The sequence below is a fragment of the Halomonas shengliensis genome (assembly GCF_900104135.1).
Classification (GTDB): domain Bacteria; phylum Pseudomonadota; class Gammaproteobacteria; order Pseudomonadales; family Halomonadaceae; genus Halomonas; species Halomonas shengliensis.
In genome coordinates this window covers 1-97,534 of record NZ_FNIV01000012.1, presented here as the reverse complement: position 1 = coordinate 97,534, position 97,534 = coordinate 1, and the positions used below count along the sequence as shown (strand labels likewise).

At 70.4% G+C, this 97,534-nt stretch carries 85 protein-coding genes, 3 tRNA genes and 2 rRNA genes; 65 read left to right on the top strand and 25 right to left on the bottom strand.

Annotation, left to right across the window (positions count from 1 at the left end; genetic code table 11):
* The 8 genes from BLP95_RS14910 to aroQ all read left to right on the top strand — a co-directional run.
* Window positions 1-124 (top strand): 23S ribosomal RNA (locus BLP95_RS14910); the annotation flags it as partial.
* Between the two features lie 78 nt (window positions 125-202).
* Window positions 203-318, top strand: a 5S ribosomal RNA gene (gene rrf, locus BLP95_RS14905).
* A gap of 218 nt (window positions 319-536) precedes the next feature.
* Window positions 537-1,241, top strand: coding sequence for a tRNA (guanine(46)-N(7))-methyltransferase TrmB (gene trmB, locus BLP95_RS14900; protein ID WP_089680753.1), 705 nt, complete (start codon window positions 537-539; stop codon window positions 1,239-1,241).
* Window positions 1,238-1,570, top strand: a complete 333-nt coding sequence (locus BLP95_RS14895) for a DMT family transporter (protein ID WP_176760307.1) — start codon at window positions 1,238-1,240, stop codon at window positions 1,568-1,570. Before trmB ends, BLP95_RS14895 begins: the two co-directional genes overlap by 4 nt.
* 25 nt (window positions 1,571-1,595) lie before the next feature.
* Window positions 1,596-3,035, top strand: a complete 1,440-nt coding sequence (dacB, locus tag BLP95_RS14890) for a D-alanyl-D-alanine carboxypeptidase/D-alanyl-D-alanine endopeptidase (RefSeq protein ID WP_089680751.1) — start codon at window positions 1,596-1,598, stop codon at window positions 3,033-3,035.
* Window positions 3,036-3,066: 31 nt separating this feature from the next.
* On the top strand, window positions 3,067-3,438 hold the full coding sequence (locus BLP95_RS14885; protein ID WP_089680749.1) for a diacylglycerol kinase: 372 nt from the start codon (window positions 3,067-3,069) through the stop codon (window positions 3,436-3,438).
* Window positions 3,439-3,514: 76 nt separating this feature from the next.
* Window positions 3,515-6,499: a bifunctional [glutamate--ammonia ligase]-adenylyl-L-tyrosine phosphorylase/[glutamate--ammonia-ligase] adenylyltransferase gene (gene glnE / locus BLP95_RS14880; RefSeq protein WP_089680747.1), complete on the top strand. Its 2,985-nt coding sequence runs from the start codon at window positions 3,515-3,517 to the stop codon at window positions 6,497-6,499.
* A gap of 8 nt (window positions 6,500-6,507) precedes the next feature.
* The gene (gene aroQ / locus BLP95_RS14875; protein ID WP_089680745.1) at window positions 6,508-6,945 is read left to right on the top strand and encodes a type II 3-dehydroquinate dehydratase; all 438 of its coding nucleotides are present in this window, start codon (window positions 6,508-6,510) and stop codon (window positions 6,943-6,945) included.
* Window positions 6,946-6,951: 6 nt separating this feature from the next.
* Here the strand turns inward: aroQ and BLP95_RS14870 are convergent, their stop codons facing one another.
* Both BLP95_RS14870 and BLP95_RS14865 read right to left on the bottom strand, forming a co-directional pair.
* Window positions 6,952-7,896 carry an AEC family transporter gene (locus tag BLP95_RS14870; protein WP_089680743.1) on the bottom strand — a complete coding sequence of 315 codons (945 nt, stop codon included), beginning with the start codon at window positions 7,894-7,896 and terminating at the stop codon, window positions 6,952-6,954.
* A 46-nt stretch (window positions 7,897-7,942) separates the two neighbouring features.
* The gene (locus tag BLP95_RS14865; protein WP_089680741.1) at window positions 7,943-8,728 is read right to left on the bottom strand and encodes an IclR family transcriptional regulator domain-containing protein; all 786 of its coding nucleotides are present in this window, start codon (window positions 8,726-8,728) and stop codon (window positions 7,943-7,945) included.
* Between the two features lie 139 nt (window positions 8,729-8,867).
* On the opposite strand from BLP95_RS14865, the gene BLP95_RS14860 reads away from it, so the two are divergent.
* The 10 genes from BLP95_RS14860 (at window position 8,868) to BLP95_RS14815 (ending at window position 18,305) form a co-directional block, all read left to right on the top strand.
* Window positions 8,868-10,196 (top strand): class-II fumarase/aspartase family protein, encoded by a 1,329-nt coding sequence (locus tag BLP95_RS14860; RefSeq protein ID WP_089680739.1) that lies wholly within the window; start codon window positions 8,868-8,870, stop codon window positions 10,194-10,196.
* 177 nt (window positions 10,197-10,373) lie between these two features.
* Window positions 10,374-11,204, top strand: coding sequence for a CoA transferase subunit A (locus BLP95_RS14855; RefSeq protein ID WP_089680737.1), 831 nt, complete (start codon window positions 10,374-10,376; stop codon window positions 11,202-11,204).
* Window positions 11,204-11,977, top strand: a complete 774-nt coding sequence (locus BLP95_RS14850; protein ID WP_089680736.1) for a CoA-transferase subunit beta — start codon at window positions 11,204-11,206, stop codon at window positions 11,975-11,977. The genes BLP95_RS14855 and BLP95_RS14850 overlap by 1 nt, the downstream gene beginning before the upstream one ends.
* Before the next feature lie 18 nt (window positions 11,978-11,995).
* Window positions 11,996-13,198 carry a 3-oxoadipyl-CoA thiolase gene (gene pcaF, locus BLP95_RS14845; RefSeq protein WP_089680734.1) on the top strand — a complete coding sequence of 401 codons (1,203 nt, stop codon included), beginning with the start codon at window positions 11,996-11,998 and terminating at the stop codon, window positions 13,196-13,198.
* A 13-nt stretch (window positions 13,199-13,211) separates the two neighbouring features.
* The gene (locus tag BLP95_RS14840; RefSeq protein ID WP_089680731.1) at window positions 13,212-14,390 is read left to right on the top strand and encodes an alpha/beta fold hydrolase; all 1,179 of its coding nucleotides are present in this window, start codon (window positions 13,212-13,214) and stop codon (window positions 14,388-14,390) included.
* 35 nt (window positions 14,391-14,425) lie between these two features.
* Complete coding sequence (gene pcaQ / locus BLP95_RS14835) at window positions 14,426-15,343, top strand: pca operon transcription factor PcaQ (RefSeq protein ID WP_089680729.1); 918 nt, start codon at window positions 14,426-14,428, stop codon at window positions 15,341-15,343.
* A 101-nt stretch (window positions 15,344-15,444) separates the two neighbouring features.
* A complete protein-coding gene (gene pcaH, locus BLP95_RS14830) occupies window positions 15,445-16,170 on the top strand; it encodes a protocatechuate 3,4-dioxygenase subunit beta (protein WP_089680727.1) in 726 nt (241 codons plus the stop codon).
* Window positions 16,171-16,200: 30 nt separating this feature from the next.
* Complete coding sequence (gene pcaG, locus BLP95_RS14825; protein ID WP_089680725.1) at window positions 16,201-16,833, top strand: protocatechuate 3,4-dioxygenase subunit alpha; 633 nt, start codon at window positions 16,201-16,203, stop codon at window positions 16,831-16,833.
* Between the two features lie 145 nt (window positions 16,834-16,978).
* Complete coding sequence (locus BLP95_RS14820) at window positions 16,979-17,812, top strand: 3-oxoadipate:acetyl-CoA acetyltransferase (RefSeq protein ID WP_089680723.1); 834 nt, start codon at window positions 16,979-16,981, stop codon at window positions 17,810-17,812.
* A gap of 91 nt (window positions 17,813-17,903) precedes the next feature.
* Window positions 17,904-18,305 (top strand): nuclear transport factor 2 family protein, encoded by a 402-nt coding sequence (locus tag BLP95_RS14815; RefSeq protein WP_089680721.1) that lies wholly within the window; start codon window positions 17,904-17,906, stop codon window positions 18,303-18,305.
* 47 nt (window positions 18,306-18,352) lie between these two features.
* Here BLP95_RS14815 and BLP95_RS14810 read toward each other — a convergent pair whose 3' ends face one another.
* Entirely contained in the window at window positions 18,353-20,059 is a 1,707-nt protein-coding gene (locus BLP95_RS14810) for a sigma-54-dependent Fis family transcriptional regulator (RefSeq protein WP_089680764.1), read from the bottom strand.
* Window positions 20,060-20,375: 316 nt separating this feature from the next.
* Here BLP95_RS14810 and BLP95_RS14805 point away from each other — a divergent pair, with 316 nt between their 5' ends.
* The 6 genes from BLP95_RS14805 (at window position 20,376) to BLP95_RS14780 (ending at window position 26,559) form a co-directional block, all read left to right on the top strand.
* Entirely contained in the window at window positions 20,376-20,753 is a 378-nt protein-coding gene (locus tag BLP95_RS14805; RefSeq protein WP_089680719.1) for a c-type cytochrome, read from the top strand.
* A 4-nt stretch (window positions 20,754-20,757) separates the two neighbouring features.
* Window positions 20,758-21,303: a hypothetical protein gene (locus tag BLP95_RS14800; protein WP_089680717.1), complete on the top strand. Its 546-nt coding sequence runs from the start codon at window positions 20,758-20,760 to the stop codon at window positions 21,301-21,303.
* 31 nt (window positions 21,304-21,334) lie between these two features.
* Window positions 21,335-22,885, top strand: a complete 1,551-nt coding sequence (locus tag BLP95_RS14795) for an FAD-binding oxidoreductase (protein WP_089680715.1) — start codon at window positions 21,335-21,337, stop codon at window positions 22,883-22,885.
* Between the two features lie 29 nt (window positions 22,886-22,914).
* Window positions 22,915-24,381, top strand: coding sequence for an aldehyde dehydrogenase family protein (locus BLP95_RS14790; RefSeq protein WP_089680713.1), 1,467 nt, complete (start codon window positions 22,915-22,917; stop codon window positions 24,379-24,381).
* Between the two features lie 74 nt (window positions 24,382-24,455).
* On the top strand, window positions 24,456-25,364 hold the full coding sequence (locus tag BLP95_RS14785) for a SphA family protein (protein WP_089680711.1): 909 nt from the start codon (window positions 24,456-24,458) through the stop codon (window positions 25,362-25,364).
* Window positions 25,365-25,467: 103 nt separating this feature from the next.
* Window positions 25,468-26,559: an NAD(P)-dependent alcohol dehydrogenase gene (locus tag BLP95_RS14780; protein ID WP_089680709.1), complete on the top strand. Its 1,092-nt coding sequence runs from the start codon at window positions 25,468-25,470 to the stop codon at window positions 26,557-26,559.
* A 70-nt stretch (window positions 26,560-26,629) separates the two neighbouring features.
* On the opposite strand, the gene BLP95_RS14775 is transcribed toward BLP95_RS14780, so the two are convergent.
* Window positions 26,630-27,535, bottom strand: coding sequence for a LysR family transcriptional regulator (locus BLP95_RS14775; protein WP_089680708.1), 906 nt, complete (start codon window positions 27,533-27,535; stop codon window positions 26,630-26,632).
* A 157-nt stretch (window positions 27,536-27,692) separates the two neighbouring features.
* On the opposite strand from BLP95_RS14775, the gene salA reads away from it, so the two are divergent.
* The 3 genes from salA to yghU all read left to right on the top strand — a co-directional run bounded on the left by salA (window position 27,693) and on the right by yghU (window position 31,290).
* Window positions 27,693-29,012: a salicylate 1-monooxygenase gene (salA, locus tag BLP95_RS14770; protein WP_089680706.1), complete on the top strand. Its 1,320-nt coding sequence runs from the start codon at window positions 27,693-27,695 to the stop codon at window positions 29,010-29,012.
* A gap of 60 nt (window positions 29,013-29,072) precedes the next feature.
* Window positions 29,073-30,248 carry an ABC transporter substrate-binding protein gene (locus tag BLP95_RS14765; RefSeq protein WP_342670390.1) on the top strand — a complete coding sequence of 392 codons (1,176 nt, stop codon included), beginning with the start codon at window positions 29,073-29,075 and terminating at the stop codon, window positions 30,246-30,248.
* Window positions 30,249-30,414: 166 nt separating this feature from the next.
* Window positions 30,415-31,290, top strand: coding sequence for a glutathione-dependent disulfide-bond oxidoreductase (gene yghU, locus BLP95_RS14760; RefSeq protein WP_089680703.1), 876 nt, complete (start codon window positions 30,415-30,417; stop codon window positions 31,288-31,290).
* A 23-nt stretch (window positions 31,291-31,313) separates the two neighbouring features.
* On the opposite strand, the gene BLP95_RS14755 is transcribed toward yghU, so the two are convergent.
* Window positions 31,314-32,183, bottom strand: coding sequence for a LysR family transcriptional regulator ArgP (locus BLP95_RS14755; protein ID WP_089680701.1), 870 nt, complete (start codon window positions 32,181-32,183; stop codon window positions 31,314-31,316).
* A gap of 135 nt (window positions 32,184-32,318) precedes the next feature.
* Here BLP95_RS14755 and BLP95_RS14750 point away from each other — a divergent pair, with 135 nt between their 5' ends.
* Window positions 32,319-32,951: a LysE/ArgO family amino acid transporter gene (locus BLP95_RS14750; RefSeq protein ID WP_089680699.1), complete on the top strand. Its 633-nt coding sequence runs from the start codon at window positions 32,319-32,321 to the stop codon at window positions 32,949-32,951.
* On the opposite strand, the gene BLP95_RS14745 is transcribed toward BLP95_RS14750, so the two are convergent.
* The 4 genes from BLP95_RS14745 to BLP95_RS14730 all read right to left on the bottom strand — a co-directional run bounded on the left by BLP95_RS14745 (window position 32,944) and on the right by BLP95_RS14730 (window position 35,210).
* A complete protein-coding gene (locus tag BLP95_RS14745; RefSeq protein WP_089680697.1) occupies window positions 32,944-33,315 on the bottom strand; it encodes a septal ring lytic transglycosylase RlpA family protein in 372 nt (123 codons plus the stop codon). The genes BLP95_RS14750 and BLP95_RS14745 overlap by 8 nt on opposite strands.
* A 203-nt stretch (window positions 33,316-33,518) precedes the next feature.
* A complete protein-coding gene (locus BLP95_RS14740) occupies window positions 33,519-34,406 on the bottom strand; it encodes an LD-carboxypeptidase (RefSeq protein ID WP_089680695.1) in 888 nt (295 codons plus the stop codon).
* Window positions 34,407-34,488: 82 nt separating this feature from the next.
* On the bottom strand, window positions 34,489-34,740 hold the full coding sequence (locus BLP95_RS14735) for a hypothetical protein (protein WP_089680693.1): 252 nt from the start codon (window positions 34,738-34,740) through the stop codon (window positions 34,489-34,491).
* A gap of 152 nt (window positions 34,741-34,892) precedes the next feature.
* The gene (locus tag BLP95_RS14730; protein ID WP_023004402.1) at window positions 34,893-35,210 is read right to left on the bottom strand and encodes a hypothetical protein; all 318 of its coding nucleotides are present in this window, start codon (window positions 35,208-35,210) and stop codon (window positions 34,893-34,895) included.
* A gap of 163 nt (window positions 35,211-35,373) precedes the next feature.
* On the opposite strand from BLP95_RS14730, the gene BLP95_RS14725 reads away from it, so the two are divergent.
* On the top strand, window positions 35,374-35,766 hold the full coding sequence (locus BLP95_RS14725) for an HIT family protein (RefSeq protein ID WP_089680690.1): 393 nt from the start codon (window positions 35,374-35,376) through the stop codon (window positions 35,764-35,766).
* 19 nt (window positions 35,767-35,785) lie between these two features.
* Here the strand turns inward: BLP95_RS14725 and BLP95_RS14720 are convergent, their stop codons facing one another.
* Both BLP95_RS14720 and BLP95_RS14715 read right to left on the bottom strand, forming a co-directional pair.
* Window positions 35,786-37,252 (bottom strand): dihydrolipoyl dehydrogenase, encoded by a 1,467-nt coding sequence (locus BLP95_RS14720; RefSeq protein WP_089680688.1) that lies wholly within the window; start codon window positions 37,250-37,252, stop codon window positions 35,786-35,788.
* A 120-nt stretch (window positions 37,253-37,372) separates the two neighbouring features.
* The gene (locus BLP95_RS14715; protein WP_176760306.1) at window positions 37,373-38,593 is read right to left on the bottom strand and encodes a GGDEF domain-containing protein; all 1,221 of its coding nucleotides are present in this window, start codon (window positions 38,591-38,593) and stop codon (window positions 37,373-37,375) included.
* A gap of 235 nt (window positions 38,594-38,828) precedes the next feature.
* Here BLP95_RS14715 and dbpA point away from each other — a divergent pair, with 235 nt between their 5' ends.
* From dbpA to BLP95_RS14700, 3 genes are all read left to right on the top strand, one after another.
* Window positions 38,829-40,232, top strand: coding sequence for an ATP-dependent RNA helicase DbpA (gene dbpA / locus BLP95_RS14710; protein ID WP_245678770.1), 1,404 nt, complete (start codon window positions 38,829-38,831; stop codon window positions 40,230-40,232).
* 28 nt (window positions 40,233-40,260) lie between these two features.
* The gene (locus BLP95_RS14705; RefSeq protein WP_089680684.1) at window positions 40,261-41,163 is read left to right on the top strand and encodes a PA4780 family RIO1-like protein kinase; all 903 of its coding nucleotides are present in this window, start codon (window positions 40,261-40,263) and stop codon (window positions 41,161-41,163) included.
* A gap of 157 nt (window positions 41,164-41,320) precedes the next feature.
* Window positions 41,321-41,761 carry a DUF4399 domain-containing protein gene (locus BLP95_RS14700; protein WP_023004397.1) on the top strand — a complete coding sequence of 147 codons (441 nt, stop codon included), beginning with the start codon at window positions 41,321-41,323 and terminating at the stop codon, window positions 41,759-41,761.
* 12 nt (window positions 41,762-41,773) lie between these two features.
* On the opposite strand, the gene BLP95_RS14695 is transcribed toward BLP95_RS14700, so the two are convergent.
* The 3 genes from BLP95_RS14695 to BLP95_RS14690 form a co-directional block, all read right to left on the bottom strand.
* Window positions 41,774-42,793 carry a hypothetical protein gene (locus BLP95_RS14695; protein WP_089680682.1) on the bottom strand — a complete coding sequence of 340 codons (1,020 nt, stop codon included), beginning with the start codon at window positions 42,791-42,793 and terminating at the stop codon, window positions 41,774-41,776.
* A gap of 70 nt (window positions 42,794-42,863) precedes the next feature.
* Complete coding sequence (locus BLP95_RS16925; RefSeq protein WP_176760305.1) at window positions 42,864-43,007, bottom strand: hypothetical protein; 144 nt, start codon at window positions 43,005-43,007, stop codon at window positions 42,864-42,866.
* Window positions 43,008-43,016: 9 nt separating this feature from the next.
* Window positions 43,017-43,742 (bottom strand): YebC/PmpR family DNA-binding transcriptional regulator, encoded by a 726-nt coding sequence (locus tag BLP95_RS14690; RefSeq protein WP_089680679.1) that lies wholly within the window; start codon window positions 43,740-43,742, stop codon window positions 43,017-43,019.
* A 136-nt stretch (window positions 43,743-43,878) separates the two neighbouring features.
* Here BLP95_RS14690 and BLP95_RS14685 point away from each other — a divergent pair, with 136 nt between their 5' ends.
* Both BLP95_RS14685 and BLP95_RS14680 read left to right on the top strand, forming a co-directional pair.
* Complete coding sequence (locus BLP95_RS14685; protein WP_089680676.1) at window positions 43,879-45,069, top strand: M24 family metallopeptidase; 1,191 nt, start codon at window positions 43,879-43,881, stop codon at window positions 45,067-45,069.
* Window positions 45,070-45,144: 75 nt separating this feature from the next.
* Window positions 45,145-46,152 carry a zinc-dependent alcohol dehydrogenase family protein gene (locus BLP95_RS14680; RefSeq protein WP_089680674.1) on the top strand — a complete coding sequence of 336 codons (1,008 nt, stop codon included), beginning with the start codon at window positions 45,145-45,147 and terminating at the stop codon, window positions 46,150-46,152.
* 85 nt (window positions 46,153-46,237) lie between these two features.
* Here the strand turns inward: BLP95_RS14680 and BLP95_RS14675 are convergent, their stop codons facing one another.
* Entirely contained in the window at window positions 46,238-47,518 is a 1,281-nt protein-coding gene (locus BLP95_RS14675; RefSeq protein WP_089680672.1) for an MgtC/SapB family protein, read from the bottom strand.
* Window positions 47,519-47,628: 110 nt separating this feature from the next.
* Between BLP95_RS14675 and BLP95_RS14670 the strand changes: the two genes are divergently transcribed.
* From BLP95_RS14670 to BLP95_RS14650, 5 genes are all read left to right on the top strand, one after another.
* Complete coding sequence (locus tag BLP95_RS14670; protein ID WP_245678769.1) at window positions 47,629-50,676, top strand: EAL domain-containing protein; 3,048 nt, start codon at window positions 47,629-47,631, stop codon at window positions 50,674-50,676.
* A gap of 112 nt (window positions 50,677-50,788) precedes the next feature.
* Window positions 50,789-51,259: a hypothetical protein gene (locus BLP95_RS14665; RefSeq protein ID WP_089680669.1), complete on the top strand. Its 471-nt coding sequence runs from the start codon at window positions 50,789-50,791 to the stop codon at window positions 51,257-51,259.
* A 160-nt stretch (window positions 51,260-51,419) separates the two neighbouring features.
* The gene (locus tag BLP95_RS14660) at window positions 51,420-51,878 is read left to right on the top strand and encodes a LexA family protein (RefSeq protein WP_089680667.1); all 459 of its coding nucleotides are present in this window, start codon (window positions 51,420-51,422) and stop codon (window positions 51,876-51,878) included.
* Complete coding sequence (locus BLP95_RS14655; protein WP_089680665.1) at window positions 51,875-53,152, top strand: Y-family DNA polymerase; 1,278 nt, start codon at window positions 51,875-51,877, stop codon at window positions 53,150-53,152. Before BLP95_RS14660 ends, BLP95_RS14655 begins: the two co-directional genes overlap by 4 nt.
* A gap of 110 nt (window positions 53,153-53,262) precedes the next feature.
* Complete coding sequence (locus BLP95_RS14650) at window positions 53,263-54,015, top strand: SDR family NAD(P)-dependent oxidoreductase (RefSeq protein WP_089680663.1); 753 nt, start codon at window positions 53,263-53,265, stop codon at window positions 54,013-54,015.
* A gap of 21 nt (window positions 54,016-54,036) precedes the next feature.
* Here the strand turns inward: BLP95_RS14650 and BLP95_RS14645 are convergent, their stop codons facing one another.
* The 3 genes from BLP95_RS14645 to BLP95_RS14635 all read right to left on the bottom strand — a co-directional run bounded on the left by BLP95_RS14645 (window position 54,037) and on the right by BLP95_RS14635 (window position 58,772).
* Complete coding sequence (locus tag BLP95_RS14645; protein ID WP_089680661.1) at window positions 54,037-57,528, bottom strand: EAL domain-containing protein; 3,492 nt, start codon at window positions 57,526-57,528, stop codon at window positions 54,037-54,039.
* Between the two features lie 311 nt (window positions 57,529-57,839).
* Window positions 57,840-57,915 (bottom strand) — tRNA-Thr (locus BLP95_RS14640).
* A 35-nt stretch (window positions 57,916-57,950) separates the two neighbouring features.
* Window positions 57,951-58,772, bottom strand: a complete 822-nt coding sequence (locus BLP95_RS14635; protein WP_089680659.1) for an acyl-CoA thioesterase — start codon at window positions 58,770-58,772, stop codon at window positions 57,951-57,953.
* Window positions 58,773-58,836: 64 nt separating this feature from the next.
* On the opposite strand from BLP95_RS14635, the gene tadA reads away from it, so the two are divergent.
* Complete coding sequence (gene tadA / locus BLP95_RS14630; protein ID WP_089680657.1) at window positions 58,837-59,292, top strand: tRNA adenosine(34) deaminase TadA; 456 nt, start codon at window positions 58,837-58,839, stop codon at window positions 59,290-59,292.
* A gap of 9 nt (window positions 59,293-59,301) precedes the next feature.
* Here tadA and mltF read toward each other — a convergent pair whose 3' ends face one another.
* On the bottom strand, window positions 59,302-60,729 hold the full coding sequence (mltF, locus tag BLP95_RS14625; protein ID WP_089680655.1) for a membrane-bound lytic murein transglycosylase MltF: 1,428 nt from the start codon (window positions 60,727-60,729) through the stop codon (window positions 59,302-59,304).
* A 166-nt stretch (window positions 60,730-60,895) separates the two neighbouring features.
* On the opposite strand from mltF, the gene purL reads away from it, so the two are divergent.
* From purL to nadA, 8 genes are all read left to right on the top strand, one after another.
* Window positions 60,896-64,846, top strand: a complete 3,951-nt coding sequence (purL, locus tag BLP95_RS14620; protein ID WP_089680653.1) for a phosphoribosylformylglycinamidine synthase — start codon at window positions 60,896-60,898, stop codon at window positions 64,844-64,846.
* A 7-nt stretch (window positions 64,847-64,853) separates the two neighbouring features.
* Entirely contained in the window at window positions 64,854-66,710 is a 1,857-nt protein-coding gene (gene radD / locus BLP95_RS14615; RefSeq protein ID WP_425402568.1) for a DNA repair helicase RadD, read from the top strand.
* A 324-nt stretch (window positions 66,711-67,034) separates the two neighbouring features.
* A complete protein-coding gene (locus tag BLP95_RS14610; protein ID WP_089680649.1) occupies window positions 67,035-67,970 on the top strand; it encodes a segregation and condensation protein A in 936 nt (311 codons plus the stop codon).
* Window positions 67,967-68,809, top strand: a complete 843-nt coding sequence (scpB, locus tag BLP95_RS14605) for an SMC-Scp complex subunit ScpB (RefSeq protein WP_089680647.1) — start codon at window positions 67,967-67,969, stop codon at window positions 68,807-68,809. The genes BLP95_RS14610 and scpB overlap by 4 nt, the downstream gene beginning before the upstream one ends.
* The gene (rluB, locus tag BLP95_RS14600) at window positions 68,806-69,657 is read left to right on the top strand and encodes a 23S rRNA pseudouridine(2605) synthase RluB (protein WP_089680645.1); all 852 of its coding nucleotides are present in this window, start codon (window positions 68,806-68,808) and stop codon (window positions 69,655-69,657) included. Before scpB ends, rluB begins: the two co-directional genes overlap by 4 nt.
* Before the next feature lie 76 nt (window positions 69,658-69,733).
* Window positions 69,734-69,809 (top strand) — tRNA-Lys (locus BLP95_RS14595).
* 27 nt (window positions 69,810-69,836) lie between these two features.
* A tRNA-Lys gene (locus BLP95_RS14590) sits at window positions 69,837-69,912 on the top strand.
* A gap of 262 nt (window positions 69,913-70,174) precedes the next feature.
* A complete protein-coding gene (nadA, locus tag BLP95_RS14585) occupies window positions 70,175-71,203 on the top strand; it encodes a quinolinate synthase NadA (protein ID WP_089680643.1) in 1,029 nt (342 codons plus the stop codon).
* Window positions 71,204-71,289: 86 nt separating this feature from the next.
* Here nadA and BLP95_RS14580 read toward each other — a convergent pair whose 3' ends face one another.
* Window positions 71,290-72,756: a M48 family metalloprotease gene (locus BLP95_RS14580; protein WP_089680641.1), complete on the bottom strand. Its 1,467-nt coding sequence runs from the start codon at window positions 72,754-72,756 to the stop codon at window positions 71,290-71,292.
* Between the two features lie 151 nt (window positions 72,757-72,907).
* Between BLP95_RS14580 and BLP95_RS14575 the strand changes: the two genes are divergently transcribed.
* Together BLP95_RS14575 and BLP95_RS14570 are read left to right on the top strand one after the other, a co-directional pair.
* Window positions 72,908-73,156, top strand: a complete 249-nt coding sequence (locus BLP95_RS14575) for a sulfurtransferase TusA family protein (RefSeq protein ID WP_089680639.1) — start codon at window positions 72,908-72,910, stop codon at window positions 73,154-73,156.
* Window positions 73,153-74,253 carry an AI-2E family transporter gene (locus BLP95_RS14570; RefSeq protein WP_089680636.1) on the top strand — a complete coding sequence of 367 codons (1,101 nt, stop codon included), beginning with the start codon at window positions 73,153-73,155 and terminating at the stop codon, window positions 74,251-74,253. The genes BLP95_RS14575 and BLP95_RS14570 overlap by 4 nt, the downstream gene beginning before the upstream one ends.
* A 27-nt stretch (window positions 74,254-74,280) precedes the next feature.
* Here the strand turns inward: BLP95_RS14570 and BLP95_RS14565 are convergent, their stop codons facing one another.
* Entirely contained in the window at window positions 74,281-74,769 is a 489-nt protein-coding gene (locus tag BLP95_RS14565) for a peroxiredoxin (protein ID WP_089680634.1), read from the bottom strand.
* Between the two features lie 219 nt (window positions 74,770-74,988).
* Here BLP95_RS14565 and dapA point away from each other — a divergent pair, with 219 nt between their 5' ends.
* Genes dapA through purC form a run of 4 tightly spaced genes read left to right on the top strand, consistent with a single transcriptional unit; the run spans window position 74,989 to window position 78,424 of the window.
* Window positions 74,989-75,873, top strand: a complete 885-nt coding sequence (gene dapA, locus BLP95_RS14560) for a 4-hydroxy-tetrahydrodipicolinate synthase (RefSeq protein ID WP_089680633.1) — start codon at window positions 74,989-74,991, stop codon at window positions 75,871-75,873.
* Between the two features lie 46 nt (window positions 75,874-75,919).
* Window positions 75,920-76,876: a lipoprotein, NlpB gene (locus BLP95_RS14555; RefSeq protein WP_245678768.1), complete on the top strand. Its 957-nt coding sequence runs from the start codon at window positions 75,920-75,922 to the stop codon at window positions 76,874-76,876.
* Window positions 76,876-77,670: an MBL fold metallo-hydrolase gene (locus tag BLP95_RS14550; RefSeq protein WP_089680631.1), complete on the top strand. Its 795-nt coding sequence runs from the start codon at window positions 76,876-76,878 to the stop codon at window positions 77,668-77,670. The genes BLP95_RS14555 and BLP95_RS14550 overlap by 1 nt, the downstream gene beginning before the upstream one ends.
* 40 nt (window positions 77,671-77,710) lie before the next feature.
* On the top strand, window positions 77,711-78,424 hold the full coding sequence (purC, locus tag BLP95_RS14545; RefSeq protein WP_089680629.1) for a phosphoribosylaminoimidazolesuccinocarboxamide synthase: 714 nt from the start codon (window positions 77,711-77,713) through the stop codon (window positions 78,422-78,424).
* A gap of 55 nt (window positions 78,425-78,479) precedes the next feature.
* Here purC and tsaA read toward each other — a convergent pair whose 3' ends face one another.
* A complete protein-coding gene (gene tsaA, locus BLP95_RS14540; protein ID WP_089680628.1) occupies window positions 78,480-79,214 on the bottom strand; it encodes a tRNA (N6-threonylcarbamoyladenosine(37)-N6)-methyltransferase TrmO in 735 nt (244 codons plus the stop codon).
* 91 nt (window positions 79,215-79,305) lie between these two features.
* Between tsaA and BLP95_RS14535 the strand changes: the two genes are divergently transcribed.
* Window positions 79,306-79,845, top strand: coding sequence for a GNAT family N-acetyltransferase (locus tag BLP95_RS14535; RefSeq protein ID WP_089680626.1), 540 nt, complete (start codon window positions 79,306-79,308; stop codon window positions 79,843-79,845).
* Window positions 79,846-79,878: 33 nt separating this feature from the next.
* Here the strand turns inward: BLP95_RS14535 and nadC are convergent, their stop codons facing one another.
* A complete protein-coding gene (gene nadC / locus BLP95_RS14530) occupies window positions 79,879-80,721 on the bottom strand; it encodes a carboxylating nicotinate-nucleotide diphosphorylase (protein ID WP_089680624.1) in 843 nt (280 codons plus the stop codon).
* 89 nt (window positions 80,722-80,810) lie between these two features.
* Here nadC and ampD point away from each other — a divergent pair, with 89 nt between their 5' ends.
* From ampD to BLP95_RS14500, 6 genes are all read left to right on the top strand, one after another.
* The gene (ampD, locus tag BLP95_RS14525) at window positions 80,811-81,380 is read left to right on the top strand and encodes a 1,6-anhydro-N-acetylmuramyl-L-alanine amidase AmpD (RefSeq protein ID WP_089680622.1); all 570 of its coding nucleotides are present in this window, start codon (window positions 80,811-80,813) and stop codon (window positions 81,378-81,380) included.
* 322 nt (window positions 81,381-81,702) lie between these two features.
* Window positions 81,703-84,381 carry a pyruvate dehydrogenase (acetyl-transferring), homodimeric type gene (gene aceE, locus BLP95_RS14520; RefSeq protein WP_089680620.1) on the top strand — a complete coding sequence of 893 codons (2,679 nt, stop codon included), beginning with the start codon at window positions 81,703-81,705 and terminating at the stop codon, window positions 84,379-84,381.
* A 58-nt stretch (window positions 84,382-84,439) separates the two neighbouring features.
* Entirely contained in the window at window positions 84,440-86,461 is a 2,022-nt protein-coding gene (gene aceF, locus BLP95_RS14515) for a pyruvate dehydrogenase complex dihydrolipoyllysine-residue acetyltransferase (protein WP_089680618.1), read from the top strand.
* 242 nt (window positions 86,462-86,703) lie between these two features.
* Window positions 86,704-87,360 carry an adenylate kinase gene (adk, locus tag BLP95_RS14510; protein ID WP_089680616.1) on the top strand — a complete coding sequence of 219 codons (657 nt, stop codon included), beginning with the start codon at window positions 86,704-86,706 and terminating at the stop codon, window positions 87,358-87,360.
* A gap of 236 nt (window positions 87,361-87,596) precedes the next feature.
* Window positions 87,597-88,301, top strand: a complete 705-nt coding sequence (gene tsaB, locus BLP95_RS14505; RefSeq protein ID WP_089680614.1) for a tRNA (adenosine(37)-N6)-threonylcarbamoyltransferase complex dimerization subunit type 1 TsaB — start codon at window positions 87,597-87,599, stop codon at window positions 88,299-88,301.
* Between the two features lie 56 nt (window positions 88,302-88,357).
* Window positions 88,358-89,056: a class I SAM-dependent methyltransferase gene (locus BLP95_RS14500; protein WP_425402569.1), complete on the top strand. Its 699-nt coding sequence runs from the start codon at window positions 88,358-88,360 to the stop codon at window positions 89,054-89,056.
* Here BLP95_RS14500 and plsB read toward each other — a convergent pair.
* The gene (gene plsB, locus BLP95_RS14495; RefSeq protein WP_176760303.1) at window positions 89,026-91,515 is read right to left on the bottom strand and encodes a glycerol-3-phosphate 1-O-acyltransferase PlsB; all 2,490 of its coding nucleotides are present in this window, start codon (window positions 91,513-91,515) and stop codon (window positions 89,026-89,028) included. The genes BLP95_RS14500 and plsB overlap by 31 nt on opposite strands.
* A gap of 116 nt (window positions 91,516-91,631) precedes the next feature.
* Here plsB and BLP95_RS14490 point away from each other — a divergent pair, with 116 nt between their 5' ends.
* The gene (locus BLP95_RS14490; RefSeq protein WP_089680610.1) at window positions 91,632-92,753 is read left to right on the top strand and encodes a phospholipase D-like domain-containing protein; all 1,122 of its coding nucleotides are present in this window, start codon (window positions 91,632-91,634) and stop codon (window positions 92,751-92,753) included.
* Between the two features lie 69 nt (window positions 92,754-92,822).
* On the opposite strand, the gene BLP95_RS14485 is transcribed toward BLP95_RS14490, so the two are convergent.
* Window positions 92,823-93,467: a YecA/YgfB family protein gene (locus BLP95_RS14485; RefSeq protein WP_089680608.1), complete on the bottom strand. Its 645-nt coding sequence runs from the start codon at window positions 93,465-93,467 to the stop codon at window positions 92,823-92,825.
* Window positions 93,468-93,548: 81 nt separating this feature from the next.
* Here BLP95_RS14485 and BLP95_RS14480 point away from each other — a divergent pair, with 81 nt between their 5' ends.
* The 3 genes from BLP95_RS14480 to BLP95_RS14470 all read left to right on the top strand — a co-directional run bounded on the left by BLP95_RS14480 (window position 93,549) and on the right by BLP95_RS14470 (window position 97,100).
* Window positions 93,549-94,109 carry a SprT family zinc-dependent metalloprotease gene (locus tag BLP95_RS14480; protein WP_089680606.1) on the top strand — a complete coding sequence of 187 codons (561 nt, stop codon included), beginning with the start codon at window positions 93,549-93,551 and terminating at the stop codon, window positions 94,107-94,109.
* A gap of 171 nt (window positions 94,110-94,280) precedes the next feature.
* Window positions 94,281-96,230 carry an acetate--CoA ligase gene (gene acs / locus BLP95_RS14475; protein ID WP_089680604.1) on the top strand — a complete coding sequence of 650 codons (1,950 nt, stop codon included), beginning with the start codon at window positions 94,281-94,283 and terminating at the stop codon, window positions 96,228-96,230.
* 207 nt (window positions 96,231-96,437) lie between these two features.
* Window positions 96,438-97,100, top strand: coding sequence for a LuxR C-terminal-related transcriptional regulator (locus BLP95_RS14470; protein WP_089680601.1), 663 nt, complete (start codon window positions 96,438-96,440; stop codon window positions 97,098-97,100).
* The last annotated feature ends 434 nt before the right edge of the window (window positions 97,101-97,534 follow it).

Below are 97,534 nucleotides of genomic sequence, written 5' to 3'. Positions count from 1 at the left end.
AGATCTCCCCGAGGCCTCGAGCCTCCTGAAGGGCCCAGCGAGACCAGCTGGTTGATAGGCCGGATGTGGAAGCGCTGCAAGGCGTTGAGCTAACCGGTACTAATGGCCCGTGAGGCTTGACCATATAACACCCAAGCGGTCTGTGATGACACACGGCCGGATACGCGAGACGATCTCGCCAGCATGATTCGCACCCTTTTCGCCTGACGATCATAGCGAGCGTGAACCACCTGATCCCATGCCGAACTCAGCAGTGAAACCGCTCAGCGCCGATGGTAGTGTGGGGTTTCCCCATGTGAGAGTAGGTCATCGTCAGGCACTTCTTCAGAAACCCCGGCCATTGGTCGGGGTTTCGTCGTTCTGGGGGTCTCCCCATGGAGAGTAGCGGAGCGCCGCCCGGATCCTCGTCAGGCACTTATTAAGAAAAGCCCCGATCATCGTGAGATGGTCGGGGCTTTTTGCGTCTGGGGGCGTCATGCGCCGGTGGGCGGGGGCTGGTAGAATCGTCGCTCGTTTTCCCACGCGCACGGGCCGCCATGCACGCCACCTCTCGCCGCATCGTCACCAACCAGCCGGGGCCCCATCGGGACCTGGCGGCGCGCGTCACGCGGGCACTCACGCACCCCTGGCGCAAGCCGGTGGCCGCACATACCCGTGAGGCCTTCGCGCAGGCAGAGGCGTGGCGGGCGGCGCGAGCGGAGTTGCCGCTGATCCTGGATGCCGGCTGCGGGGTGGGGCTCTCCACCCGGCGCCTGGCCCAGGCCTTCCCCGACCATGCGGTGCTCGGGGTGGATCGCAGCGAGAGTCGCCTGACCCGGGAGCATGGCCCGCTGCCGGACAACGCGCTGCTGGTGCGCGCCGACCTGGTGGACTTCTGGCGACTCGCCGTAGCGGCAGGCTGGCAGCCGGTTCGCCACTACCTGCTCTACCCCAATCCTTACCCCAAGGCGGCGCACCTCAAGCTGCGCTGGCATGGGCATCCGGTGTTCCCGTACCTGCTCGCCCTGGGGGGGCGGCTGGAGCTGCGTTCCAACTGGCGGCTCTACGTGGAGGAGTTCGCCCTGGCGCTGGCCCAGGCCACCGGCGTGGTCGGCGAGGTCGAGGCCCTGGATCCCGCGGGGGAGTACCTGACCCCCTTCGAACACAAGTACCACGCCAGCGGCCAGGCGCTGTGGCGGCTGGTGGTGACGCTGCCGCCCAATCCCGGGCTGGTCCCGGTCATCGAGCAAGGAGAAGTGTGATGGCATTCGTCTATCTCGCCCTGGCCATCGTCGCCGAGGTGGTGGGCACCACCGCCCTCAAGGCCTCGGAGGGCTTCACCCGCCTGGGTCCCAGCGTGACCGTGGTGGTGGGCTACGCCCTGGCCTTCTACCTGCTCGCCCTGGTGCTGCGCACCATTCCGGTGGGGATCGCCTACGCCATCTGGGCCGGGCTCGGCATCGTGCTGGTGACCCTGGCCGGCGTGCTGCTCTACGGCGAGCGGCCGGACCTGCCGGCGGTGCTGGGCATCGCCATGATCATCGGCGGGGTGTCGGTGATCCAGCTCTTCTCGTCCGTCTCGGCCCATTGATCCGTCGCGCCCCGGGAGGGTTTCCATGCGCCATTGCCGTCGCCTGCTGGCCGTCGTCTTGCTGCTGTTTCTCGCGTCGCCGAGCCTGGCCGCGGGTTTCGATGCCATCGCAGCCCTGGTCGACCGGGGCTTCCGGGTCGGCGCCGAGGCCAGGCTGCTGGATGACGGCAGCGTGCTCGGGGCGATCGCCCCTGAGCGGCAGCTCTCGCCCGCCTCGGTGAGCAAGAGCTACCTGGCAGCCGCGGCGCTGGATTGCTTCGGCCCCCAGCATCGCTTCACCACGCGGCTCCTGAGCGAGGCGGCCCCGGACGAAGAGGGCGTGCTGACGGGCGACCTGATCCTCGAGGGCGGCGGCGACCCGGCGCTGACCACCGAGGACCTGTGGCGCCTGGTACAGCGCCTCCACCAGGCCGGCGTGAGCGAGGTGCGTGGCCGGCTGCTGGTGAGCCAGTGGCGCTACGGGCCGGTGGAGTGCATCACCACGGACCGCTGCGAGACCCGCGAGCGCACCACCAACGCCTACAGCGCGCTGCTCTCCTCGGCGGGCGTCAACTACGGCAACTGGTGCGTGACGGTGGCTCCCGCCGAGCGAGCGGGCGAACCGGCAAGCGTCACCGGCTGCGACAGCCAGGCCGCGATCCTGGCGATCGACAACCGGGTGGTGACCCGACCCGACGACAGCGGTACCCAGCTTTCCGCCGAGCGGGTCACCCGCGACGGCGGCGACGTCATGGTGCTGCGCGGCCAGATCTCCACCAACGCCCATCCGCGCACCCTCTACCGGGCCAGCTCCGACCCGGCGGACCAGATGGCGCTGACGCTGCTGGCGATGCTCGACCAGGCGGGCATCGCGGTGAGCGGCGGGGCGGACACCACCCAGGCCGAGCCGCCGCCGACCGCCCGAGTCCTGGCCGCGGTGGATGGCAAGCCGCTGCAGGAGCTGCTGCTGCGGGCCATGCACTACTCCAACAACTACATGGCCGACATGCTGACCCTCAACCTGGTGGAGACGCCGCGTGCCGACCTGCGGTTGGGCGGGGCCCGGCTCGAGGCCTTCGTGGCGGGTATCCCGGACCACGGGCCGGTGACCCTGCTCAGCGGCAGCGGCCTGACGCCGGAGAACCGCACCTCCGCGCGTGGCGCTAACACCCTGCTGGAGAGCCTCTACCACCGCCCCTCGCTGTTCCCGAGCTTCGTGGCCACCCTGCAGTCGCCCGACAACGGCGTGATGCGCTTCATCCGCCGGGGCTCGGAAACCTTCCAGCGCCATGTCATGCTCAAGACCGGCACCCTCAACCAGCCGGTCACGGTACGCGCGGTGAGCGGTTACTTCCGGACCGCCAGCGGCCGCTGGGGGGTGTTCAGCGTGCTGGTCAACGGCACCGGCTCCACCCCCTACCTGAGCTGGCCCGAGGTGCTCGACCCCCTGGCGCAGGACCTTGAAGAGATGATCGCCCAGCATTGAACGGCCAGGCCGTCACGCAGAGGAACCCACCATGAAACCCGGACACACCGGCTGGCAGCACCTGGTGCACTCCACCCGCTACTCGCTGAAGGGCTTCCGCGCCGCCTGGCGCCATGAGGCGGCGTTTCGCCAGGAGCTCGCCCTCTGCGGGCTGCTGTTGCCCCTGGCATGGTGGGTGGGCGACGGCCCGGTGGAGTGGATCCTGCTGATCGGCAGCTGCCTGGTGGTGCTGGCGGTGGAGCTGCTCAACAGCGCCATCGAGAGCGTGGTGGACCGCATCGGCACCGAGCACCACGAGCTCTCGGGGCGCGCCAAGGACCTCGGCTCCGCCGCGGTGATGGTCACCCTGATCCTGGCCGGGCTCACCTGGGGGCTGCTGCTGGGGCAGAAGCTGCTCGCCTGATCCGGCCCCATGGGTGCCCCGTGGCGCCCGCCTTCGCTATGCTGGGAGTATTCGCCAATTCGGATGCGAGACGCCCATGCCCCTGCCCGATGACTTCCTGCCACTGATCGATATCCCCGAGCCACTCAAGGGGCCCCTCGGGCATACCCGCCAGCGCCTGGCGGAAGCGCTGTCCCAGGCCGACAACCTGGCCGAGATGAGCGGGCGCGACTCCCCCCTGGAGGACTGGCTCGGCCTCTCCGAGGCGCGCCGCGAGGAGCTGGCCCGGGTGCTGGCGATCTCCGATTTCGTCGCCGAGACCCTGGTGCGCTACCCCGAGTGGCTGCTGCACCTGGATGCCAGCGGCGAGCTTTCGGCCGCCCCCGACGCCGAGATCCTGCGCGCCTGGCTCGACGAGCGCCTGGAGGAGGCCGAGGACGAGGCGGCCATGCAGGCGGCGATCCGCCGCTTCCGGCGCGCGCGCATGGTGGGCATCGTGTGGCGCGACCTGTGCCGGCCCGAGGGCATCGACATGTGGGCCACCGCGGCAGCGGTGTCGCACCTGGCCGAGACCTGCCTGGAGGCGGCGCTGGCCTGGCTGGAGGCCTTCCTCGAGCCTCGCTGGGGGCGCCCCGCGCCGCGACGCGACGGCAGCAAGCAGCGCCTGGTGGTGCTGGGCATGGGCAAGCTGGGGGCCGGCGAGCTCAACCTCTCCTCCGACATCGACCTGATCTTCGCCTTCCCCGAGAAGGGCGAGACCGAGGGCGGGCGCAAGTCGCTGGAGCACCAGGAGTACTTCACCAAGCTCGGCCAGCGCCTGATCGGCGCCCTGGACGCGGTCACCGCCGATGGCTTCGCCTTCCGGGTCGACATGCGCCTGCGCCCCCTGGGCGACGGCGGCCCCCTGGTGGGCAGCTTCAACTCGCTGTGGGCCTACTACCAGGACCAGGGGCGCGAATGGGAGCGCTACGCCATGCTCAAGGCGCGGCCGGTGGCCGGCGACCTCGACGCCGGCGCCGAGCTGCTCGCCGGGCTGCGACCCTTCGTCTACCGCAAGTACCTCGACTTCGGCGCCATCGAGTCGCTGCGCGAGCTCAAGGCGATGATCAACCGCGAGGTGCGCCGCAAGGGCATGGAGGGCAACATCAAGCTCGGCCCCGGGGGCATCCGCGAGGTCGAGTTCGTGGTCCAGGCCTTCCAGCTGATCCGTGGCGGCCGCGACACCGAGCTGCAGGTCACTTCCCTCAGGCGCGCCCTGGAGCGGCTGCCCGAGCTGGGCCTGCTGCCCGCCGAGGTGGTGGAGGAGCTCTTGCCCGACTATGTCCTCCTGCGCGACCTGGAGCATGCCCTGCAGGCGCTGGAGGATCGCCAGACCCAGACCCTGCCGGCCGACGAGCAGGATCGCGAACGCCTTGCCCTGGCGCTGGGCATGGAGGACTGGCCGGCGCTGATGGCCTGCCTGGACGAGGCCCGTGAGCGGGTGCGCCGCCACTTCGACGCCGTGATCGCCGACCCCGAGGAGGAGGTGGACGAGGCCGCCGAGGAGGCCACGGATGGCATTCCCCTGGAACAGTGGCGAGCGCTATGGCGCGGCGAGCTCGACGAGGCCGAGGGCATGGCGCTGCTGGAGGAGGCCGGCTTCGCCGACTCCGAGGCGACGCGACGGCGGCTCGGGTCGCTCTATCACTCCCGCCAGGTGCAAGGTATGCAGCGCATCGGCTTCGAGCGCCTCGAGGCGCTGATGCCGCTGCTGCTGGACGCCGTGGCGGGCAGTGAGGCCCCCGACACCGCCCTGGAGCGGGTGCTGCCGCTGGTCGAGGCGGTGCTGCGACGCACCGCCTACCTGGCGCTGTTGCGCGAGAACCCCGACGCCCTGGGGCACCTGATGACGCTGTGCGCGGCGAGCCCCTGGATCGCCGAACAGATCGCCCGCTATCCGATCCTGCTCGACGAGCTGCTCACCCCCGAGACCCTCTACACCCCGGCCGACAAGGCGCGCCTCGCCGACGAGCTGCGCCAGGCCCTGGCGCGGCTGCCCGAGGAGGACGAGGAGGTCCAGCTCGAGGCGCTGCGGGTGTTCAAGCACGCCCAGACCCTCCACGTGGCGGCCTCGGACATCGCCGGCACCCGCCACCTGATGAAGGTCAGCGACTACCTCACCTATATCGCCGAGGTGATCCTCGAGGCGGTGCTGGCCATGGCCTGGCGCCACCTCACCCGCAAGCATGGTTTCCCGGCGCTGGCCGACGGCGGCCGGGCCGACGCCGAGCCGGCTTTCCTGATCGTCGGCTACGGCAAGCTGGGCGGCATCGAGCTCGGCTATGGCTCCGACCTCGACCTGGTGTTCATCCACGACGGCGCCCCCCAGGGCAGCACCGACGGCAAGCGAGCGCTGGACAACGCCGTCTTCTACACCCGGCTGGGGCAGCGCATCATCCACTTGCTCACCGCCGTGACCCCCGCCGGTACCCTCTACGAGGTGGACATGCGGCTGCGCCCCTCCGGCAACGCCGGGCTGTTGGTCACCTCGCTTTCCGCCTTCGCCGAGTACCAGCGCCGCGAGGCCTGGACCTGGGAGCACCAGGCGCTGGTGCGCGCCCGGGTGGTCGCCGGCCACCCACGCCTGGCCGAGGGCTTCGCCGCGGTGCGCCGCGAGATCCTCGGCCGCGAGCGCGATGTCGAGGCGCTGCGCGAGGAGGTGGTGAAGATGCGCCACAAGATGCGCGACCACCTCGGCGGCAAGAGTGGAGAGGGGGAGTTCGACCTCAAGCACGACCCCGGCGGCATGGTCGACCTCGAGTTCCTCTGCCAGTTCGCCGTGCTCTCCATGGGCCACGACACCCCGGCGCTGCTGGAGTGGAGCGACAACATGCGCCTGCTCGAGACCCTGGAGGCCAGCGAGCGGCTGCCGGCCCGGGAGTGCCAGCGCCTGCGCGACGCCTACCTGGCGCTGCGCAGCGCCGCCCACCGCGCCTCGCTGACCCGCGAGCCCGCCCGCGGCCGGGACGCGGCCTTCCAGGACCACCGCCGGGTGGTGATCGAGGCGTGGCAGCGGCTGCTGGAACCCGACCACAAGGAGTGAAGACACCCATGAACAAGGCACTGGTACTGCACGGCCCCAACCTCAACCTGCTGGGCACCCGGCAGCCGGAGATCTACGGCCACGAGACCCTGGAGGACATCAACAACGCGCTGTTCGAGCAGGCGGCGCTGGGAGGCTGGGAGGTTCGCTGCCGGCAGAGCAACCATGAGGGGGAGCTGATCGACCTGATCCAGGCGGCGCGCCTGGATGGCACCGCGGCGATCATCATCAACCCGGCGGCCTATACCCATACCTCGGTGGCGATCCTCGATGCCCTGAACGCCTTCGAGGGGCGGGTCATCGAGGTGCACCTCTCCAACGTGCACAGGCGCGAGAGCTTCCGCCACCACTCCTATGTCTCGCTGCGCGCCGACGGGGTGATCGCCGGGCTCGGCAGCCAGGGCTATCGCGCCGCCCTGGAGGCGGTGATGGCGGGCGGTCGCTGAGCGGCGCTACGCCGGCAGCAACCCGAAGCGGCTCAGCCCCCAGAGTACCAGGCTGATGGTGAGGAAGGAGGCCAGGGTGCCGACCATCAGCGCCGCGGCGCTGGTCTCGCCCTGGCCGTACTGGCGGCCGAACAGCGGATAGACGCTGATCATGGGGGCGCAGGCGAACAGCAGGCCGGCGGCGATCATCCGCGGGTCGGGGTCCGGCAGCAGCAGGAAGGCCCCCAGCACCGCCAGGGGGTGGAGCAGCAGCTTACCCACCACCACCTGGCCCATGTCCGCCGCCATGCCGCGCACCTTGAGCCCGTGCAGCATGCCGCCGATGGTGAACAGCGCCGCCGGGCCGGCGGCATCGGCCAGCATCTCGATCACCTGTTGCAGCGGCCCCGGCAGGCGCAGCCCGCTGAGCGCCAGCGTCAGGCCGATCAGCAGCCCCAGCAGCACCGGGTTGCGGGCCAGCCGGGCGGCGGTCTGGCGTACCACCTGGCCGAGGCCGCCTTGCTGGCGGCTGGCCTCGGCAAGGATCAGGGCGCTGGGGATGATGAACAGCGTCTCCACCACCATGTTGAGCGCCATGAAGATCGCCGCCGGCGGCCCGATCGCCATCAGCGCCACCGGGTAGCCGATGAAGCCGCTGTTGGCGGCCGACATGCCCAGGGCATGCAGGGCGCCGGCCTCAAGGCGATGGCCCCGGGCCCGTGACAGCGCCAGGCCGAGCAGGAAGACCAGCGCCGAGCCCAGGCCGTAGGCCAGCAGGTAACCCACGTTCAGGGCCTCGGCCAGGGGGTAGTCGGTGAGGGCGCGGATGACCAGCGAGGGCAGCGCGAACATCATCACGAAGGTGGCGATGCCCTGGAGGTTGTCGCGGCCGACCAGCCCGCTGCGGGTGGCCGTATAGCCGGCCCCGATCAGCAGGAAGATCGGCAGCGTGATGGCGAGGATCTCCAGCACGGTATGGCCTTCCTTGGTAAGTCAGTGGAGAGGGAGAGGGCGGTGCTCAGCTCACGGTGGCGCGGATCTCGCGGGCCTTCTCCTGCAGCAGCGGCAGGTAATCGCGCATCAGGGTGTCGTGGTCGACCCGGGCGGCGTTGGTGCTGATGTTGATGGCGCCCAGCAGCCTGCCGTTGGCATCGAAGGCGGGCACGGCGATGGAGCGCAGCCCCGAGTCGAGCTCCTGGTCGGCGATGGCGTAGCCCTGCCGGCGTACCTCGAGGATGAGGCGCCGGAGTTCGGCCTTGTCGGTCACCGTCTTGTCGGTATGGCGTACCAGGTTGACCCGCTCGAGCCAGGCATCGAGCTCATCGTCCGGCAGCTGGGCCAGCAGCACCCGGCCCATGGAGGTGTAGGCGGCGGGCAGGCGGGTGCCCACCGAGAGGGTGATCGCCATCAGCCGGTGGCGCGAGGAGGAGCGCGCCACGTAGGTGACCTCCTCGCCATCCAGCACCCCCAGCGAGGAGGACTCGCCGCACGCCGAGGTGATCGCCTCCAGCACCTGCTGGATCACGCTGCGGTAGTCGTTGGCGGAGAGGAACGCATAGCCCAGCTGCAGTACCTTTGGGGCCAGCTCGAAGTTGCGCCCCTGCTTGCGCACATAGCCCAGGGCGTGCAGGGTCAGCAGGAAGCGACGGGCGCGGGCGCGGTTCATGCCGGTGCGCGCCGCCACCTCGCTCAGCGTCATGCGGGAGTGGGCCTCGTCGAAGGCCAGGATCACCTCGAGCCCGCTGGCCAGGGCGGTCACGAAGTCGCGGTCGTCGGGGCGGAGGGCCTCTTCCTCTGCGCTCATGCGGGTTCCATCCTGCGGGAGTGGGTTGCCGGGATTCGGTCGCCAATCTAGCATAGCGTTCGAATTGCGAACACTTGTGCGGCATTGGGCTTTGGTCGGTTGACCCTGCCCGTCGCCCCCCTGATTCCGGGAGAACACCATGCCCGCCTCCTTGCTGCAGCATCCCTTCATGAGCGCCTCGGCGCTGGCCGAATGCAACGCCGAGGCCATGGTCCAGGCCATGCTGGCCTTCGAGCTAGGCCTGGCCGAGGTCCAGGAGGCGCGCGGCGCCGTGCCCGAGGGCGCCTCGCGCCGCATGCGCGAGACCCTCGAGGCGCACGCCTTCGACCCGCAGGCGATCGCCGCGGGCATCGCCAGCGGCGGCAACGCCGCCATCCCCTTCGTCAAGCAGGCCCGCGCGGCGCTGCCCGATGACCTCAAGCGCTTCTTCCACCAGGGCGCCACCAGCCAGGACGTGGTCGACAGCGCCCTGATGGTGGTGCTGGCGCCTCGTCTCACGGCGCTGGATGCGCTGCTGGTGCGCTGCCGAGCCGCCGCCATCGCGCTGATGGAGGCCCATGCCGGCACGGTGATGGTGGGGCGCACCCTGATGCAGCAGGCGCTGCCGATCACCTTCGGGGTCAAGGTGGCCCACTGGGCCATCGGCCTGGAGCAGGCGCGCCGCCGCCTGGCCGGCTGCGAGTTGCCGGTGCAGTTCGGCGGCGCGGTGGGCGTGCATTCGGGCTGGGACGGTCAGGGGCTCGATTTCATGGATGCTCTCGGCGAGCGCCTGGGCCTGAGCACGCCGGTGCTGCCCTGGCACACCGACCGCCAGCCGATCCACGCCCTGGGCACCGCCCTGGACGCGGTGGCCGGCGCCGCCGAGAAGCTGGCCCTGGATGTGGCCCTGCTCACCCAGACCGAGCTGGGCGAGGTGGCCGAACCCAGTGCCCCGGGCATGGGCGAGTCCTCCTCCATGCCCCACAAGCGCAACCCGGTGCGTTGTGCGTTGATCCGGGGGGCGACCCGCCAGGTGCATGGTCATGCCACGGTACTGCTCAACGCCGCGGCCCAGCCCCTGGAGCGGGGCCTGGGCGAGTGGCATGCCGAGTGGGCTCCGCTGCTCGATAGTGCCCTGCTGCTGGAGGGGGCCCTGGAGCAGGCCGCGGTGCTGCTCGAGGGGCTGGAAGTGCATCCCGAGACGATGCGCCGCAACCTGGCCGCCACCGGCGGCGGCATCATGGCCGAGCCGGTGGCCCGGCGGTTGGCCCCGCTACTGGGCCAGGAGGCCGCCAAGCGCGTCAGCGCCGAGGCCGCCGAGACGGCGCGTCGGCAGGGCATCGCCTACGCCGCGGCCCTGGAGGCCCATCCCGAGGTGCAGGGCAGGCTTACGGCCGAGACCCTGGCGGAGGTCACGGAACCGTCATTATACATTGGTAGTAGCCGTGCCCAGGTGCGGCGCGCCATCGCCTGGCTGGAAGGCGAGTAGTCGACTGAAAGTTCGATGTTTACCCAGTGGGATCGCGAGGGGAGGCCGGGCCTCCCCTTTTTCGTGGGCGCACGGCCGGCGTTTGACGGCCGGCCGCGACGGGAGTAATTTGTTCGCATCACAAAACAAAGTTCGCCATTCGAACTTTCATGAGAGCAACCGCCAGCAGGAGGTCCCATGGCCGAGTTCCTGAGCCTGCATGACGCGGTGGCGCGCTACGTCGAAGACGGCGCCACCGTGGCCATGGAGGGCTTTACCCACCTGATCCCCTTCGCCGCAGGGCACGAGGTGATCCGTCAGAAGAAGCGCGACCTGACCCTGATCCGCATGACCCCCGACCTGATCTATGACCAGCTGATCGGCGCGGGCTGCGCGAAGAAGGTCATCTTCTCCTGGGGCGGCAACCCCGGCGTGGGCTCCCTGCACCGCCTGCGCGATGCGGTGGAGAAGGGCTGGCCCCACAAGGTCGAGATCCTCGAACACAGCCACGCCGCCATGGCCTGCGCCTTCGAGGCCGGCGCGGCGGGGCTGCCGCTGGCGGTGCTGCGCGGCTATGTGGGCAGCGAGCTGCCCAGCGTCAACGACCAGATCAAGTTCATCGAGTGCCCCTTCACCGGCGAGCGCCTGGCGGCGGTACCCGCGGTGCGCCCGGACGTCTCCATCGTTCACGCCCAGAAGGCCGATCGCGCCGGCAACGTGCTGGTGGAAGGCATCGTCGGCGTGCAGAAGGAAGCGGTGCTGGCGGCCAGCAAGAGCATCGTCACCGTAGAGGAGATCGTCGACGACCTGCGCAGCGAACCGGGCTACCACCCCAACGCCTGCATCATCCCGGGCTGGGCCATCGACGCCGTCGCCGTGGCCGAGAAGGGCTCGCTGCCCTCCTATGCCCACGGCTACTACCCGCGCAACAACGCCTTCTACAAGGAGTGGGACGCCATCGCCCGGGATCGCGACACCTTCACGGCCTGGATCGAAAAGAACGTGATGAACGCAGGGGGGAACGCCTGATGAGCCTCGACTACACCTCCGCCGAGATGATGACGGTCACCGCGGCCCGCGCCCTCGAGAACGGCACCACCTGCTTCGTGGGCATCGGCCTGCCCTCCGAGGCGGCCAACCTGGCGCGCCTGACCCATGCCCCCGACGTGGTGCTGATCTACGAATCCGGCACCCTGCAGACCAAGCCCGACGTGCTGCCGCTCTCCATCGGTGACGGCGAGCTGGCCGAGACGGCGCTGACCACCGTGGCGGTGCCGGAGATGTTCCGCTACTGGCTGCAGGGCGGCAAGATCGACGTGGGCTTCCTGGGTACCGCCCAGATCGACCGCTACTGCAACCTCAACACCACCCTGATCGGCGACTACCGTGAACCCAAGGTACGCCTGCCGGGCGGCGGCGGCGCACCGGAGATCGCGACGAATGCGGGGGAGGTCTTTATCACCCTGAAGCACTCCAAGCGGGCCTTCGTCGACAAGGTCGACTTCGTCACCACCCTGGGCTTCGGTCGCGACGGCAAGGGCCGCGACGGCGTGCCCAATATCGGCAAGGGGCCGACCCGGGTGATCACCGACCTGTGCGTGATGAAGCCCGACCCCGAGACCAAGGAGCTCGTCGTGGTGTCGCTGCATCCGGGCGTCACCGCGGAGCAGGTCCAGGAGGCCACCGGCTGGGAGATCCGCTTCGCCGAGCGGCTCGAGAGCACCCCCGAGCCCAGCGCGAAGGAGCTCGAGATCCTGCGCGAGCTGAAGGACCGTACCGACCGCGCCCACTCGGGTCAGTAAGCCGAACAGGAGATCACCATGACCGACGTATTCCTCTGCCATCCACGGCGCAGCGCCGTGGGCCGCTTCGGTGGCACCCTGGCCAGCGTGCGCCCCGACGATCTCGCCGCCAGTATCTTCAAGGCGGTGCTGGCGGAAGCCCCGGGGCTCGACCCGGCGGCCATCGACGATGTCTTTATGGGTTGTGCCAACCAGGCCGGCGAGGACAACCGCAGCGTGGCGCGCATGTCGCTGCTGCTGGCGGGCCTGCCGACCTCCGTGCCCGGTACCACCCTTAACCGCCTGTGCGGCTCCGGCATGGACGCGGTGGGCACCGCCTTCCGCGCCATCAAGGCCGGCGAGATGGAGCTGGCGCTGGCCGGCGGCGTGGAGTCCATGTCCCGTGCCCCCTACGTGATGGGCAAGGCCGACGGCGCCTTCTCCCGCGGCCAGAAGATCGAGGACACCACCATCGGCTGGCGTTTCATCAACCCGAAGATGAAGCAGGCCTACGGCGTCGACTCCATGCCGGAGACCGCCGAGAACGTGGCCGAGCAGTTCGCTATTTCCCGCGAGGACCAGGACGCCTTCGCCCTGCGTTCCCAGCAGAAGGCTGCCGCCGCGCAGGCGGCCGGGCGCTTTGCCGAGGAGATCACGCCGATCGAGATTCCCCGGCGCAAGCAGGAACCGCTGATCTTCGACAAGGACGAGCACCTGCGCGAGACCAGCCTCGAGAAGCTCGCCGGCCTGCCGACGCCCTTCCGCGAGGGCGGCAGCGTCACCGCCGGCAATGCCTCCGGGGTCAACGACGGTGCCGCGGCCATGCTGGTGGCAAGCGCGGCGGCGGTGGAGCAGCACGGCCTGACACCCATGGCGAGGATCCTCGGCATGGCCACCGCCGGGGTCGAGCCGCGCATCATGGGCTATGGCCCGGTGCCGGCGGTCAATCGCCTGCTCGCGCGCACCGGCGTGTCGCTCGACGAGATCGACGTCATCGAGCTCAACGAGGCCTTCGCCGCCCAGGCGCTGGCCTGCCTGCGCGACCTGGGCATCAAAGACGATGACCCGCGGGTCAACCCCAACGGTGGCGCCATCGCGCTCGGCCATCCGCTGGGCATGTCAGGCGCCCGCCTGCTGCTGACCGCCGCCCACGAGCTGCAGAAGAGCGGCAAGCGCTACGCCCTGTGCACCATGTGCGTGGGCGTGGGACAGGGCATTGCTACGCTGATCGAGCGGGTATAACAGGAGACTTCCCATGGCATTTCTTACTATCGACGGACGCAGCGTCGCCTATCGCCTGCTGGGCGCGGCGGCCAACCCCCTGGTGGTGCTGGCGCACCCGCTGGGCATGAGCCAGGCGGTATGGGACGACGTGCTGCCGGCGCTGCTGCCGCGCTACCGCGTGCTGACCTGGGACCTGCCCGGCCATGGCGCCAGCCAGGCCTGGGGCGAGGGTTCCATCACCCCCGCCGCGCTGGCCGCCGAGGCCCTGGCGCTGGTCGAGCATGCCGGCGCCGAGCGCTTCCACTTCGCCGGCACCTCCATCGGCGGCGTGGTGGGTCAGGCGCTGATCGCGGAGCACGGCGAGCGCCTGCTCAGCGCGACCCTGACCAACACCGGGGCGGTGATCGGCAACGCCGAGCTGTGGAACACCCGCGCGGGGCGCGTGCGCCAGGAGGGCCTGGCGGCGATGTCCGAGGAGATCGTGCCGCGCTGGTTCGCCCCCGCCTGCTTCGAGGCTGAGCCGGCCCTCAAGGCCGGCTGGTGCACCCAGATGGGCCGCGGCGACGACGAGTCCTATGCGCTGCTCTGCGAGATGCTGGGCCGCGACACCTTCGACGGCAGGCTCGCCGGGAAGGGCGTCAAGGTGCGGCTGCTGGGCGGCAGCGAAGACATGGCGACCCCGCCGGCGACCCTGGAGGCCCTGGCCACCGAGCTCGATGGCGCGCCCCTGGAGATCCTCGAGGGGGTCGGCCATGTGCCCTCCGTGGAGGTGCCGGGCCTGTTCGCCGAGAGGCTGCTGGCGGTGATGGCGGTGGAGCTGGGCGATGTGGCCAACCAGGGCGTCGACTACGCCACCGGCCTCGAGACCCGCACGCAGGTGCTGGGCGAGGAACACGTGGCACGCTCCACCGCGAACGCCACCAGCCTGGACGCCCCCTTTCAGCAGATGATCACCCGCCTGGCCTGGGGCGAGCTGTGGAGCAACGACGACCTGAGCCGTCGCGAGCGCAGCATGATCACCACCGGCATCCTGGCCGCCCTGGGGCGCGAGGAGCTGACCCTGCACCTCAAGACCGCGAAGCGCATCGGCCTGACCGAGGCGGAGCTGCGCCAGGTGCTGATGCATGTGGCCATCTATGGCGGCGTGCCGGCGGCCAACCACGCCTTCGCGCTGGCCAAGGAGCTGGGCTGGGGCCAGGCCGAGGCATGACACGCGGCCAGGCCTGACGGCCGGGGGAGGGGCGAATGCTCAACGCTAGGATCAAGCTGCGCCATCTCCAGGCCTTCCTGGAGGTCGCTCGCCAGCGCAGCTTCGGCCGGGCCGCGGAGAGGCTGGCGATCACCCAGCCGGGGATCTCCAAGACCATCCGTGAGCTGGAGGAGGCGCTGGACGCCAGCCTTTTCGAGCGCACCCCCAAGGGGGTGGCGCTAACCCAGGCCGGCCTCACCCTGCTGCGCCATGCCGGGCCGGCAATCCGCGCCCTGGAGGAGGGAGTCGCGGCCATCGGTGAGGGGCGCACCACCGCCAGTTGGCTCAAGGTCGGGGCCCTCTCCACGGTGGAGAGCCGCCTGCTCCCCGAGGCGATCCTGCGCTGGCAGGCCGCCACCGTGGGGGAGTGTGGCGTCAACGTGGTCACCGGCCCCAGCGCCTTCCTGCTCTCGCGGCTGCGCCGCGGCGAGCTCGACCTGGTGGTGGGGCGCATGACCGAGGCTCGCGAGATCCTCGACCTCGCCTACGAGCACCTCTTCTACGAGCGCCTGGTGCTGATGGTGCGCCGAGGGCATCCGCTGGCCGACGTGACAGCGCTCGAGCCGGCGACCCTGGTGCGCTATCCCTGGGTGCTGCCGCCCCCCCAGACCACCCTGCGCCAGCAGGTGGACAGCTTCTTCGTCCGCCATGGCCTGGAGGTGCCGGCGCGGCGGCTCGAGACCCTCTCGCTGCCGCTCAGCCGCGGCTACGTGATGGGCAGCGACGCGGTCTGGGTGGCCCCCGAGGAGGCGGCCCGGGATGCGGCGGCGATGGGGACGCTGTGCGAGCTGTCGCTGGCGCTGGAGGAGCGTGGCGGCTCGGTGGGGCTGTGCACCAACGCCAGCCTGGCCCCATCGCTGGCGCTGGAGCGTTTCTGCGAGACGCTGCGCGGCATGGCTGCGGACGTTTCATAACTCATGGGTTATAGGCGTGGGGGCAGATCTCAATTGGCAGGCCGCCGATCCGCGGCCAGACTGATCCGGGTCAAGAAATCCTCCCCGCAGAGATGAGTGATATGCACGACAACAAGCGATTCGTAGAGCGCGACCGCAACTGGCATCCGCCGGCCTACGCTCCCGGCTACAAGACCTCCGTGGCCCGCTCCCCGCAGCAGGCGCTGGTCAGCATGCAGAAGCCCACCGCCTCGGAGCTCTCCGGCCCCGACTTCCGGCAGCTGCGCATGGGCCCCCATGACAACGACCTGCTGCTGAACTTCCGTGACAGCGGTGCTCCCGGCCTGCCGGTGGGCGAGCGCATCATCATGTTCGGCCGCGTGGTCGACCAGTTCGGCAAGCCGGTTCCCCATACCCTGGTGGAGATGTGGCAGGCCAACGCCGGTGGCCGCTACCGCCACAAGAACGACCGCTACCTGGCGCCGCTGGACCCCAACTTCGGTGGCGTGGGTCGCTGCCTCACCGACGAGCAGGGCTGGTACCGCTTCCGCACCATCAAGCCGGGCCCCTACCCCTGGCCCAACGACCCCAACAGCTGGCGTCCCTCCCATATCCACGTCTCGGTGATGGGACCGTCGATCTCCACCCGCCTGATCACCCAGATGTACTTCGAGGGCGATCCGCTGATCCCGCTCTGCCCCATCGTCAACACTCTCAAGGATGCCGACGCCGTCGAGACCATGATCGGTCGACTGGACATGGCCCGCAGCAATCCCATGGACTGCCTGGCCTACCGCTTCGACCTGGTGGTGCGTGGCGAGCTGCAGACCTATTTCGAAAACCAGTGATCGGTCCGAGAAACAGACAGGGGTAACGAGATGAACCAGCCGAATTCCCGACCCGCCAGCGAGCTGATGCTGCGCGAGACCGCCTCCCAGACCGCCGGCCCCTACGTGCATATCGGCCTGGCCCTGGCCGCCGCCGGCAACCCGACCCGGGACGAGGAGATCTGGAACGAGATGGCCCGTGACGGGGCCGAGGGCGAGCATATCGAGGTAGTCGGTACCGTGATCGACGGCAACGGCGACCTGGTGCGCGACGCCTTCCTCGAGGCCTGGCAGGCCGATGCCAACGGCGAGTACCAGCGCGAGTTCGACCTGAACAAGCCGTTCAACGGCTTCGGGCGCACCGCCACCACCTTCGACCACGGCAGCGAGTGGTCGCTGAAGACCATCAAGCCCGGACCGGTGGCCCACGCCAGCGGCCAGCCCCAGGCGCCGCACATCAACCTGGCGATCTTCGCCCGCGGCATCAATATCCACCTGCAGACCCGCCTCTACTTCGAGGACGAGGCCGAGGCCAACGCCGCCTGCCCGGTGCTGACCCGCATCGAGTCGCCGGCGCGTCGCCAGACCCTGATCGCCCGGCGCGAGGAGGTCGACGGCAAGGTGCGTTACCGCCTCGACATCCGCCTGCAGGGCGAGGGAGAGACCGTCTTCTTCGACTTCTGACGAGGCGCCCTGGCCTCCAGGGTTCCTCTCAGCTGCGCCGCCCCACGGGGCGGCGTTCGGCGTCTCCGGCGTCGAACCACAGCCTTGGGGGCAACGCCCCCGCTTCGAGAACCAAGGCACCGCCGTGGTGCCCAGAGAGGTCATGATGTCCAACCCCTGTATCATCTGCGTCGCCATCACCGGCAGCCTGCCCCGCAAGGAGAACAACCCCGCTGTTCCGATCACCATCGAGGAGCAGATCGAGAGCACCCAGGCGGCCTTCGAGGCCGGGGCCACCATCGCCCACTGCCATGTGCGCAACGATGACCAGACCCCCACCTCCGACCCGGAGAAGTTCGGGCGCCTGCTCGAGGGACTGCGCAAGCACTGCCCGGGGATGATCGTGCAGCTCTCCACCGGCGGCCGCTCCGGCGCCGGCGAGGAGCGCGGCGGCATGCTGCCGCTCAAGCCCGACATGGCGAGCCTCTCGGTGGGCTCCAACAACTTCCCCACCCGTGTCTACGAGAACTCCCCCCAGCTGGTGGACTGGCTGGCCGAGGAGATGCTCAAGTACGACATCAAGCCAGAGATCGAGGCCTTCGACCTGTCGCACATCCATCAGGCGGTCAACCTGTCGAAGCAGGGCAAGCTCAAGGCGCCGCTCTACGTGCAGTTCGTGATGGGCGTGAAGAACGCCATGCCCGCCGACAAGCCGACCTTCGACTTCTACATCGAGACCCTCAAGCGCCTGGCGCCGGATGCCCAGTGGTGCGGTGCCGGTGTCGGCCCCAACCAGCTGATGCTCAACGAGTGGTCCATCGCCGCCGGCGGCCACACCCGTACCGGCCTCGAGGATAACGTGCGTCTCGACCGCGACACCCTGGCGCCCTCCAACGCCGCGTTGGTGGAGCGTGCCGTGGCGCTGTGCGAGAAGTACGAGCGTCCCGTGGCCACCTGGCAGCAGGCCCGCGAGATCCTCGGCCTGCCCCAGCCCGCCTGATCCCTTCGCCGCTTCAGCGAAAGGCCACGCCGCCGCCGGCGTCTCGCGACAGGCGGCGGCGATGTGATGTCGATACCCGGAGAGGAAGACGATGAACACCACCGTCGACGAACGCACGCCCGACCACGACGAGATCGTGCGGGTGGTGCAGTGCTACGTGGAAGGGTTCCAGGGGCGTCGGGACAAGCTCGAGGAGGCCTTCCACGAGGACGCCTGGATCCTGGCGCTGGACGCCGCGGGCGGCTTCAGCAAAGACCTGATCAGCGACCGCTTCGAGCGCTGGGCGGCCAGCCACCAGCCGGTGCACGGGCGGGTGATCCAGGTGACCCAGGCCGGCGAGGTCGCCAGCGTGCTGCTGGGCTTCGACAACACCGAGACCCCGGCCGACTCCTGGGTCGACGTGCTGGCGCTGATCAAGCTCGATGGCCGCTGGCAGATCACCCACAAGAGCGCCGTGCACAGCACGCGCGCCGCCTGGGCCGCCCCGGCCTGAGCGCAGTCGCGTCGTGACGCCGGCGGGCGCCGCCCTGGCGCCCGCCCTCAGCGCAGGCCGTACTTCTTCAGCCGATAGGCGTAGGCGGGCCGCGTCATGCCCAGGCGCCGTGCGGCGGCGGCGATGTTGCCCTGGCACTCGGCCTGGGCCGTGATCAGCAACTCCTTCTCGATATCCTCCAGGGTCATGCCCGCGTCGAACAGTGCCTGGACCGGGGCCCGGGAGGGCTCGTCCCGGTGCCCCTCCTCGTTCTCGGCAAGGCGTCCCTCGGCATCCAGCCCCTGTCCTCGCTCGCGCTCCAGGGTCGGTACCCGGTAGTCGCCGAACAGGGCGCGCTCGGTGATGTGCTTCTGGTCGGGGGTGAGGATGACGCCGCGCTCGATGCTGTTCTTCAGCTCCCGGACGTTGCCCGGCCAGGCGTACTGGAGCATGGCCGAGCGTGCCTGATCGGAGAAGCCCAGGGTGCGGCGTCGGTAGTGGTGCTCGCAGCCGGCCAGGAAGTGGCTGGCCAGGGCCGGGATGTCCTCGTGTCGCTCGCGCAGGGGAGGGACCCGCAGCGTGAAGGCGTTGAGGCGGAAGAAGAGGTCGCGGCGGAAGCGTCCCTCCTCGACGCGCCGGGCCAGGTCGGCGTGGGTCGCCGCCACCAGCCGCACGTTCACCGTCTTGACCCCCTGGCCGCCGACGCGCTCGATCTGCTGCTCCTGCAGGGCGCGCAGCAGGGCCGCCTGGGCTCGCGGGGAGAGCTCGGCCAGCTCGTCCAGGAACAGGGTGCCCCCGTCGGCACGCTCGAAGCGCCCCAGGCGCGACTGGATCGCCCCGGTGTAGGCCCCCTTCTCGACACCGAACAGCTCCGATTCGATCAGCTCCGGCGGGATGGCGGCGCAGTTGACCGCCACGAAGGGCCCCGCGGCGCGCTCGCTGCGCTCATGCAGGCGGCGGGCGAGGACCTCCTTGCCGGTGCCGGTCTCGCCGAGCAGCAGCACCGGCACCTCGGAGGCGGCGGCGCTGTCCAGCATGGCCAGCATCTCGCGGAAGGCGGGGGCGCTGCCGATGGGACCCCAGTCATCGTCCTGGGCGCGGCGTGCCAGGTCACCCTCCAGGGTCGCCACCCTGGCCTGCAGCTCGTAGAGCTCATCGATCAGCGGGGCCTCGCGCAGGATGGCGGAGAAGGCCGCATGGTCGGGCCACTCCTCGGCCAGCCTGCCGATGATCCGGCAGTGGGCGTCGCCACAGCCCAGGCACTCCACCTCCCGATACTGCACCTCGCGCCCCAGCAGCTGGGTGGCGTAACCGGAGGCATAGCCCAGCAGGGTCCAGCACACCGGCGCGCTCTGCACGCCGCGGGTGCGCCAGACCTCCACCTCGAAGGAGCCCTGCCAGACGAACTCGCTGTAGAAGTGGTCATGCTCCAGGTCGATCTCGAGCGCTCCGGGGATCGCCTTGACGTGCCCCTGCAGGGCGTGCAGCTGGGGGCCGGCCAGGAAGCTGTCGCGCAGCCCCAGCCGTTCGCCGCGCAGGGACTCGCCAAGCTCGGCATCCTGCAGGCCCGAGTAGTAGCCCAGGCGAATGAAGACGCCGCGGGCCCGCTCCATCCCCAGGGTGGTGACCAGCTCGTTGCGGAAGAAGGCCGACGCCTGAATCGACATCAGCAGCATGCGCTGCTCACCCAGCCACACCTGGCCCTCCTCCGGGAGGAAGCGCAGGGCATCCATCAGGTCGCGGGCGCTGGGATATTGGGGAGTGCTGGAAGGCATGGAAGGCTCGTCAACAAGGCGCGGCATCAGGATATCACCCATGCTGAGGAGGGAGGCGATGCCCTGCATGATGATTTGCGCATGGGGTGAGTAAATGGTTAACCGATATTATCGAACGCGAGTTCGTCATGCGAACGAAAGAGGGTGGCGATTGCCCTAGTGCCTTGAATGGCTCGCCTTTTCCGATTCCGGCACGCTTCTTGAGAGCTGAACAGGGCAGGGAGTCGGCACTAACCCATTGATTATACTAAGGTCTAATAGGTGGTGGCCGGCCCTGTGACGACAAGCCCATGACGACCAGACGGGTGATACTGACATGCCACACACAACAACGGTGCTGTCCCGGCACCTCCCCTCTCTGACAGGTGGAGCCCTGCTCCTGCTCGGCAGCCTGCTCTCCACGACGGCGCTGGCCGAGACCCCCGAGGCGCGTGAGCCCGCGGAGGTCTACCGGCAGGTCTGCGCGCACTGCCACGCCCCGGACAAGGCGGTAGGGCCCGAGATCACCATCACCTTCCCCGAGGCGGCCTGGGAGGCGCGCGGCAACTACATCCGCAACACGGTGCGCCACGGCCGCGCCGCCATGCCCGCCTTCCGTGCGGCCAAGATCAGCGACGCCGAGCTCGAGGGCCTGATCCAGGCGCTGGTCAGCGGCGAGCTGGACGACGCGCCCGCCCAGGGCGGCGAGGAGTGAGACTATGAAACTGACACGTCGACAGCTGCTGCAGAACGGCCTGCTGCTGGGCGCCTCGGCACCGCTCTCGCTGGGCGCCGCCTGGGCCGCCGACAGCGGCCTAGCGCCATCGCCGGTGCACGGACCGATCCGCCTCTACGGGGTGGATCGTTCGGCCACCGAGCTGGGCCTGGGGCTGCGCCAGCAGGGCTGGGAGCCGCGCTACGAGGGGCGCCTCGACCCGCTGGCCCTGAACATGCTGCCCGCCGGCAGCCTGGCCACCGGCTTCACCGACGAAGCGGGCCTGGTGCTGCTCACCAGCCTGCTGGCCGGGCGCGGCCGCGTGCTGGCGCTGGGCCTTCATGAGGCGGGGCGCCACCGGCTGCTGAGCCACCGCGGCCCGATGGTCGAGCCCCTGGCGGTCTCCGCCGGCAGCTGGCAGGCGGCGCTGGGTCGCGAGTACGCCCGCCTGGCACAGGTCGAGGGCGTCGGCCGTCATGTCCGCGAGGTCGAGCGCACGCCGGACGCGGCCACGAGTGCCACCGAGCTGAGCTTCCTGGTTCGCCTCTGAGCCCCTGACACAACAAGCGAGAGATTCCCCCATGAGCACCACACCGCGCATTCTTCCCAAGGGCGTCAGCGAGGCGGACTTCGATGCCGCCCTGGCCCGCTTCCGCGAGATCCTCGGCGCCGACGGCGTCCTGACCGAGAGCGACCAGCTCGCGCCCTACACCAAGATCATGATGGCCGGTGACGACGCCGACTACATTCCCTCCGCGGCCCTGCTGCCCACCACCACCGAGCAGGTGCAGGGCATCGTGCGCACCTGCAACGAATACAAGGTGCCGATCTGGACCATCTCCACCGGCAAGAACCTGGGCTATGGCTCCGCCGCCCCGGGGGAGACCGGCCAGGTGATGCTCGACATGCACCGCATGAACCGCATCCTCGACGTCGACCCCGATGTCTGCACGGCGCTGCTCGAGCCCGGCGTGACCTACCAGCAGCTCTACGACCACATCCAGGAGAAGGGCTACAAGCTGTGGCTCGACCCGCCGGCGCCCTCGGCCATCGCCGGGCCGGTGGGCAACACCCTGGACCGTGGCGTCGGCTACACCCCCTATGGCGAGCACTTCATGTTCCAGTGCGGCATGGAGGTGGTGCTGGCCAACGGCGAGGTGGTGCGCACCGGCATGGGCGGTATTGAGAACTCCAGCTCCTGGCAGGTCTTCAAGTGGGGCTATGGCCCCTACATCGACGGCCTCTTCACCCAGTCCAACTACGGCATCGTCACCAAGATGGGGCTGTGGCTGATGCCGGAGCCGCCGGCCTATCGCCCCTTCATCATCCAGTACCAGGATCCCGAGGACATCGAGGAGATCGTCGATGTGCTGCGCCCGCTGCGCATCGCCCAGATCATCCCCAACGCCGTGGTGATCGTGCATACCCTGTGGGACGCCGGCACCCACGTGGTACGCAAGGACTACTACGACGGCAGCGACTCCATCCCGCGGGAGGCCATCGAGCGCATCAAGGCCGACGAGGGCATCGGCGAGTGGAACGTCTATGCGGCCCTCTACGGCACCCCGGAGCAGATCGAGGTCAACTGGAAGATCGTCGAGCAGGCCTTCGGCGCCAGCGGCAAGGCGAAGATCATGTACGGCGAGGAAGCCGAGCAGCGCGGCGGCGGTTTCGAGTATCGCTCGGCGCTGATGAAGGGCGACATGAACCTGCAGGAGTTCGGCCTCTACAACTGGCGCGGGGGCGGCGGCTCCATGTGGTTCGCCCCGGTCTCCCAGGCCAAGGGCAGCGAGACCAAGGACCAGACCGAGCTGGCCCAGCAGATCCTCGGCAAGTACGGCTTCGACTACGTGGCCGAGTACATCGTCGGCTGGCGCGACATGCACCACGTCATCGACCTGCTTTACAACCGCCAGGACCCGGAAGAGACCCAGCGTGCCCATGACTGCTTCGCTGAGCTGATCGACGAGTTCGCCAAGCGTGGCTACGGCCTCTATCGCACCAACACCGAGTTCATGGAGCAGGTCGCCGGCACCTTCGGCGAGCCGCTGCGCGAGGTGCACAAGACGCTGAAGAACGCCCTGGACCCCAATGGCATCCTGTCACCCGGCAAGTCCGGCATTCGCCAGTGACTCGCGAACGTCCCACAGGAGAGTGACCCATGACGACTGCATACCGCGATTTCCATCTGCAGCCCATCGCCGGCGAGTGGCGCGAGGGGGCAAGCGAGCGCCGTACCACGGTGACCAACCCCTATGACGGCGGTGAGCTGCTCGATATCCGCCTGGCGGATCGCGGCGACCTCGATGCCGCCTTCCTGGCGGCCGAGCAGGCCCAGGCCGAGTGGGCGGCGACCCCGCCCGCCGAGCGCAGCGCCCTGCTGCAGCGGGTGGTGGAGATCTTCGATGCCCGCAAGGAGGAGATCATCGGCTGGCTGATCCGCGAGTCGGGCAGCACCCGGCTCAAGGCCAACGTCGAGTGGGGCGCGGCGCGCGGCATCACCCAGGAGGCCGCCAGCATGCCGGGCCGGGTGCATGGCATGACCCTGGCCTCCAACGTGCCGGGCAAGGAGAACCGCGTCTACCGCAAGCCGCTGGGCGTGGTGGGGGTGATCAGCCCCTGGAACTTCCCGCTGCACCTCTCGCAGCGCTCCATCGCCCCGGCGCTGGCGCTGGGCAACGCCGTGGTGGTCAAGCCGGCCAGCGACACCCCGGTCACCGGCGGCCTGCTGCTGGCCAGGATCTTCGAGGAGGCCGGCCTGCCCAGCGGACTGCTCAGCGTGGTGGTGGGCGCCGGCAGCGAGATCGGCGATGCCTTCGTCGAGCATCGCGTGCCCCGCATGATCTCCTTCACCGGCTCGACCCCGGTGGGGCGCCGCATCGGCGGCATCTGCAGCGGTGGCGAGCATATCAAGAAGGTGGCGCTGGAGCTGGGCGGCAACAGCCCCTTCGTGGTGCTCGACGATGCCGATATCGACCAGGCGGTGAACGCCGCGGCCATGGGCAAGTTCCTGCACCAGGGGCAGATCTGCATGGCGATCAACCGCATCATCGTCGATGCCTCGCGCTACGACGCCTTCGTCGAGCGCTTCGTTGCCAAGGTCAAGGGCCTCCAGGTCGGCGACCCGGACGACATGGCCACCGTGGTCGGGCCGATCATCAACGCCAAGCAGCGCGAGGGGCTCGAGGCCAAGATCGCCACCGCCCGGCAGGAGGGTGCCACCGTGCTGCTCGATGGCGAGATCGATGGCCAGCTGGTGCCGCCCCATGTGTTCGGCGATGTCACCCCGGAGATGGAGATCAGCCGCGAGGAGATCTTCGGACCGCTGGTGGGCATCCAGAAGGCGCGTGACGAGGCGCATGCCCTGGAGCTCGCCAACTCGAGCGAGTATGGCCTCTCCAGCGCGGTGTTCACCGCCGACCTGGCCCGCGGGGCACGCTTCGCCCAGGGCATCAAGGCGGGCATGACCCATGTGAACGACATGCCGGTCAACGACGAGGCCCACGTGCCCTTCGGCGGCGAGAAGAACTCCGGCCTCGGCCGCTTCAACGGCGACTGGGCCATCGAGGAGTTCACCACCGACCAGTGGATCAGCGTGCAGCACACGCCGCGCGGCTACCCCTTCTGAGTCGAACCCCACGTCACGCCTGCCGCCCGCATCGCGCGGGCGGTGGGCCATGCCAACAACAGAGACAAGACGCCATGACACTGCAACACAGCTTCCGGCTGGCGGCCCTGCTGGGCACCACCCTCGCCGCCACGCCGGCACTCGCCGTCAACGGTCACTACGTGCCGGGCATCGAGGGGCTGAGCGCCGCCGCCGCGCCGCCCGCGGGCCTCTACTACCGCGCCTACCTGATGCGCTACGACATCGACAGCTTCCGTGATGCCAAGGGTGATGCCGCGCCAGGCAGCAACAGCGGCTCGGTCAATGCCCTGGCGCATCGCTTCATCTGGATGACCGGCAAGACGTTCCTCGGGGCCGACTATGGTGTCGAGACCATCATCCCGATGCTCGATGTCGAGCTCGACCTCGATGTCGCCGGCCGGAGCTTCGACGACTACGGGGTCGGCGATGTGTTCGTCGGCCCGGTGATCCTGGGCTGGCACGGCGAGCAGTGGGACGCCACCTTCGCCGCCGGTCACTGGTTCGACACCGCCGACTTCGACGCCGACAACCCGGCCTCGGCGGGCAAGGGGTACGGCACCACCATGCTCACCCTGGGCGGCATGTGGCACCTAGATGCCAAGAAGACCTGGAACGTCTCGGCGCTGTCGCGCTACGAGGTCAAGACCGAGCAGGACGACACCGGCATCACCCCCGGGGACAGTTGGCTGGTGGAGTGGGGCATCGGTCATCGCCTGGAGAACGGCCTCGAACTCGGCCTGGTGGGCTACGACGCCTGGCAGCTGGAGGCCGACGAGGGTGCTGCGACCACCGCCAAGGCCGAGCGCCATGCCATCGGCGTCGAGGCGGGCTACCTCTGGCCCTCGGCCGGGGTGATGCTCAAGGGGGCCGCCTACCACGAGTACGATGCCGAGGGCGGTGGCCTCAAGGGCCTGGAGAGCGAGGGCGACGCCATCCGCCTGCAGCTCACCAAGTTCCTGTGAGCCCTCCCGGCGGCCACCCAGGTGGCGGCCGGGGCATCGCCGGAGCGCTAACGACCCCGTTCGGCCGCCGGCCGGGCGGGGCCTTCGATTGAGGAGAGACACCATGCAGATTCAAGCGGCAGTCACTGCCGAGCAGGGCAGCGACTTCGAGTGGCAAGCGGTCGAGCTGGCCGAGCCCGCCCTAGGCGAGATCCGCGTGCGCATCGTGGCCACAGGGGTGTGCCATACCGACGCCGTGGCCAGGGACCTGGGCATCGCGCCCTTCCCCATCGTGCTGGGCCACGAGGGCGCCGGCGTGGTGGAGGCCCTCGGCGAGGGGGTGGGCGGGCTCGCGGTGGGGGACCACGTGGTGCTGTCGTTCGCCCATTGTGGCGGCTGTGGCCATTGCCTGACCGGGCACCCCACCGTCTGCGATACCTTCAACGAGCTCAACTTCGGCGGTGCCATGGACGACGGCGGCTACCGCCTGGCCCGTGACGGCGAGGACCTGGCGACCTTCTTCGGCCAGTCCTCGTTCGCCAGCCACGCCGTGGTCAGCGCCCGCAATGCGGTGAAGGTGGACCCCGAGGTGGACCTGGCGCTGCTCGGCCCGCTGGGCTGCGGCATCCAGACAGGTGCCGGCACCGTGCTCAACCGCCTCAGGCCCGAGTTCGGCACGAGCCTGGTGGTCTTCGGCTGTGGGGCGGTGGGGCTCTCCGCCATCATGGCGGCGCGCATCGCCGGCTGCCGCGAGATCATCGCGGTGGACGTCCACGACAGCCGCCTCGAGCTGGCCCTGGAACTGGGGGCGACCCGGACGATCAATGGCCAGCGGGAGGAGACCGTCGAGCGGGTCCGCGAGATCACCGGCGGCGGCAGCGAGTACGCCGTGGAGACCACCGGGGTGCCGGCCGTGGTGCGCCAGTCGCTGAACGCGCTCAAGCCGCTGGGTGTCTCGGCCATCGTCGGCGTCACCCCCGAGGTGACCCTGGACGTGCACCACGACCTGATGGCCGAGGGCAAGTCGATGATCGGGGTGATCGAGGGCGACTCCGTGCCACGGGTCTTCATCCCGCAGCTGGTGGCCTACTTCAAGGCGGGGCGCTTCCCCTTCGACAGGCTGGTGAAGTTCTATGCGCCGGAGCAGATCAACCAGGCCTTCGAGGACTCGAAGAGCGGTACCACCGTCAAGCCGGTGCTGAAGATCGGCGACTGAGTCGGCATTGGCTGTCGTCAAGAGGCGGCGCCTGCCCTGGCAGGTGCCGCCTATTTTTTCGGTGAACATCCTATTCGGCAAACATCGTGAAGAGCAGGCCGCGCAGCCAGCGGTTGCCGGCGTCGCGGTGGTAGCGGCGGTGCCAGAAGAGGTTGATGGGGATCTCGGGGAAGGGCAGGGGGTGCTCCTGCACCGCCAGGCCGAAGCGTTCCCGGGTCGCCTCGGCGAACTTGTCGGTCACCGTGACCACCAGGTCGCTCTCGCTGACGATGTAGGGCACCGCGGCGAAGTGGGGCAGTTGCAGACGGACCGGGCGCTCGATGCCCGCCCGGGCGAGCCGCTCCTCGACGATGCCGTGTCCGGTGCCCTTCGCCACCACCACCGCGTGGGTGGCGGTCCTGAAGGCTTCCATGTCGAAGCCGCCTCCTGCCAGGGGGTGATCCCTGCGCATCAGGCAGACATAGCGCTGCACGAAGAGCTGCTGCTGGTAGAAGCCGGCGCCCAGCTGGGGGATCAGACCGATGGCCAGGTCGATCCGTCCCTCCTCCATCTCCCGTTTCAGGTCCTCCCGATGGCTGCGCACCGTGCTGAGCCGGATGCCGGGGGCCACCCGAGCGAGGTGCTCGAGCAGCCGCGGCAGGAAGACGATCTCGCCGATATCGGTCATCGCCAGCTGGAAGGTGCGCTCGCTGGTCGCCGGGTCGAAGTCATCGCCCAGGTTGAGGGTGTCATGCAGCCGGGCCAGCGCCTCGGCGATGCCGGGGTGAAGCTGGTCCGCCCGGGGCGTCGGCGAAAGCCCCCTGGCGGTGCGTTCGAAGAGTTCATCACCGAGCAGCTTGCGCAAGCGCTTGAGCGCGTGGCTGACGGCGGGCTGGGTCACCCCGAGCCGCTCGGCAGCCCGCTGGGTGCTGCCCTCGCGGTAGATCAGGTCGAAGACCACCAGCAGGTTCACGTCGATATCCGCCAGCCGCAACATGTCTCGTCTCGCCCAATAACCTGTATTACCAGTGATATTACGCTTGCTTATTCTATGTATGAAAGTGGCTGCGTTGTGTGAATACCGAAGGGGCTCTAGCCTGCGTGCCATCGCCCGATGCCATGACAAGAACCGCATCCCTGACGGAGAGCCCAGCATGACTCAGCACACCACCGCGTCCCCCACTGATTCCCGCCTGTCCGTCGCCATCATCGGCGGCGGCATCGGCGGTGTGGCCTTCGCCGTGGCCCTGTCCCGCTTCCCCGACCTCGACGTGCAGCTCTTCGAGGCGGCACCGCAGTTCTCCGAGATCGGCGCCGGGGTCTCCTTCGGCCCCAACGCCGTGTGCGCCATCCAGCGGCTCGGCCTGGAGGAGGCCTATCGGCGCATCGCCGACGCCTCCCCGGCGCCCTTCGAGGACGTCTGGTTCGAGTGGCGCCGCGGCCGCGACGATGGCTACCTGACCGCCACCCTGGCGCCCGGCTGCGGGCAGTCCTCGGTGCATCGAGCGGACTTCCTGGATGCCATCGTGGCTCACCTGCCCGAGGGGATCGCGCACTTCGGCAAGCGCTGCATCGAGGTCACCCAAACGGAGGAGGGCGCCACCGCCCACTTCGCCGACGGCACCGCCTTCACCGCCGATATCCTGATCGGCTTCGACGGCATCAAGTCGGCGGTACGCGCCAATGTGCTGCCCGCCGAGGAGCACGGTGAGATCGCCCCCTTCTGGAGCGGCACCTACGCTTATCGCGGCATGATCCCCACCGCCCGGCTGGAAGAGGCCCTGGCGGGCAAGGGGGCCGACCGGCGCCTGGCCCTGGTGCCCCAGATGTACCTGGGCCACGACCGCCATATCCTCACCTTCCCGGTCAAGCAGTCGGCGCTGATCAACGTGGTGGCCTTCATCACCGACCGCTCCACCGCCGAGCCGCAGCTGCCCGAAGGGGAGGAGTGGGTCCAGGCCGTCACCCAGCAGGAGATGCTGGAGGTCTTCGCCGGCTGGGGCGCGGCGTCCCGGGCGATCCTCGAGTGCATCCCCGAACCGACCCGCTGGGCGCTGCATGAGCTGCCCGAGCTGCCCCGCTACCACCGAGGCCGCGTGCTGCTGGTGGGCGATGCCGCCCATGCGCTGGTGCCCCACCAGGGCGCCGGTGCCGGCCAGGCCCTAGAGGACGCTTATGTGCTGGCCAGCCTGCTGGGCGACGAGGCCTGCACCCGGGAGAGCGTCCAGCGCGTGCTGGCGGCCTTCGAGGCGGTCCGCCATCCGCGCACCTGCCGGGTGCAGCGCACCTCCCACGAGGCGGGGAACGTCTACGAGTTCGCCGGCGAAGGCATCGGCGACGACGAGGCGAGGCTGATCGACAACCTCGAGACCCGCTTCGACTGGCTGTGGCACCACGACCCCGAGGATGACGTCAGTCAGGCGCGTCGCCGACTCGGCTGGCGGCACTCGGTGGGGGTGGCACAGGAAGCCTGAGCGGTATGACAAGCGCGTGCTGCCACGACACCAACCACCTGTCCCTGAGATGAGAGTGTGATGATGAAATCGAACAACAAGATCCTGATGTCGCTGCTGGGCGCCGGCCTGCTGCTGAGCGGCCAGGCCGCACTGGCCGAGGAGAGCGCACCGGTCAAGCTGGGCCTGATGCTGCCCTATACCGGTACCTACGCCGCCCTGGGTGAGGCGATCACCAACGGCTTGAAGCTTGCCATCGAGCAGCAGGGAGGGGAGCTCGGCGGGCGGCGCGTCGAGTATGTCGAGCTCGACTCCGAGGCCAATCCCTCGAAGGCACCCCAGAACATGAGCCGTCTGGTCAAGAGTGACCGGGTCGATGCGGTGATCGGCCCGGTGCACTCCGGGGTAGCGATGGGCATGTTGCGTGTCGCCAAGCAGACCGGTGCCCTCACCATCATCCCCAACGCGGGCCTCGGGGCGGCCACCAACGAGCTGTGCATGCCCAATGTCTTCCGAACCTCCCATAACATGTGGCAGGACGCCTATCCCATGGGGAAGGTGGCGCATGATCGTGGCCATCGCCGCGTGGTCACCATCACCTGGGACTATGCGGGTGGCAAGGAGGATGTCGCGGCCTTCGAGGAGGCCTTCAGCGAGGCAGGTGGGGAGGTCATGGAGCAGATCCTGGTGCCGTTTCCCAGCACCGAGTTCCAGAGCTACCTGACGCAGATTGCCAGCCTGGCGCCGGATGCCGTCTATACCTTCTTCGCCGGCGGTGGCGGGGTCAGCTTCGTGCGTGACTATGCCGCGGCCGGGCTCAAGGAGAGCATTCCCCTGCTGGGCTCGGGGTTCATGACCGAGGGCAACCTCACGGCACTGGGAGAGGCGGGGGAGGGGGTGCTGACCACGCTGCACTACGCCGAGACCCTGGAGAGCGAGGAGAACCGGGCCTTCGTCTCCGCTTATGAGGCGGCCTATGGCGAGACCCCCGATGCCTATGCGGTCCACGGCTATGACACCGGTGCGATGCTGGCCGAGGCGTTCACCACCGTCGAGGGTGACACCCGGGATCGCGATGCGCTGTTCGCGGCGCTTGCCGAGGTGGAGCTCGACAGCCCGCGTGGCCCGCTGCGCTTCTCCGCATCCCACCACCCGATCCAGAATGTCTACCTGCGCGAGATCCGCGATGGACGCCATGAGGTACTCTCGGTGGCGCATCGGCAGCTGGAGGCGCCTGACGAGGCCTGCCGGATGTGATCTCGCCCCGGCAGGGTAAGGACAGAGCGGCGGGCCCAAGGGCCCGCCGTTCTGCTGCCGTGCCCGCTGCCCACCCCTCGAATCCGCCCTCCGGACCCGCTATGGTGAAGCCCGGCCTTACGCCGCCGCCCCGATGCCCGGGGCGGCTTCGCAACCAGGAGAGCGCATGAGCGATCACAACCAGTATGTGCCGCCGAAGGTGTGGAAGTGGGAGCAGCCGAGCGGGGGCGCCTTCGCCAGCATCAACCGGCCGGTGGCCGGGCCGACCCACGAGAAGGCGCTGCCGGTGGGCGAGCACCCCTTCCAGCTCTACTCCATGGGCACACCCAACGGGGTCAAGGTGACGGTGATGTTCGAGGAGCTGCTGGCGCTGGGGCACCGTCAGGCGGAGTACGACGCCTGGCTGATCCGCATCGGCGAGGGTGACCAGTTCGGCAGCGGCTTCGTCGAGGTGAACCCCAACTCCAAGATCCCGGCGCTGATGGATCACTCCACCCAGCCGCCGACCCGCGTGTTCGAATCCGGCGCCATCCTGCTCTACCTGGCGGAGCGCTTCGGCGAGTTCCTGCCGGGCGACCCTGCCACGCGCACCGAGACCCTAAACTGGCTGTTCTGGCAGATGGGCAGCGCCCCCTTCCTGGGGGGCGGCTTCGGCCATTTCTACGCCTATGCGCCGGAGAAGCTGGAGTACCCCATCGACCGCTACGCCATGGAGACCAAGCGCCAGCTCGACGTGCTGGACCGTCGCCTGGCCGAGCATCGCTACCTGGCCGGCGACGCCTACACCATCGCCGATATCGCCAACTGGCCCTGGTACGGCCAGCTGGTGCTGGGGCGGCTGTATGACGCCGGCGAGTTCCTGCAGGTGCAGGAGTACACCCACGTGCAGCGCTGGGCCAGGGAGATCGACGCGCGCCCGGCGGTGCAGCGCGGACGCATGGTCAACCGCACCTTCGGAGAGCCGTCGATGCAGCTCCACGAGCGCCACGCCGCCAGCGACTTCGAGACGCAGACCCAGGACAAGGTTGGCACCGACTCGTAGCGCAAGTCGTCGCCGCGTGTCCTTCAGGCCAGGCTGACCGCGCCCAGCGCGTCGGTCAGCCGCTCGATCAGCCTCCCGCTATGGCGCCAGCGGTGCCAGTAGAGCGGTACCGCCAGCGCCTGGCCCGGGGCGATGCTGACCAGCTCGCCGCGCGCCAGCGGCCCCGCCACCTGCATCCGCGGGATCATCCCGTAGCCCATGCCCGCCTGGGCCAGCCTGACGAAGCCCTCGGAGGCGGGGCACAGGTGGTAGGGGAAGGGGCCGTGGTAGCCGCAATCGGCCAGGAAGCGGTGCTGCAGCTGGTCGTGGGGGCCGAAGACGATGGCCGGGGCGTGGCGGAAGGCCTCCGCCGAGGGGCCTGCCGGGAAGTGGCGCCGGCGATAGCCGGGGGTAGCCAGCGGCAGGTAGCTCATCTGGCCCAGCGGCAGGGCGCGGGCCCCGGCGATGGGCCGGGGGCTGGCGCACAGGCAGGCGGCCACGTCGCCGTCGCGCAGCCGGCGCAGCCCGACGTCCTGGTCCTCCACCACCAGGTCGAGCACCACGCCTTCCTCCCGACACAGCGCGCCGACGGCCTCGGCCCACCAGGTGGCGAGGCTGTCGGCGTTGACCGCGATGCGTAGCCGCGGCGCCTCGCTCGCCAGGGTGGGCAGTGCCTGGCCCAGGTCGCGCTCCAGCAGCTGCACGCGCCGGGCGTGGTTGATCAGCCGCCGCCCGACCGGGGTCGGGGCCAGGGCCGGGGCGCGCACCAGCACCGGCTGGCCCAGGCGCACCTCCAGCGAGCGGATGCGCTGGGAGACCGCCGACTGCGACAGTCCCAGCGCCGCGCCGGCGCGCTCGAAGCCGCCGCACTCCACCACCGCCGTCAGCGCCTCCAGCAGCTTGTAGTCCAGCATCGCAGGGTCTGCCTTTCGGTCCTGATCTTGTGACATCAGCATAAGCGCAGCTGATGGGGTATTAACAGGATGATTTTTCTGCATGACCGGGGTCGGCTAGGCTGCGCCCATCGATGACAGGTGGGAGCAGGACCGATGCTGGAGAGCTATCTGACCGGGCTGGTGGTGTGCGGCGGCATCATCATGGCGATCGGCGCCCAGAACGCCTATGTGCTGGGGGTGGCGATCCGGCGCCAGCACCACTGGTGGTCGGCGGGCCTGTGCATGGCCAGCGACCTGCTGCTGTTCAGCGCGGGCATGCTCGGCGTCAGTGCGCTGCTGCTGAAGGTGCCCCAGGCCATGGAGGCGATGCGCTGGGCCGGGGTGGTGTTTCTCGCCTGGCTGGCCGCCCAGGCGCTGTGGCGCGCGGCCACCGGGCGGCAGGGGCTGGATGGCGACGCGGTCGCGTCGCCGGGGCGTCGCCGGGTTATCCTGGCGACCCTGGCGGTGACCCTGCTCAATCCCCAGGTCTACCTGGATACCCTGCTGCTGATTCCGGCGATAGGGGCACAGCAGAGCAGCACCGGCGGCTTCCTGGCCGGGGCGGGGTCGGCATCGATCCTGTGGTTCAGCCTGCTGGCGTGGGGTGGGGCGACCCTGGCGCCGTGGCTGCAGAAGCCGGCGGCGTGGCGGGTGATCGATGGGGCCATCGGGGGGATGATGGCCGTCATCGCGCTGCAGCTGGCGAGCGGCGCGGGCCTGCCGCCCGCCGTGGCGGGGGTCAGTTGATCTGGGTGACCATCACCGGGGCGACGCCCCGGTTGAGCAGGCCCAGCTTCTGGGCGGCCCGCTTGGAGAGGTCGATGATGCGGCCCTTGACGAAGGGGCCGCGGTCGTTGATCACCACCTTCACCTGCTGGCCGGTGTCCGGGCGCTTCACCACCACCTCGGTGCCGAAGGGCAAGTCGCGATGGGCCGCGGTCAGCTGGTTCTGGTCGAAGGGGGCACCGCTGGCGGTGGTACGACCCTGGAACTTGTCATGGTAGTAGGAGGCGTATCCCTGCTGAGTCTCGGCGCTGGCGGTGGTCACAGTGCCGAGGGTCAGGAGGCCTGCCAGGCAGCAGGTCAGGATCAGGCGTGATCGGGTTCCCATCGGTGGTACCTCGCGGTTCTCGCTGGGGCGATGTGTGCTTGCGGGCGGCAATGCGATGAGGGACGCTCCCCCGCTGCGTTGCACAAATAATAACCACCGTCGCGCGTACACGCAAGCGATCCCGAAGATGGGCGACGATGGGCGCTAGATCGCGTCAATCTTATGCAAGGAACACCGGCAGGGCATCCCGTCGGCCTCAGGCGTCAGCCGGCGACGGCCAGCCGGCCGGGGGTGATATGGCCGATGGCACCGTAGCGCCAGGGGCGGTTGTGCAGGCCGTGGCCCACCGGCAGGCCGTGGTAGAGCGGAATCCCCAGCGGCGCCAGGGTCTCGAGGAGGATCGCCTCGAGCCGCGCATCGCCCCAGGGCGGGCAGCCCTCGAAGGTGCCGAGACAGACCGCGGCAGCCCGGTCCAGGGCACCGCCCTGCACCAGCTGCCACAGGGCGCGCTCCAGGCGATACCAGGGCTCGCCGACATCCTCGAGGATCACCAGGGCCCCCTGCGGGGCGACGAAGGCGGCGGGGGTGCCTGCCAGGCTGGCGAGGGTGGTGAGGTTGCCGCCCGCCAGGGGGCCGGAGAGGGTCGCGGGGGCCTCGCCCCAGGGCGAGAGGGGATAGGTCAGCGCGACCTCTCCCTCGATCAGCGCCAGGGTCTCCTCGAACTGCCGCGTCAGCACCTCCCGCTCGGCCGGGGAGGCGTCGAGCAGGCCGGCGGCCGCCTTGACCACCGGACCGTGGAGGGCCGGCAGGCCGTGGCGATGCCAGTGGTCGAGCAGCACGGTGACGTCGGAGTAGCCCACCAGGGGCTTGGGGTGGGCGGAAAGGCACGCCCAGTCGACACCGTCGAGCAGCTGGGCGGCCCCGTAGCCGCCGCGGATCGCCCACACCGCCTGGGTCTTGGGGTCGTCATAGGCGGCATGCAGCTGGGCCAGGCGCCACTCCCGGGAGCCGGCCAGGTAGCGGGTCGGGCGCTGCAGCGGCCGGGGAAGGCTCACCGTGATGCCGAGCGACTCCAGTCCCTGGATGCCGCGCGCCACGGCGTCGTCGTCGGTGACCGAGGAGGGCGCGATCAGGCTGATGGCGAGCGGCATGATGGTATCCGGTGACGGAGGGGGCCTCGAGGATGCCATGCCGGCCGGCGCCGTGCATCCCCGTCATGCCAGGGCGGGTCGCTTATCCCAGCCCACGGTCCAGCAGGGCATCGGCGACCGCGCGGGAGGCCTGGGCGAACTCGATGCGAGCCGCCCCCAGGGCGGCCTGGTCGCGGGAGTCGGCGTCGCGCTCCAGGCGATCGAGGCGGGCCTTGGCGCAGGCCAGGCGCGTGGCGAGTTCGGTGTCGAAGGCGACGCAGCTCGCGGCCGGCGGTGCCGGCATCTCGGGCTGGTCGACCAGGTCGGTGGGCGAGTGATGGCGCAGCGCGTCCATGACCGGCTTCCTTGGCAGGGGAGGCCCGGCGGAGCCGGGTAAAGGCGGGTGCCTTTGTCATATGCATAGATCGCAATGCCGCTGGCTGTCAACGCCGGCGCCAGAAACGAAAACACCCCGAGCAGGCCCGGGGTGTGGAAGCAGGGGAGCCCTCAGTGCCGCGGGGCGTCCTCCTCCTCGAAGAGTTCCGCCTTGGCATCGCGCATCACGTCCTCGCAGGCCGCCTGGTGGGCGAGCTGGGTGAGCAGGCTCTGTGTCACGGCGAAGCCCTTGCCCAGGCAGGTATCCACCTCGTCGCGACTCACCGCCGGCGTGACGTCGCAATCGATCTTGAGGGTCCGGCCGCCGCCATCGAGCCGGTCGGCGAACTCGCGCAGCTGCCAGGCGATCCGCTCCTTCCAGCTGGCCGATTCATCCGCGCCTTCGTTTACGCTAAACGTGCACCGCCATTCAGGTTTGTAGACCTTCATGTGAACCTCCGTGCTGGCTTGGATTGACTGATCGATCGTGTATTCTGCTCCTTGGTCGTGCGGTACTGCCGCCTCAAGCATACCCGATTGCCGCCGCCGCTGCAGGCGACGTTAGTCGTCACTTACCCCTCTTCCCCATACCCCAGATCGCCAGGAGGGCGCCATGGCCAGCATCTTCACCCGCATCATGCAGGGCGAGATCCCGGGACACTTCGTGCACGACGATGACCAGTGCGTGGTCATCATGACCATCCAGCCGATGAAGCCCGGCCATGTGCTGGTGATCCCCCGCGAGGAGGTCGACCACTGGGACGACCTGCCCGAGCCGCTCTACCAGCACCTGATGGCGGTCTCGCGGCGCATGGCGAAGGCGATCAAGCGGGCCTTTCCCTGCCAGCGGGTGGGCATGCTGATCGTCGGCCTGGAAGTGCCCCACGTGCATGTCCACCTGACGCCGCTCGACGCGATGAGCGACATCCAGGTGGAGAACCTGCCCATGGCCGACTCGGCCGACCTGTCGGCGGCCGCCGAGACGCTGCGCGCCGCCCTGGATTGAGCGCCGGGCCCAGGCGCCGTCAGTCGCCGGGGCCGCACTCCATGCAGCGTTCGGTGATCGCCGGGCCCTGCTGAAGGTTGGCGTTGAGGTCGCGCAGGGCACCGCGCAGCCCCTCCTCCAGCACCGGGTGGTACCACGGCATGGCGAGCATCTCGCCGACGCCGAGCCTCTGCTCCAGGGCCCAGGCCAGCAGGTGGGCCATGTGCTCCACCCGCGGGCCGAACAGCTCGGCGCCGAGGAACTGGCCGGAGCCGTGCTCGGCGTAGAGGCGCATCAGGCCGCGGTTCTGGCGCATCACCACCGCCCGACCCTGGTCGGCGAAGGAGGCCTCGCCGGTGGCCAGGCAGTCGCAGCCGCCCAGGCGTCTCTCGAGTTCGGCATGGCCCTCGCCCACGGTGGCCATCTGCGGTTCTGTGAAGACGATGGACAGCGCCACGTTGCGCCGCCCGGCGCGCGGCTCCGGGAAGCGCCCGGCGTTGTCGCCGGCGATGCGCCCCTCGCTGTTGGCCTCGTGGAGCAGCGGCAGCTCCTGGTTGGCGTCGCCGGCGATGAACACATGGCTTGGGCCGTCGTCGGCGCCGCGGCACTGCAGGGTGAAGCGGTTGAAGCGGGGCACCCCCTTGTCGTCGAGCGCGAGACCGGCGTTCTCCAGGCCCAGGCGGTCGACGTTGGGGCGCCGCCCGGTGGCGGCCAGCAGATAGTCGAAGCGCTCGGTGAGGGTCTCGCCGCTGTCGCGCTCGATGAAGGTGATCGCCACGCCCTCGCCGTCGCGTTCGATCCTCTCCACCTTGGCGTCGGGGTCGACGTAGAACGCCTCGTTGAAGGTGGCGTCGGCTGCCTCGCGCACCTTGGCGTCGCGGAAGGGGCCCAGGGCGCCGCCCACGCCGAACACCCGCAGGCGCACCCCCAGGCGGTGCAGTGCCTGGCCCAGCTCCAGGCCGATCACCCCGGGGCCGAACACCGCCACGGATTCCGGCAGGTCGTCCCACTCGAAGACGTCGTCGTTGGTGACCAAGCGGTCGCCGGCGGCGTCGAACATCCCGGGCCAGCTGGGCCGCGAGCCGGTGGCGATGATGATGGTGCGGACCCTGACCCGGGTATGGCCGCCCACCTCGAGGGTGTGGGGGTCCGCGAAGCGGGCATGGCCGGAGAGGCGGTCGGCCTCGGGGATGCGCTTCATCGACGTGAGCACCCGGCCCACGAAGCCGTCGCGCTCCTCCTTGACCCGCGCCATCACCGCGCGGCCGTCGACCTCGACACCGCTCACCCTGATGCCGAAGCCACCGGCCTCGCGGGCCTGGTGGGCGGCCTCGGCCGCGGCGATCAGCAGCTTGGAGGGCATGCAGCCCACCCGCGCACAGGTGGTGCCGTACTCTCCGCCCTCGATCAGGACCACGCTGTCACTGTGCTGGCGGGCGGCGTGCCAGGCGCTCAGGCCGGCGCTGCCGGCGCCGATGATGGCGATATCGACCTCGCGTTGCTGCATGGGGAGCTCCTCCTGTGGCGGGTGTCGGTGGGAGATGGTTCTCCCGACTATCGCACACCTGGGGGCGCCTGGCCGGCGGACAACGGCGGCGTCTTGACGCAGGACAAGCGAGCGACAGGGTCAGTCGGCGTGGGTCACGCGGTTGCGGCCTTGCGCCTTGGCTCGGTAGAGGGCGGCATCGGCGCGCTCCAGCGCCTGCTGGGGCGTCTCCCGTTCGCCGAGGCGAGCCACGCCGATGCTGGTGGTGACCGGCACCCGCTGGTGGTCATGGTCGGGGAAGTGGTGGGCTTCCACGGTGCTGCGGATGCGCTCGGCCACGCGGCTGCCGCGTGCCACGTCGGCATCTACCAGCAGCACCACGAACTCCTCGCCGCCGTAGCGCGCCACACAGTCCTCGGCGCGGGTCTGATCGCTGACGACCCGGGCGAACTCCGCCAGCACCAGGTCGCCCACGGAGTGGCCGTGAGTGTCGTTGATGCGCTTGAAGTGATCGATATCCATCATCAGCACGCTGCAGGCGGGGGCGGTCTCTCCCTGCTGCCGGCGCCAGGCCTGCAGCTTCTCCAGGTGCAGGGTCAGCGCGCCGCGGTTGAATAGCCCGGTGAGCGGGTCATGGGTGGCCTGGCGGTAGACCCGCATCAGCAGGCTGAGCTGGAAGTGGTTGGCCGCCAGCGAGACCGCCAACAGGCTGGCCAGCAGCCATAGGCCCTCGAGTCCCGCCGGGGTCAGCCAGCTGCCATCGACCCGCTGGGCGAAGGCCAGCAGCCACAGCAGCGCCACCCCCGCCGCCAGCGATTCGACCAGGGTGAAGGGGAAGACGCTCAAGGCGGCCACCAGCAGGAAGGGGATGAAGGCGTAGCCTGCCAGCCGCGCCACGTCGCCATCGGGCACGATCCCCAGCACCAGGGCGTAGAAGGTTGCCGGCAGCGCCAGCAGCAGGCCGGCACTCACGCGGATGCGCCCGATTCGCTCGCGGCTCTGCCTGGCCAGCAGCAGCACGCCGGCCAGCCCCGCCAGCAGCAGGCCGCGCCCGCTCAGGGTGATCCCCCACAGGTCGCGCGGCAGCATCACGATATCCACCAGCGCCCACAGCGGGGTGAGCAGCAGGAACAGGAGGCCCACCGCCAGCACGCGATTGCGCAGGTAGTGGGCGTGGGAGTAGGCGAAGTCCAGGGAGTGGTGGCGATTGCTGAAGGTGTCGCGCAGCGAGGTGAGGCTGGTGCGCAGCTCCCCGCAGGTGCGGAGAGTGGCGAAGGGCTGCGACGGGGCGGGGTGGCGTCGCTGTGCCGTGTCGGAAGCGGCGTTGTCGTCCGTGGAGCGCTGGCGGCGGGGTGTCGGCATGGGCACGGCAACTTTTCTGGCCCCGGCGTGGGGCGATGAATGGGGCGTGGCGGCCATCATAGCAGAGGCGCCATCGCTAGCCCGGCCGGGGGCACTGTCCGGCGCTTTCTGCTATCCTGCCGACCTGCCATCCGCCCGCCTTGCCGGGCCATGCCGTCCGGCTCTCGTCGCTCCCCGTCATCACCCCGACGCGCTCGTCGTCACCGGCGCCCTTTCTTGCCTGCAGGATCTCCCCTTGTCCGATACTCCATCCGACGCCGCCTTCGCCACGCTGCCGCTGGCGACGTCGCTGCTCGATAACCTCGACTCCCTCGGCTTCACCGCCATGACGCCGATCCAGGCCGAGAGCCTGCCGCCGATCCTGGCCGGCCGCGACGTGATCGCCCGGGCCAGGACCGGTTCCGGCAAGACCGCGGCCTTCGGCCTGGGGCTGCTCTCGCGGCTCGACCTGGCCAGCTTCCGGGTGCAGGGGCTGGTGCTCTGCCCGACCCGGGAGCTGGCCGGCCAGGTGGCCGGCGAGCTGCGCCGGCTGGCACGGACCCTGCCCAACGTCAAGGTGCTGACCCTGTGCGGCGGTGCCCCCTTCGGCCCCCAGCTCGCCTCCCTGGCCCACGGCGCGCACCTGGTGGTGGGCACCCCGGGTCGCATCGAGGAGCACTTGCGCAAGGGCTCGCTCGTCCTGGATGGGCTTGCGACCCTGGTGCTGGACGAGGCGGACAGGATGCTCGACATGGGCTTCCAGGCGAGCCTGGAGGCGATCGTCGCCGAGACCCCGGCGTCGCGTCAGACGCTGCTGTTCAGCGCCACCTTCTCCGATGCCGTGCGCCCTGTGGCCGCGGCGCTGATACGCGACCCGGTCGGCGTGGAGGCGGCCGAGAGCCACGACCCCGGCAGCATCCATGAGCGGGTCTATCGGGTGAATGATGGCGACGAGGCGCGCCTGGAGGCGCTCTGCCGGCTGCTGCTGCACCTCCGTCCGGCGTCGAGCGTGGTGTTCTGCAACACCAAGCGCGAGACCGACGAGGTGGCCCAGGCGCTCGACGCGGCGGGCTTCAGCGCCCTGGCGCTGCATGGCGACCTGGAGCAGGCCGACCGCGATCGGCTGCTGGTGCTGTTCGCCAACCGCAGCGCCTCGATCCTGGTGGCCACCGACGTGGCCGCCCGTGGGCTCGATATCGCCGAGCTCGATGCGGTGTTCAACTATCACATCGCCCGGGAGCTCGAGGTGCATGTGCACCGCGTCGGGCGTACCGGCCGGGCCGGCAGCGCCGGCATCGCCTGCACCCTGGTCGGCGAGGGTGAGGAATACCGGCTGGCGCGTCTCAACGCCTTCCGCGGCGAGCCCCTGGAGGAAGCCGCGTTGCCGCCGCGCGCGGTGCTCGCCGGCGACCCTCTGGTGCCGCCCATGGCGACCCTGCAGCTGGGCGCCGGCAAGAAGCAGAAGGTACGCCCCGGCGATATCCTCGGCGCCCTGACCGGCGAGGCGGGGCTGGCCGGCGACCAGGTGGGCAGGATCAAGGTGCTGGCCAACAGCGCCTATGTGGCCGTGCGACGCGAGGTGGCCGACCGGGCCCTGGCGCGACTGCTCGACGGCCGGATCAAGGGACGCCGCGTGCGCGTCCGGCGGGTCAGCCGATGACAGGCATCGGCCAACTTCGGGAGCAACGATGAAGATACCCAAGCGCCTGCAGCCGCTGGTGGACGACGGCCTGATCGAGGCGGTGGAGGGCCAGCTGATGAGCGGCAAGGAGGCCCAGGTCTACGTGGTGCGCTCCCACGGGGAGCGGCGCTGCGCCAAGGTGTTCAAGGAGGCCAGGCAGCGCAGCTTCAAGCAGGCCGTGCAGTACCAGGAGGGCCGGCGCGGGCGCAACAGCCGCCGCTCCCGGGCGATGGCCAAGAAGACCCGATACGGCCAGAGGGAGCAGGAGCAGGCCTGGCTCAACGCCGAGGTAGACGCCCTCTACCGGCTGGCCGCGGCCGACGTGAGGGTGCCCGAGCCCTACGGCTTCATCGACGGCGTGCTGCTGATGGAGATGATCATCGACGCCGACGGGCTCACCGCCCCGCGCCTGGACGACGTGACCCTCGGCGCCGACGAGGCCCGCGAGCACTATGCCAAGATCATCGGCGACGTGGTGAGGATGCTGTGTGCCGGCCTGGTACACGGCGACCTCTCCGAGTTCAACGTGCTGCTGGCCGCCGACGGGCCGGTGATCATCGACCTGCCCCAGGCGGTGGATGCCGCCGGCAACAACGGCGCCGAGTGGATGTTCGAGCGCGACGTGGACAACATGCGCCGCTACTTCGGGCGCTTCGCCCCGGAGCTTTTGGCCACCGACTACGGCAAGGAGATCTGGGCGCTCTATGAGGCCGGTGAGCTGCACCCGGAGAGCCGCCTCACCGGGCGCTTCGTGCACGACACCGCGCCCGTCGACGTGGAGGAGCTGATGACAGTGATCGACGATGTGCGCGACGAGGAGGCCCGGCGCCGGGCGGCCCTCGAGCGCAGCGACGAACCCGGTGTGGAGGAGGCCGCCGAGGCGTGGCAGGAGTCCCAGAAGGGACGCTGAGCGAGGCGTGCGCTGCCGTTGCCAACCGATGCTCCCTGCCAAGCCTGCCGCTCTCGACTAGCCTGACAGGATGGGAGCGGGCTCTGGATAGCCCGCATGGCGTATCCGGCGGCACCTGCCGCCCTGCATGCCATCGGGGATGGCAGAGGAGAGCATCATGAACCCACGGATCCTTGCCCTGGCGCTGGGCCTGGCCGGCAGTGCTTTGCTGGCGGCCCCGGCCATGGCCGAGATGGAACGTGTCGCGGCCCCGGAGGGGGCCGAGGTCTATTTCCTTTCACCCGAGCAGGGCGCGACCCTCTCTGGCCCGGTGACCGTGCGCATGGGCCTCAGGGGGATGGGCGTGGCCCCCGCCGGCACCCAGGCCGAGGGCACCGGTCACCACCATCTGCTGGTGGACACGCCGCTGGACGCGGTGGATCTCGACCAGCCGCTGCCGGCCAACGACGGCATGCGCCATTTCGGCGGCGGCCAGACCGAGACCACGCTGGAGCTGGCGCCGGGCGAGCATGACCTGCAGCTGTTGTTCATGGACCACCGGCACCTGAGCTTCGACCCGCCGGTGACCTCGGAGGTCATCACCATCACCGTGGAGTAGTCCGGATGGCCGTCAGCCACTACCGCGGCGGCTGACGGCGATCACCGCCAGGGTGCCGGCGAGGGCGATGCCGACCACCGCCAGGAAGCCGGCCAGGCTCTCCATCAGGCTGGGCTCGATCAGCAGCACGCCACCCAGCGCCAGCATCACCATGCCGCCGACCAGCTTCAGCGTGCGGCCGTGGGTCTCCTGCAGGCGGCCGATGCGCAGGGTGACGATGGCGGTGCCGAGTATCAGGATCTCGTCGAGCAGGTAGACCACCAGGTAGCTGGCCAGCAGGCCGGCGAAGGCCGGGCCCTGGATGCCCGCCTCGGCGACCAGCGAGCTCCACACCACCGGGAAGCCCGCGGTGCAGGGCAGCTCGATCAGCGCCACCCCGGCGGCCAGTACCACGGTGGTGAGCAGGATGGCGGGCAGCGGACGATCACGGCGCACCGCGCGGCTGCCGCGGTAGATGCGTGGCTTGAAGCGCTCGGGGATGGTGAAGGAGAGGCCTTGCTTGAAGGCGAAGTAGTCCTTGACGTTGACCGCGCCGAACCCCAGCGCGAACAGCGCCACCACCAGCTGGATCCCGGCGAGGTGGTGGGCCACCGAGAGGGCGGCGAACAGCCCGGCGATGAACAGCCCGTAGAGCGTCGCGGTGACCAGCAGGAAGGTGCCGCCCACCGCCGCGGTGCGCGCCCGGGAGCCGCTGCCGAGGATCATCGCCAGCAGCACGGTCAGCACCCACAGCGAGCAGGGGTTGAAGCCATCCACGAAGGCGATCAGCAGGGTGCCTACCAGCATCGGCTGTTCGGCGAGGTCGAGGCGCCCGAGGGGACCGAGGTCCAGGCGATAGCGGGACACGGCCTCGGCCGCCTCGCTGCCCAGCTGAGCCTCGATGGCCTCGGCGATGGGCGGGGCGAAGCCGACCCAGACCCGCTCGCCGAGGATGAAGGTGGGCACGGCGTTGGGCGTCTGGCCGCGTTCGCCCATCATCGCGATGAAGCGGGCGCGGCCGGCGGCATCCTCCACCACATTGACCCGCTCCACCAGCAGTGCCGGCCGCTCATGCTCCAGGCGGTCCAGCCAGGCGGAGGCCCCGCGACAGAAGGGGCAGTGCTCACGCCAGAAGTACCACAGGGTGGCGGCTTCCTGGCGGGCGGCGGGCGGCGGGCGCCTCGGCGGTGGCGGCCGCCGTGCCGCCGGCCAGCAGCGGTAGCGCCAGCGCCAGCAGCAGCCAGGCCCGCAGCAGGCGTGTCGCCATGGCCGGGCCTTACGCCTCGGGCAGTTCGGCGTTGTGGAAGACGTTCTGGACGTCGTCGCAGTCGTTGAGGGCGTCGACCAGCTTCTCGAACAGCGCCACATCGTCGCCGGCAAGCGGGGTGGTGGTCTGGGGCACGAACTGGATCTCGTCGACCTCGAACTCCAGCTCGCCGAAGGCGTCGAGCAGTGCCTGCTTGGCCTTGGCGTACTCGGTATGGGGGGCGAAGACGGTGATCCGACCCTCCTCGTTCTCGATGTCGGTGACGTCGACATCGGCCTCCATCAGCGCCTCGAGCACCGCCTCCTCGTCGTCGCCCGGGAAGGCCAGGATGGCGCAGTGGTCGAACATGTGGCTGACGCTGCCCGGGGTGCCGAGCTTGCTCTTGGCGCGGTTGAAGCAGGTGCGCACCTCGCCGAAGGTGCGGTTGGGGTTGTCGGTGAGGCAGTCGACGATGACCATGCAGCTGCCCGGGCCGAAGCCCTCGTAGCGGGCCGGGGAGTAGTCCTCGCCGCCCACGCCGCTGGCCTTGTCCAGCGCCTTGTCGATCACGTGGCTGGGCACCTGGTCCTTCTTGGCGCGCTCGATCAGCCCGCGCAGCGCCAGGTTGCCGTTGGGGTCGGTGCCACCCTGCTTGGCGACCACGTAGATCTCGCGGCCGTACTTGCTGTAGACCTTGGTCTTGGCGGCGGCCGTCTTGGCCATGGATTCCTTGCGGTTCTGGAAGGCCCTGCCCATGTCATCATCCTGTCGAGTTCAACACGAGGCTGGATTCTACGAGACCGCGGGGGGCGCGAACAGGGCCAATCGCCGCCGTGCATGACGCCCGTCACGACTACACTGCCGGAGTCGGCCCATCACCGCGGAGATCGCCATGGACCACCACGCCTACCGCCACGCCCTCGCGGCCAGCCTCCAGGGCAGCGAGCTGCCCTTCCCGCCCGAGGAGTTCGCCGCCCGCCTGGCCCGGGTGCGCGCCGCCATGGATGCGGCGGGCCTCGACGCCCTGCTGCTCACCGACCCGGCGGACATCTTCTACCTGACCGGCTACCACACCTTCGAGGTCTCGGTGCATACCGCCCTGGTGGTCACGGCCGAATGGCGGGTGCTGCAGGTGCCCTCCATCGAGACCGGCCCGGCGGTGGTCACCGCCACGGTGGACGAGATCCTCGGCTACCGCTGGGAGGGAGTCGACGAGGTGATCGCACCGCTGGCCGAGACCCTGGCGGGGCAGCGCGCCATCGGCCTGGACCTCTATGGCGCCGGGCTTCGCCATGGCGTGATCCGCGAGCTGCAGGCGCGACTCGGCGCCGAGCGCTTCCGCGACGACGGCGGGGCCCTGGTGGATGCCATCCGCCTGGTCAAGACGCCGGCGGAGCTCGACTGCCTCGCCGAGAGCGCGCGCATCACCGCGGCCGGCCTCGCTGCCGCCGAGGCGGTGATCGCCCCCGGGGTCAGCGACAACGACGTCGCCGCCGAGGGTGCCCGCGCCCTGCTCGCCGCGGGTGGCGAGTTCATGAGCCTGCAGCCCATCGTCACCAGCGGGCGGCGCATCAGCATCATCCACGTCAACCACAAGCGTCGCATCATCGAGCCGGGCGACCCGGTGTTCCTGGAGTTCGGCAGCGCCTACCAGCGCTATACCGCACCGATGATGCGCACCGCCGTGGCCGGGCGGGCCACGGCCCAGATGCAGGCGGTGCGGGATCTGTGTCGTGGGCTCTTCGAGGCGCTCGTCGCCGAGATGCGCCCGGGACGCAGCTTCGACGACGCCGCCCGCTCCGCCGAGGCGGTGCTGGCGCCCCACGGCGAGGCGCTGTTCTTCTCGGGGGTGTTCGGCTACGCGGTGGGCGCGCAGTTCCCGCCCAGCTGGGTGGAGGGCACCGGCTATATCGCCCGGGGCCAGGCCCGCGAGTTCGCCGAGGACATGGTCTTCCACCTGCCGCTCTGCCTGCGCCGCCCGGGGGAGTGGGGCGTGGGGCTCAGCGACACCGTGCGGGTCACCGCCGATGGCGCCGTGCCCCTCACCGGTAACGACTGGTGGCTCAACGAGCGCGGGGCTTGATCTCGGCGGGCATCGCCCGCACCCCTGTGTCAGGCTATTCCGGATATCCATCGATTCCAGCGACGAGGAGCGGACATGAAGGTCGTGACCCTGAAGAGCCCGGGTGGGCTCGATAACCTCCAGTTGAGCGAACAGCAGGCGCCGGGGGAGCCCGGCCCCGGCGAGATCCGCGTGCGCCTTCACGCCAGCTCGCTGAACTTCCATGACTACGCCGTGGTGGCGGGGATGATCCCGGTGGACGACGGGCGCATCCCCATGTCCGACGGTGCCGGCGTGGTCGAGGCGGTGGGCGAGGGCGTCACCGAGTTCGCCGAAGGCGACCGGGTCGTCTCCACCTTCTTCCCGCCCTGGCTGGAGGGGCCGGCACGGCTGGGCAACTTCGCCACCACCCCGGGCGATGGTGTCGAGGGCTACGCCCGCGAGCAGGTGGTAGCGAAGGCCAGCGCCTTCACCCGCCAGCCGGCGGGCTGGTCCCACGCCGAGTCGGCCACCCTGACCACCGCCGGGCTCACCGCCTGGCGCGCCCTGGTGGTGGACGGCGGCCTCAAGGCCGGCGACACGGTGCTGGTGCTGGGTACCGGCGGCGTCTCCATCTTCGCCCTGCAGTTCGCGCGGCTGATGGGGGCGCGGGTGATCGCCACCTCTTCCTCGGATGTGAAGCTCGAGCGGCTGCGCGAGCTGGGGGCCGAGCACGTCATCAACTACCGCGAGGACCCGGAGTGGGGCAGGACCGTGAAGGCGCTGACCGGCGGTGAGGGGGTCGACCAGGTGGTCGAGGTGGGCGGCCCCGGCACCCTGCCGCAGTCCATCGAGGCGGTGCGCATCGGTGGGCATATCGCCCTGATCGGCGTGCTCACCGGCCGTGAGGGGGAGATCCCCACCGCCAAGCTGATGGCCAAGCAGGCCAGCCTGAAGGGGCTGATCGTCGGCAGTCGCCGCCACCAGCTAGAGATGATCCGCGCCCTGGAGGCCAGCGACCTGCGCCCGGTGATCGACCGCGAGTTCCCGCTGGAGGCGATCGCCGACGCCTTCCGCCACCAGGAGGCCGGCCGCCACTTCGGCAAGATCTGCCTCACCTGGTAGCGCGTCCCGGTTCGAGGGCCAGCGACGCCCGCCACGGCCCCGCCGTGGCGGGCGTCGTCGTCTCGGCGCCGCGGCCCCCTCCGCCTCAGGCCAGCCAGGCGACCGCCAGGCCGATGGCCAGGGAGGCGAGCATTGGCATCCCCACCCGCCAGGCGGTGCGCCGGGTGCCGAAGGCACCGGCCAGTCCCGCCTTGACCAGGTTGTTGGTGGCCGCGGCGAGGATGATGCCGACCACCGCCGTCTCCCCGGCGATGACGTCCCGCGACATCCGCGTCAGCGAGAGGGTGATGGCGTCGACGTCGGCGATCCCCGAGGTGGTGGCCAGCAGGTAGATGCCGGCCTCCCCCAGCCAGCCGCGCAGCCACTCCCCCAGTAGCATGATCGCCGCCAGCAGGGCGCCGAAGAACAGCGCGGTGCGCAGCTCCAGCGGGTTCTGCCCCGCCACCGGCTGGCGGATCGCCCCGTCGCCGCGGTGCCGGCGCCACAGCCACAGCGCCGGCAGGTAGAGGGTCAGGCCCATCAGGGCGGTCGGCAGCAGCAGCGCAGGTAGCAGGGCGGGGCTGATCACCGCGGCGTAGAGCAGGATGCGTGGGAACATGGTGCCGCAGGCGATCAGGATGCCGGCGGCCAGCATCGGCGAGAGCCCCGGGGCGAGCCGCGACTGGCGCGCGAAGTGCAGGGTCAGGGCGGTGGAGGAGGAGAGCCCGGCGAACAGCCCGGTGAAGAGGATGCCCTTCTCGGCGCCGCCCACGCGGATGGCGAAGTAGCCGACGAAGGAGACCGCGGCGATCAGCACCACCATCCACCAGATCTCGTAGGGGTTGAGCACCGCGCCGGGGCCCAGGCCGCGGTCGGGCAGCAGCGGCAGCATCACCGCGCTGATCACCAGCAGCTTGAGGCCGGCGTCGAGCTCATGGGCCTGCAGCCGATAGAGCAGGCCGTGGATCTCGCGCTTGTTGTCGAGGATCACCGCGGTGACCACGGCACAGGCGGTGGCCAGGGCAGGGTCCACCGCCAGCGCCACGGCGCCGAAGCAGAAGGTCAGCAGCAGCCCCACCAGGCCGGTGATGCTGTAGTCCTCGGCCTCGCGCAGGCGCGCCCGCCAGGCCACCAGGGCGATGCCCGCCACCGCCAGGAACACCAGCGGGAAGGCCCAGGGGGTCAGCGCGGTGGAGAGCAGGGCGGCAAGACCGCCCAGCAGCCCCACCAGGGCGTGGGTGCGGATGCCGGCGATGCGTTCGCCGGACTTCTGTTCGCGGGCGACCCAGCCACGCTCGATGCCGATCAGCGCCCCCAGCAGCAGGGCCACGGCCAGGCGCAGCAGCGGCTGGTTGGCGTCGAGGAAGTCGCGGGTGACCTCTTCCATGGGGCGGCGCTCCGAATCGGCAGGCGACGACGGTACCTAAACGGCACACTTCGTGGCGAATGGTTACACTGTCGGCAGGATGCTCTCACCCTGCAGGGACCGCCATCAGCATGACGCACTCCGCCGACCTCGCGCCACCCGCCGCCTCCGACCTGCGCCGCGAGCGGCGGCGTGCCATCCTCGTCTACCTGCTGGGCGTGGTGGTGCTGCTGGGGGTGATCGGCGCCCTGATGCTCGAGCAGTACCGTCGCGACATCCACGCCGCCGAGGAGCGCACCGCCGCCCGCGCCGACCTGGTGGCGGAGTGGGTGGTCAGCACCTTCTCCGCCAGCGAGGCGCTGCTGGCCAGCGTGGCGGCGCGCCTGGCGGAGGAGGAGGCCAGCGCGACGGGCGACTGGCTGACGGCGCTGCGCGACCGGCTGCCCTTCCTCGACCGGCTCAGCGTGCTGGATGTCCAGGGGCGGGTGCTGGCCTCCTCCGGCGGCGCCTATCCGCCGGGCTATGCCCTGGGCGGGCTGCCCTACCACCGCGAGCTGCTGGCGGCGCCGCCGGGGGAGCGGCGGGTCACGCCGCTGTTCTGGTCGCACCTCGCCCGTGGCTACCGGGTGGTGCATGCCCAGCGCCTGGCCGACGGCGGGCTGGTCCACGCCGAGCTCAACCTGGCTTCCTTCGCCCACGACCTGGAGCGGCTGAGCATGGCCTCGGGCCAGAGCACCGCCCTGGTCGACACCGCCATGCAGCTGATCGCGCGGCGTCCCGCCTTCGAGGCGGGCGATCCCCTGGAGGTGCTGGGCGAGCTGGTCCAGGAGCCGCAGACCCGCGCCTTCATCGCCTCCGGCCAGGCGCGCACCAGCCTGCGCACCCCCTCGCCCCTGGACGGGCTCGAGCGCTACTACACCCTGCGCCGGGTCGGTGAGCTGCCCTTCGTGGCGGTGGTCGGCGAGGAGGTGTCGACGGTGCTGACCGGCTGGATGCACCGGCTATGGATGCGCCTGGCCATCGCCCTGGCGGTGATCGGCCTGGGCGGCCTGGTGCTGCGTCACTACCTCAATCGCCTGCGCCTGGAGGCGGAGGTGCGCCAGCGGGTGGCCGAGCGCGAGCAGGCACGCCAGGAGAGCCAGTCCCGGGAGGCACGGCTGCAGGCGCTGGTGGGCTCGATCCAGGACATCATCTTCGTGTTCGATGCGGCGGGACGCTTCGTCTTCGTGCACGCCCCGGACCCCGGCGAGCTGCTGGCCGCCCCCGCCACCCTGCAGGGACGCCACTACCGCGAGGTGCTGCCCGAGGCACTCGCCGCCCAGCTCGATGCGGCCTTCACCGAGCTGCGCCAGGGCGGCGGCCCGGTGGAGTACGACTACCGGCTGGAGCTCGCCGGCGAGAGGCGCCACTTCCGGTCGGTGCTCAGCGCCCTGGACGGCCAGGGCCCGGACGCCGGCGGCGCCCTGGCGGTGGTGCGCGACGTCACCGAGGAGCGGGCCACCGAGGCCCAGCTGCGCATCGCCGCCACCGCCTTCGAGACCCATCTGGGCATGCTGATCACCGATGCCGAGGGGCGCATCCTGCGGGTCAACGACACCTTCACCCGCATCACCGGCTACCCCGAGGCCGAGGTGCTGGGCCGCAACCCGCGCCTGCTCAGCTCGGGGCTGCATGACGAGGCCTTCTATGCGGCGATGTGGCAGGCCGTGACCCGCGATGGCAGCTGGCAGGGCGAGATCTGGAACCGCCGTCGCGACGGCGAGGTGTTCCCCGAGTGGCTGACCATCAGCGCGGTGCGCAACGCCCAGGGCGAGCTGACCCACTACGTCGCCACCTTCAGCGACCTCACCGAGCGCAAGGCCGCCGAGGAGGAGATCCATCAGCTGGCCTTCTTCGACCCGCTCACCGGCCTGCCCAACCGCCGCCTGCTGCTCGACCGCCTGGAGGGGGTGCTGCGCGACAGCTACCGTAACGGCCGCTACGGCGCGCTGATCTTCCTCGACCTGGACAACTTCAAGCAGGTCAACGACACCCTGGGCCACCACCGCGGCGACCAGCTGCTGCGCTCGGTGGCGCGACGGCTGGGGGCGGTGGTCCGCGACACCGACACCCTGGCCCGCCTGGGCGGCGACGAGTTCGCCCTGCTGCTCCACGATCTGGGCGAGCGCCCTGAGGGGGTGGCGGTGATCGCCGAGCGCGTGGCCCACAAGCTGCTGGCGGCGCTGCAGGCGCCGGTGCTGCTCGGCGGCGAGCGGCTGCTGGTCACCGGCAGCCTCGGCGTGACCCTGTTCCGCGACCACGAGACCGGGGTCGACGAGGTGCTGCAGCAGGCCGACATGGCGCTGTTCCAGGCCAAAGGCGCGGGGCGCAACACCCTGAGCTTCTTCGACCCCGAGATGCAGGTGCGCCTGCAGGCCCGGGCGCGGCTGGAGGCGGACCTGCGCCTGGCGCTGCCGCGCGAGGAGCTGCTGCTCCACTACCAGCCCCAGGTGGCGTGCCATGGCGAGGTGGTGGGGGTCGAGGCGCTGGTGCGCTGGGAGCACCCCGAGCGGGGCCGCGTCTCCCCCGGGGAGTTCATCCCCCTGGCCGAGGAGAACCGCCTGATCGTGGCCATCGGCGCCTGGGTGTTGGAGAGCGCCTGCCGCCAGCTGGCGCGCTGGGTCGCCGACCCCGCGCGGCGCCACCTGACCCTGGCGGTCAACGTCAGCCCGCGGCAGTTCCGCGAGGCGGACTTCGTCGAGCGGGTGGTGGCGATCCTCGAGGCCACTCGGGCGCCGGCCGAGCGCCTCAAGCTGGAGGTCACCGAGAGCCTCTTCCTGGAGGAGCGCGACGAGGCGCGGGCCAAGATGCTGCGGCTGCGCGAGCACGGCGTGCGCTTCTCCCTGGATGACTTCGGCACCGGCTACTCGTCGCTGGCCTACCTCAAGCGCCTGCCGCTGGACCAGCTCAAGATCGACCAGAGCTTCGTGCGCGACCTGCTCGATGACGAGACCTCGGCGGCCATCGTCGCCAGCATCATCGCCCTGGCCGAGAGCCTGGAGCTGGAGGTGGTGGCCGAGGGGGTGGAGACCGAGGCCCAGCGCGACTGGCTGCTCGCCCACGGCTGCACCCGCTACCAGGGATACCTGTTCGGGCGCCCCGGGCCGCTCGCCGAGCTGCCGCTCCCCGCCACCGGTTGACATGGGTCAAGGAGGGTGGGAATCCGGGGGGTGCCGTCCGCGATAGTGCTGGCCAAGCCGTCGTGTCCGTCCTATAGCAGGAGAGGCACTCACCCGAAGAGGACATGTGACCATGGCGACCCCACGCCTCGTCCGGCGCTCCCTGCGCCTGCTCCCCGTGGCCCTGCTGGGCCTGACCATCGGCCTGGCCCAGGCCCAGGAGACCAGCCTGGAGGAGCGGCTCTACGGGGGGCCGATGTTCAGCCAGCAGGAGCGCGAGCAGCTCCAGCGCGAGATGCGCGAGGCCCGCACCCTGGAGGAGCGTCGGCGCATCCAGGCCGAGCACCAGACCCTCATGCGCCAGCGCGCCGAGCAGCGCGGCTTCGATCCCGACGGCATCTACGGCTATCCGATGATGAACCAGCAGCAGCGCCGCGAGTACCACCAGCGCATGCTGGGGGCCGGGTCCGATGCCGAGCGCCAGCGCATCCGCCAGGAGCATCGCCAGCAGATGCGCGAGCAGATCCTCCACCAGCGGCGTGGCCAGGGCGGCCAGGGCGGCGGTGGCCGGATGATGAACCAGGGCGGCGGCCGCGGCTGGTAGCGCGCCACCCTCGGCCGGGCATCGCGACCCGCGGGGCCGCCTTCGGGCGGCCTCGCCGTGTCTGGCCGGGTGCCGCGGCGAAGGGCGCCGGGGGTGGGAGTTGTCAGCGGCGCCCCTCTGCAGGATACTGTTCATAGATACAGTTATTGTGGAGGTGCCCATGACCCCGCCCGCCGTGACCCGAGCCCGGATGATCGGCCGCGCCGAGCCCGGTGCCGCGCCTGCCGGCCTGCCGCTGATGGGGTGTCGGGTACGGGCGGGCTTCCCCAGCCCCGCCGACGACCACCTCGAGGCGGAGATCAACCTCCACGAGCATGTGGTGAAGCACCCGGCGGCCACCTACTTCGTGCGTGCCGAGGGCGACTCCATGCTGGGCGACGGCATCCACGACGGCGACCTGCTGGTGGTGGACCGCAGCCTGGAGCCGCTGCCCGGCCGGGTGGTGGTGATCGCCCTGGAGGGGGAGCCCACCGTCAAGCGCCTGGCGCGGCGCGGCGGCGAGGTGTGGCTGCTGGCCAGCAACCCGCGCTTCGCGCCGATCCCCCTGGCGGGGCGCGAGTGCCACGTGTGGGGCGTGGTCACCCATGTGCTCCATGCCCTGCCGGGGGGCGAGCGGTGATCGCCCTGGTCGACGGCAACAGCTTCTACGTCAGCTGCGAGCGGGTCTTCGACCCGCGCCTGGAGGGGCGCGCGGTGGGGGTGCTCTCCAACAACGACGGCTGCGTGGTGGCGCGTTCCCACGAGCTCAAGGCGCTGGGGGTGGCGATGGGTGCACCGCTGCACCTGCTGCCGCCGGCGGTGCGCCGCCAGGCGGTGCTGCTCTCCAGCAACTACGCCCTCTACGGTGACATGTCGCGACGGGTCAACCAGGTGCTGGCCGAGTTCTCCCCCGATGTGGAGCCCTACTCCATCGACGAGAGCTTCGTGGGGTTCTCGGGCTTTGCCGATGACGAACTCGAGCCACGTTGCCGCGCGCTGCGCGACACCGTGCGCCGCTGGACCGGCATCCCGGTGGGAGTGGGGCTGGCGCCCACCCGTACCCTGGCCAAGCTGGCCAATCGCCTGGCCAAGCGCGAACCCGCCTTCGAGGGGGTGTGCCGCCTCGACGCCGAGGGGGAGGGCACGCGCCGGGCACTGGTGGCCTGCCCGGTGGACGACCTCTGGGGCGTGGCCCGGCGCAGCGCCGAGCGGCTGGCGCTGATGGGCATCGAGAACGCCTGGCAGCTGCGCCAGGCCGACCCGCGCTGGGTGCGCAGCCGCTTCTCGGTGGTGATGGAGCGCATCGTCTGGGAGCTGCGCGGGCGGCCGGCCATCGTCCTCGACGACATGGGCGAGCCGCGCCGGCGCCTGCTGGTGTCGCGCTCCTTCGGCCGGCTCACCGGCGACTACCCGGAGCTGGCCGCGGCGCTCCGCCAGCACTGCACCCGCGCCGGCGAGAAGCTGCGTCGCCAGGGCAGCCTGGCCCACGCCGTGCAGGTGTTCGTGCGCACCAACCCCTTCCTGGCCGGCGAGCCCCAGTACCGCAACGCCGCGGTGGTGGCGCTGCCGGCCCCCAGCGCCGACAGCCGCGAGCTGCTGGCGGCGGCGCGCCGCGCCCTGGCGGCGATCTACCTGGAGGGCTACCGCTACCAGAAGTGCGGGGTGATGCTGCTCGACCTGGTGGATGTCGAGCGGCGCCAGGCCTCGCTGCTCGAGACCCCCGACGACGACGCCCGTCGCGCGCGCAGCCAGCGGCTGATGGCCACCCTGGACCGCCTCAACCGCGAGATGGGCCGCGACACGGTGCGCTTCGGCCTGCCCGGGCGCGACAGCGCCTGGGCGCTGCGCTGCGAGCGGCGCACGCCACGCTACACCACCCGATGGGGAGAGTTGATGCGGGTCAAGACAGGCTGACACGCCGCTCGTCCTCAAGGGAAAGTCACCCGCCGGAGGCGCGGGGTTGGCTACACTGGGGGCGCCAGGGCACGGCAGGGCGCCGTGCCCCCAGACCAGAGGAAGATCGCATGCGAATGAAGGGCAAGAACGTCATCGTCACCGGCGGCGCCAGCGGCATCGGCCTGGCCAGCGTGGAGCGCTGCCTCGAAGAGGGGGCCAGCGTGGTGATCGCCGACCTGGAGGGCGGCGAGGGGGCGGCCCGGGCGGCGGCGCTCGACGGCCGCTACGCCGGACGCTGCCTGTTCAAGGCGTGTGACGTCACCGACACCGCCCAGGTGGACCGCCTCTTCGCGGAGACCGTCGACGAGCTCGGCGGCGTGGATGCGGTGTTCAACAACGCCGGCATCGGCGGCATCGCCCCCTCCGACGAGGTGAGCGACGACGACTTCCTGCGCGTCATCGACATCAACCTCAACGGGGTCTTCCGGGTGGCCCGGGCGGCGCTGCGGGTGATGTATCGCCAGGGCAGCGGCAGCATCGTCAACTGCGCCTCCATCCTCGGCATGATGGGGCAGTCCCAGACCGCCGCCTACACCGCGGCCAAGGGCGGGGTGGTCAACATGACCCGCACCCTGGGTATCGAGGCCGCCCCGAAGGGGGTGCGGGTCAACGCCATCGGACCGGGCTACATCGACACCCCGCTGCTCGCGGCGCTGGACGACGAGCTGCTGCAGGGGCTGATTTCCCTGCACCCCATGGCGCGGCTGGGTCGCCCGGAGGAGGTCGCCAACGCCTTCCTGTTCCTGGCCAGCGACGAGGCGAGCTTCATCACCGGCACCACCCTGATGGTCGACGGCGGCTTCACCGCCGGCAAGTCCTGACCCCCATCCTGAGGCGCCCGCTCAGGGCGTGAGCAGGCGCTCGATCTCCGCCAGCAGCACCGCACACGCCTCATCGAGGGTGCGGTGCGCCTCGGCGGCGTCGCCTGCCCCCTCCTCGATCAGCCGTGCCACCAGGGCGTGCGCCTCCCGGTGCAGCGCGCGGAGCCGGCCGAGGTCGGGCAGGGCATCGCCGTGGTCGAGGGCCAGCCAGTCGCAGAAGCGGCAGTGGGGGCGCGCCAGCGGCAAAGCCGCCACGCCGCTGCCCGCCGCCAGGGCATGGTGCAGCTGGCGGCACCAGGCGCGATGCTCTACCTCGGCGGTGAGCAGCGGCAGCCGGCTGGGCGCCAGCGGTGCCTGCCCGGCCCACACCGCTGGCGGGTGCCATCCGGCGCACCAGCCCGGGACCTCCGCCGCCGGCATGGGGCGGGCGATGCCGTAGCCCTGGCCCAGTTCGCAGCCCAGCCGCAGCAGCAGCTGGCCGTGCTCCAGGGTCTCCACCCCCTCGGCGATCACCTGGCGCTCGAAGGCCTCGGCCAGTCCCAGCACCCCGGCCAGTATCTTGAGGTCCTCGGGGGCGTCGAGGAGGTCGCGCACGAAGCTCTGGTCGATCTTCACGGTGCCCGCGGGCAGCCGCTTGAGGTAGGTGAGCGACGAGTAGCCGGTACCGAAGTCGTCCAGCGAGACCTGCACCCCGAGGCGCCGGCACGCCTCCAGCAGCTCGGTGACCTGCGCCAGGTCGCCCAGGGCGCTGGTCTCGAGGATCTCCAGCTCCAGGCTGCCGGCGGGCAGGTCCGGCTGCTCCACCAGCAGCGCCGCCAGGCGCTCGGGGAACTCGCGCTGGCGCAGGTGGCGGGCGGCCATGTTGACGCTCACCGGCAGGCCGAGCCCCTCCCGACGCCAGGCGGCGGCCTGGGCCAGGGCGCGGCGGATCACCCACTCGCCCAGCGCCTCGGTGAGGGCGTGCTCCTCGATCACCGGCAGGAACTCCCCCGGGGGGAGCAGGCCGCGCTCGGGGTGCTGCCAGCGCACCAGCGCCTCGACCCCGATCACCTCGCCGGAGCGCAGGTTGACCTTGGGCTGGTAGTGGAGCACGAACTCCTCCCGCGCCAGCGCCTGCTGCAGACGCTCCAGGCTCTCGTGGTGGCTGCGTACCGAACGGTCGTGTTCCGGGTCGAAGAGGTGGTAGCGCCCCTTGCCCGCCAGCTTGGCCTGGTACATCGCCTGGTCGGCCTGGCGCAGTAGCTGGTCGGCCTCGATGCCCTCCGCCTGGGGATAGAAGGTGACCCCAAGACTGGCGCCCACCGCCAGGCGCTGCCCCTCGTACCACACCGGCTGGGCGGCCACCTCGAGCAGGCGGCGCAGCAGGGGCTCGACGAGGCGCGGGTCGGTGAGGTCCACCAGCACCGCCACGAACTCGTCGCCCCCCAGCCGCGACAGGGTATCCCCCTCGCGAATCACCTCGCGCAGCCGCTGAGCCAGGGACACCAGCAGGTGGTCGCCGGCGGCGTGGCCGAAGCGGTCGTTGATGGACTTGAAGCCATCGAGGTCCAGGTAGACCACGGCCAGGCGGCGCCCCAGGCGCTGCTCGTGGGCCATGGCCTGGCCCAGGCGGTCGGCGAGCAACACCCGGTTGGGCAGGCCGGTGAGGGCGTCGTAGTGGGCCAGGTACTCCAGCTGGCGCTCGTGCTCCTTGATCAGGGTGATGTCGCTGGAGATGCCCAGCAGGCCGACGATCGCCTCGCCGTCGCGGATCGGCGTCTTGATCTCCAGGTAGACCCGACGGGCGCCCTCGGCGTCGCGGGTGACCACCTCCTCGGTGGTCTGCTCGCCGGCCAGGACCCGGCGGTCCAGGGCGTGGAGGTGCGCCACGGTGTCGCTGCTGAAGAAGTCGGCGTCCTCGCAGCCTACCAGCGCCTCGGCGTCGCAGCCGAACAGCTCCAGGGTGGCGCGGTTGGCGTAGGTGTAGCGGTGCTCGCGATCCTTCATGTAGATGTAGGAGCCGACGTGGTCGAGGGCCTCGCGGAAGCGCCGGGTCTCGAGGTGCGCGGCGTGCAGGGCGGCCTCCGCCCGCTTGCGCTCGGTGATGTCGGTGATCACCCCGTACCAGGAGACGGCGCCGTCGGCCTCGGCGTGGGGCAGGGCGTCGCCGAACAGCCACTTGGCTTGCCCGTCCGGCAGTTGCACCCGGTACTCCTGGCGCCAGGGGGCGAGGGTCTCGGCGGAGCGGGCGATGGAGACGGCCACGGCGTCGCGATCCTCGGGGTGAATGGTGGTGAAGACCGGGGTGGCATCCTCGCGCACCCGCTCCGGGGCCACGCCGTAGACCTGGCGCATGCCCTCGCTGGCATAGGGGAAGCAGGAGCGCCCGCCAGGCATCAGGCGATACTCGTAGACCACCCCGGGGATGCGCGCGGCGATGGTGCGCAGGCGCTCGACGGCCTTCTCCAGCTGGGCCTCGCGCTGGCGGATGGTGCGGGTCAGCGCCTGGGACATGCTCAGTGCCCGGGCCCGGGTACCCAGCAGCGAGGCGAGCAGGGCGCAGAGCAGGAAGGTCAGCGCGAGGCCCCCGGCCAGGCGCCATCCCGCGGCGGTGAGGTCGGCCGCCGTCGAGGGCGAGCGGTGGCGCAGGGTCAGCCGCCAGGTCTGGCCGGCGGCCTGGATGTCGCGCGCCTGACGGAAGTCCGAGGCGGGTACGGGCTCGGGGTCGCTGGCATAGAGCCGCTCGCCCCGGGTGTCGCCCGCCACCTCGTGGAGGTGCAGGGTCAGCGGCTCCCCGTCGCTCCAGTCCCGGCCAGCCAGGATGCCGGCCATCAGGTCGTGCATGCGAAATGGCATGTAGACCCAGCCGAGCAGCGCCGCACGCCGCTCGGCGACGCTCTCCTGCGGCAGGTCGCGGCGATAGACAGGCAGGTAGAGCAGGGTGGCCGGCTGGGGCTCGCCCTGCTCGGTGACCAGGGTGACGCGCCCGCTCAGGGTGGCCTGGCCGGTGTCCCGGGCGCGAGCCATGGCGGCGTGCCGGGTGGGCTCGGCGAACATGTCGTAGCCTAGGGCGCGGCGGTTGCGGCCGGCGAAGGGCTCGATGAAGTGGACCGGCCCATAGGCCTCGCGCTGGCCGGCGGGGGTGATGGCGTAGTCGCCGAAGCCCTCGGCACGCATCGCCTCCCGATAGGCGGCGCGCGCCTCGGCCGGCACGTGGCGGGCGAAGCCGATGCCCTCGATGTTGCTCAGCAGCGCCGAGGCCTGCAGCTGGCGGGCGAAGGTGCGCCACTCGCCGCGGTCCACCGTCTCCGAGGCGTCGAACAGCGCCGAGGCGCCGCGCAGGATCAGCGCATAGGCGGCCAGGCGCTCCTCGACGCGCAGTGCCACCTGGTCGGCGCTGAAGGCGAGCCGCTGCAGGGTCTCGGCCTCGGCATCGCGGCGTGCCTGCTGGGCGCTGGCCAGCGACAGCAGGAGGCCGGCCAGGGCGATCAGCCACAGCCAGCCGGGGAAGCGGAGGGAGGAGGGGCCTGACATGCCGATGGTAGGGCTCCTGCGCGACGGTCCATGCTTGGGAGCCTGCCGGGCTTAACACTGATCGACTGCAAGATCCGGTCTTTCGGCCAATGTTATTCGATCTGATTCGTTAAATAGCCAGCTATTCGCCTCATCAGATCGATAAGCTTGTCTCGAAATCCGAATCTCTCGCTACGATCGGTCAAACCCGGCAGGCTCCTTGGGGGCAGCATACCGGCTCGGCGCGGCGACGTCTCGAAGCAGGCGCTTCGGGGCAGACGCAAGACGGCCACCGCGATCCTGTCGCCGGTGGCCGTCTTGCTATGTGATCTTGGTGCCGCAAAGAGGAGTCGAACCTCCGACCTACGCATTACGAGTGCGTTGCTCTACCAACTGAGCTATTGCGGCCTGGCGGGCATGGTAGCGCCGGCGGGGCGTCGCGGCTAGTCCTTGCTCTCGCGCAGCCGGGTCAGGCCCTCCTGGGCGCTGGAGGCCACCAGGCGGCCCTGGCGGTCGTAGAGGCTGCCCCGGGCGAAGCCGCGGGCGCCGCCGGCCCAGGGGCTCTCCATGTCGTAGAGCAGCCAGTCGTCGACGCGCACGTCCCGGTGCAGCCACAGGGCGTGGTCGAGGCTGGCGATCTGCAGCCGCGGGTCGCGGAAGTCGATGCCGTGGGGCACCAGGGCGGTGGTCAGCAGGTTGAAGTCGGAGGCGTAGGCGAGCAGGTTGCGGTGGGGCGCGGGGTCGTCGGGGAGCTCGCCCACCAGGCGGAACCAGACCCGCTTGTGGGCCGGCTCGCCCGGCGCCCACCCCTCGTCGTCGAGCAGGAACTCGACCGGGTGATCGTCGAAGCGGGCCAGGCGGGCGCCATCGGCGATCAGGCGCTCCGGCGAGGCGACATCCGGCATGCGAGTCTGGTGATCGAGGCTCGCCTCCTCGCCGTGGAAGGAGGCGCTGCAGAAGAAGATCGGCCGTCCCTTCTGGATGGCGGTGACCCGCCGGGTGGTGAAGCTGCCGCCGTCGCGCACCGCGTCGACCTGATAGACTACCGGGCGGCGCGGGTCGCCCGGGCGCAGGAAGTAGCCGTGCAGCGAGTGCGGTCGACGCTCGGCGGGTACGGTCTGGCTGGCCGCGGAGAGCGCCTGGCCCAGCACCTGGCCGCCGAACAGCTGGGGCAGGCCGAGATCCTGGCTGGTGCCGCGGAACAGCGTCTCTTCGAGTGGCTCCAGGGCCAGCAGGGTCACCAGGTCGTCAAGGGCGTCGGTCATGGGGCTCTCCAGCGACGTTCATACGGGTGTTTGTTTCCAGCCAGTCTACAGGGAGTCGACGGCGGTGCGCAGCGACGAATTCTACATGCATCGGGCCCTGGACCAGGCCCGGCTCGGACTTGCCGCCGGCGAGGTGCCGGTGGGTGCGGTAGTGGTAGACGCCGCCGGCGAGATCGTCGGCGCCGGCTTCAACGCGCCGCTGGGGTGCCATGACCCCAGCGCCCACGCCGAGGTGCAGGCGCTGCGCGAGGCCGGGGCGCGGCTCGGCAACTATCGTCTCGAGGGCTGCACCCTCTATGTGACCCTGGAGCCCTGCGTGATGTGCACCGGGGCGATCCTCCACGCGCGCCTGGCGCGGGTGGTCTATGGCGCCGCGGAGCCGCGCAGCGGCATGGTGGAGTCGAAGGCCAACCTCTTCGCCCAGCCCTGGTTTCCCCATCGGGTGGTGGTCGAGGGCGGGCTGCTGGCGGCCCAGGCGTCGCGCCTGCTCAAGGCGTTCTTCGCCGAGCGGCGGGGCTGAGCGGGGCGCTCAGCCGCTCGGCTCGGGATCGCGGGCCCGGGTGTCGAGCAGCGGGAACTGGCGCCGGCTGCGCTCCACGTAGCTCAGTATCTCGTAGTAGCGGCGGATGTTGCGCACGTAGAGCACCGGCTCGCCGCCGCGGGCGTAGCCGTATCGGGTCTGGCTGTGCCACTCGCGCTCCTGGAGCAGGGGCAACGACTCGCGCACGTCGCGCCAGCGGTCGGGGTCGCCGCCGCGGGTCTCGGTGATGCGCCGGGCGTCGTAGAGGTGGCCGAGCCCCACATTGTAGGCGGCCATGGCCATGTAGAGGCGATCGTCGCCCTGGATCGAGTCGGGCAGCCGCTCGTGAAGCTGGCGCAGGTAGCGGGCGCCGCCGTGGATGCTCTGGGCCGGGTCGAGGCGGTCGTCGACCCCGAGGTCGCCGGCGGTGGCGTTGGTCAGCATCATCAGCCCGCGCACCCCGGTGGGGGAGGTGGCAAGGGGGTCCCAGTGCGACTCCTGATAGCCCACCGCGGCGAGCAGCTTCCAGTCGAAGTCGGTCGCCCGGGCGGCCTCGCGGAACAGCGCGGCGTAGTCGGGCAGGCGCGCCTCCACGTGGTCGAGGAAGGTGCGGGTGCCGACGTACTCCAGGTAGTCGTCGTGGCCGAAGTAGCGTGCCACCAGGGCGTCGAGCTCGCCGCTCTCGCGCAGCCCGGCGAGGAAGCGATTGGCCGCCTCGGCGAGTGCCAGCCCCCCCTCGGCAGGGAAGGCCCAGGCCATGGAGAGCGGGTCGCCGAGGGGAAAGCCGCGCTCCACGCCCGGGAAGAACAGGCGATTGAGGCGAAACTGGTGGTCGTAGAGCACCGCCGCGTCGAGTTCGCCATCCTCCACCATGCCCAGCAGCTCGGCGACCTCCACCTCGGCGGAGTCCACCCACTCGAGCGCGGGGAGCTCCCGTTTCACCTCCGCCAGGACCCGGCCGGTGCCGGCGCCGGCGATGGTGCCGATGGCCAGGCCGACGAGCGACCCGGGGTCCTCCACCGGGGGCAGGCCGCGGCGATAGACCACCACCGGCTCCAGCGCGATGATCGGCCGGCTGAAGATCACCCCGGGCCGACCGGGCTCCAGGGGCAGCGCGGCGGCAGCCATGTCCCCCTGCTGGCGCACCGCGGCGAGGGCACTCTCGATATGGTGGTCGGCGCGAAGGGTGAGGCTGACGCCCAGTTGCCCGGCGAAGCGACGCATCAGCTCGTACTCGAAGCCGGTGGGGCCCTCGCGCCCCTCGTAGAAGGTGGTGGGGGTGTTGCGGGTGTGCACGCTGAGCAGCTCACGCTCGCGGATCGCCTCGAGCAGCCCGTCCGGCCCGGAGCGCGGCGGCTCGGGCAACAGGCACAGGGCGATGAGCGCCAGCAAGCGGATGGCCAGGCGCCCGGACAGGGCGTTCGGGGTCGAGGGCATGCGATGACGGGCCGGGATGAGGCCCTTCACGATACAAAGCCCCGCCACGGCTGTCACCCGTCCGGCGCCGCCCTCGATTTCTTCCCCCACGGCCTTTCCAGTATCATGTGCGCTCCTCGCCGCTGGCCGCGGCCCCGATCCCGATGAAATCCAGAGGCTCCAGGATATGCTCGAACTGCGCGGCGCCCCCGCCCTCTCCGCCTTCCGTCATGCCAAGCTGCTGGCCGCCCTGCACGACGCCGTGGGCGATGTCGCCGCGCTCTCGGCGGAGTACGTGCACTTCGTCGACCATGACGGCGAGCTCTCCGACGACGAAGCGGCGGTGCTGGCGCGGCTGCTCGACTACGGCGCCCACCAGGGCCTGAGCGAGGCGAGCGGCGAGGGGCAGCTGTTCCTGGTGGTGCCGCGCATCGGCACCCAGTCGCCCTGGTCCTCCAAGGCCACCGATATCGCCCACAGCTGCGGCCTGGCGAAGATCCGTCGCATCGAGCGCGGCATCGCCTACCGGGTGAAGCTCAAGGGCATGCTCTCCGAGAAGGCCTTCGCGCGCATCGAGTCCACCCTCCACGACCGCATGACCGAGACGGTGCTCAGCGATGCCAGCGACGCCGCCAAGCTGTTCGAGCGCCACCAGCCTGCGCCGCTGGGCAGCGTCGATATCCTCGAGGGGGGGCGCGAGGCGCTGGCCACCGCCAACGTCGAGCTGGGGCTGGCGCTGGCCGAGGACGAGGTCGACTACCTGGTGGAGGCCTTCCGTGACCTGGGCCGCAACCCCACCGACGTCGAGCTGATGATGTTCGCCCAGGCGAACTCCGAGCACTGCCGCCACAAGATCTTCAATGCCGACTGGGTGATCGACGGCGAGGCGCAGCCTCTCTCGCTGTTCAAGATGATCAAGAACACCCACCAGGCCTCCCCGGGTAAGATCCTCTCCGCCTACAGCGACAACGCCGCGGTGATCGAGGGCGCCACGGCGCCGCGCTTCTTCGCCGCGCCGCTGACCGGCCGCGCGGACGAGCGCGCCCGCTACGCCGCCGTCGAGGAGCCGATCCAGATCCTGATGAAGGTGGAGACCCACAACCACCCCACCGCCATCGCCCCCCATCCGGGCGCGGCCACCGGCGCCGGCGGCGAGATTCGCGACGAGGGCGCCACCGGCATCGGTGGCAAGCCCAAGGCGGGGCTCACCGGCTTCACCGTCTCCAACCTGCGTATCCCCGAGTTCGTGCAGCCCTGGGAGGCCTTCGACTACGGCAAGCCCGAGCGCATCGTCTCGGCCCTCGAGATCATGCTCGAGGGCCCCATCGGGGGGGCGGCCTTCAACAACGAGTTCGGCCGGCCCAACCTGGCCGGCGTCTTCCGCACCTACGAGCAGGACGTGCTGGGGCCCAACGGCATCGAGCGCCGCGGCTTCCACAAGCCGATCATGCTCGCCGGCGGCTACGGCAACATCCGCGACGGCCACGTCCAGAAGGGCGAGATCCCCGTCGGCGGCAAGCTGATCGTGATGGGCGGCCCCGCCATGCTGATCGGCCTGGGTGGCGGCGCGGCCTCCTCCATGGCCTCCGGCGCCTCCAGCGCCGACCTGGACTTCGCCTCGGTGCAGCGCGGCAACCCCGAGATCGAGCGCCGCGCCCAGGAGGTGATCGACCGCTGCTGGGCGCTGGGCGAGGCGAATCCCATCCGCTTCATCCACGACGTGGGGGCCGGCGGGCTCTCCAATGCCCTGCCGGAGCTGGTCAAGGATGGCGAGCGCGGCGGCCTGTTCGACCTGCGCGCGGTGCCCAACGCCGAGCCGGGGATGAGCCCGCTGGAGATCTGGTGCAACGAGGCCCAGGAGCGCTACGTGCTGGCCGTGGCCGCGGAGGACCTCGACACCTTCGACGCCCTCTGTGCCCGCGAGCGCTGCCCCTATGCGGTGGTGGGGGAGGCCACCGAGGCCCACCACCTGGCGGTCCGCGACGGCCACTTCGAGAGCCAGCCCGTCGACCTGCCGATGAGCGTGCTGTTCGGCAAGCCGCCGAAGATGACCCGGGAGTTCGCGCGCCAGGCTACCGAGATGCCCGGCGTGATGCTCGACAACCTCGACCTGCGCGAGGCCATGGACCGGGTGCTGCGGCTGCCCGCGGTGGCCTCCAAGAGCTTCCTGATCACCATCGGCGACCGCTCCATCACCGGGCAGGTGGCCCGCGATCAGATGGTGGGTCCCTGGCAGGTGCCGGTGGCCGATGTCGCCGTGACCACGGCCAGCTTCGACACCCACGCCGGCGAGGCCATGGCCATGGGCGAGCGCCCGCCGGTGGCGCTGATCGACCCCGCCGCCAGCGCCCGCCTGGCGGTGGCCGAGGCGATCACCAACCTGGCCGCCGCTCCCATCGCGGCACTCGGCGACATCAAGCTCTCCGCCAACTGGATGAGCGCGGCGGACCACCCCGGCGAGAACCAGGCGCTGTATGACGCCGTGCATGCGGTAGGCATGGAGCTCTGTCCGGCGCTGGGCATCGCCATCCCGGTGGGCAAGGACTCCATGTCCATGCGCACCGCCTGGCAGGAGGAGAACGGCTCGGGTGAAGGCAAGGGCGAGGTCGAGGAGAAAAGCGTCACCGCGCCGCTCTCCCTCACCGTCACCGGCTTCGCGCCGGTCACCGATGCCCTGCAGACCCTGACCCCCCAGATCAACTTGGAGCAGGACGAGTCCGACCTGATCCTGATCGACCTGGGCGAGGGGCAGAATCGCCTGGGTGGCTCGGCGCTGGCCCAGGTCTATGGCCAGGTGGGCGACGCCTGCCCGGACCTCGATGACCCCGAGGACCTCAAGGCCTTCTTCGCGGTGATCCAGGGCCTCAACGCCGAGGGCAAGCTGCTCGCCTACCACGACCGCAGCGACGGCGGCCTGCTGGTGACCCTGCTGGAGATGGCCTTCGCCGCCCACGCCGGGCTCGAGATCAAGCTCGACTGGCTGGTGGACGAGCCGGTGGAGGCGTTCAACGCGCTGTTCGCCGAGGAGCTGGGGGCGGTGATCCAGGTCAACCGCGAACACACCGAGGAGGTGCTGGCCCAGTTCGCCGCCGCCGGCATCGAGACCTGTGGCGTCATCGCCCGGCCGCGCTACGACGACCAGGTGCGCGTCACCCTCTTCGAGGAACCGCTGCTGGAGACCACCCGGCTGCTGGCCCAGCGCACCTGGGCCGAGACCAGCTACCGCCTCCAGGCGCTGCGCGACAACCCCGAGTGCGCCAAGAGCGAGTTCGACGGCCTGCTCGACGACCGCGACCCGGGCCTCTCCGCCCAGCCGAGCTTCGACGTCGACGAGGACATCGCCGCCCCCTACCTGAACCTGACCCGCCCGGCGGTGGCGGTGCTGCGCGAGCAGGGGGTCAACGGCCAGGTGGAGATGGCCTGGGCCTTCGACCGCGCCGGCTTCGAGGCGGTCGACGTGCACATGAGCGACATCCTCGAGGGGCGCATCGGCCTCGAGTCGTTCAAGGGGCTGGTGGCCTGCGGCGGCTTCTCCTACGGCGACGTGCTGGGCGCCGGCGGCGGCTGGGCCAAGTCGGTGCTGTTCAACGCCCGGGCCCGGGAGCAGTTCGCGGGCTTCTTCACCCGCGACGACAGCTTCTCGCTCGGCGTGTGCAACGGCTGCCAGATGCTGGCCCAGCTCAAGGAGCTGATCCCCGGCGCCGAAGCCTGGCCGCACTTCGTGCGCAACGAGTCGGAGCAGTTCGAGGCCCGGGTGGCCATGGTCCAGGTGGAGCAGAGCCCGTCGATCCTGCTGGCCGGCATGGAGGGCTCGCGCCTGCCCATCGCCGTGGCCCACGGCGAGGGCCGCGCCGAGTTCCGCGACAGTGCCCACCTGCGCCGGATGCAGGGCGGCGGCCAGGTGGCCCTGCGCTTCGTGGACAACCACGGCCAGGTAACCACCCGCTATCCCGCCAACCCCAACGGTTCGCCCTCGGGCATCACCGGCCTGACCACCCCGGATGGCCGGGTCACGATCATGATGCCCCACCCGGAGCGGGTGGTGCGCGCGGTGACCAACTCCTGGCGCCCGGCCGAGTGGACCCGGGACGGCGCCTGGCTGCGGCTGTTCCGCAACGCCCGCGTCTGGGTGGACTGAGCCCTTGGTGCTTCGCCACCCCGACCAGAAGGCGGCCTCCGGGCCGCCTTCGGCGTCTGCGGCGCCCGCGCTGCGCCCCTACCAGCGCGAGGCGGTGCAGCGGGTGGTGGCGCACTTCCGCGGCTCGGACGCGCCGGCGGTGGTGGTGCTGCCCACCGGCAGCGGCAAGTCGCTGGTGATCGCCGAGCTGGCGCGCCTGGCCCGGGGGCGGGTACTGGTGCTGGCCCATGTGCGCGAGCTGGTGGAGCAGAACCACGCCAAGTACCAGGCCTACGGTCTTTCGGCGGACATCTTCAGCGCCGGCCTTAAGCGCAAGGAGAGCGGCCGCCAGGTGGTGTTCGGCTCGGTGCAGTCGGTGGTGCGCGGGCTCGAGCGCTTCGCGGCCGGCGACTTCACCCTGCTGGTGATCGACGAGTGCCACAGGGTCTCGCCGGACCAGGACGCCGGCTATCGCCGGGTGATCGAGCGGCTGCGGGCCGCCAACCCGCGCCTCAAGGTGCTGGGGCTGACCGCCACCCCCTACCGGCTGGGGCAGGGCTTCATCTACCACCGCCACCATCACGGCATGGTGCGCGGCGATGACGACTGCTTCTTCCGCGACTGCGTCTTCGAGCAGCCGCTGCGCCTGATGGTCAAGCAGGGCTACCTGGCCGCGCCGGTGAGGGTGGACGCGGCGGTGGAGCGCTACGACTTCTCGTCGCTGGTGCCCTCCAGCCGCGGCCTGTTCCGCGAGGAGGAGCTCAACCGGGTGGCGGCGGGCAATCGTGCCACCCCGGGTATCGTCGCCGAGGTGGTGGCGCGCGCCCGCGACCGCCGGGGGGTGATGCTATTCGCCGCCTCCGTGGCCCACGCCGAGGAGGTCCTCGGCTACCTGCCGGCGGCCGAGGCGGCGCTGGTCACCGGCGAGACCCCCTCCGCCGAACGCGAGCGGCTGATAGCCGCCTTCAAGGCCCGGGAGCTGAAATACCTTGTCAACGTGGCGGTGCTGACCACCGGCTTCGATGCCCCCCACGTGGACCTGATCGCCATCCTGCGCCCCACCGAGTCGGTGAGCCTCTATCAGCAGATCGTCGGCCGCGGCCTGCGCCTCGCGCCGGGCAAGCGTGACTGCCTGATCCTCGACTATGCCGGCAACCCCTGGGACCTCTACGCCCCCGAGGTGGGCTCGCCCCGGCCCGACCCGGACAGCGAGCCGGTGCAGGTGGCGTGCCCCGCCTGCGGCCACGCCAACCTGTTCTGGGGCAAGCGCGACGGCGAGCTGGTGATCGAGCACTTCGGCCGCCGCTGCCAGGGGCTGGTGGAGGACGAGCGTGGCGCGGCGTCGGGCGCCGACAAAAGGCCCAGCACGGCATCGGGCGCCGGCAGACAGCGTCAGTGCGACTTCCGCTTCCGCTTCAAGGTGTGCCCCGACTGCGGCGTCGAGAACGATATCGCCGCCCGGCGCTGCCATGGCTGCCAGGCGCTGCTGGTGGACGCCGACGACAGGCTGAAGGAGGCGCTTCGCCTGCGCGACGCCCGGGTGCTGCGGGTGGCCGGCATGCAGCTCGAGGCCACCGCCAACGGACGCGGGCTGCCCAGGCTCAAGGTCACCTATCACGACGAGGAGGGCGTGACGCTGGCCGAGTGGTTCGCCCTGGAGACTCCGGCCCAGCGCGCCGCCTTCGCCGCGGCCTTCCTGCGCGAGCACCTGCGCGCCCCGGGGGTGCCCTTCCGGCCCACCACCTCCGAGGAGGTGGTGGCCGAGCGCCGCCGCCTGCGCCACCCCGACTTCGTGGTGGGCAGGAAGGTGGGCCGCCACTGGCAGGTGCGCGAGAAGCTCTTCGACTACGTCGGACGCTATCGCAAGGCCAACGAGGCGGAGTAGCCGAAGGTAATGCGGGGGTCGCCTGCGAGGGGCGCCGGGGATAGGCCGAAAGGGAGGTCCGAGGACCAAGGGTGAGGAGCACTGCTCCGAACGGGCTGGCCATGGATGGCCAGCACCGGTCCTGCAAGCGAAGCGGGACGCGAGAGTGCCGCAGGGCCGAGGTAGCGTCCAGGGAGGGATTCATAGCGCCTCCCTGAAGGCCTGTCGCCGGTAAAGCCCCGAGCGCTGTCGGCATGGCGGCAGAAGCGGTGTCAGAACTGTCTCCGGCGCCGCGCTCTTGCTAGACTGCCCCGTTGATCCTGCGTCCCTGGAGAGGCACGCCGCGTGAGCGCCACCCCCGACACCGCCAGTCCCGAGCAGACCGCCGCCGCGGCCGGCCATGCCGCGGTGCTCGGACGGCTGTTCGACGAGCCGATCACCGAGCTGCCGGAGGACCTCTATATCCCGCCGGAGGCGCTCAAGGTCTTCCTCGAGGCCTTCGAGGGGCCGCTTGACCTGCTGCTCTACCTGATCCGGCGCCAGAACCTCGATATCCTGGCCATCGACGTCGCCGCCATCACCCACCAGTACATCGAGTACGTGGAGCTGATGAAGGCGATGGAGATCGAGCTGGCCGGCGAGTACCTGCTGATGGCGGCGATGCTCGCCGAGATCAAGTCGCGCACCCTGCTGCCGCGCCCGCCCAAGGAGGGCGGCGACGACGAGGAGGATGACCCCCGTGCCGAGCTGATCCGCCGCCTGCAGGAGTACGAGCGGCTCAAGCACGCCGCCGAGTCGCTGGCCGAGCTGCCGCGCCTGGGGCGCGACTGGTTCCCCGCCCAGGCGGCGCTGCCGCCGCTGGAGAGCCGGGTGATCCACCCGGACGTGGGGCTCGACGAGCTGCTGGGGGCCCTGGCCGGCATCCTGCGCCGCGCCGAGCTCAACCAGACCCACCAGATCAGCCGCGAGGGGCTCTCGACCCGGGAGCGGATGCTGGCGATCATGGCGTGCCTCGAGGGCGGGCGCTTCACCCCCTTCGAAGCGCTCTTCACCCTGGAGGAGGGGCGCGCCGGGGTGGTGGTGACCTTCATGGCGATCCTCGAGCTCGCCAAGGAGACGATGATCGAGATCGTCCAGAACGCCCCGCTGTCGCCGATCCATGTGCGAGCCCGGGTAAGCCTGGGTGAGGGCGAGAGAGGCGCGGGGGAGGGCGGCGAGCTGGACGACCTGGCCGCGGAGGGCGAGAGCGCCTTCGAGGAGGACGGGGAGGAGACGCCATGACCGCCATGGAATACCCCGAGGCCCTGGACGAGATCCTCGAGGCCGCGTTGCTGGCCGCCGGCGAGCCGCTGGCCCTGGAGCGCCTCGAGGCGCTCTTCGACGACCATGAGCGCCCGCCGCGTCGCGCCCTGCGCGAGGCGCTGGAGCGCCTCGGCATGCGCCACGAGCGCGGTGCCATGGAGCTGATCGAGACCGCCTCCGGCTACCAGCTGCGCATCCGCCCGCGGCTCTCGCCCTGGGTATCGCGGCTGTGGGACGAGCGCCCCCAGCGCTACTCCCGGGCGCTGCTGGAGACCCTGGCGCTGATCGCCTATCGTCAGCCGGTGACCCGCGGCGACATCGAGGAGGTGCGCGGCGTCACCGTGAGCGGCTCGATCATGCGCACCCTGCTGGAGCGCGGCTGGATCCGCGTGGTGGGCCATCGCGACGTGCCGGGCCGCCCGGCGGTCTACGCCACCACCCGCGGCTTCCTCGACGACTTCGGCCTCAAGACCCTCGATGAGCTGCCGCCGATGCACGAGCTCAAGGCCTTCGAGGCGCCGGAGGACGATCCGGAGGGGCCACCGCCGGCCCAGGCCGAGATCCTCGCCCAGGCGGACGCGCCGGCCGAGGCGCCGGCAGATGATCACGACGAGACAGTGGGAGAGGCGGCAGGCGTCGCCTCCCCCGAGACGACGGCCGGGAGGGCCGACGACGAGAACGCCGGGACGGCGTCCGAGCGGACCGGGCTGAGCTTCGCCGACCTCGAAGCCCGCCTGTCCGAACGCGCCCGGGGCCGCGTCGACGATGACGCTGCCCCGGGGGCGGAATCCACACCCAGTGAGAACGACGACTCATGAGCAACACCAGCGAAAAACTGCAGAAGGTCCTGGCCCGCGCCGGGCTCGGCTCGCGCCGCGAGATGGAGACCGCCATCGCCGATGGCCGGGTCAGGGTCAACGGCCAGGTGGCGACCCTGGGCGACCGCATCGAGACCCGCGACAAGGTGCTCTTCGACAACCGCCCGGTGACCCTGCGCGGCGCCGAGGAGGTGCCGCGGCGGGTGATCATGTACAACAAGCCCGAGGGGGAGCTTTGCACCCGCAAGGACCCGGAGGGGCGGCGCACCGTGTTCGACCGGCTGCCGCGGCTCAAGGGTGAGCGCTGGATCGCCATCGGCCGCCTCGACATCAACACCAGCGGCCTGCTGCTGTTCACCACCGACGGCGAGCTCGCCAACCGGCTGATGCACCCCTCCACCCAGGTGGAGCGCGAGTACGCCGTGCGGGTGATGGGCGAGGTGACCAAGGAGCAGGTGGTGACCATGGTCGAGGGGGTGATGCTCGACGACGGCCCGGCGCGCTTCACCGACGTCCAGGAGTTCGGCGGCGAGGGCATCAACACCTGGTTCCACGTGGTCATCATGGAGGGGCGCAACCGCGAGGTGCGTCGCCTGTGGGAGTCCCAGGGATTGACCGTCAGCCGCCTCAAGCGGGTGCGCTACGGCAACATCTTCCTCGACAAGCGGGCCAAGGCCGGCGAGTGGGTGGAGCTCTCCCAGGAGGAGATCGACGACCTGGCCGAGCTGGCCGGCCTGCCGCCGCGCAAGGTGCCGGACCTGACCCCGGACGAGAAAAACCGCTGGAGCCGCGACAAGCACAAGCGCAAGCCGGTGCAGGCGATGCGCAAGCCCAAGGGGCGCCGCTGAGTCGCGTCGGCGACAAAAGGCAAAAAATCCCTTGCCAGCCGGAGGGGGGATCAGTATTATCTGCCCCCGTTCGGACGGGTCGTTAGCTCAGTTGGTAGAGCAGTTGGCTTTTAACCAATTGGTCGTAGGTTCGAATCCTACACGACCCACCATCCGGACCGAGGCTTGTTCGCAAGCTCGGGTCGTTAGCTCAGTTGGTAGAGCAGTTGGCTTTTAACCAATTGGTCGTAGGTTCGAATCCTACACGACCCACCAATTCCGACGCCCCGGCCTCCCAGAGGTCGGGGCGTTTTCGGTTGGGGTGCATGCACCCGGCCGACCAGGCTGCCATGCCGGGGTGACGATTCCTTGACCGGGAGGGGTCAATTCCCCAGCGTCGTGGTCTAGAATAGGCCTCGGGAGCCTGCAGGCGAGAGACGCGGCCAGGCTCATCGGCGCATCCACCGCGCGGAGCGCGCGGCCGGGATGTTCCCGCAATGCGCAGGGGGAGCCCCTGCCGGTCACAGTGGTAGACACGATGACGATCATGACTTCCCGTGCCCAGGTGCGTGAGCACCTGACCCGCACCTACTGCCCCACCCGAATCCCCGCCGAGGACGAGGCCCGCATCGAGGAGATCAAGCGCCTTCTCGAGGCCCACAACGCCGTCCTGGTGGCCCACTACTACACCGACGACGCCATCCAGCAGCTCGCCGAGGAGACCGGCGGCTGCGTGGCGGATTCCCTGGAGATGGCACGCTTCGGCGCCCGTCACCAGGCCGACACCCTGGTGGTGGCCGGGGTGCGCTTCATGGGCGAGACCGCCAAGATCCTCTCCCCGGAGAAGCGCGTGCTGATGCCCACCCTGGAGGCGACCTGCTCGCTGGACCTGGGCTGTCCGGCCGACGAGTTCGCGGCCTTCTGCGATGCCCATCCCGAGCGCACCGTGGTGGTCTACGCCAACACCTCGGCGGCGGTGAAGGCGCGCGCCGACTGGGTGGTGACCTCCTCCATCGCCGTGGACGTGATCGAGCACCTGCAGGCCCGTGGCGAGAAGATCCTGTGGGCACCGGACAAGCACCTCGGCGGCTACATCCAGAAGCAGACCGGCGCCGACATGCTGCTGTGGGACGGTGCCTGCATCGTCCATGAGGAGTTCAAGGCCCAGGGGGTCGAGGAGCTCAAGGCGCTCTACCCCGAGGCGGCGGTGCTGGTGCACCCCGAGTCGCCGGCCTCGGTGGTGGCGCTGGCCGACGTGGCGGGCTCCACCTCCCAGCTGATCCAGGCCGCCAAGTCGCTGCCCAACGACAAGCTGATCGTGGCCACCGATCGCGGCATCTTCTTCAAGATGCAGCAGGCGGTGCCCGAGAAGACCCTCTTCGAGGCGCCCACCGCCGGCAACGGCGCCACCTGCAGGAGCTGCGCCCACTGCCCGTGGATGGCGATGAACGCCCTGGACAACCTGGCCGACGCCCTGCGCCACGGTCACGGCGAGATCCGGGTCGACGCCGCCTTGCGCCAGGCCGCGCTCAAGCCCCTGGAGCGGATGCTCAACTTCCAGAAGTGAGCGTCGAGCCACAAGACACCCCGCAGGCCAAGGCCTTCGGGGTGTCTTTTGTTGTGGGCCATGTCAGCGCTGGCTTTTTCCTGCGCTTACTGAAACTCCTCCAGCGTCTCACGGTAGCCGAGAAAGGCCTGGTAGCGCTGGTCGATGCGGGCGGTGGCGGCGGCGTCGCCGTCGCGCTCGGCCACGCGGCGGGCCACCCCCAGCTGGCGGATCGCCTCGGTGATGCGCCCGGTCAGCTGCTGGTGCTCGGCGCGGGCCAGGTGGCCCCAGGCCTCGCGGCCGCTGCGCCCCGCGGCTTCCGCCAGCAGCGTGAAGACCCCGGGATCCTCCGGGCGACGCTCGGCCAGCTCCCTCAGGACCCGCCATGCCTCGTCCGGGTCGCGCTGAAGCAGTGCCTCGCCGAGCACCAGCTGCGTAGGCACATGGCCCGGTACCAGCCGCAGCTGGCGCCGACTGCGCTGGATGGCGTCGTCGATGCGCCCGGCGTCGAGGGCGACCTCGGCGGCCGAGGCGGGCAGCAGGCTCAGGTCGGGAAACTCCCGGGCCAGGGCGTCGAGCCGGCGCAGGGCGGTGGTGGTCTCGCCGCGCTCGGCGGCGACCAGCGCCTCCAGGTAGCGCCGGGCGGCGGCCGGTGGGGCGTCCTGGGCCTGGCGGGTCAGCGACTGCTGCGGGTCGCGTGCATGGATGCTCAGCAGCGCCCGGGCGCGCACCAGGTGGTATTGCAGGTCCTCGCGGCGGGGCTTGGCCTCGAGCTGGGCGGCGCGCGACGCGGTATCGCTGATCCGCGACTCCGTCAGCGGGTGGGTGAGCAGGAACTCCGGGGGGGTGCCGCCCTGCAGGCTGGTCAGGCGCTGCATGGCGCGGAACATCGACGCCATGGCCTCGGGGTCGTAGCCGGCCTCGGCCATCACCTGCAGGCCGAGGCGGTCGGCCTCCTGCTCATAGCGTCGCGAGTAGGCCAGCTGGTCCTGGATGAAGGCGGCCTGGGAGCCCATGGCCACGCCGATGCCGGCGTCGCCGCCGCCCGCCGCGGCGATCAGCATGCCGGCGAGCATGGCGGCCATGGCCGGTACCTGGGTCTGCTCGGCGCGGGCCTGGCCGCGGGCGTAGTGACGCTGGGCCAGGTGGCCGAGCTCGTGGGCCAGGACCGAGGCCAGCTCCGCCTCCCGGGCGGCGAAGGCGAAGAGCCCGGCGTTGACCCCGATGACCCCGCCCGGCACGGCGAAGGCGTTGAGGCGGTGGCTGTCCACGAGGGTGACGATCAGGTCGCTGCCCCCCAGGCCGCTGTGAGGCGCCAGGCGCGCCACCAGCGCCTCCACGTAGTCCCGGGCGATGGGGTCCTGCCACTGCGGTGCCCGGGCGCGGAACTGGCGCAGCCAGGCGCGGCCGAGGCGGTACTCCTCGCCGGCGGCGGCGCGGCTTCCCGCGCTCGTCAGGCTGGGCAGCTCGGCCTCCTGCTCCCAGCCGGGCGTGGTCCACTGGCCGGCGGCGGGGAGCGCCAGGCCGAGGCCGAGCAGCACGCCGGCGAGGCGGGTGAGGGGGCGCGATGGCATGGGGGTGCTCTCCTTCGGGCGGGGCGTGCGCTCGCTCTCTGACATTGATTCGCCCCGCAAAGTGCCTTTAAATCTCTGGTGCCTGTAAACCTTCAGGGTTTTCGTCGCCGGCACGCCGGCGGCGCCTTCCTGCATTCTTCCGGGAGTCTCCATGTCGCTGCAACCCGACCAAGTGCTCGACGTCTGCGGGCTGCCCTGCCCGCTGCCCCTGCTCAAGGCCAAGCAGGCGCTGGCTCGGCTCGAGGCGGGCCAGCTGCTCGAGGTGCGTGCCACCGATGCCGGCTCCTGGCAGGACTTCGCCAGCTATGTCGAGCTCAGCCCCCATGCCATGCCGGCCAGGGAGGAGCGCGACGGCATCTACCACTACTGGTTGCGCAAGGGCGAGGAGCGCGCCTCATGACGCTGCGGGCGGTGCTCAAGAGCTGGGTCGACCACTACCTCTCCGACGAGGAGGCGGTGATCCTGCTGGTGCTGCTGGTGGTGGGCTTCGCGGTGGTGATCTTCATGGGGCGCATGCTGGCCCCCTTCCTGACCGCCCTGGTGCTGGCCTTCCTGCTGCAGGGGGCGGTGAGTTGGCTGGAGCGCCACCGGGTGCCGCACCTGCTGGCGGTGACGCTGGTCTTCCTGGCCTTCGTGGGGCTGCTGCTGGCCATGGCGCTGATCCTGATGCCGCTGATCTGGAACCAGCTGGTGGGGCTGGTGCAGGAGACGCCGCGGATGTTCGCCAGCGGCCAGCGGCTGCTCGATGACCTCCAGGCGCGCTATCCGCAGCTGGTCACCCCGGACCAGATCCAGAACTGGATCGCCGCGGCGGGGCGTGAGATCACCCAGCTCGGGCAGCGCGCCCTGACGCTGTCGCTGGCCTCGCTCGGCAACGTGCTGGCGCTGATCGTCTACCTGGTGCTGGTACCGATCCTGGTGTTCTTCCTGCTCAAGGATCGCGAGGCGCTGGTGGGCTTCACCGTCTCGCTGCTGCCCCAGAAGCGCACCCTGATGACCCGCATCTGGCACGAGATGGACAGCCAGATCGCCAACTACGTGCGCGGCAAGTTCATCGAGATCATGATCGTCGGCACCGTGGCCTTCATCACCTTCGCCTTCTTCGGCCTGCCCTACACCGCCCTGCTGGCGGTGCTGGTGGGCTTCTCGGTGCTGGTGCCCTATATCGGGGCGGCGGTGGCCACCCTGCCGGTGGCGGCGGTGGCCGGCTTCCACTTCGGCATGACCGACGAGTTCCTCTACGTGCTGGTGGCCTACGGCGTGATTCAGGCGCTGGATGGCAACGTGCTGGTGCCGGTGTTGTTCTCCGAGGCGGTGAACCTGCACCCGGTGTCGATCATCGTGGCGGTGCTGTTCTTCGGCGGGATCTGGGGCTTCTGGGGAATCTTCTTCGCCATTCCCCTGGCCACCCTGCTCAAGGCGCTGGTCTATGCCTGGCCCCGGGGGATCAAGCGCCACCGCGAGGACGAGGGCCACGTCGCGCCGGCGGGGGAGTGAGGGTCGCCGGCGCGGTGCTGGCGTGCGTCAGTCGGCGTCGAGGCGACCTTCATGCAGTGCCTGGGCCGCCTCCAGTACCTCTTGGGCATGCCCCTTGACCTTGACCCCGCGCCACTCCCGGGCAAGCCTGCCCTCGGCGTCGATCAGGAAGGTGCTGCGCTCGATCCCCAGGTGCTCCTTGCCGTAGAGCTTCTTGAGCTTGATGACGTCGAACAGCCGGCACACCGCCTCCTCCTTGTCGGAGATGAGGTCGAAGTTGAAGCCTTGCTTGGCCTTGAAGTTCTCCTGGGCGCGGATGCCGTCCCGGGAGACCCCCAGGATCACGGTGTTGGCGGCGTCGAAGGCCGCCTTGCGGTCGCGGAAGTCGCCGCCTTCGGTGGTGCAGCCCGGGGTGCTGGCCTTGGGGTAGAAGTAGACCACCACCTGCCGGCCCTTCAGCGCCGAGAGGGAGATCTCGTGGTCGCCGGTGGCGAGGGCGGTGAAGTCGGGGATGGGCTGGCCGATGCTGACGCTCATGGATGCCTCCAGGGTCGGGTAGGGGAGGCATCGATTACACGCAACCGCCGAGCGGCTGTCAAAGCGCGGCAGGGGAAAGTCGCGCCGCCGCTGTACAGGCTCCGGCCGCCTGAGTACCATTTGACACTTGCGGGGCAGCCTGCCCCTTGCGCCCCGGCATGGCCGGGGCCTGGCGCCGCAGCCGTACCGGCAGCAGTCGAACCGAGAGGAAAGATGAGGATGGTCACGGGAAGCATCGTCGCCCTGGCGACGCCGATGAAGGTCAATGGCGATATCGACTGGGAGGCGCTGCGCCGCCTGGTGAACTTCCACCTCGACAACGGCACCGACGGCATCGTCGCCGCCGGCACCACCGGCGAGCCCACCACCATGTCCTTCGCCGAACACTTCGACGTGATCCGTGCCGTGGTGGAGGAGGTCGACGGGCGCATCCCGGTGATCGCCGGTACCGGCGCCAACGCCACCTCCGAGGCGGTGGAGCTGGCGCGCTACGCCAGCGAGGTGGGGGCCGACTACTGCCTGTCGGTCTGCCCCTACTACAACAAGCCCACCCAGGAGGGGCTCTACCGCCACTTCAAGGCCGTCGCCGAGGGCAGCAAGCTGCCGGTGATCCTCTACAACGTGCCCGGCCGCACCTGTTCGGACCTCTACAACGAGACCGTGCTGCGCCTGGCCGAGGTGGACAACATCGCCGGCCTCAAGGATGCCACCGGCAACCTGGAGCGCGCCGAGGACCTGATCGGGCGCCTCAAGGGCAGCGACTTCATGCTCTACTCCGGTGACGACGGCACCGCCTGCGACTTCATGCTGATGGGCGGCCATGGCGACATCTCGGTGACCGCCAACGTGGCGCCACGGGCGATGCATGACCTCTGCGCCGCCGCGGTGGCCGGCGACGCCGAGCGCGCCCACCAGCTCAACACCCGCCTGATGCCGCTGCACACCAACCTGGGCATCGAGGCCAACCCGATCCCGGTCAAGTGGGCGCTCCACCGCATGGGCCTGATCGAGCCCGGCATCCGTCTGCCGCTCACCTGGCTCTCGGAGAAGTACCACTCCACCATCAGCGAGGCCCTGCAGCTGGCCGGGCTGATCGACGACTGATCGGCGCCGCGCCGGACCCCTGGAGAACTGGATGCAAGGTGGACCCATGACCCCCGCGCTGAAATGGCTGCCCCTGGCGGCGTTCGTCGCCCTGGCCGGCTGCGCCCGCGACGACGGCTACTACCACGACCGCAACATCGACTACGCCGATGCTCGCCAGGCACCGCCCCTGGTGCTTCCCGAGGGGCGCGACCGTGAGCGTTTCCGCGATGCCATGCCGGTGCCTGAGGCCGCCGGTAGCTTCCGCGCCGGCGACGACGGCTTCGAGGCGCCGGCGCCCCAGGCGCTGGGCGCCGGCCGCGTCGAGCGTGACTTCGTCGAGCGCCGCGCCGTGGGCGATGACGCCTGGCTGGTGGTGGCTGCCGCCCCGGACAGCGTCTGGCCCCTGCTGGAGGGCTTCGCCCGCAGCCGTGGCCTCGGCGTCGAGGCCAGCGACATCGGCCGCGGGGTGATCGAGACCCGCCAGGCACGGCTCAGCGTTCGCCAGGGGCTGCGCAGCGGTGACAGCGAGGTGCGTTGCGATCAGGCCGGCAGCCCGGTGGGCGCCTGCCTGGACGCCCTGGAGGAGTACTTCGCCGCGCGCAGTGCCTCGGCCGCCACCGCGGCCTCGTTACGCGCCCAGGGACTGGCTGGCGAGGAGCGCCTGCGCCTGGTCGAGCGCGGCGACGAGTGGGTGGTCGAGGTGCCCCTGGACATCGAGCGTACCTGGGCCGAGCTCGACTACCAGCTCAAGCGCGACTTCACCGTGGAGGAGCGCCGCGAGCTGCTCGAGAGCGACCCCGAAGGCTTCTCCCATCGGATCCGTTACCTGCCGATCTCGGAGCGTCGTCAGGGGTTCTGGGAGGGGCTGGTGACTTCCGCCTCGCCGGTCGAGCTCAGCCTGGTGCTGGAAAGCCTGGGGCCCCGGCGAACCCTGTTGCGCGTGGATAATGCCGGCGAGCAACACGTCGGCGCCGAGGATCGCCGTGAGCTGCTGGAGCGGGTGGCGAGCCTGCTGCGCTGATGACGGCGACGCAGGAGGTGCCGCCGGGGCGGCTGCGCTTCGCCTCCCTGGGCAGCGGCAGCAAGGGCAATGCCACCCTGGTCAGCGACGGCGAGACCCACCTGCTGGTGGACTGCGGCTTCAGCCTGCGCGAGGCGGAGCGGCGCCTGGGACGGCTGGGCATGCACCCGCGCCAGCTCGATGCCCTGCTGGTGACCCACGAGCACGGCGACCATATCCGTGGCATCGGCGCCCTGGCGCGCCGCTACCGCCTGCCGGTGTGGTTGACCCCGGGCACCTGGGCCTCGGGGCGCCTCGGCGAGCTGCCGGAACGCCGCTGGATCACCCCCCAGGCGCGCTTCGCGGTGAAGGGGCTTTCCATCGACCCGGTGACCGTGCCCCACGATGCCCGCGAACCGGTGCAGTTCCGCATCCAGGGCGGCGGGCGGCGACTGGGACTGCTGACCGACCTGGGGCATCCCACCGAGCATGTGGCGCGTGCCTTCGCCGGCTGCGATGCCCTGGTGCTGGAGTGCAACCACGACGTGCGACTGCTGGCCGAGGGGCCCTATCCGCCGCGGCTGAAGCGTCGGGTGGGTGGCGACTGGGGGCACCTGGCCAACGCCCAGGCGGCTCGCCTGCTGTCCCGCCTCGGCCTGGATCGCCTGCAGCGCATCGCCTGCTCGCACCTCTCGGAACACAACAACCGCCCCGAGCTGGCGCTGGAGGCCCTGGTGCCGCTGCTCGACGGCGACGAATCGCGGCTGATGGTGACCTGCCAGGACGATGGCCTGGCGTGGCAGGCCATCGCCTGAGCCCTACCTTCCTTCCTGACTCGAGCCCCCGGAGGCTGCCATGGAAAAGCGTCAAGAACTCTACGCCGGCAAGGCCAAGTCGGTCTTCGCCACCGATGACCCCGATCGCGTGATACTGCAATTCCGCGATGACACCAGTGCCTTCGACGGCGAGCGCATGGAGTCGCTGGACCGCAAGGGCATGGTCAACAATCGCTTCAACGCCTTCATCATGGAGACGCTCGCCGAGGCCGGCGTGCCCACCCACTTCGAGAAGCGTCTCTCCGACACCGAGAGCCTGGTCAAGAGGCTCGAGATGATCCCGGTGGAGTGCGTGGTGCGCAACCTCGCCGCCGGCGGCCTGGTCAAGCGCCTGGGGGTCGCCGAGGGACAGGAGCTGAACCCGCCCACCTTCGAGCTGTTCCTCAAGAACGACGCCCTGCACGACCCGATGATCAACGAGTCGCTGGCCGAGACCTTCGGCTGGGCGACCCCCGAGCAGCTGGCGGAGATGAAGGCGCTCACCTTCAAGGTCAACGCCGTGCTCAAGCAACTCTTCGCCGACGGCGGCCTGCTGCTGGTGGACTACAAGCTGGAGTTCGGCCTCTTCCAGGGCCGGATCGTGCTGGGCGACGAATTCTCCCCGGACGGCTGCCGGCTGTGGGACGCCAAGAGCCGCGAGAAGCTCGACAAGGACCGCTTCCGCCAGGGGCTGGGCGGCGTGATCGAGGCCTACGAGGAGGTGGGGCGCCGGATCGGTATCGATTTCGGCTGAGCCTTCCGGGTATTTCCGTGTCATCACCAGGGGCCCTGCGGGGCCCCTGGTCGCGTCAGGAGGCGGCGATCTCCACCACCTCGAGCCGGGGTGAGCCCGCCTCGTCGGTGAGGACGCGGAAGCGCACGTCGACGTCGCGCAGGCGTACCCCGTAGGTGCGTGCCTCGCCGCCGCGGCGATAGGCGGGCCGGGGATCCTGGGCCAGCACCTCGATGATCAGCGCACGCAGCGAGGCGGCGTCCTCGCGCACGGCCAGTGCCGCCTCGGCGGGTGCCTCGAAGCGCACCGCCAGCCGGGGCGGTGCCTCGGGGGCGAAGCCGCCGCGGGCCTCGGGGTGCGCCTCGGCCCAGGGCAGGTAGGGCTTGATGTCCAGCACCGGGGTGCCGCTCACCAGGTCGGCGCCGGCCAGGGTCAGCCTGACCCCGTCGCCGAGGTCGACCGCGAGTAGCTCCACCAGCGAGAGCCCCAGGCGGTTGGGGCGGTGGGTGCTGCGGCTGGCGAAGACGCCGACCTTGCGGTTGCCGCCTAGGCGCGGTGGGCGCACCAGCGGCGTCCAGCGCTCTGGGCTCTGATGGAACAGGAAGGTGAGCCACAGGTGGCTGAACGCCTCCAGGCCGCGCACCGCCAGTGGGTCGTCGTAGGGCGGCAGCAGGCGGAGCGTGGCACGCGCCGAGGGGGCGAGCCCCGGTTGGCGGGGCACGCCGAACTTGTCGGGGAAGTCGCTCTCGATGACGCCGATGGGCGACAGCGTGATGTTGGGAAGGGGGGCGGAGACGCTCATGGCGGGCATTATGCCTGCCGCCTGCCGCGGCGGCGAGGCCGGTTGGCGGGACCGGCGCCCTTGTGTAGGCTCTCGGCAACATCCCGGCACGAGAACCCCCATGAACGACACCCCCAACGCGGACGCCGGCCAGGCCGCCTCGCGGCGCGGCCCGCGGATCCGCTATCGCGAGGCGCGGGCGCGTGACGGCGCCGACCAGGCCGAGGTCTTCCACCACGCCGTGATGCAGGGCGCCATGGCCCATTACAGCGTGGCCCAGCGCGAGGCCTGGGTCTCGGCGCTGCCGCGCGACGCCAGCGCCTGGGCGGCGCGCCAGGCGCTCTACACCACCCTGGTGGCGGAGTGCGACGGGCGCTGCGTGGGCTTCCTGGAGCTCGAGCCGGCGCGCGGGCGCATCGTGACCCTCTACGTCTGGCCGTCGCTTGCGCGTCGCGGGATCGGCGCGACCCTGCTGATCCACGCCGAGCGGCTGCTGGTAGAGCAGGGCGTGGGGCGGGCCAGCATCGAGGCGAGCCTGCTGTTGGCCGAGGGGCTGGTGCGCCGCGGCTGGCGCGACCTGGGGCAGGAGTGGGTCGAGCGCGGCGGCGAGCGGCTGCCGCGCCACCGCCTGGAGAAGCGCCTGGTGGCGCTGGAGACCTGAGGGCGCCTCCCGTCGGCGCCCGGTCGATCCGTCTCAGTCCAGCAGACGCATGGAGAGGTCGATCGCCTTGACGTCCTTGGTCAGGGCGCCGCTGGAGATGCAGTCGACGCCGGTCTCGGCGATGGCACGCAGGGTGGTCTCGTCGACGTTGCCGGAGGCCTCCAGGATCGCGCGGCCGGCGCCGCGGCGCACCGCCTCGCGCAGCTCGTCAAGGCTGAAGTTGTCGAGCATGATCACGTCGGCCCCGGCGGCCAGCGCCTGCTCCAGCTCCTCGAAGGTCTCCACCTCCACCTCTACCGGCAGGTCGCGGGCGATATCGCGGGCCTCCTGCACCGCCGCGGCGATGCCGCCGCAGGCGGCGATATGGTTCTCCTTGATCAAGAAGGCGTCCCACAGGCCGAGACGGTGGTTGTGTCCCCCGCCGCAGGCCACCGCGTACTTCTGGGCCAGGCGCAGGCCGGGCAGGGTCTTGCGGGTATCCAGCAGGCGCACCCCGGTGTCTCCGATCAGGTCGACGTAGTGGCGGGTGCGGGTGGCGGTGGCGGAGAGGGTCTGCAGCAGGTTGAGCGCGGCGCGCTCGCCGGTCAGCAGGCTGCGTGCCGAGCCCTCGAGCTCGAGGAAGGCCTGGCCCGCCTCCAGGCGGTCGCCGTCGGCAGCCTGCCAGCGTAGCGCCACCGTGGGATCCAGGCGCCGGAACAGCTCGTCGACCCAGGCCACCCCGCACAGCACGCAGGCCTCGCGGGTGATGACCCGGGCCTGGGCATGCTGCTCGGCGGGGATCAGCCCGGCGGTGATGTCGCCGGGGCCGACGTCCTCGGCCAGCAGGCGGGCGGCGGCGTCGCGGATCTCTTCGGCTAGGGCGTCCTGGTAGTGCATGCGTTGCCTCACGGGTCGAGGTGGGGTGGCCGAGCCGGCCGGGGGCGCCCATTATAGGCAATCCACTCGAATCACGTCAGGGGAGGGGCATGGTGATCGAACAGGGTTGGTTGACCTCGGCGCGGCGGGTGCCCTCGCCCAACTGCGACGCGCGGCCGGAGGGCGAGGTGTCGCTGCTGCTGCTGCACTCCATCAGCCTGCCGCCGGGGGTGTTCGGCGGGGATGCCATCGAGCGCCTCTTCACCAACCGCCTCGATCCGTCGGCACACCCCTTCTTCGCCGCCATCCAGGGGCTGCGGGTCTCGGCCCACCTGCTGATCCGTCGCGACGGCGAGTGCGTGCAGTTCGTGCCCTTCCGGCGCCGCGCCTGGCACGCCGGGCGCTCCCGCTGGCGCGATGGTGCGCGCTGGAGGGCCGCCCTCAACGACTTCGCCATCGGCATCGAGCTGGAGGGCGACGAGGTCTCGCCCTACACCGCCGCCCAGTACGAGCGCCTGGCCGAGGTCACCCGCGCGCTCTTCGCCGCCTATCCCGCCCTGGACGCCTCGCGCATCGCCGGCCATGCCGAGGTGGCGCCGCTGCGCAAGTCCGACCCCGGACCCGCCTTCGACTGGGCCTACTGGCGGCAGCGCCTGGCCGCGCGGCGGGAGCCGGACTGACGGGGGAGAGGCAGGCCGCTCGCTTGCTTCAAACGGTAGTTTACTTACAACCCCTTGACCTTCGTCGGAATCATCTTGCCTGGTGTCTCGCAAGCCCTTGTGCTGCGGTGCAATGCCTTGTTTGTGGAAAATAATTCCAATCCTTGTTGAATTGGCAGGGCGGGGCGTATACGGTATCTTCCACGCAGAAACGGTGCGTCCGACGCCCGTCCTGTAGAAAAATTACAACGTTGTCATGCGGCGTGCTGCCTCTCTGGCGAGAGGGCGCCTGCTGCCCGCTCAGCGAGCACACGACATCCCATCGTCATTCGGAGAGACGTCTATGAGTCTGGAGGCAAGAGAGGATCTCGATCCGGTCGAGACCGAAGAGTGGCTGGAATCCCTCGAATCGGTTCTGGATCATGAGGGCGAGGAGCGCGCCCGGTACCTGCTCACGCGCCTGGCCGACCGCCTGCGCCGCGACGGTACCCAGCCCCCCTTCTCGGCGACCACGCCGCATCGCAACACCATCCCGGTGCACCGCGAGGCGCCGATGCCCGGCGACCTCTTCATGGAGCGCAAGATCCGCTCCATGATCCGCTGGAACATGGCGGCGATGGTGACCCGCGCCAACCGCAAGCAGAAGGGCATCGGCGGCCATCTGGCCAGCTACATGTCCAGCGCCACCCTCTACGAGGTGGGCTTCAACCACTTCTTCCGTGCCCCCAACGGCGACTTCCAGGGCGACCTGGTGTTCATCCAGGGCCACAGCTCCCCGGGCATCTACGCCCGCGCCTTCCTCGAGGGACGACTGACCGAGGAGCAGATGGACAACTACCGCCAGGAGGTCGACGGCAACGGGCTCTCGTCCTACCCGCACCCCTGGCTGATGCCCGACTTCTGGCAGCTGCCCACGGTCTCCATGGGCCTGGGCCCGATCATGGCGATCTACCAGGCCCACGTCATGAAGTACCTGGATCAGCGCGACCTGCAGCCGATGCAGGATCGCAAGATCTGGTGCTTCATGGGCGACGGCGAGTGTGACGAGCCGGAGTCCCTGGGCGCCATTCATCTGGCCAGCCGCGAGAAGCTCGACAACCTGATCTTCGTGATCAACTGCAACCTGCAGCGCCTCGACGGTCCGGTGCGCGGCAACTCGCGCATCATGGACGAGCTGGAGGGCGTGTTCCGGGGCGCCGGCTGGAACGTCATCAAGGTGGTCTGGGGCCGCCTGTGGGATCCGCTCTTCGAGAAGGACAAGAAGGGGGTGCTGCAGAAGGTCATGGACGAGACCGTCGATGGCGAGTACCAGAACTGCAAGGCCAACGGCGGGGCCTATACCCGGGAAAACTTCTTCGGCAAGTACCCCGAGACCGCCGAGATGGTCAAGGACCTCTCCGACGAGGACATCTGGAAGCTCAACCGCGGCGGCCATGACCCGTTCAAGGTCTACGCGGCCTACCACCAGGCGGTGAACAACGCCAACGGGCGTCCCACCGTGGTGCTGGCGCATACCGTCAAGGGCTACGGCCTGGGTGCCGACGGCGGCGAGGCCGACAACGAGGCCCACCAGGTCAAGTCCATCGACGATCCCGAGGTGCTCAAGCGCTTCCGCGACCGCTTCGGCATCCCGATCTCCGACGAGGAGATCGAGCACGACATGCCCTACTACAAGCCGGCCGACGACACGCCGGAGATGAAGTACATGCATCTCCAGCGCGAGCGGCTGGGCGGCTACCTGCCGGCGCGCCAGCACGACTTCGAGGCGCTGGAGATTCCGGGGCTGGACGACAAGATCTTCGCCAGCCAGATGGGCGGCTCCAAGGGCCGCGAGGTCTCCACCACCATGGCCTTCGTACGGGTGCTCAACGGCCTGGTCAAGCACAAGGGCTTCGGCAAGCAGGTGGTGCCCATCGTCCCCGACGAGGCGCGCACCTTCGGCATGGAGGGCATGTTCCGCCAGCTCGGCATCTACACCTCCGAGGGCCAGAAGTACGAGCCCATGGACAAGGGCCAGCTGATGTTCTACCGCGAGGACAAGGCCGGCCAGGTGCTCGAGGAGGGCATCACCGAGGCGGGTGCGATGTCCTCGTGGATCGCCGCGGCCACCTCCTACGCCAACCACGGCCTGCCGCTGCTGCCCTTCTACATCTACTACTCGATGTTCGGCTTCCAGCGCATCGGCGACCTGGCCTGGGCGGCCGGTGACCTGCAGGCGCGCGGCTTCCTGGTCGGCGGCACCGCCGGCCGCACCACCCTCAACGGCGAGGGCCTGCAGCACCAGGACGGCCACAGCCACCTGCAGGCGTCGATGATCCCCAACTGCCGCACCTACGATCCCACCTATGCCCACGAGCTGGCGGTGATCGTGCAGAGTGGCCTGACCCGGATGTTCGTCGACAAGGAGCCCTGCTTCTACTACCTGACGGTGATGAACGAGAACTACGAGCACCCCGAGATGGAGGAGGTGCCCGCGGACGACATCATCAAGGGCATGTACCTGCTGCGCGAGACCCAGGGCGACAAGGCCCGCGTGCAGCTGATGGGTTCCGGCACCATCCTGCGCGAGGTGGAGGCCGCCGCCGAGCTGCTCCGCGACGACTGGGGCGTGGGCGCCGACATCTGGAGCGTGCCGAGCTTCAGCGAGCTGCGTCGCGAGGCGCTGGGCCTGGATCGCGAGGCCTTCCTGAACCCCGAGGCCGAGCCGGGCAAGCCCCACGTCACCCGCTGCCTGGAGGGTCGCCAGGGGCCGGCGGTCGCCGCCACCGACTACATGCGCCTGTTCGCCGACCAGGTGCGTGCCTGGGTGCCCACCGACTACCACGTGCTGGGGACCGACGGCTTCGGCCGCTCCGATACCCGCGAGAAGCTGCGCGAGTTCTTCGAGGTGGATCGCCGCTTCGTCGCCGTGGCCGCCCTCAAGGCGCTCGCAGAGCGCGGCGAGCTCGAGCGCAAGGTGATCGGCGAGGCGCTGGCGAAGTACAACATCGATCCGGCCAAGCCGAATCCGCTGACCGACTGATCCGGTGGGGCGGGCCCGTGCCCGCCCCCTCCAGGCACGATTTGGAAGGAGCGCGACCTTGAGTAGCGAAATCATCAAAGTACCGGACATCGGCGGCGATACCGATGTGGAGATCATCGAGATCGCGGTGTCGGAAGGCGACGTCATCGACGCCGAGGACACCCTGATCACGCTGGAATCCGACAAGGCCAGCATGGACGTGCCCTCGCCCAAGGGCGGCAAGGTGGTTAAGGTGCTGGTCAAGGAGGGCGACACCGTCTCCGAGGGTGACGACATCGTCGAACTCGAGATCGAGGGCGGCGGCGACGCCACGCCGGCGGCGGACCAGGCCGAGGAGAAGGCCGCACCGGCGCCCGAGAAGGCCCCGGCGCCCGACACCGAGACGCCGGCGGCCAAGGCCGGCGGCGGCAAGCGCACCGTGGAGATCACCGTGCCCGACCTCGGCGGCGATAGCGACGTCGAGGTGATCGAGGTCGCGGTGGCCGAGGGCGATGAGGTCGACCTCGAGGCGGCGCTGATCACCCTGGAGTCCGACAAGGCCTCCATGGACGTGCCCAGCCCCCATGCCGGCAGGCTGGTCTCCCTGGCCGTGAAGGAGGGCGACACCGTCTCCGAGGGCGACCTGATCGGTACCATGGAGATCACCGACGAGGGCGGCGAGGCACGGCAGGCCCCCGCGCCCGCGGCGAGCGAGTCCCAGGCGGCCGCCGAGCCCGAGCCCGAGTCAGAGCCCGCCCCCCAGGGCGGCGGCGAGCCGCAGCGCCATGAGGTCCGGGTGCCGGACCTGGGCGGCGCCAGCGACGTGCCGATCATCGAGTTGGCCGTGGCCGAGGGCGACGAGGTCGAGGAGGAGACGCCGCTGATCACCCTGGAGTCCGACAAGGCCTCCATGGATGTGCCGAGTCCTCACAAGGGCCGGCTGGTGGAGCTCGCCGTCAAGGAGGGCGACAGCGTCTCCGAGGGTGACCTGATCGGCATCATCGAGACCGCCGGCGCCGCCCCCGCGCCCGCCTCGAGCGGAGGCAAGGCGAGCGGGAAGCCGGCCGAGGCGTCTCAAGCCGAGAAGCCCCAGGCCGATAAGCCGGCGCCCACCCCGGCCGGTACCCCGAGTCCCGAGGCCGAGATGGCGTCCCACAAGCCCCGCGAGGGCAAGCTGGTCCATGCCGGCCCGGCGGTGCGCATGCTGGCCCGCGAGCTCGGCGTCGACCTGACCCAGGTCCCGCCCAGCGGCCCCAAGCAGCGCGTGCTCAAGGAGGACGTCCACGCCTACGTCAAGCAGGTGATGGCCAACCAAGGCAAGGCCCAGGCCCAGGCCGCCCCTGGCGCGCCCGCGGCGGCCGGTTCCGGCATCCCGCCGATCCCCGACCAGGACTTCAGCCAGTTCGGCGAGGTGGAAGAGCAGCCCATGGGGCGCCTGATGAAGATGGGCGCCACCAACCTGCACCGCAGCTGGGTCAACCTGCCCCATGTCACCCAGTTCGACGAGGCGGACATCACCGAGCTGGAGGCCTTCCGCAAGTCCATGAAGGCCGAGGCGGAGGCCCAGGGTGCCAAGCTCACGCCGCTGCCCTTCCTGATCAAGGCGTGCGCCTACGCCCTTCGCCAGTACCCGCAGTTCAACGTCAGCCTGAAGAGCGACGGCGAGACGGTGGTGCACAAGAAGTATGTGCACATCGGCGTCGCCGTGGACACCCCGGACGGCCTGATGGTGCCGGTGATCCGCGACGCCGATAAGAAATCGCTGATCGACCTCGCCAAGGAATCCGTGGAGCTGGCCAAGAAGGCGCAGTCGAAGAAGCTCAAGCGCGAGGAGATGACCGGCGGCTGCTTCACCATCTCCAGCCTGGGTTCCATCGGCGGCACCGCCTTCACCCCCATCGTCAATGCCCCGGAGGTCGCCATCCTCGGCGTCTCCAAGGCGTCGATGAAGCCGGTGTGGGACGGGGCGGCCTTCCAGCCGCGGCTGATGATGCCGTTGTCGCTCTCCTACGACCACCGCGCGGTCAACGGGGCCGACGCGGCGCGCTTCACCGCTCTGCTGGGGCAGCTGCTTACCGACATCCGTCGACTGCTGCTCTAGGGCCAGGCTCGCCCCTGCCAGGACGACGGCGCCCCGCGGGGCGCCGTCGTCATTTTCGGCCCGGCACGGTGCGCCAAGACCAAAGTGCAACCCGGGGCGAGAGCGTTGAAATGCAAGACGTTTTCGTGCCTTGGCGGGAGTGGGGAAGGGGGTGGCGCTTGTGCTGGTCCCGGGCCGCGGTTATCGTTCACCACCCACGATTTCTTCATTACTGACAACCACTTGACCACGAGGACTCGATCATGCGTTTGATCCTGTTGGGCGCCCCCGGTGCCGGCAAGGGCACCCAGGCCCAGTTCATCTGCGAGCGTTTCAACATCCCGCAGATCTCCACCGGCGACATGCTGCGTGCCGCCGTCAAGGAGGGCAGCGAGCTGGGCGTCAAGGTCAAGGAGATCATGAACAGCGGTGGGCTGGTCTCCGACGACATCATCATCGACCTGGTCAAGGAGCGCATCGCACAGCCCGACTGCGCCAACGGCTTCCTGTTCGACGGCTTCCCGCGCACCATTCCCCAGGCCGACGCCATGAAGGAGGCCGGGGTGAAGCTGGACCACGTGCTGGAGATCGCCGTGGACGACGAGGAGATCGTCAACCGCCTGGCCGGTCGCCGCGTGCACCCGGGCTCGGGCCGGGTCTACCACGTCGACCACAACCCGCCCAAGGAGGCCGGCAAGGACGACGTCACCGGCGAGGCGCTGATCCAGCGCGACGACGACCGCGAGTCCACCGTGCGCAACCGCCTGGCGGTCTACCACGAGCAGACTGCGCCGCTGGTCGACTACTACCAGGCCTGGGCCGAGCAGGACCCCGAGGCCGCCCCGGCCTACCATCGCGTCGAGGGCATCGGCAGCGTCGACGACATCAAGGCCCAGGTGCTCAAGGCGCTGGAGGGCTGATCGAGCCCTGTCCGTCGGGGCTTACCCGGCGACAGGCCTGATCGGGGGCGCTGTGAACCCCTCCCTGGGCGCTACCTCGGCCATCCCTGGTCCTGCGGACCCCCTCCAGGCCTGTCCCCGGCGCCCCTCGAAGTTACGACAGCGCTTTCACTCGGATGGCCCGCCTCGAGCGGGCCATCGTCGTTCGGGGCCTGGCCACGTATAATGGCTGCCCATTTTTCCCGGATGGTATTGCCATGTCGATCCTGCTGGCCCTGGATGCCTCGTCGAGCGCCTGCTCCGCCGCGCTGCTGCGGCGGCGCCCCGGCGCCGACGACGAACTGCTCTCCCGCTTCGCGCTGACCCCCCGCGAGCACACCCGGCGCCTGCTGCCCATGGTCGACGAGGTGCTGGCCGAGGCCGGGGTGGCGCCCGCCGAGCTCGACGCCATCGCCTACGGCCATGGCCCCGGCTCCTTCACCGGCCTGCGCATCGCCGCCGGCGCCGCCCAGGGGCTCGCCTACGGCCTCGACCGCCCGCTGGTCGGCGTCTCCACCCTGGCGGCCCTGGCCCTGGGCGCCCATCGCCGGCACCACTTCCGCTGGCTGGTCACCGCCCTGGACGCGCGCATGGGCGAGATCTACGTGGCCGCCTGGCAGTGCGCCGGCGGTCGGCCGGAGCGGTTGCTGGACGAGGCGGTGATGGCACCGGAGCGCCTGCGCCTGCCGGCGGGCCACGACGACCACGACTGGGTCGGGGTGGGCTCCGGCTGGACGCTGCTCGAGCGCATGCCCGCCGAGGTGCAGGCCGGGCTCGGCCAGCACCTGCCCGAGGTGGAGGCGGATGCCGCCGACATGGCGCTGCTCGCCATGCAGGAGTTCGAGGACGGTGGTGGCCAGCCGGCGCATCTCGCCCAGCCGGTCTACCTGCGCAACGAGGTAGCGTGGAAGAATGCCAGGTGAGCGCCCCTGTGGCGGTGCAGGGGCAGGCGCTGGCGGCGCTCTCCGAGCGGCTCGGCCTGCCCCTGGAGGTCGAGGCCGAGTTGACCCTGGCGCGTCGCGAGGGGCGCCTGGTGCTGGCCGGCGACGAGAGGCGCTACGGCCATCCGCTGGCGGTGGACTTCACCGCCGGCCGCGCCGCCCATCGCCGCCGCTTCGGCGGAGGCCGCGGCCAGCTGGTGGCGCGTGCCTGCGGCCTCGCCAGGGGGGTTACGCCCTGCGTGGTGGACGCCACCGCGGGCCTGGGGCGCGACGCCTTCGTGCTGGCCAGCCTGGGGGCCGAGGTGCTGCTGGTGGAGCGGGTGGCGGCGATCTTCGCCCTGCTCGAGGATGGCCTGGCGCGGGCCCGGGCGGACGCCGAGACGGCGGAGGTTGCCGCGCGCATGCGCCTGGCTTGGGGCGACGCGGCCCGCGAGCTCGAGGCCATGGTGGCCGCGGCGGCCTTCCCGCCTCAGGTGGTGCATCTGGACCCGATGTTCCCCCATCGCGAGAAGTCGGCGCTGGTCAAGAAGGAGATGCGGCTCTTCCGCACCCTGGCCGGCGACGACGCCGACGCCCCGCGCCTCCTGGAGGCGGCTCTGGACGTGGCGACCCATCGGGTGGTGGTCAAGCGTCCACGCAAGGCACCACCCATCGCGGGGCCGGCGCCGCGCCATGTGCTCGAGGGCAAGACCAGCCGCTACGACCTCTATGTGCACCGCTCGCTGACGGCGGAGTGATCCGCCTCGCGACGGGTCACTAGCTGCAGCCGGTGGCGCAGCGCCGGATCGAACAGCCGCCGCGAGCGCTGCGCCGCCTCGCCCAGCTGCGCGTCGAAGACCAGCCGCTCCTCGGCGTCCCGCCATAGCCACCCCTGCTGCTCGAGGCCGTCCACCAGGCCGACGAAGAGCCGGCTGTCGAAGAACTCCGGGGAGTCGAGCCCCGAGAGCAGGGCGAGGCGCTCGGCGAGTCGGCGGCTGCGCTCGGCCAGTTCCTCAGCGCCGAGGCGCGCCGGACCGGCGTCCAGCAGCACCGCGAGCAGCAGGTAGCCGCGCTCCAGGGAGGGCTGCATCAGCTGGCCCAGCAGGTCCAGGCACTCGCCGGCCTCGACGTCGTCCTCGGGCCGCCGCCAGCCGGCGTCGCCGTCCGGCACCAGCAGCCCCAGGGCCACCAGTGCGTCGAGCATCGCCGCCAGCGCCTGGTGGAGCGAGGCCGGCGGGGCCACCATCAGCTCCCGTGCCAGGATCGGCCAGCCCGGTGCCAGCAGCTCGGTCAGCGCCTCCAGGCGATGCGCCGGCTGGTGGCGGAAGGCGAAGGCGGTGAGGCCGGCCAGGGCGAAAAGGTGCTGCACGTTGTTGCGGTACCACCCCAGCCGGCCGGCCTGGCCGGCGTCGGCCAGCAGGATGTCGCCCAGCGGCTGCTCGCGGCGCTGGATCATGCCCAGCGCCAGGGCCTGGGCGATCCACGCCGGCGGCTCGCCCTCCGGCAGGCTGACCCTCGCGCCGCCGGGCAGTCGCCGCTGTAGCGCCGCCAGCAGCGCGAGCTGGCGCTCCATCAGGCGCTCCTCGATGGCGTGGTGGGGGGTGGCCAGCAGCACCAGGGCGACCAGGTTGACCGGGTTGAGGGCGGCGGCGGCGTTGATGCGCCGACACAAGGTCTCGCCCAGCTTGGGCACCAGCTCGCCCAGCCACGCCGGACGCTCCTCGCCGTCGCTGCGCCACGCCTCACCCAGCGTCGCGTCCAGGTAGGGGGCCACCGCCAGCGGCTCGCCGACATTGACGCTGACCCGGCCGAAGGGCTGGCGCAGATGCCTTACCACCCGCAGCAGCGCCAGGGGACTCTCCTTGCGTTTCCTGCCGCCGCGCAGCTCGCGCTGGTAGCTGGCGCTTTCGATCACCCGCTCGTAGCCGATGTAGACGGGGATGAAGGCCAGTGGGCGCGCCTGGCCGGCGGCGTGGCTGCGCAGGAAGGAGCGCAGGGTCATCGCCAGCATGCCGGGGCGCGCTGGCAGCATGCGTCCGCTGCGCGAGCGGCCGCCCTCGATGAAGTACTCCAGCGGATGGCCGCGGGCGATCAGCCGGTGCAGGTACTCGTTGAACACCGTGGCGTAGAGGCGGTTGTCGCGGAAGCTGCGGCGCAGGAAGAAGGCCCCGCCGCGGCGCAGCAGGGGCCCGACCAGCGGCATGTCGAGGTTGCGCCCGGCGGCGATATGCGGCGGCATCAGCCCCTCCTGGTAGAGCACGTAGGAGAGCAGCAGGTAGTCGATATGGCTGCGGTGGCAGGGCACGTAGACCAGGGTGTGGTCTTCGGCCAGCGCCTTGACCTCGGCCAGGCCGCGGACCTCGACGCCATCGTAGAGCCGATTCCAGAGGCGCCGCAGCAGGCCGTCGAGGAAGCGCAGCACCGGGTAGGTCATGTTGGAGGCGATCTCGCGGCCATAGCGCAGGGCACGACCCCGCAGGCGGGGTTGCGACAGGCGCCCCTCGCCGGCCAGCTCGTCGATCACCCGGCGCACCTCGGGGCTCGTCGCGACCCCCTCGATCAGGGTACGGCGGTGGGAGAGGTCGGGGCCCAGCACCCGGGTGCGCACATGGCGGAAGTGGACCCGCAGCAGGCGCGCCGCCTTGCGGTTGGTGAGTGCCGGGTCGCGGCCGTCGCACAGCTCGCGCAGGTTCAACGGGGCGCCGAAGTGCAGCTCCACGCTGCGGCGGTTGACCAGCATGGAGAGCAGCCGGCGCAGCCGCCCGGTGAGCTGCCAGCTGTCGGCGGCGACCAGGCGCCAGAAGCCGAAGCGCTTGCCCGGGGCGCGTCCCCAGAACACGCTCACCGGCACCAGCTGCAGCGACAGCGCGGGGTCGGCCTGAAGCGCCTCGACCAGCGCCTGGAAGGGCGGCCGGGCCCGGGTCTTGCCCCCCAGCAGCCGGCGGCGTGTCGCCGGCAGGGCCAGCACCCCGGGCAGGCGTCGCTCGCCCAGGCGTACCGAGCCGGCGGCGAGGGGCAGGCCGTGCCGGCGGGTCAACGCCGCCAGCAGCCAGGTGTCGCTCAGCGCGGGCCTGGGCAGCACGTAGACGACCGCCTGGCCGGGGTCGAGGGCCAGGGCGTCGGGCGCGGGTTCGATCAGGCGCGGGCGCACCCAGGCGTCGAGGAGGCGGCTCATGGAGGCGCGCAGGGGCGCGGTGAGGGAGTGCAGCAAGGCCATCCGTTTGCCCCGGGTGCTGGAAAGGGAGGGGAGTGCCAGTATAGTCGTCGAAGGGCGCCGGGTCAGTCGGCGCGCGGTGGCGCGGAGCATGGCAATGACGGACGGAGAGGCGAGGGATGCACGGGATCTGGCGAGAAGGCAACGACGTCGAGCTGCTGCCGGAGGCCAGCCGCTTCCTGCCGGCGATGTTCGAGGCCATTGAGCAGGCGCGCGACTCGATCCTGATCGAGCTCTACCTGATGGAGTCGGGGCGGCTCGCCTCGGCGCTGATCGATGCCCTGGTGCGTGCCGCCGAGCGCGGGGTGGCGGTGCTGCTGCTGCTCGACGGCTATGGCGCCATGGGGCTCGCCGGGCACGATCGTGAGCGGCTGCAGGCGGGGGGCGTGGCGCTGCGCTTCTTCAACCCCCTGGGGCTGCACTCCCTGGCGCGCAACCTGACCCGCGACCACCGCAAGCTGGTGGTGGTGGATGGCCGGGTCGCCTTCACCGGTGGCTTCGGCGCGGTGGACGAGTTCCTCGACGCCTGGTACGAGGTGGCGGTGCGCATCGAGGGACCGGTGGTGGCCGACTGGGTCCGGCTGTTCTGCCGACTGTGGGATTCGCCGCTGACCCGCGGCGAGGGCGCCGCGGGGCTGGTGCACGGCCTGGCCACCGCCGCGCGACCGGCGGCGGGCTATCGCGGCATGCGTGGGCGCGCCGTCTGGGGCCAGGGCTACCGCTACCAGGCGATCCGCCACTCGCTCCACGGCCGGGTGTCCACCGCACGCCATCGGCTCTGGCTCTGCACCCCCTACTTCGTACCCACCCTCACCCTGCGTCGGCGCCTGGTGCGGGCGGCGCGCCGTGGGGTCGACGTCCGCCTGCTGCTGCCCGGCGAGCGCCATGACCACCCCGGGGTGCGCTATGCCGGCCAGCGCTTCTACGGCCGCCTGCTCAAGGCGGGGGTGCGCATCTTCGAGTTCCAGCCCACCTTCATCCACGCCAAGGTCTCGCTGGCCGACGACTGGGTGAGCCTCGGGTCCTGCAACTTCGACCACTGGAGCCTGCACTGGAACCTGGAGGCCAACCAGGAGGTGGAGGACCGCCGCTTCGCCGGCGAGGTGGCCGCGCTGTTCGAGCGCCACTACGCCGCCAGCCGTGAGATCGAGCCCGCGGCCTGGGCGCGACGATCGCTGTGGCAGCGGGCGCGGGAGTGGCTCTTCGGCACCCTGGACGGGGTGCTGACCCGATTACGCTAGCGCCAAGCCGCCAAGAAATCCTCGGCATATCAGAGATTCGGCGCCACGCCGGTCATCGGCGCTTGGCGCTTACCGCTTGCCCTTGCCGTGACCGGCGGGCTTCTTGCGGCGCGGGGTGGGCTTGGGGCTCTCCGGTGGCACGCGGTAGTGCAGGTAGAGGTCGAGCACCAGCTCGGGGAGCTGGCGCACCAGCGCCTCGAGACGCGCGGCGTCGGCGACGAACTCCGCCATGTCCGGCTCCTCGTCGAAGAGCCCGGAGAGCGCCATGAAGGGCAGCAGCAGGGTGGCGGCGGCCTCCTCGTCCTCCTCGAACCAGGCGGGTTCATCGAGGAAGACCCCCTCCATGAAGCCGGCGCACCAGTCGCCGATGGGGGTCTCCTCGGCGGGGAGGCCGTCGAGGGTGAGCTCGAAGGGCAGCTCCGGCAACCCGCCCTGCTCCAGGGTCGCGATGGCATTGTGGCGCAGCCGCTCCAGCAGGCCGAGGATCGCCTCGCGTTCGCCGTCATCGGCGAAGGCGGGCTCCCCCTGGAAGAGCTCGGCCACCCAGGCCGCCGGCAGCGCCTCCCGGGGGCTCACCGCCAGCGCGACCAGGAAGCCGTGGGTGCCGATCAGGTCCAGGGCGTCCTCGGGCACGCGTGCCGAGGCGAGGAAGTCGTCGAGGCGGTCGAGCTCGTCGTCATCGAGCAGGGGGACGGGCGGCGGGGTGTCGGACATCTAAGCGCTCACTCTCGCTGGCGGGATGGAGGCGTCGGCGGGGCTTGTCGCCGGGCGACGCTGGCGCCATTCTAGCACCCCATGACCCGAGCCGCGCTGCCGCCCCCCGACCCCGCCCGCCTCGCCACCCTCGACCGCGAGGGGCTGGCACAGGCCCTGCACGCGCGGGTCGAGGCGGCCTACGCGCTGTGTCGCGAGGTCCATCCCCACCTGCCGCGTCCCCGGATATGGCTCGACCTGCGCGGGCAGAGCGCCGGCCAGGCCCACTTCGGCCGCGGCGGGCTGCGCTTCAATCCGGTGCTCTACGCCGAGAACCGCGAGGCATTCCTGGCCGAGGTGGTGCCCCACGAGATGGCCCACTGGCTGGTCCACCACCTGTCGGATGGCCGGCGGGCCCGGCCCCATGGCCGCGAGTGGCAGACGGTGATGCGCCGCCTCTTCGGCCTTCCGCCTTCCACCACCCACCGCTTCGATACCGGCCGGGCGAGCCCGGCCCCCCACCGCTACGCCTGCGGCTGTCGGGAGCACGCCTTCACCCCGCGGCGCCACGCCCTGGCCCGCCAGGGGCGCCGCTACCGCTGTCGGCACTGTGCCGAGACCTTGGTCTACCGTGGCGATTCGGTGCTCGAAAATGCGACTTAAGCTTTTGTTATAAAAAGGATTTTTGATCATACCAATGTCTAAGGGGAAGTGGCGCCGCGAGGCGCTATGCTGGCCAAACACTTCCCATGGCACCGACGGCGTCAACAACCCCAACCAAGTCGCCGGTTTCCATCCATCTGACGGGGCCACCCCAAGGACAGAGGCAACTCCATGAGCGAACAGCAGAACGTCTATCCGGTGAGCGATGCCATCGCCGCCAAGGCCTGGGCCGACAAGGACACCTACCAGGCCATGTACCAGCAGTCCGTGGACGACCCCGAGGCCTTCTGGAGCGAGCAGGCCAAGCGCGTCGACTGGTTCAAGTTCCCGAGCAAGATCAAGCACACCAGCTTCGACCCGCACAACGTCGACATCCGCTGGTACGAGGATGGTACGCTCAACGCCAGTGTGAACTGCCTCGACCGCCACCTGGAGACGCGTGGCGACCAGACCGCCATCATCTGGGAGGGCGACGACCCCAACGACGCCGCCCATATCAGTTACCGCGACCTGCATGAGCGCACCTGCCAGCTGGCCAATGCGCTCAAGGCCCAGGGCGTCAAGAAGGGCGATGTGGTCACCCTCTACATGCCGATGGTGCCCGAGGCCGCGGTGGCCATGCTGGCCTGTGCGCGCATCGGCGCCGTCCACTCGGTGGTGTTCGGCGGCTTCTCCCCGGACGCCCTGGCCCAGCGCATCATCGGCGCCAAGTCCAAGCTGGTGATCACCGCCGACGAGTCCGTGCGCGGTGGCAAGCAGGTGCCGCTCAAGGACAACGTCGATGCCGCCCTGACCCGCGACGGCACCGAGGTGTGCGAGAAGGTGCTGGTGGTCAAGCGCACCGGCGGCGAGATCGAGTGGAAGGAGGGGCGTGACCTCTGGTACCACGAGCAGGTCGACGGCCAGTCCACCGACTGCCCTGCCGAGGAGATGAAGGCCGAGGACCCGCTCTTCATCCTCTACACCTCCGGCTCCACCGGCGCGCCCAAGGGTCTCAAGCACACCACCGGCGGCTACCTGGTCTACGCCAGCCTGACCCACCAGTACGTCTTCGACTACCAGGAGGGTGAGGTCTACTGGTGCACCGCCGACGTGGGCTGGGTCACCGGGCACAGCTATATCGTCTACGGCCCGCTGGCCAATGGCGCCACCACCCTGATGTTCGAGGGCGTGCCCAGCTACCCGAGCCATGGCCGCATGGGCGAGATCGTCGACAAGCACAAGGTCAACATCCTCTACACCGCCCCCACGGCGATCCGCGCCCTGATGGCCCATGGCGACAACGTCATGGACTCCAGCCAGCGCGACTCGCTGCGTATCCTCGGCTCGGTGGGCGAGCCCATCAACCCAGAGGCCTGGGAGTGGTTCTACCGGGTGATCGGCAATGCCAAGTGCCCGATCGTCGACACCTGGTGGCAGACCGAGACCGGCGGCATCATGATCGCGCCGCTGCCGGGCGCCACGCCGCTCAAGCCGGGCTCCGCCACCCTGCCGTTCTTCGGCGTGCAGCCGGCGCTGTTCGACAGCGAGGGCAACACCCTCGAGGGCGCCGTGGACGGCAACCTGGTGCTCACCGACTCCTGGCCCGGCCAGGCACGCTCCATCTGGGGCGACCACGAGCGCTTCACCCAGACCTACTTCTCCACCTACAAGGGCGCCTACTTCACCGGCGACGGTTGCCGCCGCGACGAGGACGGCTACTACTGGATCACCGGCCGCGTCGACGATGTGATCAACGTCTCCGGCCACCGCATGGGCACCGCCGAGATCGAGTCGGCGCTGGTGGCCCACGAGGCCGTGGCCGAGGCCGCCGTGGTGGGCTTTCCCCACGACATCAAGGGCCAGGGCATCTACATCTACGTCACCCTGAACGACGATGCGGAGCCCACCGACGAGCTGCGCAAGGAGCTCACCCAGTGGGTGCGCAAGGAGATCGGCCCGATCGCCTCGCCGGATGTCATCCAGTGGGCGCCGGGCCTGCCCAAGACCCGCTCCGGCAAGATCATGCGCCGCATCCTGCGCAAGATCGCCGCCAACGAGTGCGACGGCCTGGGCGACACCAGCACCCTGGCGGATCCCAGCGTGGTGGACGAGCTCATCGAGCATCGCGCCAACCGCTAAAGCATGGTGACGAGCCTGGCTCGTCGCCATCCGAGCCCAACGAGCCGGCCCCTCGGGGCCGGCTTCTTTTCGGCCATCGGGAATGTTGTCGACAATGTGGCCGTGGCGCTTGGGAATCGCCTCGGCCATGGGGTAACATGCGACTCACGACAGAAGAGCCCGCGTGGCGGTGCGCGACCCGCTGCCAGAGGAACCGGAGGAGAATCCATGGCCTTTGCCCAGAAATTCATCGTCGCCGATGACCATCCGCTGTTCCGCGCAGCCCTCACCCAGGCGCTGCGTCAGCTGGCGCCCCAGGCCGAGATCGTGGAGTCCGACACCATGGAGGCCACCGCCGAGGTGGTCACCCGCCACCCCGATGCCGACCTGATCCTGCTCGACCTGCACATGCCGGGGGCCCATGGCTTCTCGGGTCTCATCCAGCTGCGCGGCCAGACCCCGGACATCCCGGTGGCGGTGGTCTCGGGCAGCGACGAGCCCCATGTGGTGCGCCGCGCCATCGACTACGGCGCCTCCGGCTTCATCCCCAAGTCCTCTTCGCTGCAGCTGATCGCCGAGGCGGTGGGCGAGATCCTCGAGGGCGAGGTGTGGCTGCCGGCGGAGCTGGCCGAGGCCATCGGCGAGGCCGACGAGGAGGAGACCAAGTTCGCCGAGGCGATCGCCTCGCTGACCCCGCAGCAGTTCCGGGTGCTCAACATGCTGACCGAGGGGCTGCTCAACAAGCAGATCGCCTACGAGCTCAACGTCTCCGAGGCCACCATCAAGGCCCACGTCACCGCCATCCTGCGCAAGCTCGGCGTGCACTCGCGTACCCAGGCGGTGATCGCCGCCCAGAAGCTCGAGGTGGAGCCGCCGAAGGTCGAGTCCTGACCGGGCTTCGCCCGGAGGTATAAGGGGCAAGGAACAAGCCGCAAGGAAAGGCCAGAAACCCACCTGATGGTGGGTTTCTTGCTTGTGCGCCAGGCATGGCGCGCAGCGCCTGACTGGCGCTGTTCCCGAGGGTGGTGCCTCGGGATGACTTGGGGGTGAAAGTCCCCTGCACGCCCGGCAAGGGGAAGTGCTAGCCGACGGCAAGGGTGTCCCCCGCGAGGGGGAATCTGAAGGCAGCCCGAGGCAAAACGCTGGCCTGACGAACAGGAAGCGGATACGAGGCGGCATGGCGGGGTGAGATGGCAAGCATCATCAAAGCCCGATACTTGCACGGATCGCCATGACGTAAATCCGACAGGCATAAGCGGGAAGGTCGCGCGTCTTACCCTGGGAGGTCTGGTGGTCTGCCACGGTGCTACCGGCGCCGAGAGGCG

Coding starts and splice junctions, on each gene's coding strand:
- trmB (WP_089680753.1), top strand. CDS start 537: ATGCACGCCACCTCTCGCCGCATCGTCACCAACCAGCCGGGGCCCCAT.
- dacB (WP_089680751.1), top strand. CDS start 1,596: ATGCGCCATTGCCGTCGCCTGCTGGCCGTCGTCTTGCTGCTGTTTCTC.
- BLP95_RS14885 (WP_089680749.1), top strand. CDS start 3,067: ATGAAACCCGGACACACCGGCTGGCAGCACCTGGTGCACTCCACCCGC.
- glnE (WP_089680747.1), top strand. CDS start 3,515: ATGCCCCTGCCCGATGACTTCCTGCCACTGATCGATATCCCCGAGCCA.
- aroQ (WP_089680745.1), top strand. CDS start 6,508: ATGAACAAGGCACTGGTACTGCACGGCCCCAACCTCAACCTGCTGGGC.
- BLP95_RS14865 (WP_089680741.1), bottom strand. CDS start 8,728: ATGAGCGCAGAGGAAGAGGCCCTCCGCCCCGACGACCGCGACTTCGTG.
- BLP95_RS14860 (WP_089680739.1), top strand. CDS start 8,868: ATGCCCGCCTCCTTGCTGCAGCATCCCTTCATGAGCGCCTCGGCGCTG.
- BLP95_RS14855 (WP_089680737.1), top strand. CDS start 10,374: ATGGCCGAGTTCCTGAGCCTGCATGACGCGGTGGCGCGCTACGTCGAA.
- BLP95_RS14850 (WP_089680736.1), top strand. CDS start 11,204: ATGAGCCTCGACTACACCTCCGCCGAGATGATGACGGTCACCGCGGCC.
- pcaF (WP_089680734.1), top strand. CDS start 11,996: ATGACCGACGTATTCCTCTGCCATCCACGGCGCAGCGCCGTGGGCCGC.
- BLP95_RS14840 (WP_089680731.1), top strand. CDS start 13,212: ATGGCATTTCTTACTATCGACGGACGCAGCGTCGCCTATCGCCTGCTG.
- pcaQ (WP_089680729.1), top strand. CDS start 14,426: ATGCTCAACGCTAGGATCAAGCTGCGCCATCTCCAGGCCTTCCTGGAG.
- pcaH (WP_089680727.1), top strand. CDS start 15,445: ATGCACGACAACAAGCGATTCGTAGAGCGCGACCGCAACTGGCATCCG.
- pcaG (WP_089680725.1), top strand. CDS start 16,201: ATGAACCAGCCGAATTCCCGACCCGCCAGCGAGCTGATGCTGCGCGAG.
- BLP95_RS14820 (WP_089680723.1), top strand. CDS start 16,979: ATGTCCAACCCCTGTATCATCTGCGTCGCCATCACCGGCAGCCTGCCC.
- BLP95_RS14815 (WP_089680721.1), top strand. CDS start 17,904: ATGAACACCACCGTCGACGAACGCACGCCCGACCACGACGAGATCGTG.
- BLP95_RS14810 (WP_089680764.1), bottom strand. CDS start 20,059: ATGCCTTCCAGCACTCCCCAATATCCCAGCGCCCGCGACCTGATGGAT.
- BLP95_RS14805 (WP_089680719.1), top strand. CDS start 20,376: ATGCCACACACAACAACGGTGCTGTCCCGGCACCTCCCCTCTCTGACA.
- BLP95_RS14800 (WP_089680717.1), top strand. CDS start 20,758: ATGAAACTGACACGTCGACAGCTGCTGCAGAACGGCCTGCTGCTGGGC.
- BLP95_RS14795 (WP_089680715.1), top strand. CDS start 21,335: ATGAGCACCACACCGCGCATTCTTCCCAAGGGCGTCAGCGAGGCGGAC.
- BLP95_RS14790 (WP_089680713.1), top strand. CDS start 22,915: ATGACGACTGCATACCGCGATTTCCATCTGCAGCCCATCGCCGGCGAG.
- BLP95_RS14785 (WP_089680711.1), top strand. CDS start 24,456: ATGACACTGCAACACAGCTTCCGGCTGGCGGCCCTGCTGGGCACCACC.
- BLP95_RS14780 (WP_089680709.1), top strand. CDS start 25,468: ATGCAGATTCAAGCGGCAGTCACTGCCGAGCAGGGCAGCGACTTCGAG.
- BLP95_RS14775 (WP_089680708.1), bottom strand. CDS start 27,535: ATGTTGCGGCTGGCGGATATCGACGTGAACCTGCTGGTGGTCTTCGAC.
- salA (WP_089680706.1), top strand. CDS start 27,693: ATGACTCAGCACACCACCGCGTCCCCCACTGATTCCCGCCTGTCCGTC.
- BLP95_RS14765 (WP_342670390.1), top strand. CDS start 29,073: ATGATGAAATCGAACAACAAGATCCTGATGTCGCTGCTGGGCGCCGGC.
- yghU (WP_089680703.1), top strand. CDS start 30,415: ATGAGCGATCACAACCAGTATGTGCCGCCGAAGGTGTGGAAGTGGGAG.
- BLP95_RS14755 (WP_089680701.1), bottom strand. CDS start 32,183: ATGCTGGACTACAAGCTGCTGGAGGCGCTGACGGCGGTGGTGGAGTGC.
- BLP95_RS14750 (WP_089680699.1), top strand. CDS start 32,319: ATGCTGGAGAGCTATCTGACCGGGCTGGTGGTGTGCGGCGGCATCATC.
- BLP95_RS14745 (WP_089680697.1), bottom strand. CDS start 33,315: ATGGGAACCCGATCACGCCTGATCCTGACCTGCTGCCTGGCAGGCCTC.
- BLP95_RS14740 (WP_089680695.1), bottom strand. CDS start 34,406: ATGCCGCTCGCCATCAGCCTGATCGCGCCCTCCTCGGTCACCGACGAC.
- BLP95_RS14735 (WP_089680693.1), bottom strand. CDS start 34,740: ATGGACGCGCTGCGCCATCACTCGCCCACCGACCTGGTCGACCAGCCC.
- BLP95_RS14730 (WP_023004402.1), bottom strand. CDS start 35,210: ATGAAGGTCTACAAACCTGAATGGCGGTGCACGTTTAGCGTAAACGAA.
- BLP95_RS14725 (WP_089680690.1), top strand. CDS start 35,374: ATGGCCAGCATCTTCACCCGCATCATGCAGGGCGAGATCCCGGGACAC.
- BLP95_RS14720 (WP_089680688.1), bottom strand. CDS start 37,252: ATGCAGCAACGCGAGGTCGATATCGCCATCATCGGCGCCGGCAGCGCC.
- BLP95_RS14715 (WP_176760306.1), bottom strand. CDS start 38,593: ATGCCGACACCCCGCCGCCAGCGCTCCACGGACGACAACGCCGCTTCC.
- BLP95_RS14705 (WP_089680684.1), top strand. CDS start 40,261: ATGAAGATACCCAAGCGCCTGCAGCCGCTGGTGGACGACGGCCTGATC.
- BLP95_RS14700 (WP_023004397.1), top strand. CDS start 41,321: ATGAACCCACGGATCCTTGCCCTGGCGCTGGGCCTGGCCGGCAGTGCT.
- BLP95_RS16925 (WP_176760305.1), bottom strand. CDS start 43,007: ATGGCGACACGCCTGCTGCGGGCCTGGCTGCTGCTGGCGCTGGCGCTA.
- BLP95_RS14690 (WP_089680679.1), bottom strand. CDS start 43,742: ATGGGCAGGGCCTTCCAGAACCGCAAGGAATCCATGGCCAAGACGGCC.
- BLP95_RS14685 (WP_089680676.1), top strand. CDS start 43,879: ATGGACCACCACGCCTACCGCCACGCCCTCGCGGCCAGCCTCCAGGGC.
- BLP95_RS14680 (WP_089680674.1), top strand. CDS start 45,145: ATGAAGGTCGTGACCCTGAAGAGCCCGGGTGGGCTCGATAACCTCCAG.
- BLP95_RS14675 (WP_089680672.1), bottom strand. CDS start 47,518: ATGGAAGAGGTCACCCGCGACTTCCTCGACGCCAACCAGCCGCTGCTG.
- BLP95_RS14670 (WP_245678769.1), top strand. CDS start 47,629: ATGACGCACTCCGCCGACCTCGCGCCACCCGCCGCCTCCGACCTGCGC.
- BLP95_RS14665 (WP_089680669.1), top strand. CDS start 50,789: ATGGCGACCCCACGCCTCGTCCGGCGCTCCCTGCGCCTGCTCCCCGTG.
- BLP95_RS14660 (WP_089680667.1), top strand. CDS start 51,420: ATGACCCCGCCCGCCGTGACCCGAGCCCGGATGATCGGCCGCGCCGAG.
- BLP95_RS14650 (WP_089680663.1), top strand. CDS start 53,263: ATGCGAATGAAGGGCAAGAACGTCATCGTCACCGGCGGCGCCAGCGGC.
- BLP95_RS14645 (WP_089680661.1), bottom strand. CDS start 57,528: ATGTCAGGCCCCTCCTCCCTCCGCTTCCCCGGCTGGCTGTGGCTGATC.
- BLP95_RS14635 (WP_089680659.1), bottom strand. CDS start 58,772: ATGACCGACGCCCTTGACGACCTGGTGACCCTGCTGGCCCTGGAGCCA.
- mltF (WP_089680655.1), bottom strand. CDS start 60,729: ATGCCCTCGACCCCGAACGCCCTGTCCGGGCGCCTGGCCATCCGCTTG.
- purL (WP_089680653.1), top strand. CDS start 60,896: ATGCTCGAACTGCGCGGCGCCCCCGCCCTCTCCGCCTTCCGTCATGCC.
- scpB (WP_089680647.1), top strand. CDS start 67,967: ATGACCGCCATGGAATACCCCGAGGCCCTGGACGAGATCCTCGAGGCC.
- rluB (WP_089680645.1), top strand. CDS start 68,806: ATGAGCAACACCAGCGAAAAACTGCAGAAGGTCCTGGCCCGCGCCGGG.
- nadA (WP_089680643.1), top strand. CDS start 70,175: ATGACGATCATGACTTCCCGTGCCCAGGTGCGTGAGCACCTGACCCGC.
- BLP95_RS14580 (WP_089680641.1), bottom strand. CDS start 72,756: ATGCCATCGCGCCCCCTCACCCGCCTCGCCGGCGTGCTGCTCGGCCTC.
- BLP95_RS14575 (WP_089680639.1), top strand. CDS start 72,908: ATGTCGCTGCAACCCGACCAAGTGCTCGACGTCTGCGGGCTGCCCTGC.
- BLP95_RS14570 (WP_089680636.1), top strand. CDS start 73,153: ATGACGCTGCGGGCGGTGCTCAAGAGCTGGGTCGACCACTACCTCTCC.
- BLP95_RS14565 (WP_089680634.1), bottom strand. CDS start 74,769: ATGAGCGTCAGCATCGGCCAGCCCATCCCCGACTTCACCGCCCTCGCC.
- dapA (WP_089680633.1), top strand. CDS start 74,989: ATGGTCACGGGAAGCATCGTCGCCCTGGCGACGCCGATGAAGGTCAAT.
- BLP95_RS14555 (WP_245678768.1), top strand. CDS start 75,920: ATGACCCCCGCGCTGAAATGGCTGCCCCTGGCGGCGTTCGTCGCCCTG.
- BLP95_RS14550 (WP_089680631.1), top strand. CDS start 76,876: ATGACGGCGACGCAGGAGGTGCCGCCGGGGCGGCTGCGCTTCGCCTCC.
- purC (WP_089680629.1), top strand. CDS start 77,711: ATGGAAAAGCGTCAAGAACTCTACGCCGGCAAGGCCAAGTCGGTCTTC.
- tsaA (WP_089680628.1), bottom strand. CDS start 79,214: ATGCCCGCCATGAGCGTCTCCGCCCCCCTTCCCAACATCACGCTGTCG.
- BLP95_RS14535 (WP_089680626.1), top strand. CDS start 79,306: ATGAACGACACCCCCAACGCGGACGCCGGCCAGGCCGCCTCGCGGCGC.
- nadC (WP_089680624.1), bottom strand. CDS start 80,721: ATGCACTACCAGGACGCCCTAGCCGAAGAGATCCGCGACGCCGCCGCC.
- ampD (WP_089680622.1), top strand. CDS start 80,811: ATGGTGATCGAACAGGGTTGGTTGACCTCGGCGCGGCGGGTGCCCTCG.
- aceE (WP_089680620.1), top strand. CDS start 81,703: ATGAGTCTGGAGGCAAGAGAGGATCTCGATCCGGTCGAGACCGAAGAG.
- adk (WP_089680616.1), top strand. CDS start 86,704: ATGCGTTTGATCCTGTTGGGCGCCCCCGGTGCCGGCAAGGGCACCCAG.
- tsaB (WP_089680614.1), top strand. CDS start 87,597: ATGTCGATCCTGCTGGCCCTGGATGCCTCGTCGAGCGCCTGCTCCGCC.
- plsB (WP_176760303.1), bottom strand. CDS start 91,515: ATGGCCTTGCTGCACTCCCTCACCGCGCCCCTGCGCGCCTCCATGAGC.
- BLP95_RS14490 (WP_089680610.1), top strand. CDS start 91,632: ATGCACGGGATCTGGCGAGAAGGCAACGACGTCGAGCTGCTGCCGGAG.
- BLP95_RS14485 (WP_089680608.1), bottom strand. CDS start 93,467: ATGTCCGACACCCCGCCGCCCGTCCCCCTGCTCGATGACGACGAGCTC.
- BLP95_RS14480 (WP_089680606.1), top strand. CDS start 93,549: ATGACCCGAGCCGCGCTGCCGCCCCCCGACCCCGCCCGCCTCGCCACC.
- acs (WP_089680604.1), top strand. CDS start 94,281: ATGAGCGAACAGCAGAACGTCTATCCGGTGAGCGATGCCATCGCCGCC.
- BLP95_RS14470 (WP_089680601.1), top strand. CDS start 96,438: ATGGCCTTTGCCCAGAAATTCATCGTCGCCGATGACCATCCGCTGTTC.